The sequence below is a fragment of the Streptomyces sp. NPDC002476 genome, from assembly GCF_042889785.1.
GTDB lineage: Bacteria > Actinomycetota > Actinomycetes > Streptomycetales > Streptomycetaceae > Streptomyces.
In genome coordinates, this window is sequence record NZ_JBIARH010000030.1 from 1 (window position 1) to 90,037 (window position 90,037).

Below are 90,037 nucleotides of genomic sequence, written 5' to 3' on the forward strand. Positions count from 1 at the left end.
GTCCGCATACTGGATGTATGCGGACGTTCCGACAACGCGGCGAGGTGCCGCAGCTGTCGTCGCGCGCCCGCCAGGGATTACGGGACAGCCCTTAGACTCGTTCAGCGATGAGCAGCCTCTTTGACGACAGTTTCCTGGCCGGCCTCCAGCACGCGGAGGAAGGGCCCCCGCCGCCCCCCGAGGAGTCGGCGCCCGAAGACGTGCCGGAGGACCTCTTCGCGGGCGTGTTCGACGGGCCCCCGCCGCCCAGGGACGCGTTCTACCGCGACGGCGCGCCCCGCCCCGTCGTCGACCCCGCGGCGCTCCTCGACGGGCTGAACGAGCAGCAGCGCGCCGCCGTGGTCCACGCGGGCTCGCCCCTGCTCATCGTCGCCGGGGCGGGCTCCGGCAAGACCCGCGTACTGACCCACCGGATCGCCCACCTGCTGGCCACGCGCGGGGTGCACCCCGGGCAGATCCTGGCGATCACCTTCACCAACAAGGCCGCGGGCGAGATGAAGGAGCGCGTCGAGCAGCTCGTCGGCCCGCGCGCCCACGCCATGTGGGTCATGACGTTCCACAGCGCGTGCGTGCGCATCCTGCGCCGCGAGTCGAAGAAGCTCGGCTTCACCTCGTCGTTCTCGATCTACGACGCCGCCGACTCCAAGCGGCTGATGGCCCTGGTCTGCCGCGATCTGGACCTCGACCCGAAGCGCTTCCCGCCGAAGTCGTTCACGGCCAAGGTCTCCAGCCTGAAGAACGAGCTGATCGACGAGGAGACCTTCGCGGGCCGGGCTGCGGACGGCTTCGAGAGGACCCTCGCCCAGGCGTACACGATGTACCAGGCGCGGCTGCGCGAGGCCAACGCGCTGGACTTCGACGACATCATCATGACGACGGTCCATCTGCTCCAGGCGTTCCCCGACGTCGCCGAGCACTACCGCCGCCGCTTCCGGCACGTCCTCGTCGACGAGTACCAGGACACCAACCACGCCCAGTACACCCTCGTACGCGAACTGGTCGGCCCGGCGGGCGAGAGCGAAGCCCCCGCCGAGCTGTGCGTCGTCGGTGACGCGGACCAGTCGATCTACGCCTTCCGGGGCGCGACCATCCGCAACATCCTCCAGTTCGAGGAGGACTACCCGGACGCGACCACGATCCTGCTGGAGCAGAACTACCGCTCCACGCAGACCATCCTGTCCGCCGCCAACGCGGTCATCGAGCGCAACCAGAGCCGCCGCCCCAAGAACCTCTGGACGAACGCGGGCACGGGGGCCGGGATCACCGGCTACGTCGCCGACACCGAGCACGACGAGGCGCAGTTCGTCGCCGACGAGATCGACCGGCTGACCGACGCGGGCGACGCCAGGGCGGGCGACGTCGCGGTCTTCTACCGCACCAACGCGCAGTCCCGTGTCTTCGAGGAGATCTTCATCCGCGTCGGCCTGCCCTACAAGGTCGTCGGCGGGGTGCGCTTCTACGAGCGCAAGGAGGTCCGGGACGTCCTGGCCTACCTCCGGGTCCTCGCCAACCCCGAGGACGCCGTCCCGCTGCGCCGCATCCTCAACGTGCCCAAGCGCGGCATCGGCGAGCGCGCCGAGGCGATGGTCGAAGCCCTGGCACTGCGCGAGAAGATCACGTTCCCGCAGGCGCTGCGCCGGGTCGACGAGGCGTACGGCATGGCGGCCCGGTCGGCCAACGCCGTCAAGCGGTTCAACACGCTGATGGAGGAGCTGCGCACGGTCGTCGAGTCCGGTGTGGGCCCGGCGGTGGTCCTGGAGGCCGTTCTGGAGCGTACGGGCTATCTCGCCGAGCTCCAGGCGTCCACCGACCCGCAGGACGAGACCCGCATCGAAAACCTCCAGGAACTCGCCGCCGTCGCCCTCGAGTTCGAGCAGGAGCGGGGCGAGGCGGGCGAGGAGGGCGCGGGCACGCTCGCGGAGTTCCTGGAACGGGTCGCGCTCGTCGCCGACTCCGACCAGATCCCCGACGAGGACGAGGAGGGCTCCGGCGTCATCACGCTGATGACGCTGCACACCGCGAAGGGCCTGGAGTTCCCGGTGGTCTTCCTCACCGGCATGGAGGACGGCGTCTTCCCGCACATGCGGGCGCTGGGCCAGACCAAGGAGCTGGAGGAGGAGCGGCGCCTCGCGTACGTCGGCATCACCCGGGCCCGTGAGCGGCTCTACCTGACCCGGGCCGCGATGCGCAGCGCGTGGGGGCAGCCCTCGTACAACCCGCCGTCGCGGTTCCTGGAGGAGATCCCGGACCAGCACCTGGAGTGGAAGCGGACCGGGCCGATGGCCGCCCCGGCCGGGCCGACGTCCGGCATCGGTTCGTCGCTCTCCTCCTCGCTGTCCTCGTCGCGTTCGCGCTCCGGCCCCTCGGGCTTCGCGACCCGGCGGACCTCGGACAAGCCGACGATCTCGCTGGCCGTCGGGGACCGGGTCACGCACGACCAGTTCGGGCTCGGCACGGTGACGGCGGTCGAGGGCTTCGGCGACCAGGCGAAGGCCACGGTCGACTTCGGCGACGACCGCCCGAAGAAGCTGCTGCTGCGGTACGCCCCGGTCGAGAAGCTGTAGCCGGCCGCCCCCCCCGGACGCCCCGGAGGCACGGCCCTCCGGGGGCCGGGCGGGACGGGTGGCTCAGGTGGGGTCGACGCCGTGACTGCGGAACCAGGCGAGCGGGTCCGTCGGCGTGCCGCCACCGGGCCGTACCTCGAAGTGCAGGTGCGGGCCGGTCGAGTTGCCGGAGTCCCCGGAGTACGCGATGACGTCACCGGCCTTGACCGGACCCGAGCGGATCTTGGTGGTGCTGAGGTGGCAGTACCAGGTCTCGGTGCCGTCGGCCATGGTGACGATGGCCATGTTCCCGTAGGCGCTGTTCCACTGCGTGCGCACGGTGCCGTCGGTCGCGGCCATCACCGGCGTGCCGGTGAAGACGGGGAAGTCGATGCCCGTGTGTACGGACATCCAGTTGACGCCCCCCTGACCGAAGTACGCGCTGAGGCCGTGCTGCGCGACCGGCATGACGAACTTGGGGCGCAGCGCCTCCTTGCGGGCGGCTTCCTCCAGGCGCTTCTTCTTCTCGGCGGCCTGGCGTTCCCGCAGGTCGATGCGTTCCTGGGTGCGGCTGGCGCGGTCGGCGAAGTTCTCGGCGTCGGCGCTGAGGTTGGCGAGCTGGGTGTCCAGCCTGCTGTTGGCGACGGCCGGCTTCACGGAGTCGGGGGCCGAGGCCGCCAGCGTGGTCGTGTCGTCCTTCTTGTCCTCGCCGGCCAGGCCGCCGACCGAGGCCGCGGCGATACCGGCCACGCTCATCACGCAGGCGGAGGGCACGGCGACGGTGAGGAGCGCGGAGCGCTTCGCGGGGGAACGCCGTCGGCTCCGGCCGCCGCGTGCGTCGGCGCGGCCGGGGGAGCGGTGGGGGGCGAGCACGATGTCGGCCGTGTCGGCGCACGCGACGGCGGCGTCGCCCCCGGCCTCGCTCTCCGTGCCGGCGGTCGCCCCGGCCGGCGCGTCGGCCGCACCGGCCGTGCCGTCGAACGCGGTGACCGCGGCCATCGTGGCGGTGGTGGCGTCGTGGACCGGGTCCCGGTGGGCCGTGGCGGGCTCGTCGGCCCGTTCGTCTTCCGCTGCCGTCGGCACCTCGTGCGGCGCTTGCGTGGTGTGCGCGGCGAGCCCTTCGTGCTCCGGGTCGGGCGCGGTGCCGGTGTTCCAGGCGGTGGCGTCGTACGCGCCGGTGTCGTAAGCACCCGTGCTGTACGCGGCGGTGCCGGTCGTCGCCCACTGGCCGGTCTCGTACCAACCGCCGGTGTCCCACTGGCCGGTGACGTCCGGGGCACCGGCCAGTGACGGGACGTCGGTGAAGGCGGTGGTGGTCATGGTCGTGGTCGCGGCCGTGCCGAATGCGGCGGCGGACGTCCACGTGGCTGTCGTGTCGTACGTCCGACCCGTGGCGTAGATCTGCTGCGCCTGCGTGTCGTACGAGGTGCAGGCGTCGAACGCGGCGGTCGGGTGCGCGCCCGTGTCCCACTGCGTGGAGTCGTAGTGGCCGCTGTATCCCTGCTCGGTCCGCCCGGCCTGTCCCGTGCCGTAGCCGCCGTCGGCGTACGTGCCGTCGTGTCCGCCCGGCATGGAGCCGAAGAGCGGATCGATGTCGAAGCTTCCGGTGGCCTGGCCGTCGTATCCGGCATACCCGGCGTGGGGGTGCTGGTCGTTCACCAACTTCTCTCTCGCCTCGGCAGCAGGACCTGTGTTCCGGGGTCCGGCGGGCGGATCCCGGGGGAAGCAGTGGCCGCGACTGTACCCGGCGGTATGCGGCGCGGACAATCTTCGTCGGGTGTGGGCGACTCGGGAAAGGGGCAATCGGCCGTCTTTCGACGGGCCGTCCACAGAGCCTTGGCTCTATGTTCGAAGATCGTTCTATTACTGGCGCCCAGGGGCGGGGCGGGGTAGGGCGGGGCGTTGGGGCAGGGGCGGGTGTGAGGGCGGGCGGGTGCTGGTGTGACGGAGCCGGTCCGGGTCAGGCCACCGGAGCCGTTCCGTCGGATGGAGCTGCCCCGTCGGACCCGGTGGCTTCCGTGATGCCCGATGCCCCTGCGGTCCCCTCCGCCTCCGCCTCCTCCGCAGTCCCTTCTGTGGACTCCTTTGCGGACTCCTCCGTCGCTTCCCCGGCCGTTCCGTCGTCTGTTCCGTCGGCCGTTCCGTCGTCTGTTCCGTCGGCCGTTCCGTCGTCTGTTCCGGCCGCCGGGCTGCCGGACTCCAGCGACTGCCGGACCGCCGTGGCGACGGTGGGGTGCGCGGGGAGGGCGAGGTGGCCGACCCCGGTGACCCGTACGTTCAGCGCGTCGAGGTCGGGGTGATCGATACGGGCCGCCTCCGCCGGAACGATCACCCGGTCGATGTCGCTCCAGAAGCTCACGAACCGCGTGCGGCAGCCCGGTGCCGGACCGCGTAGTTCCTCGATCGGCGCGGAGCCCGCACGCATCTGGCGCACGAGGGGATGGGCGCTCGCCGGCGGGGCGACGGTGGTCCCGCCGTGTGGGGTGCCGAGCGTGACCAGGGTGCGGACCCTCTGGTCACCGCCCAGACATTGCACGTAGTAGCGGGCGATCAGACCGCCGAGGCCGTGCCCGACGATGTCGACCTCGTGGTGTCCGGTGCGGGCGCAGATCTCCTCGATGTGCCGGCCGAGCAGTTCGGCGGCGGTGCGGAGGTCGCAGGTCAGCAGCGAGTAGTTGAGCGACTCCAGATGGCGTCGGCCGTGCCGGGCGAGGGCGCGGCGCAGGAGGACGAATACCGAACGGTGGCCGATGAAGCCGTGCAGGAGAACGACGGGAGTCCGGTCATCGCTCCCGGCGCCGTCACTGTTTCCGTTCCGGCTTCTGCCACGGCTTCTGCTTCTGCCTCCACCTCCGCCTTCGGCGAGGAAGAGCAGGACTTTCATGACTGATCTCCTCCTGCTGCGGCGAGCGGGGGGAAGCGGCTGCGGCCCCGCGGGCCCTCATGGGAAGCCGTGGGGGAGTGGTGCCCAGGTCCAAACCCGATGGGGGCCGTACCACCGTGCCGAGCGGCTGGCGGCGCGGTGGTACGGCGACCTCGTAGCGGCTCCCCCAGCGGACGTTTCCGCGACGGCGGGCGTGCCGCATCACGTGGGAACGGCGCCAGGCGAACATGTCCCACGTGTGATTTCCCCCTCCCCGTACACCGTGAAACGACGGGTTGCGGGATGCTGTCGATAACGTTCGTTCACATCCCCGGCCCTTCAGGCACGGGAGACGCATGTGGAGGCAGTGATGGGTGTGACAGGTCCGATCCGTGTGGTGGTGGCCAAGCCGGGCCTGGACGGCCATGACCGTGGAGCCAAGGTGATCGCGAGGGCGCTGCGCGACGCCGGTATGGAGGTCATCTACACCGGGCTCCACCAGACGCCCGAACAGATCGTGGACACCGCGATTCAGGAGGACGCCGACGCGATCGGCCTCTCGATCCTCTCCGGCGCCCACAACACGCTGTTCGCCAAGGTGATCGAGCTGTTGAAGGAGCGCGAGGCGGAGGACATCAAGGTCTTCGGTGGCGGCATCATCCCGGAGGCGGACATCGCGCCGCTGAAGGAACAGGGCGTCGCGGAGATCTTCACTCCGGGCGCCACGACGGCCTCGATCGTCGACTGGGTCAACGCCAACATCCGGCACCCCGCGGACGCCTGAGCGCGCCGCGAGGCAGCGGCCCGCCCGCCCGGCCCGCCCGCCCGGCCCGCCCGCCCGGCCCGCCCGGCCCGCCCGCCCGGACGACCGGGCGGGCAGGCCGGACGCGTCGTGGCCGTACCGCCGGTCAGGAGTCCCGCCGTGCGGTCGTTGAGTCCGACAGCAGCTCCGACTCCATCGCCGCGCGCAGCCGAAGCGTGGAGACCAGGCGCTGGAACGCCTCCGACCAGTAGCCGTTGGCGCCCGGAGACGCGTCCTCCGGTTCGTCCTGAGGCGTGGTGAGGACTTCCAGGCGGTCCGCCTCGGTCGGGTTCAGGCAGCGTTCGGCGAGTCCCATCACGCCGCTGAAGCTCCATGGATAGCTGCCCGCGTCCCGCGCGATGTCCAGGGCGTCGACGACCGAGCGGCCGAGCGGTTCGGCCCAGGGTATGGGGCAGGCCCCGAGTAATTGGAACGCCTCCGACAGCCCGTGCGCGGCGATGAAGTCGGCGACCCACGTGCCGCGTTCGGCCGCCGGAAGTATGGCGAGGAGCTTCGACCGCTCGGCGAGCGACGCCGTGCCGGGGCCGTTCGACGCAGGGACGGAAGGGGCGCCGAGCAGGGCGCGGGCCCACTCCGGATCCCGCTGACGCACCGCCGCCCGGCACCACGCCGCGTGCAGCTCCTCGGCCCAGCCGTCGGCCACCGGCAGGGCGACGATCTCCCGCGCGGTGCGCCCGCCGAACCGGGCCGGCCAGGCGGTCAGCGGGGCGGACTCCACCAACTGCCCCAACCACCACGACCGTTCGCCCCGACCGGACGGCGGAACCGCCACCACGCCGTCGCGCTCCATCGCGGCGTCGCATTCGTGCGGGGCCTCCACGGCGACGCGAGCGTCGTCGCCCGTGACGTCCGGGCTCACGAAGGACAGCGCACGGGCCGCCATCCGGCCGGCGAACGCCGACTTCGGCAGTGCGGAGAGCAGTTCGGCGGCGGTGGAGCGGACGTTCCGGCTGCGGTCGGAGAGCGCCCGCTCAAGGAAGGGCTCGTCCACCGGGGACAGCCCGGTGCGCAGGGAATCGAGGAACATCAGCCGGTCCTCGGCCCGTTCGGTGGTCCAGGTGCCGGAGAGCAGCGCGAGCGACTCGGCAGGGTCATGCGCCCGTACGGCCCCGAGCAGGGCGACCCGTTCGGCGAACAGCCCTTCCTCCCACAGCCGGGCGACCGCGTCCCGGTCCGTGACGTCGGGCAGTGCCGAGCCGCCGGACGAGCCGCGCAGCGCGAACCTCCACTCGGGGTTCAGCCCGGCCAGCCACAGCCCGCGCGGTCCGGCGAAGGCGAGCGCCTGCGGCCGCAGATCGGTACGGGACCTGGCCGCGTCCAGCAGTTGAGGGAGCAGCGCGGCAGGGGCGCGGAAGCCGCGCCGGTTGGCGATGGCCAGCCACTGGGGGATCAGTTCGGTGAGATCGGGCGCCGTGCCGCGTCGGCCGCCCGAACCGCCCGGCGCCGACCGGTCCGCGAGCAACTGGGCCAGTCTGCGCCGGGCGGCCGGGGGCAGCGGCGGCCGGGGATCGACCGGGGACGGGGCGGGCCGGGCGGCAGCGGGGGCGGGCAGCAGTCCCGCTCGGCGCCGTACGGTCAGGATCGCCGCGGCGTCCAGCAGCTCGGCCGGTCCGCCACCCTGCCGCGCGGGTCGTCGGTCGGTGCCGAGCAACGCCGACGTGACGAGTTCCTCCCACGGCTCGGGCCTGGTGGTACGAGGCATTGGTCCTCCTCGGACGTCGAATCGGATGCCACCGGAAGTCGTCGGAAGCCATCGGATGTCAGATGAGCGGGACGATCTCGACACCCCCACTTCCGACACTTCCGGCACCGTGGCGCTCCGTGCCGCCGATGTCGGTTCCGACGGACCGGGGCATGCCCGGGGCCGCTCCCGTACGCGTACCCACCGCTCCCTCCGAACCCACCGCTCCGTCCGGATCCGCCGTCCCGGCCCGGTCCGCGTCCGTGGTCGTGACCCAGGCCGCCAGCGGGTCGAAGCCGCGGTGGCCGCACTCGCCGAAGACGGTGACCGGCGCGCCCCCGGAGAGCGCGACCAGCTTCCACAGCCCGGGCCGGGCCCGGGCCGACGGAGCGACGGGCAGGGCGCCGTCGCCCGCCGCGTCGACCAGCTGCCAGCCCTCCGGACCCGACGGCACCGGTATCACCTCGCGCAGGGTCGTCGGCCAGGCGTCCAGCCACGGATCGTCCCGCAGGGCGCCCCCGTAGGCGGCGATCGCGTCCCCGGTCGTACCGCCCACGGGCGGCGTACCGGCCGGTGACGGGAGGCCGAACCGCTGCCCCGGCTCGGCCCGCAGCTGACCGGCGCCGGGATACGGTGTGATCTCGGCGTCGACCGTGGCGCCCACCGGCAGCGAGAGCTCGGGCGAACGCCCGGCCGCCCCGAAGGAGAGCAGCAGCGCCGGACGCCCCGACCCCCTTCCGTACAGCCAGACGCGGCGCGTGACGAGTCTGCCGTCCGAGGTGTCGTACTGGGCGAGGACCAGCCAGCGGTCCCGGACCGGTGGGCCCGAGGCGGGGACGTTCAGCCCCACGCGCGTACGGACCGTGGTCGCCAGCGGTTCCGGCAGCCGGTCGATCCCCAGCCAGGCCCGGTCCAGCAGATGCAGCAGCGCGCACTCCTCCAGCAGCCGCTCCGGCCAGCCCGGCCCTGACGCCGGTACGGCGCCCAACTCCCTTACCCGGGCGGCGAGTCCGGGAGCCTGGGCGTCGACCATGCGCGCCGCCGTCTCCTCCCACAGCCCGTACCCCGACTGATCGGCCGCGGCCAGGCCGCCCCGCAGCAGGTCGGCCAACCGCTGCTCCAACTCCTGGGCGCCGCCGGTGATTCGCTCAGCCCGGCGCTCGGCCCGCCGCCGAGCGGCCTCCGGATCGGCCGGACCCGCCGCCGGGGCGCGGCCCGCCGCGGCCCCGTTCGCGTCCCCCTCCTCCTCCGCCGCCCGTCCACGGCGGTCCGTCAGCCACTCACCGGCCCAGCCGGGCGCCTCGCCCACGGGCAGGGCCGACTCACCGGCCGCCCAGACCAGCAGCAGACCCAGCGCGTGCTTGCACGGGAACTTCCGACTGGGGCAACTGCATCCGTACGCCGGGCCGGTGGTGTCGACGACCGTTCGATACGGCTCGCTCCCGCTTCCCGCGCACAGCCCCCACACCGCGCCCGAACCGTCGAGCCCGCTCCCCGACCACGACCCGGACGAACCGAGTCCGCTCCCCGCCGTGCGCGACGGCGCGTCAGGTGCCAGCGCCAGGACCTGCTCCACCGTCCACCGCACGGCCGGGGCGGCCGTGCCCGAAGGTTCTCCCCCGTGAGATAGCAGCATGGGAACGACGGTAGAGCGCCCCACTGACAATCAGTCTGACCTGCTGATTCGGTGGCACGCACACCACTTGACCCGAGCCGTTCCCTGCGCTTGGCTGCGGGCTCCAGACGCATGGACAGATGCCTGGACCCGGGAGAGTCGAGGGATGAGTCACACCACCCGTAACAGCCTTGGTGCCCGGAGCGTTCGGACCGTTGTCTGCGCCGCCGCAGTGTTCGGGCTCGCTCTCGGTCTCGGCGCCTGCTCCGGAGCCATCGAGGAGGCGGACAAGAAGGTCGACAAGGCCGTCGACGAGGCCGTGGACAAGGCCGTCGACGAGAAGTACGAGGTCACCTACGAGGTCACCGGGACCGGCGTCGACGAGATCCAGTTCCACGCCGGCGGGGGCAAGGCGATGGAGCCGGAGATCGAGTCGGTCAAGTCGCCCCAGCTGCCGTGGCGGAAGACCGTCACGCTGCGCGGGATCATGCCGCCCGCCGTCATGCCGGTCACGGTGGAGGAGGACGGCGCCGAGATCACCTGCTCGATCACGTACAAGGGCAAGGTGATCAAGAAGGCCGAGGGCGAGGGACTCCTCACGGCGGGCGGCTGCGTCGCGGTCTCGCCGGTGGCCGGCTGAGCACACCGCCCGCGGCGTCCATCCGCCGCGGGCGAACTGCCTCGCCGCGACGGGCGAACCGGCGGCGACGAGCGAACCGGCGACGCGTGAACGCACCGCGACGACGCGAACCGGCCGCGACGCACGAACGGGCCGTACGAACGGACCCCGCGGCCGCGGACGTACCGGCGGCCGCAGGCGTACCGGCCGGGACGTACGAACCGGCCTCCGACCTGCGACGGGGGCCGATTGTCAGTGCCATGGTGCACGGTGGGAACCGCAACAGGTCGACCGATCTGGAGGGGGACCCATGACCGTGTCCGAAACCGCCGCTGCCACCGCCGATGTCGCGACACAGGCCCTGCGACCGCACGCCGAGGACGCCTTCGCCCATGAGCTGAAGGCCCTCGCCGCGGCCGACGACCGCCCCAGGCCCGCTCGTTGGCGGTTGTCCCCCTGGGCCGTCGCCACCTATCTCCTCGGCGGCATCCTGCCCGACGGCACGGTGATCACCCCCAAGTACGTCGGTCCGCGTCGCCTGGTCGAGGTCGCCGTGACCACTCTCGCCACCGACCGGGCCCTGCTGCTCCTCGGGGTCCCCGGCACCGCCAAGACGTGGGTCTCCGAGCATCTCGCGGCCGCCGTCAGCGGCGACTCGACACTGCTCGTCCAGGGCACGGCGGGCACCCCCGAGGAAGCCGTCCGCTACGGCTGGAACTACGCGCGACTGCTCGCGCACGGCCCCGGCCGGGACGCGCTGGTGCCGAGTCCGCTGATGCGCGCCATGGCCGAAGGCATGACCGCGCGCGTCGAGGAACTCACCCGCATCCCCGCCGACGTGCAGGACTCGCTGATCACGATCCTGTCGGAGAAGACCCTCCCCATCCCCGAACTGGGACAGGAGGTCCAGGCGGTCCGCGGCTTCAACGTCATCGCCACGGCCAACGACCGCGACCGAGGGGTCAACGAACTGTCCAGCGCCCTGCGCCGCCGGTTCAACACGGTCGTCCTGCCGCTGCCCGCCACACCGGACGCGGAGGTCGACATCGTGTCCCGGCGGGTCGACCAGATCGGGCGCGCGCTCGACCTGCCGTCCGGGACCGACGGACTGGCCGAGATCCGACGCGTCGTCACCGTCTTCCGCGAGCTGCGCGACGGAGTCACCACCGACGGACGCACCAAGCTCAAGTCCCCGACGGGGACGCTGTCGACGGCCGAGGCGATCTCCGTGGTCACCAACGGACTGGCGCTGGCCGCCCACTTCGGCGACGGGGTGCTGCGCCCCGGCGACGTGGCGGCGGGCATCCTCGGCGCGGTCGTCCGGGACCCGGCGGCCGACCGCGCGGTCTGGCAGGAGTACCTGGAAACGGTGGTACGGGAGCGGGACGGGTGGAAGGACTTCTACCGCGCCTGCCGCGAGGTGTCCGCATGACGCGGACCGCGGGATCGGGCGGCCCCCTCCTGCTGGGGGTGCGCCATCACGGGCCGGGCTCGGCCCGCGCCGTGCGCGCGGTCCTGGAGGCAGCACGCCCGCGGGCCGTCCTGGTCGAGGGCCCGCCGGAAGGGGACCCGCTGCTTCCGCTGGCCGCCGACGAACGGATGCGTCCGCCGGTCGCGTTGCTGGCCCACGCCGTCGACGACCCGGGGCGGGCGACGTTCTGGCCGCTGGCCGCGTTCTCCCCCGAATGGGTCGCGATCCGCTGGGCCCTGGCGCACGACGTGCCGGTCCGCTTCATCGACCTTCCCGCCACCAACTCCCTGGCCATCGCGAGGGCGGCCGAGCAGCGGGCAGCCGGGGAGGACGCGGCAGGGGAGGAGGAGACGGCCGGGGGAGGAGACCCGGACCGCGGCGGGGAGGAAGGGCCGAGTGCCGATGGTTCGTCCGGGTGCGCCCCCGTCGACCCCCTCCGCGTGCTCGCGCGGACCGCCGGCCACGACGACCCGGAGCGCTGGTGGGAGGACGTCGTCGAGCACCGCGCCCAGGGCGGCGGCACCGACCCGATGGCCCCCTTCGCCGCGCTCGCCGAGGCGATGACGGCCCTGCGCGAGGTGTACGGGGACGGTGACCATCCCCGCGACACGGTTCGCGAGGCACACATGCGTATTCAACTACGCAAGGCGAGAAAGGAGTTCGGCGACGACATCGCGGTCGTCTGCGGCGCCTGGCACGTCCCCGCGCTCGCCACGAGGACCACGCTCGCCGCCGACAGGGCCGCGCTCAAGGGACTGCCCAAGGTCAGGACCGAGCTGACCTGGGTGCCCTGGTCGCATCGCAGGCTGGCGCGGAACAGCGGATACGGGGCGGGCATCGACTCGCCCGGCTGGTACGGACACCTCTTCGACGCGGCCGACCGCCCGATCGAGCGGTGGATGACCAAGGTCGCCGGCCTCCTGCGCGACGAGGACCGGTTCGTGTCGTCCGCCCATGTCATCGAGGCCGTCCGGCTCGCCGCGTCCCTCGCCGCCGTGCGCGACCGCCCGCTTGCCGGGCTGAGCGAGACGACGGACGCGGTCAGAGCCGTGATGTGCGACGGCTCCGACGTCCCGCTGGCACTCGTACGGGACCGGCTGGTCGTCGGTGAGTCCCTCGGCGAGGTGCCCGACACCGCCCCCGCCGTACCGCTGCAACGCGACCTCACCCGCCAGCAGCGTTCCCTCCGGCTCAAACCGGAGGCGCAGGAGCGGGAGTTGGAGCTCGACCTGCGCAAGAACACCGACGCGGCACGGAGCCGGCTGCTGCACCGGCTGCGGATCCTCGCCGTCGACTGGGGCGAGCCCACGACCGGCCGGGCGAGCACCGGCACGTTCCGCGAGAGCTGGCGGCTGCGCTGGGAACCCGAACTGTACGTGCGGGTGGCCGAGGCCGGGACGTGGGGCACCACCGTGCTCTCCGCCGCGACGGCCAGCGCCGGGTCCCGGACCGCTTCCGCCGCCTCCCTCGCCGACATCACGGCCCTCGCCGAGCACTGCCTGCTCGCGGAACTGCCGGACGCCCTGCCCGTGGTGATGCGGGCCCTCGCCGACCGCGCCGCGCTCGACGCCGACGTCGGCCGGCTCGCCGACGCCCTGCCCGCACTGGCCCGCACCCTGCGCTACGGCGACGTGCGGTCCACGGACACCGGGGCGCTCGGCGAGGTCGCCGCCGGGCTGGCGGAGCGCGTCTGCGTCGGCCTGCCGGCGGCGTGCACCGGACTCGACGCCGACGGCGCCGCCGAGATGCGCCGCCGGATGGACGGCGTCCACACCGCGATCGGACTGCTCGGCGGGGCCGTTGCCGCGCGTTCCGAAGCGGACGGGCTGCGCGGGCGCTGGACCGCCGTACTGCACCGGCTCGCCGCCCGGGACACCGTCGCGGGAATCATCAGGGGACGCGCGGCCCGCCTGCTGCTCGACGAGGGGCGGATCGCGGAGGACGACGCGGCACGGCTGATGGGCCTGGCGCTCTCGCCCGGCACGCCGCCCGCCGACGCGGCGGCCTGGATCGAGGGGTTCGTCGGAGGGGCGGGCGGCGGAATGCTCCTCGTCCACGACGCACGGCTGCTCGGGCTGGTCGACGCCTGGATCACCGGCGTCCCGGCCGACGCCTTCGCCGACGTACTGCCCCTGCTGCGTCGTACCTTCTCGGCCTACGAGGCCGGGGTGCTGCGCACGCTGGGCGAACGCGTGCGGCGTGGTCCGGCCGCGGGCGGGGCGGCTGCCGATGCCACCGGCGCCGGTACGGGCGCCGGGGCGGTGGCCCCCGGCTTCGGGCCCGGACTCGACGCGGCGAGGGCCGAGGCGGTGGAGGCAATTCTGCGTCTCCTGCTCGGCACCACCACCGACGCGATCGCCGAAGCCGAGCCCGAAGCCCGAGCCGAAGCCGATCCGGGGGCCGGCACGACCGCCGGCGCCCGTACCCCTACCGGCACAACCGCCGACGCCGCCGTCCCTACCGGCACCGGCACCCGCACCGGCCCGGCTGTGGTCCCCGCTGCGCGGCCGGGCGGAGGCGACCGGGACGACAGGACCCGAACCGCCGAGGAATCACCGGCCGAGAAACCGCTGGGGGCAACGGGATGACCACGCACACGGCAGACACCACGACCCACCCGACCCACGACATCCGGTCCGACACGACGGCCGACGAGCGGCTGCGCCGCTGGCGGCTGGTGCTGGGCGGGGACGGCGAGGAGGGCACCGGGCGCGGCCTCACCGGCCGCGACGCCGCGATGGACGGAGCGCTGACCGCGCTGTACGGCGGCGCCGCCGGGGCGGGAGGCCGGGACGGGAACAGCCGCTCGGCCGGGCTCGGGGCCTCCGCCCCGTCCGTGGCCCGCTGGCTCGGCGACATCCGCACGTACTTCCCCCGCTCCGTCGTCCAGATCATGCAGCGGGACGCCATCGACCGGCTCGGCCTCTCCGCGCTGCTCCTCGAACCGGAGATGCTGGAGGCCGTCGAGGCCGACGTCCACCTCGTCGGTACGCTCCTCTCGCTCGGCAGGGCCATGCCCGAGACGACGAAGGAGACCGCGCGGGCCGTCGTGCGCAAGGTCGTCGACGACCTGGAGAAGCGGCTCGCGACCCGCACCCGGGCCACCCTCGCCGGCGCGCTGGACCGCTCGACGAGGAACGAACGCCCCCGGCACCACGACATCGACTGGGACCGCACGATCCGGGCCAACCTCAAGAACTACCTTCCCGAGTACGGCACCGTCGTCCCCGAGCGGCTCATCGGGTACGGGCGGGCCGCACGGTCCGTGCGGAAGGACGTCGTCCTCTGCGTCGACCAGTCGGGGTCGATGGCCGCCTCCGTCGTCCACGCCGCCGTCTTCGGCGCGGTCCTCGCCTCCATGCGCACGCTGCGCACCAGGCTCGTCGTCTTCGACACGGCCGTCGTCGACCTCACCGACCAGCTGGACGACCCCGTCGACGTGCTGTTCGGGACACGGCTCGGCGGCGGTACCGACATCAACCGCGCGCTCGCGTACTGCCAGTCCAGGATCACCCGCCCCGCCGACACCGTCGTCGTGCTCATCAGCGATCTCTACGAGGGCGGCATACGCGACGAGATGCTGAAGCGGGTCGCCGCGATGAAGGCGTCCGGGGTGCAGTTCGTGGCCCTGCTGGCGCTGTCGGACGAGGGCGCGCCCGCCTACGACCACGACCACGCGGCGGCCCTCGCGGCCCTGGGTGCACCGGCGTTCGCCTGCACACCGGACCTCTTCCCGGAGGTGATGGCCGCGGCGATCGAGAAGAGACCGATACCCGTACCGGACAGGGAGGCCCCCCGCGCCCGCGACCCCCGGACGGCCCCTTGAGCCCGTCCCGGAAGCCCTGCCACGCAGGCCGCCACTCCGTCCACCGCGCCCCGGCCCCCCGCCGGGTCTGTGACCGTAATCACCGCTCAGGTGTGATCTGCGATTTAGGGTCACGCGGAGCGCGGGGATAACCTGCGAGATGGACATGCCGCGTACACCGGGTCACCCTGTGCGCCTTCCTCGTGACAGAGCAGTCGCATTTGCCCCTCGCGGCACGCCCACGCAGAAAACGAACCGCGAGACCACTGATTAAGGGACGGACGCGCGTGGACCTGTTCGAGTACCAGGCGAGGGACCTCTTCGCCAAGCACGGTGTACCGGTGCTGGCCGGTGAAGTCATCGACACGCCTGAGGCAGCCCGCGAGGCGACCGAGCGGCTGGGCGGCAAGTCGGTCGTCAAGGCGCAGGTGAAGGTCGGAGGCCGTGGCAAGGCCGGCGGCGTCAAGCTGGCCTCCACCCCCGACGAGGCGGTCGCCCGCGCGACCGACATCCTCGGCATGGACATCAAGGGCCACACGGTCCACAAGGTGATGATCGCCGAGACCGCGCCCGAGATCGTCGAGGAGTACTACGTCTCGTACCTCCTCGACCGCACCAACCGCACCTTCCTGGCCATGGCCTCGGTGCAGGGCGGCATGGACATCGAGGAGGTCGCCGAGAAGACCCCCGAGGCCCTCGCGAAGGTCCCGGTCGACTCCAACACCGGCGTCACCATCGAGAAGGCCCGCGAGATCGTCGCCCAGGCGAAGTTCCCGGCCGAGGTCGCCGAGCAGGTCGCCGAGGTCCTGGTGACCCTGTGGAAGACCTTCGTCGCCGAGGACGCGCTCCTCGTCGAGGTCAACCCGCTCGCCAAGGTCGCCTCCGGCGACATCCTGGCGCTGGACGGCAAGGTCTCGCTCGACGACAACGCCGACTTCCGTCAGCCCGAGCACGAGGCGCTGGAGGACAAGGCCGCGGCCAACCCGCTGGAGGCCGCCGCCAAGGCCAAGAACCTCAACTACGTCAAGCTCGACGGCGAGGTCGGCATCATCGGCAACGGCGCCGGTCTGGTCATGTCGACCCTGGACGTCGTCGCGTACGCCGGTGAGAAGCACGGCAACGTGAAGCCCGCCAACTTCCTCGACATCGGTGGCGGCGCCTCCGCCGAGGTCATGGCGAACGGCCTGGAGATCATCCTCGGCGACCCGGACGTCAAGTCCGTCTTCGTCAACGTCTTCGGTGGCATCACCGCGTGCGACGAGGTCGCCAACGGCATCGTCCAGGCGCTCGAACTGCTCAAGTCCAAGGGCGAGGACGTCACCAAGCCGCTGGTCGTGCGCCTCGACGGCAACAACGCGGAGCTGGGTCGCAGGATCCTCTCCGACGCCAACCACCCGCTCGTGCAGCGCGTGGACACCATGGACGGCGCGGCCGACAAGGCCGCCGAGCTCGCCGCGGCTGCTGCGAAGTAAGGGACGAGGGACTCCAACACCATGGCAATCTTCCTCACCAAGGACAGCAAGGTCATCGTCCAGGGGATGACCGGTGCCACCGGTATGAAGCACACCAGGCTCATGCTCGGCGACGGCACGAACATCGTCGGTGGCGTGAACCCGCGCAAGGCGGGCACGTCGGTCGACTTCGACGGCACCGAGGTACCCGTGTTCGGCACGGTCGCCGAGGCGATGGAGAAGACCGGCGCGAACGTGTCGGTGCTCTTCGTGCCGCCGGCCTTCGCCAAGGCCGCCGTGGTCGAGGCGATCGACGCCGAGATCCCGCTCGCCGTCGTGATCACCGAGGGCATCGCCGTCCACGACTCCGCCGCCTTCTGGGCGTACGCGAGCTCGAAGGGCAACAAGACCCGGATCATCGGCCCGAACTGCCCCGGTCTGATCACCCCCGGCCAGTCCAACGCCGGCATCATCCCGGGCGACATCACCAAGCCCGGCCGCATCGGTCTCGTGTCCAAGTCCGGCACGCTGACCTACCAGATGATGTACGAGCTCCGTGACATCGGCTTCTCGTCCGCCGTCGGCATCGGTGGCGACCCGGTCATCGGTACGACGCACATCGACGCCCTCGCCGCGTTCGAGGCCGACCCCGACACCGACCTGATCGTGATGATCGGCGAGATCGGCGGCGACGCCGAGGAGCGCGCCGCCGACTTCATCAAGGCCAACGTCACCAAGCCGGTCGTCGGTTACGTCGCGGGCTTCACCGCCCCCGAGGGCAAGACCATGGGCCACGCCGGCGCCATCGTCTCCGGCTCCTCCGGCACCGCGCAGGCGAAGAAGGAGGCCCTGGAGGCCGCCGGCGTCAAGGTCGGCAAGACGCCGACCGAGACCGCCAAGCTGGCGCGCGAGATCCTCGGCGCCTGACCGCCGCTCCGACCGGGGCGGCGCGCCCCGGCGCGGCACCGCACAGACGGCGCGGGACCGCACCCCTGGTGAGGGGTGCGGTCCCGCGCCGTTTTCGTTCCGCCGCAGGACCGCCCGTGCGCCCGGCCACGGACCCTCGTGGGCCTGCGCCGAGTCATTGAGTACACAGCCGAGTCATTAAGTACATAAACGTATATTGAGCGACACGGCGGTCGTTCTCCCGTTGCACGAAATGGGCGCGTGTCGTTGGCAGCATGACGGCGTGACCCAAGTGACCGGAGGCAGCCCGCCATTGTCGGCGGAACAGGCCGCGAAACAGACCGCGAGACAGGCCGCGAGACAGGCCGCGGGGCGGACCGCGGAACAGACCGGGAGGCAGACCGGGAGGCAGACCGAGGGGCCGGCCGGCGTGCGGGCGGCGGAACGATCCGAACGACGCAGCCGCTCCGCCGTACTGGTCTTCACCTTCCTGCGCGGAGGGATCGCGGCAGGGCTGGGACTCGGCGCGCTCACCGTGCTCGTCATGGTGCTGTGGATCAGTTCCCCGAGCCCCTACGACGGGCCCTCCGACGCCCTTCACACGGCGGCCGGGCTCTGGCTGCTCGCCCATGGCGCCGAGCTGATCAGGACCGACACGCTCGACGGGATCCCCGCCCCGGTCGGTCTCGTCCCCCTGCTGCCGGCCGTGCTGCCGCTGTGGCTGGTGCACCGTGCGGCCCGGGACGCCTCGGAGGCCGAGGAGGGGGGCGCGGCGCCTTCGGCGTCGGCCGTGTTCGGCCTGGTCACGGGCGGGTACGCGGTGGTCATGGCAGCGGTCGCGCTCTACGCGCGAGGCGGCTCGCCGTCCGTGCGCGCGGTGTCGCTGCTTTTTCCCGCGGCCTTGGTGGTGGCCGCTGCCGCGGCGGCCGGTGTGTGGACGGCGTACGGGCACCCGGTCGGTCCGCTCCCGGCCCGGGTGCCGATGCGCGTCCGTGCGACGCTGGCGCGCTCTCTGTTCCGGGAACGCGCCGCGACGGTGTGGCGGTCGGCCGCGGCGGGCGTGATGACGCTGCTGGGCGGTGGGGCGCTGCTCGTCGCCGTGGCGCTGGTCTGGCACGCCGACGCGGCTCAGCAGGCGTTCGACCAGCTCGTGGGTGGCTGGGCGGACCGGGGCGCGGTGCTGTTGCTGGCGCTGGTCCTGGTGCCGAACGCGGCGGTGTGGGCTGCCGCGTACGGGCTCGGCCCGGGTTTCGCGCTCGGTACGGCGTCCACGGTCACCCCGCTCGCCTTCTCGGGGTCCCCGGCGTTGCCGGTCTTCCCGTTGCTGGCCGCGGTGCCGGAACAGGGGGAGGGGACGTGGCCGAACTGGGCGGCCGCGGTGGTGCCGGTCGCCGCCGGGGTGGTGGTCGCCCGGTTCACGGTTCGGAGCGCGGTCCCCGTCCACGGCACGGACGGAGGCGGAGACGCGGGCAGAGGCGGAAGTGGCGCAGACGCGGACACGGGCGGTCCGGAGGAGGCGTGGAGCGCGGGCGGGACAGCGCTGACGGCCGCGCTCGGCGCCCTGGGGTGCGGGTCGCTGATGGCCGTGCTGGCCGCCGCCGCGGGCGGGCCGCTCGGCACCCGCGCGCTCGCGGAGTTCGGCCCGGTGTGGTGGCTGACGGGTGCGGCGGCCGCGGCGTGGACGATGGTGCTGGCCGTTCCCGGGGCGCTGTTGCTGCGGGCCTGGCGGCTGCGCGGACGGAACGGCGGACGGAGACGGGGCCGTCGCCGGAGCACGGCCGGAGGGGCGGAGGAGACGGCGGGGACGGGCCGGACGGCGCGAAGCACGGACCGGACGGCGGGGACAGAGGGAGCGGTGGGGACGGCGAGGGTGGAGGGAGCGGCGCGAAGCACGGACCGGACGGCGGGGGCGGAGCGGGTGGCGGGGGCGGAGGGAGCGGCGGGTAGGCCCGTCGGTCAGGGACCCGCCGAGGCACCCGTTCCGCCCGCGCGCCCGAGAAAGGCTCGGACCCGCCGGGGCTCCGCGAGGGCGTCCACGCCACGCGGGGTGGTGACCGTCGGCGGGGCGGAGGGGACCGAGGACGACGACGCGGAGCCGTACGACTTCCTGCCGACCGACCCCTGGCATGCGCGGACGGCCCGGCGTGCAGGAGAAGACGCCGGGCCGTCGGGGAAGCCGTGAGACGGGCCGCCGCCGGGGGGACGGCCGGTCCTCGAATCCGAAGAACGTTGCGAAGAACGTTCGGTCCTCCGTGAAGGACGGTCAGTTCTTGATACCGAAGATGGGCTCCAGCGGCTTGGGCAGCAGATCGTTGCAGGCGAGCTGGCCCGACTTGGTCAGGGCGTCGTTCACGCAGGTGTAGTAGTCGCGGTAGACCAGCTGCACCGTGAACGTCGTCGCGACGACCGAGAGCGCGAGCAGGGCCGTCACCAGACCGCTGAGCGCGGCCGTGGTCTGCTGGCGGCCGTAGCCCGGGGCGGGGGAGCCGGGAGCGGACCCGGCGGCCGGGACGTGCCCGGTGCCGGACCCCTGGAGGGAGCCGGTGGCCGGTGCGCCGGAGGACGCGGCCGGGCGGGCCGCTCCGGCGCCGCCCGGCGCGGAGGGGGCCTTCGGCTTGTTACGGAGCGCGCTGATCGACCAGTACACGGCGAGCGCGCCGAGCAGCAGGGCGATCTCCGGGAAGTCGAACAGGGCGAAGAAGAACGACCACATGCCGCCGAGCAGTGCGTAGCGCGCTCGGCGCTGGGCCGGGTCGGTCGGGTCCCAGCGCAGTCCGCCGGGGCTGCCCTCGGGACCGCCCGGACCGTTCGGGCCGCCCGAGCCCCCGGGCCGTCCGCCGAAACCGCCGCTCTGCCGGCCGGGCTGCCGATTGCTCCACTGGCTGCCCCAGGCCGGCCGGTCGCCGGAGGAGCCGCCCTCGCCCCCGTTCCCGCCGCGTCCGTCGCCGTCGTTCTCCCGGCCGTCGTCGGCGTTGGAGGGGTGGCGGGGCTGCCAGGGCCGGTCGGGGCGGTTCTCGGGCGGTGCGGCGAACGGATTGTCGTCGGCGGAACCGGAGGACCTTTGAGAACGCGCGGGACCCGCGGAACCGGGGGTGCCCGCGGCGTCAGGGGAGGATGGCGAGGAGTCGGCGGGGGACCGGCGCTCCCGCAGCAACGGCGAGCCCGGCGCGGACAACGGCCGCGACGACGCCGAGGGCGCCCCGAACAACGGCGAGAACGCTTCGAACGACGGCTGCGGCAGCAGTGAGGCCGGCCCGGGCAACGGCTGCGACGAGTGGTGGAAGGCGGTGCGGCGGCGTCGGTCCGTCATGTGGTGAACGTCTTCCCCATCTCGTCATTTCCGTCCTGCGGACGAATCCCTGTCCCCTGACGCTACCTCCCGGCCAGGAGGGGCCGAAAGCTGGGAGTGGCCGGGCCGGGCGGCCGGACCGCGGCCCCCGGCCCGCCCGGGGCCCGCCCCGGGCCCCGGGGTGGCCGATATGCGAAGGATGCGCGGTCTCTCACCCCGTCCCGAGGGGGCTCGCACGGCTCCCGGTATCGTTGCTGGCGGTCGACCGTTCGTAGAGTTCCCCGTATCGAGGGGCACGATTCTTTCGTACGACCATACAAATTCAGCGTCACTTGCTCCATGTCGCCTGATTCATCGTCGCCTGCTTCATCACGCGAGAAAGGGCCCAGCCGTGGCCTCCCCGCCCCCTTCCGCCGCACCGGCCCGCCTGGTCGTGCTGGTCTCCGGCTCCGGAACGAACCTCCAAGCACTGCTCGACGCCATCGGTGACGACGCCGAGGGCTTCGGCGCGCGGATCGTCGCGGTCGGAGCCGACCGCGACGGCATCGTCGGTCTGGAGCGGGCGGAGCGCGCCGGGCTGCCGACCTTCGTGTGCCGGGTCAAGGACCACGCCACGCGCGAGGAGTGGGACGCGGCGCTCGCCGCCGCCACCGCCGAGCACCACCCGGATCTCGTGGTGTCGGCGGGATTCATGAAGATCGTGGGCAAGGAGTTCCTCGCCCGGTTCGGCGGCCGGTTCATCAACACCCACCCCGCCCTGCTCCCCAGCTTTCCCGGTGCCCACGGGGTGCGCGACGCGCTCGCGTACGGCGTGAAGGTCACCGGGTGCACCGTCCACTTCGTCGACGACGGGGTCGACACCGGTCCGATCATCGCGCAGGGCGTGGTCGAGGTGACCGAAGAGGACACGGCGGAGGGCGAAGCGGCCCTCCATGAACGCATCAAGAAAGTCGAGCGCAAGCTGCTCGTCGAGGCCGTACGGCGGCTCGCCCGCGACGGCTATCGCATTGAGGGACGAAAGGTTCATCTCGGTCATGTCGGTGAATAAGCCCATCCGCCGCGCCCTGGTCAGTGTCTACGACAAGACGGGGCTCGAAGACCTCGCCCGCGGTCTGCACGAGGCGGGTGTCGAGCTCGTCTCCACCGGCTCCACCGCCGGGCGGATCGCCGCCGCCGGGGTGCCCGTCACCAAGGTCGAGGAGCTGACCGGCTTCCCCGAGTGCCTCGACGGCCGCGTCAAGACGCTGCACCCGCGCGTCCACGCCGGCATCCTCGCGGACCTGCGCCTGGACGCCCACCGCGAGCAGCTCGCCGAGCTGGGCGTGGAGCCGTTCGACCTCGTCGTCGTCAACCTGTACCCGTTCAAGGAGACGGTCGCCTCCGGCGCCTCCGCCGACGAGTGCGTGGAGCAGATCGACATCGGCGGCCCGTCCATGGTCCGCGCCGCGGCCAAGAACCACCCGTCGGTCGCCGTGGTCACCAGCCCCGAGCGGTACGCCGACGTCCTCGCCGCCGTCAAGGCGGGCGGCTTCGACCTCGCCGCCCGCAAGCGCCTGGCCGCCGAGGCGTTCCAGCACACCGCCGCGTACGACGTCGCCGTCGCCTCCTGGTTCGCCGCCGACTACGCCGCCGCCGACGACTCGGGCTTCCCGGACTTCTTCGGTACGACGTACGAGCGTGCGAACGTCCTGCGGTACGGCGAGAACCCGCACCAGCCCGCCGCGCTCTACACCTCCGGCACCGGTGGCCTGGCCGAGGCGGAGCAGCTGCACGGCAAGGAGATGTCGTACAACAACTACACGGACACCGACGCCGCGCGCCGTGCCGCGTACGACCACGCCGAGCCGTGCGTCGCGATCATCAAGCACGCCAACCCGTGCGGCATCGCGATCGCCGACGACGTCGCCGAGGCGCACCGCAAGGCGCACGCCTGCGACCCGCTGTCGGCCTTCGGCGGGGTCATCGCCGTCAACCGTCCGGTGACCGTGGCCATGGCAGAGCAGGTCGCGGAGATCTTCACCGAGGTCATCGTCGCCCCGGCGTACGAGGACGGCGCGGTCGAGGTCCTGGCCCGCAAGAAGAACATCCGCGTGCTGCGCTGCCCCGACGCCCCGACCGCCCCGGTCGAGGTCAAGCCGATCGACGGCGGCGCGCTGCTCCAGGTCACCGACCGCCTCCAGGCCGAGGGCGACGACCCGGCCAACTGGACCCTGGCCACCGGTGAGGCGCTTTCCGAGGACGAGCTGAAGGAACTCGCCTTCGCGTGGAAGGCGTGCCGCGCGGTCAAGTCCAACGCGATCCTGCTCGCCAAGGACGGCGCTTCGGTGGGCGTAGGCATGGGACAGGTCAACCGGGTCGACTCCGCGAAGCTGGCCGTGGAGCGGGCGGGCGAGGAGCGCGCACGGGGCTCGTACGCGGCCTCCGACGCGTTCTTCCCGTTCCCGGACGGCCTGGAGATCCTGACCGCCGCCGGCGTGAAGGCCGTGGTCCAGCCGGGCGGTTCGGTCCGTGACGAGCTGGTCGTCGAGGCCGCGGAGAAGGCGGGCGTGACGATGTACTTCACGGGCACGCGCCACTTCTTCCACTGAGCGCCGCGCGCCTGAGCACGAAGGGCCGGAACTCCGCGAGGAGTTCCGGCCCTTCGTGAACCGACGTCAGGTCTGCGTCAGCTCTTCTTGACCACCAGCGTGCCGGCGGCACGGTCGTGCCAGCCCTGCAGCTTGCCGGAGTTGTCGAAGAACGGCGACAGGTAGACGAGGACGGCGCCGATGTAGCAGAGGAAAGCGCCGACGATCGGGATGATGTAGCGGATGAAACCGGCGCCGAGGCCCGGCTTCTGACCGGTGCTCTCCTTGACGACGCGCAGGCCGAGGGCCATCTTGCCCAGCGTCGCACCGACCAGCGAGACCATCAGCCACTCGTAGAGCAGCGTGATCAGACCGAGTATCAGGAGCATGCTGAACATGGTGGCGATGAAGCCGGCGCTGGCGTCGTCCACGCAGGAGTCGTAGTCAGTCCCGTAGGTGCAGTCCTCGGCGCTGTTCGCGAGGCCCACGGCGCCGGCCAGGCCGATCGCACCGATGATCAGGTACACCACGAAGACGGCCACCCCGTCGATCAGGCGCGCGCAGAGACGGAGCCCCATCGTGGCGATCTGGACCGTGCCCAGGTTCGGCACGTTGATGTAGCCGTTGTTGGCCTGGATCGTGCCCGGGGGCTGCTGCGGGTAGCCGTAGCCGGGCTGGCCCTGCGGCGGCTGACCGGGCTGCTGCGGGTAGCCGTAGCCGGGCTGGCCCTGCGGCGGCTGACCGGGCTGCTGCGGGTAGCCGTATCCCGGCTGGCCCTGCGGCGGCTGACCGGGCTGGCCCTGCGGCGGCTGGTTGGGCTGCTGCCCGTAGGGGTTGTTCGGGTCGCCGAAGCTCATCTGGGGAGTTCCTCCAACGTGCAAATGGGGACGATGCGGCCGCACGGAGGAAAGAAGAAGCCTGTGGTCCGCCCCCCGGTACTACTGCGGCACAGCGCTCATAATCGTTATAAGCAAAATGTAAGTTTGTCCAGTCGAGTTGGCTGGATGTTGCCCAAGCGAGACATGAGGGCTGTTCCTGGCAGCCTGGAATTGGTATACGGGCGGGGTCATCCGCGAGTATGGGGACATGAGCGCCCAGATTCTCGATGGCAAGGCCACCGCAGCCGCGATCAAGTCCGATCTCACCGTCCGCGTGGCGGCCCTCAAGGCACGGGGCGTCAACCCTGGCCTCGGAACCCTGCTCGTCGGGGACGACCCGGGCAGCCGCTGGTACGTGAACGGCAAGCACCGCGACTGCGCCGAGGTCGGCATCGGCTCCATCCAGCGCGAACTTCCCGACACCGCCACCCAGGAAGAGATCGAGGACGTCGTCCGGGAGCTCAACGCCGACCCCGAGTGCACGGGGTACATCGTGCAGCTGCCCCTGCCCAAGGGGATCGATACCAATCGTGTCCTGGAGCTGATGGACCCCGCCAAGGACGCCGACGGTCTCCACCCGATGAACCTGGGCCGGCTCGTGCTGAACGAGACGGGTCCGCTGCCGTGCACCCCGCAGGGCGTCGTACAGCTGCTCCGCCACCACGGTGTGGAGATCAACGGGGCGCACGTCGTGGTCGTGGGCCGGGGCGTCACGATCGGCCGTCCCATGCCGCTGCTGCTTACCCGCAGGTCCGAGAACGCCACCGTCACCCAGTGCCACACCGGTACGCGTGACCTCTCCAAGCACCTCAAGCACGCCGACATCATCGTCGCCGCCGCCGGGGTGCCCCACATCATCAAGCCCGAGGACGTGAAGCCGGGCGCGGCCGTGCTCGACGTCGGCGTCAGCCGCGACGAGAACGGCAAGATCATCGGGGATGTCCACCCGGGCGTGGCAGAGGTCGCCGCCTGGATCTCCCCGAACCCGGGCGGTGTCGGTCCGATGACCCGCGCCCAGCTGCTCGTCAACGTGGTCGAGGCGGCCGAGCGCGCCGCGTCCGCAGCCGCCTGACCCGGCGGACCCGAATCCGGAAGGAACCCCATGGGTGCTGGTAGGAGCCCGGCCCGCCCGGCCGCCGAGGCGGACGCCGCCACGGCGGACGAGGGCGCGCAGGGCCGGGCCGCGTCGAACGAGGACGCGTCCGGCGAGGCCGCTGCGGGCGAGGGTGCGTCCGGCGAGGCCACGCCGAACGACGCCGCTCCGGGCGAGGACGCGTCCGGAAAGACGGCTTCGAGCGAGGTAGCTTCCGGCGAGGGCGGTGACTCCGGTTCCGGTTCGTCGCGGCGGCCCCCCCTGTTCACCCGGGACACCGCGCGTCCCGAGGGCGGCGGCCGGGCCGCGCCCGGGGACGCGCCCGCACCGGCCCGGCAGTGGCCGCTGCTCGCGGTGCTCTGCGTGGCCGGCCTCGGGCTGCTGATCGTGGCCGTCGACCCGTTCGCCGAGGCGTTCCGCGTCGGCACGATCCTGATCGGTGCCTCCCTCCTCGGCGGCGCGGTGCTGCGGCTCGTGGTCCCGTCGGTCGGCATGCTGGCGGTCCGTTCCCGCTTCACCGACCTGGTGACGTACGGAACCCTCGGCTTCCTCATCGTGATGCTCGCGCTGGTGGCCCAGCCCAAGCCGTGGCTGGACATGCCGTTCCTGGAGGAAGCGGTCCACTTCACGATCCGCTGATTCCCGCCCGCCACGACAACGGCGCCGCCCCTGTGGGCGGCGCCGTTGTCGTGGCGCCCGTCCCTTCCCCCGAGGAGGGACGGACACCCGGGTCGGGGGGCCACCGGAACTCGCGTTCCGCATTGTGGCGACTTGCGTGGCCTTGCCCCCGTCCTGACTTCAGCCTCGTGGACGGCGGAGAGCGGTTCAAGGGAACGCTGGGGCCTGTGGCACGGAAGTGACCATTCCGCCACGGTGTGATCGCCGCGCAACGGTGTCGGCCCCGTTCCGTACGGCTCCCCGTAGAACGACGGACGAGGCCGTACGGCGTGCACTCGTACGCGTACGAGTGCAGGCACACGACCAAACGCGTACGAGCGAAACGGACCCGTGCACATACGAGCAATACGGACCGTGCGCGTACGAGCGAAACGGGCGCGTCGTGCGCGGAGGCGGCCGGGAAGCGGCCGGGAAGCAGCCCCGAGGAGGGGGGCGAAGGGGAGGGAACGGAGAGGGAAGTGGATACGACCGGGTGAGCAGAGCGGGACGGCTCGCGCGTGGTCCCACAGGGGGCCGGACTGCCAGGAGGTTCCGGGTCGGATAGCCTGGCCGCTGGATATCTCTTCACATCAAGATTCAGGGATGTCCAGCTCCAGGGGCCAGGAACCCCCACCGCCAGCTGTCTAACGGAGATCGCCATGACCCGCACTCCCGTGAATGTCACCGTGACCGGCGCAGCCGGCCAGATCGGCTACGCCCTGCTCTTCCGCATCGCTTCCGGCCACCTGCTCGGCCCGGACGTGCCGGTCAACCTGCGTCTCCTGGAGATCCCGCAGGGCCTGAAGGCCGCCGAGGGCACCGCGATGGAGCTCGACGACTGCGCCTTCCCGCTGCTGCGCGGCATCGAGATCACCGACGACGCCAACAAGGCGTTCGACGGCGCCAACGTCGCCCTGCTGGTGGGCGCCCGCCCGCGTACGAAGGGCATGGAGCGCGGCGACCTGCTCTCCGCCAACGGCGGCATCTTCAAGCCGCAGGGCAAGGCCATCAACGACCACGCCGCGGACGACATCAAGGTCCTTGTCGTCGGCAACCCGGCCAACACCAACGCGCTCATCGCGCAGGCCGCCGCCCCGGACGTACCGGCCGAGCGCTTCACCTCGATGATGCGTCTCGACCACAACCGCGCGATCTCGCAGCTGGCCGCCAAGACCGGTGTCGCCGTCTCCGAGATCAAGAAGCTGACGGTCTGGGGCAACCACTCGGCGACCCAGTACCCGGACATCTTCCACGCGGAGATCGCCGGCAAGAACGCTGCCGAGGTCGTCAACGACGAGGCGTGGCTGGCCGACACCTTCATCCCGACCGTCGCCAAGCGCGGCGCCGCGATCATCGAGGCCCGTGGCGCGTCCTCGGCCGCCTCCGCCGCCAACGCCGCCATCGACCACATCCACACCTGGGTCAACGGCACCGCCCCCGGCGACTGGACCTCCATGGGTATCCCCTCGGACGGCTCCTACGGCGTGCCCGAGGGCCTCATCTCGTCCTTCCCGGTCACCACGAAGGACGGCAAGTACGAGATCGTCCAGGGCCTGGAGATCAACGAGTTCTCCCGCACCCGCATCGACGCCTCGGTGAAGGAGCTCACCGACGAGCGCGACGCGGTTCGCGAGCTCGGCCTGATCTGACCCGTTCCGGTCCGGGGCGTACGTCCTCACGCGCGTACACCATCGCCCCCGGAGGCGCTGCATCCGCAGTCGCCGCCGGGGGCGATGGCGTACCCGCCCGCTGTCCGACCGGCCGTGCGACTGGTCGGACAGCGGGCGGTCGGCGGGTGGTCAGCCCTTGAGCAGTTCGTCGGCGATCTCGCGCAGGGCGGCCATGGCCCGGTGCTGCAGCCCGGGGCCGAACGTGATCCGGGTGGCGCCCAGCTCCCCCAGGCGGCGCGGCGGCGGCCCGTCGGGCAGGGCGACCGCGTTGAGCGGCCCCGGGACGGCGGTGGCCAGCCGGGGCAGGGCCTCGGGCGGTGCCATGATCGGGTAGACGCAGTCCGCGCCCGCCGCCACGTACGCCTTGGCGCGGCGGACCGTCTCCGCCTCCTGATCCGTGCCGTCGGGGACGCCGAGGACGTACGTGTCCACGCGTGCGTTGACGAAGAGCCGGTCACCGGCCGCCGCGCGCACCTCCGCCAGCCGGTCCGCCTGCCGCTGGACGTCGACGAGGACGCCGTCGACCGAGTCCTCCAGGTTGCAGCCGACGGCACCGGTCTCCAGAAGGCGTTCCACCAGCTCCGCAGCCGGCAGCCCGTACCCCGCCTCGATGTCCGCCGAGACGGGAACGGTCGACGGGACGGCGCGCACGATCCTGGTCACAGCCGCGAACATCTCGTCGGCGGGTGTTTCCCCGTCCTTGTGGCCGAGCGAGGCGGCGATACCGGCGCTGGGCGTGGCGAGCGCGGGGAAACCCGCCTCGACGAGGACACGGGCGCTCGCCGCGTCCCACGGACCCGGGAGGATCAGCGGGTCATCGGGTGCGCGGTCGAGGTGGAGGGCTCGAAGGACTGACACGGTCATCGTGGACTCCCGGAAGAAGAGGGCCATGTGCGGGGCGGGCGCGCGGAGTACGAGCGGGAGCGCGCGGCGCGATCGGGGCCTGCGGGCGAGCCCAGGGGCGCATGGGATGCGCAGGGCCTTTGCGGCGGCATGCTAGGTCAGCGGGCGCGCGGGACATGCGGGACGCGCAGGGCGTACGAGGCGCGCAATCCGCGCAGAGGAATGCGGTGGTGCACGAGGCACGAAAGGCGCGCGACCGGCGGAGTGACTCGTGCCCCGCGTCCTTCGAGGTGCTCGTGCCCTTCGGACCGCCCCGCGTCCTTCGAGGTGCACGTGCCCTTCGGACCGCCCCGTGGCTCGTGCCCTTCGGACTGCCCGGTGACTCGTGCCTTTCGGACCGCCCCGTGATCTGGGTGGCCGCACACGGTCGGGGCCCGTGCGACGGGAGTGCACGGGCCCGGTGCGGCACCGGCTGGTGCGCCCGTCAGTGCTTGTGGTCGCCCGGCTGGTAGTGGCCCGGGACCATGCGCGTGGTCACGGCGAACCGGTTCCAGGCGTTGATGGTCGTGATCGCGGCGACGAGATGGGCGAGCTCGGTCTCGTCGAAGTGCTTGGCGGCGTTCTCCCACACCTCGTCCGGCACGAACCCGTCGGTCAGCACAGTCATCGCCTCGGTCAGCTCGATGGCCGCGATCTCCTTGGGCGTGTAGAAGTGCCGCGACTCCTCCCACGCACTGAGCTGGACAATCCGCTGGACGGACTCACCCGCGTCCAGGGCGTCCTTGGTGTGCATGTCGAGGCAGAAGGCGCAGTGGTTGATCTGGGAGGCGCGGATCTTCACCAGCTCGCCGATGACCGGGTCGAGGCCCCTGCGGGACGCCCCGTCGAGCCGGACCATGGCCTTGTAGACATCGGGCGCCAGCTCGGCCCAGGCCGCACGGGGGGTGTGCTCGGGGTTGAGCTCGGAGGTGGTGCGGTCGTTCTCGTTCGTTGTCATGGGGGCGACGTTACGGGAGGGTGGCGCAGCGATTTGGTCCATTTCCATGAAGGATTCCTGGGCCACTTTCGGAGCCGACCTTCACCTGGAGACGAAGGGTTCGACCGGGCTGCGGGCCGGGCTCATGGACGCCCTGCGTGAGGCCGTGCGCACGGGACGGCTGACCCCCGGCACCCGGTTGCCGTCCTCCCGCAGCCTCGCCGCCGACCTCGGCATCGCCAGGAACACCGTCGCCGACGCGTACGCGGAACTGGTCGCGGAGGGATGGCTCACCGCCCTGACGGGGCCGGGCACGGTGGTCGGCGTGACCGCACCGTGTCGGCCTGCCGACCGCAGCACATCTACGGACCGGGGCTCGCGGGAGGTGGCGTCACGCCCGGCTCGATGGTCGATCGGACGTAGACCCGGGTGGTACCGGGCCTGAATTCGTGCGCGAACAGGTCGACGCAACGCCGAAGGTACGTGCCTTCGGGAGAGTCGAGGTCATCGGGGCACAGGCTGACCTGCCGCAGTCCCCGCACGAGCGTCTCGGGTTCTGCCAGCCCGAGATGGGAGAAGGCGGCGGCGGGCCGGTAGTCCTTCTCCTTGGGATGGAAGTTTCCGATCAGCGTGGTGTCCTCCGGGAGAAGTCGGCCCGTGTACGTCTCCGCCTCCTTGCTGGGCAGGACGAAGGACAGCAGCCCCGTGTCGTGACGCTCGCCCACTTTGTAGCCCGCACGCCGGTCCGATGCCGCCTCCGGAATGCGGATACCCAGCTGCCCGCTCATCCAGGCCGGGGTGGCTCCCGCCTCCCAGCAGCAGTTCATCTCCTGGTCCAGCAGGTCCGTCTCCACATCGTCGACGGCCCAAGCGAACACGCCGATCAAAACGGCGGCGCAGGCGGCGCAGGCGGCGAACGCCAGCGCGACGACGATGAGCAGTCGTCGATGACGCCCGAACCGCTCGTCGGTAGAAAACTTGCTGGAACTGTTCACCGGTTGAATCCCTGTCGCGCTTCCTGCTGCTCGCGGTTCGAGTTCACGACTGTCCTGTGCTGTCGTCGTCGCAGTGGTCCGTACCGTTCAGGCCGGACACGTCCTCGTGGTTGCGGCGGACCTCTCCGAGGACCTGTTCCACCAGCAGGTCCCTGAGCGGGTCTATCACGTCCCAGGAGTGCGAGGCGGGATGGTGGTCGTCGGGGCAGATCGGGCCCTGCCTGATCGAGCCCGGTCGTGGGGTGTGGGGTGGGCGGTCATGGGAGTCGGGTGACGGTGACGTCGTGTAGTTCGCGGTGGAGGCGGGAGGCGAGCATGCCGGGGAGGCGGGGTTCGGCGTAGGGGGCGAGGACGTCGTTGTCGGAGGTGTGCCATCCGGTGTCGGTGAGTTGGTAGAGGGTGCCGGAGACCCCGTGGAGGCGGGGTTTGCGTACGCGCAGTACGGCGTGGTCGGTGCGGCGCAGGAAGGGGCACTGGTGGAGGGAGGTGTGGGCGTGTTCGGTGCACAGGGGTGGCATGGAGGTGAGGGAGCGTTCGGGCCAGGTCGGGGGTGAGTCGGGGCGGCGCCAGTCGAGGAACAGCCAGCCCTGTTTGTTGCGGTCGGCGGGGGTGCCGCAGATCTGGCAGAGCAGGTGTTCCATGCAGGTGCGTTGGCGGTGGACGTGCATGCGGTTGTACTGCACGCGCCCGGTGGTGGATTGGTCCATGCGTACCCACAGGTTGCCGTGGTGGTCGCGGTCCCCCGGTCGCGGGTGGCGGTAGGCGAGGCGGGGTCCGCCCGGGGCGAACTCGATGGTCAATTCCGCTTCCCGTACTGGCTGTTCGGTGGTGCGGGACGCGACGTACGGCGTCAGGAGGGGCATGAGGGCGCTTCCCTTTTCGGCAGGCCGGGCGAGGGCAATGGGGAGGGAGGGGGCACGGGCTGTGCGGGTGGGGTGAGGGGGTTACGCCGCCATCGACGCACGGAGCGTGGGTGCGGGTGCGGGTGCGGGTGCGGGTGCGGGGGTGGGCACGGGTGCGGGAGCGGGCCGCGGTGTGAGCAGCGGGCGGGCGGTGAGCCCGTACCAGCACACCTCGTCCCTGGCGACGAACGAGATCCCGGTGCCGGTGGCGAGTCGGTGCAGCGCCTCGGCCTGCAGCTCGTCGTCAGCGGCCCAGGCGCGCAGATCGGTGGGTGCGTCGGGGGCGGGGTACGGGGTAATGGGGTACGGGGTACAGGCACAGGTACGGGGCAGAGGCGCGGGCGCAGGCCGTAACACGTATGGGGGAATCCACGGGGTGCCCGGTTCCGGGTCCAGTCCGTTCGCGATCCGTACGGCCTGGCCCCGGAGCCACCGGAGCGCGAGTCGAGGAGTCGCGGCGACGGTTCGGCCGAGCTGGACGGTCGTCCGGCCGTCACCCGCTTGCGCTGCGGCGAGGAACGGCCCCGTCACAGCAGCTCACCACGGCTGCGTCGGTTGGCGCGGGTGAGCTCGGCGCGCAGCCGCTGTATCGGGTCGGCCGGCCGTACGTCTTCGGGGGCGGCGGTCCACTCGACCCCGCCACCGACGGGGCGCAAGGACCACTTCCCGCACCACTCACCGCGGAACTCACCGACCCGGTCCTGTGATAGGTCCACCATGAGCGTGCCGGGGGCCGGGGTCGAGGTCGAGGCTGGGATCGGGTTCGGGGCTGGAGTCGGGGTGTGTGGGGGTTCCTGTCGGTTCGAGGCGCCGTTCTTCGCGGACACGGGCCACTCCTCTCCGTAGTGGTTCCACTACCAAGGCGGCCCAGCGTGACCTACAGTCGGCCTCTCCTCAACTTGCATGAATTGATCAGAGAGTTGGATGTCCAGATGGTGAACCGCAAGGAGTTGGACCCAGAGGAGTCGCCGGGTGCGGCGTTCGGGCAGCGTTTACGCATGCTGCGGGACAAGCGAGGTTGGACACAGGATGAGCTGGGTCAGCGCATGGGCTGCTCAGGGACGCACATTTCAGCCGTTGAAACTGGTCGTCGCCCTCCAACTCGCCAGTTCGCAGCAGCCGCTGACAGAGCGCTCGGTACTGGCGACAGACTCGAACGCCAGAGTCGATCCGTGAGGCAGACGTCGCTACTTGAGGGGTTCCCGGAGTACGTCACCCATGAGATGCGCGCGGCAGAGATCAGACTCTATGAGGTTGGTGTCATGCCCGGGATACTTCAGACACCGGAGTACGCATCGGCGCTAAACACTCGTGCGGTTGAACGGGGTGCCATCACCCCTGAGCAAGGAGATGAGCGCAACGCACTCGTAGCGGCGCGTCAGGCAGTTCTCAAACGCACGCCGCCGCCGTTGGTATTCGTGGTGCTCGACGAGAGTTGCCTCAGAAGACCCGTTGGCAGCCCGGACATCATGGACGCGCAGCTGGAGCGGTTGGTCGAGTTCGCCGCACTGCCGAACAGCGTGCTCCAAGTCGCCCCGTTCGCCATGGGTGATCGTCGCCCACTCAGTCTGCCGCTATACATCCTGACGATGGAGAACCGCGCTCTCCTCTCATACGCGGAGTCCGCGCAGCGGGGGCGGCTGGAACGGGAAAGCCCTTCCGTAGTGCCCCTGCTGACGGCATACCATCAGTTGCAGGCAGAAGCGCTGTCCCAGGCAGAATCCGTGGCCGTGATCAACCAGTTGCGAAAGGGCACCCCGTGACGACCGAATCCCCCCGTTGGTTCAAGTCCTCGTACAGCGAGAACGGCGGCGCTTGCATTGAGGTAGCTGCCAACCTCGTCGCCCTTCACGGCCTCGTCCCTGTCCGTGACTCGAAGAACCTGAGTGGTCCGGTGCTGAGCGCCTCTGCCAGTGCGTTCGCGTCCTTCGTTGCGGGCGTCAAGGCTGGAGAGTTCGGCGCGTTCTGACCGTCCGGTTCGCGTACCGGTTGAGGTTGCCCCATCGTGCGTTGCGTGGTGGGGCTTCACCGTGCAAGAACACGCCATGGGGCGATGGGATTCAACTGTCGACGCGTACGTGGGAAGCGGCTGCCGCGCGACACTCTCCTACTTGAGTAGGTGAAGGGTCATCCTCGTGGGCGGAAGCGAGTTCCGACCGTTCAGCAGCCGTGCACCAGGCCGGGACTCGGCCCTGTGGAGCTACAGCGCAGGTTGTCCGCTTCCCGGGCATGTTTCGGTGCCGCTTCCGGCGCGTTGGTGCATCGTGGTGGGCTGGCCGGTTGGTGCACCTACTCCTGCCCCGCAGACGGGGCAGGAGCCTGCACACTGACCCGGCTCGAAGCGATGGTTGGTGGTGTCGCACATATCAGTTCCTCCGCGGTGGGGTGGTGCTGATAGGTGGTGCACTTGTGCCTCGCTTCGACCGGGCAGTCAGGGCGAGGAGTTAGAAGGATTCTTGCAGGTTGAACGGCTTGCTGTCCTTGCCCTGGCCGGGACGTGCTGTGTGCTGGAACAGCATGAAGATCCGGGACTTGCTATGGAACTCCAAGGCGAGGCCAGGGTAGCTGTTGGGCACGCTTGATCTATCGCCGGACGTGTAGGCGTAGACCTGTGCAATCTCCGGGTTGCCTGTGTTCGTAAGCGTGGCCGCGATGTACTGCTCCGCCCTCGCAGCAGTGATCTTTCCGTTCTCGTACAGATCCGGTAGCGGAACCTCTGCCGGTGGTACGTCCAGCACCGGTGCTTCGGGGCTGTCGTAGTCATCGCTGAGAGCGGCTGCCGTGATGGCCGCCCACAGTTGCGCCCCAGTGCTGAAGGTGATGTGGATGCCGAACGGGCGATCGTCCTGCCAGGGGGAGACGGTCTTCACATCAGGTGCCTTGAGAAGGCTATCTACGGCAAATTCCTGGAACCTTTGGGGGCGCATGTGTGGTCGTCTTCCCTTCTGCGGAGGCTGGTCCAGCCAGGGCCGGATTGCCCCGCGTACGCGGGGACCACGGGGCACTCCACGCGAGGCAGCTTCATCAGACGGGACCACCCCCGCGTGCGCGGGGACCACTGGGTGGCCGCGCTCCCCTTGCTCGTGATGATGGGACCACCCCCGCGTGCGCGGGGACCACCATACTGTGCGCAGTAGCGCGCAGGGACCACCCCCGCGTGCGCGGGGACCACGGAACGGGTTCCGGAACCCCATCCGGGAACGGGGGACCACCCCCGCGTGCGCGGGGACCACGCCAGGCGGGCGTCGGGCCAGCGGGCGAAGAACGGACCACCCCCGCGTGCGCGGGGACCACGGACAGCCGAAAGCGGACCCGCGAGACGAGAGGGGACCACGGCAGCAGCGGAACCAGGGCACCGACAATCGCGGGACCACCCCCGCGTGCGCGGGGACCACCGCCCCGTGCCGCGCTTCCTGTGTACCCATGAGGGACCACCCCCGCGTGCGCGGGGACCACCAGCCTGCCCTGGGTCCAGGGGTCCGGCAGCAGGGACCACCCCCGCGTGCGCGGGGACCACCCGGCCTCGAACGCCAACTCAGCTACGGCCACCGGACCACCCCCGCGTGCGCGGGGACCACTTGTCCTTCACCAGAGCCGGAATGCCGCCCTGCGGACCACCCCCGCGTGCGCGGGGACCACAAGGCCGTGGCCACCGCATGGTCCCGCAAGGCGGGACCACCCCCGCGTGCGCGGGGACCACAGTTCCTGGCCTGCGGGTTTAGGTGGCGCGAGGGCTGTTTTTACTTACTTCTTTGAATTGCGACATCGGGGTCAAAGTAGCCCTTTCTGTGTGCTGGTGTGGTCGCGCCTTGCTGCTGCACGCATATCCGGAGTTGAGAGACCCTATGGCTTCGAGGCTACTCGGCGGCGACTCTCGTTCGACGGGGATTGTCGGTGCGGAGTCGCTTTCTGATGAGTCGTCGGATCTGGCATTCGCCTCTCTCCTCCCGTCCGGAGTGCTCGGCGATCACGCTTTGCTGGGGGTGGGGGAGGGGCGGTGAGCCGGCATTCGACGTTGCCGGAACGCTGGGGCATGGCGTACCCGAGGTTGCCCGGCGCGGTCGTCTCGTCCCGGAACGCGTCTCTCGCCTCCCATGGTGCTGCCCGGCACGTCAGTGGTGTCCGGTACGAGCCTCGTGCCCCCACTTCCCGCCGCGATCCGCCTCGTTCTAATCTGACGAATGGCCGTACTGGCTGGATTCATACGACGGGGGAGACGGAAACATGGCCATACGCAAGCTGAGGTCGAGCACCGTGGTGCTCGGCGGCATGGGGATGCTCGCCGCGGTGATCACCTCATGCGGTTCGGAGCCGGACAAGCGGTGTGTCGACCCGCTGACCCACAAGGAACTGCCCAGCTACAAGTGCAAGAGCGGCAGTGGAAGTGGCAGCGGTAGCGGCAGCAGCAGCGGGAGCGGCGGCGGTTCGTACTACTACGGCGGCAAGAGCACGAACGGCAGGGTGGAGGGCGGCAGCTTCGACAAGGCGGCCGTCGAACGCGGCGGCTTCGGCTGCTCTGGCACCGGAGGCGGCTGAACCGGTATGGAACGCCGCACCACACAGCCGCGTCCCGGCTGGCAGGAGACGGTCGAGAGCCAAGGCGTCGTCTACCCGCTGACGCGTTACCCCGACGGGTCGCTGCGGCCGTACTGGGACGAGAGTGCCTACTACGTCTTCTCGCTGCCCGAGGTCGAGGCGCTGGAGGAGGTCGTCGAGGAACTGCACGCGATGTGCCTGGCCGCCGCCGCGCACATCGTGGAGCGGGGCCGGTTCGCCGAACTCGGCATCACCGACCGCAGGTTGGCGGATCTGATCACGGAGTCCTGGGGGCGCCGCGACGAACTCCCGTCCATCTACGGCAGGTTCGATCTGCGCTACGACGGGACCGGGCCGGCCAAGATGCTGGAGTACAACGCGGACACCCCCACCTCGCTGGTGGAGGCCGCGAGCGCCCAGTGGTTCTGGATGGAGGACCGCTTCCCGGACGCCGACCAGTGGAACTCCCTGCACGAACGCCTCGTCGAGGCGTGGCGTCGGCAGGCCGGGCTGCTGCCGCCCGGGCCGGTGCACTTCGCGCACTCCGAGGGCGACGAGATCGGTGAGGACCTGATGACGGTCGCCTATCTGCGGGAGACCGCCGAACAGGCCGGCCTCGACACGGAGGCGCTCTCCGTGGAACAGATCGGCTGGGACCGGCTGACGGGCAGGTTCGTGGACGAACGCCTGGGGTTCATCCGCAGTTGCTTCAAGCTGTACCCGTGGGAGTGGCTGGCGACCGACAAGTTCGGACCGCACGTCCTGGACACCCTCGACAATGGCGGCGGCACCGGTACCACCTGCTGGATCGAGCCCGCCTGGAAGATGCTTCTCTCCAACAAGGCGCTCATGGCGATCCTCTGGGAGCTCTATCCGGGCCATCCGAACCTGCTCGCCTCCTACCTCGACGGCCCACGTGAACTGGCCGGGCACGGTACGGATGCCGGGACCGGTTACGTCGCCAAGCCGCTGCTGGGCCGGGAAGGCGCCGGGGTCACGATCCACGAGCCGGAGAGCGCCGAGCCGGGGAGCCCCGAGGTGCTGCGCGACGAACCGTGCTGCTACCAGGAGTTGGCGCCCCTGCCGGACTTCGACGGCAATCGGGTCGTGCTCGGGGCGTGGGTCGTCGAGGGTGAGGCGGCGGGTCTCGGTATCCGGGAGTCGGAGGGGCCGGTGACGGACGAGTACGCCCGATTCCTGCCCCACGTCATTCTCTGAACGGGCCCCGGGGACCGTTCGACGGTCCCCGGGATCCGTCGGGATCCGTCGGGACCCGTCGGGAGTCGTCGGCTCAGTCGCGCAGCACGCCGCGGATCTGCTCCAGGCCCCAGTCCAGGTCCTCCTTGCTGATCACCAGCGGCGGGGCGATCCGGATCGTCGAGCCGTGGGTGTCCTTGACCAGCACTCCCCGGTCCATCAGCTTCTCGGAGATCTGCCGGCCGGTGCCGTGGCGCGGAGCGATGTCGACGCCCGCCCACAGGCCGCGTCCCCGTACCTCCTCCACCGCGCCGCCGCCCACCAGCAGGTTCAGCTCCTGGTGGAGGTGTTCGCCGAGTTCGGCCGCCCGCTGCTGGTACTCGCCGGTGCGGAGCATCGCGATGACCTCCAGGGCGACCGCGCAGGCGAGCGGGTTGCCGCCGAACGTCGAGCCGTGCTCACCCGGCCGGTACACACCGAGCACGTCCCGCGAGGAGACCACCGCCGACACCGGCACCACGCCACCGCCCAGCGCCTTGCCGAGCACGTACATGTCCGGCACGACCCCCTCGTGCTCGCACGCGAAGGTCTTCCCGGTCCGGCCCAGGCCCGACTGGATCTCGTCCGCGATGAACAGGACGTTCCGCTCCCGGGTCATTTCGCGCACCCGGGGAAGGTAGCCGGGCGGCGGCACCAGCACCCCGGCCTCGCCCTGGATCGGCTCCAGCAGCACCGCCACCGTGTTCTCGGTCATCGCCTCTGCGAGCGCGGTCAGGTCTCCGTACGGAACGATCTCGAACCCCGGTGTGTACGGGCCGAAGTCCTCCCGCGCCTCCGGGTCCGTGGAGAAGCTGATGATCGTCGTCGTACGGCCGTGGAAGTTGTTCGAGGCCACGATGATCTTGGCCATGCCGTCCGGGACGCCCTTCACCCGGTAGCCCCATTTACGGGCGGTCTTCACCGCGGTCTCCACGGCCTCCGCCCCGGTGTTCATCGGCAGGACCATCTCCATGCCGCACAGTTCGGCGAGCCGCGTGCAGAAGTCGGCGAACCGGTCGTGGTAGAAGGCGCGCGAGGTGAGGGTCACCCGCTCCAGCTGGGCCCTGGCCGCGTCGAGCAGGCGCCGGTTGCCGTGGCCGAAGTTGAGCGCCGAATATCCGGCGAGCATGTCGAGATAGCGCCGGCCCTCGACATCGGTCATCCAGGCGCCGTCCGCCGAGGCGACGACGACGGGCAGCGGGTGGTAGTTGTGCGCGCTGTGCGCCTCGGCGGAGGCGATGGCGTTGTCCGTGGTCGACACGGGATCTCCGATCGTCGTGCGGCGTGGGCGGAGGGTGGTGCCCACTTTGTATCGTCGGTCACAACCGGGGCGGGGAAACCTGCGATCCACGGCGCGCCCGCCCGGCCCCCGCGACATCGCTGTCCGCGCCGCACGGCTGCGCCACCGGCTGCCGGAACTGCGTGCCGCACCTGAGACAATGGGGCCATGGCCTCTGAACGTCCCCGCGTGCTCTCCGGAATCCAGCCCACCGCAGGCTCGTTCCACCTCGGCAACTACCTCGGCGCGGTGCGCCAGTGGGTGGCGCTGCAGGACTCCCACGACGCCTTCTACATGGTGGTGGACCTGCACGCGATCACCGTCCCGCAGGACCCCGCGCAGCTGCGCGCGAACACTCGGCTCGCCGTCGCCCAGCTCCTCGCCGCCGGTCTCGACCCCGAGCGCTGCACGCTCTTCGTCCAGAGCCACGTGCCCGAGCACGCCCAGCTCGGCTGGGTCATGAACTGCCTCACGGGCTTCGGCGAGGCGTCCCGCATGACGCAGTTCAAGGACAAGTCCGCCAAGCAGGGCGCCGACCGCACCACCGTCGGCCTCTTCACGTACCCGATGCTGATGGTCGCCGACATCCTGCTGTACCAGGCCGACCAGGTCCCGGTCGGCGAGGACCAGCGCCAGCACCTGGAGCTGACCCGCGATCTCGCCGAGCGGTTCAACGGCACCTACGGCGACACGTTCACCGTGCCGGACCCGTACATCCTCAAGGAGACGGCGAAGATCTACGACCTCCAGGACCCGTCGTCGAAGATGAGCAAGTCGGCGGCCACCCCGAAGGGTCTGATCAACCTCCTCGACGAGCCGAAGGCCACCGCCAAGAAGGTCAAGAGCGCCGTCACCGACACCGACACCGTCATCCGCTTCGACCGGGCCGAGAAGCCCGGCGTGAGCAACCTGCTGACCATCTACTCCACGCTCACCGGTACCGGTATCGCGGATCTGGAGCAGAAGTACGAGGGCAAGGGTTACGGTGCGCTCAAGACCGACCTCGCCGAGGTCATGGTGGACTTCGTCACACCGTTCCGCACCCGCACCCAGGAATACCTGGACGACCCGGAGACGCTGGACTCGATCCTGGCCAAGGGGGCCGAGAAGGCCCGTGCCGTGGCGGCCGAGACCCTGGCCCGGACGTACGACCGGATGGGCTTTCTGCCCGCCAAGCACTGAGTCCAAGGGCCCTGGCGGTTTTGTCGCCCCAGGCGTCACACTGGCGATGGGAATCCACCGGGCGGATGGCCGAAAAAGGGCTGTCCACCCTTGAGGACCACCGACTTGAGGACCACCGACCTTCGAGGATTGAGGAGAACGACGTGGGGACCGTAACGCTCGGCGTTTCGATCGCGGTCCCGGAGCCCTACGGCAGTCTGCTCCAGGAGCGGCGCGCGAGCTTCGGGGATCCTGCCGCGTACGGCATTCCCACCCATGTCACCCTCCTCCCGCCGACCGAGGTCGCCGCGGCCGACCTGCCCGCGATCGAGGCGCACCTCGCCCGGATCGCGACGGCCGGCCGCCCCTTTCCGATGCGGCTGTCCGGGACGGGCACCTTCCGGCCCCTCTCGCCGGTCGTCTTCGTGCAGGTCGTCGAGGGCGCCTCGGCCTGCTCGTGGCTCCAGAAGCGGGTCAGGGACGCCTCCGGGCCGCTGGTGCGCGAGCTCCAGTTCCCGTACCACCCGCACGTGACCGTGGCGCACGACATCCCCGAGCAGGCGATGGACCGGGCGTACGAGGAGCTGGCCGACTACGAGGCCGCCTGGACCTGCGGCTCCTTCGCGCTGTACGAGCAGGGCCCGGACCGTGTGTGGCGCAAGATCAACGAGTTCCCGTTCGACGGCGGGGGCGGCGCGCCCGCCGTGCCCGCGCAGGGCGGCTCCGCCGTGGACGAGCCCTCCCTGCGGTCCTGACCGTCCCGCGTACGTGCCCGTCCCGGTCCGCCGGGGCGGGCACGTACGCATGTCGGACCGGGGGTACGTACGGTCACATCGGTCACATCGGCAGGTGTCGGAACAGCGGGCGCGGCACGTGCCGCAGCGCCGACATCACCACGCGCAGCGCGCCGGGCACCCACACCGTTCCCGAGCGTCGTCGCAGCCCCGTCACGATCGCCGTCGCGACCGCGTCCGGCGTCGTCACGAGAGGCGGTGCCTCCAGTGGTGCCGCGGCGATCCGGGACGCGGCGTCCCCGTACGAGGCGAGCCGTGCGACCGTGATCCGTGCGGCCGTGATCCGTGAGGTCACGGACTGTGACGGCGTGGACCGTGGCGGCATCGGCCGCGAGGGCGTGGGCCGTGGCGCCGTGGGCCGTGGCGCCGTGGGTCGTGGCGCCGCGGGGCGCGGTGCCACGGGCTCGGCGGGCGTCGCCGTCTTCGGCCGTACGACGCCGGGGCGTACGACCATCACGTGCACGCCCGTGCCGCGCAGTGCCTCGCCCAGGCCCTGGGCGAACGTGTCCAGGCCCGCCTTGCTGGATCCGTAGATGAAGTCCGCGCGGCGGGCCCGCTCGCCGGCCACCGAGGACAGCACCACCAGTGAGCCGTGCCCCTGCGCCTGGAGTCTGCCGGCGCACACCAGCCCGGCGGAGACGGCTCCCGTGTAGTTGGTCTGGGCGACCCGGACCGCGCCCAGCGGTTCCTCCTCGTCCCGTTCCTGGTCGCCCGCGATGCCGAAGGCGAGGAGCACGACGTCGATGTCGCCCTCGGCGAAGACCTTCCCGAGGACCGTCTCGTGGGTCTCGGGGGCGAGGGCGTCGAAGTCGACCGTGCTGACGTCGGCGCCGTACGCGCGCAGCTCCTCCGCGGCCGATTCGAGGGCGGGGGAGGGGCGCCCGGCCAGCCGGACGGTACGGGTGCGCGCGGCGACCAGCCGGCGCGCGGTGGCGAGGGCGATCCTCGACGTGCCGCCGAGCACGAGCAGGGACTGCGGAGCACCGAAGGCGTCCTTCACGGAACACTCCTTGCGGATGGGGACGGGGGTGCGGATGGGGGCGGGGTGCGGATGGGGCACGGACGGGGACGGGGACGGGGGCGGGGATGCGGGCGGCCCCGGCCGGGGCCCGGTCAGAGCGACAGGCGCCGCGACAGGTCCGAGCGGAACGCCCCGTTCGGATCCAGTTCCGCGCGCAGCGACCGGAACTCGTCCAGCCGCGGGTACATGGCGGCGAGCATCTCCGGCCGCAGCCGCGCGTCCTTCGCCAGGCACACCCGGCCGCCGGCCGCCGCCACCTCCTCGTCCAGCGAGTCCAGGAACCGGCCCAGACCGGGCAGGGCGGCGGGCAGGTCGAGGGCGAGAGTCCAGCCGGGCACCGGGAACGAGAGCCAGCCCGGGTCGCCCGTGCCGAGCCGCTTCAGTATCGCGAGGGGCGAGGCGCAGCGCCGCCCCGAGATCCGGCGCACGATCCGGCGCAGCGTCTCCTCCTGCCCGTGTCCGACGACGAACTGGTACCGGACGTATCCGGCGCGGCCGTGAAGACGGTCGAGGTGGTCGAAGCGGTCGAGAAGGTCGAGGAGATCGAGGCGGTCGGGACGTTGCGCGCGGTTCGGGCGGCCGTGAGGGGCCGGGCCGTGCAGGCGGTCGAGGCGGCTGCCGTGCGAGGGGCCGTCCATGGGGTGGAAGAACGTGGACAGCGGCTGGAGTTCGCCGATCCGGTACGACGGTGCCCGGCGGTACCGAAGTTCGTTGAGCAGGGCCACGGAGGCGCGGCCGAGCGGTCCCGCCGGTACGAGGACGGGGGCGGCGGGCAGCCGTGCCGGGCGAAGGACGAAGGGTGCGCGCCGGGCACCCGCCGGGAGCGCGTACGCGGGCGCGTGCTCTCCTCGGGTGAGTACGGAACGTCCCGTCGACCGGCCCCGGGCCTGGAGGTCGATCCAGGCGGACGAGTAGCGGTAGCGGTGGTCCCCGGAGGACAGCCGGGCGAGCAGGTCGTCCAGGTCGACGGCCCGTTCGGTGTCGACGGACATCCACGCGCTGCCGACGCGGTGCAGCCGCAGCGTGGCCGAGAGGATCACCCCGGTCAGCCCCAGCCCGCCCGCGGTCGCGTCGAAGAGGGCGGTGCCGGGCCGGACCGTACGGATCTCGCCGTCGGCGGTCAGCAGCTCCAGCTCCCGCACGTGGCGGCTGAAGGAGCCGGAGACGTGGTGGTCCGGCCCGTGGACGTCGGAGCCGATCGCGCCGCCGACGGTGATCCGGCGGGTGGCCGGCGTGACCGGCGGGAACCAGCCGAGCGGCAGCAGGACCTCCATCAACCGGTGCAGGCTGACCCCGGCGTCGCAGACCACCAGACCGGCCCCGGCGTCGATGGTGCGGATACGGTTCAGCGCGGTCATGTCGAGCACGGAGCCGCCGCCGTTCTGCGCCGCGTCGCCGTGGGCCCGGCCGAACCCCCGGGCGATGGAGCCGCGCGGCCCGCAGCCGCGCACCGTCGCCGCCGCCTCCTCGTAGGTGCGCGGGCGAAAACGCAGGGCGGTCGTCGGGGCGGTACGGCCCCCGCCGGTCAGGGACACGGTGTCGACGGACATGGGGGTGACCGTATCGCCTGAGAAAAGCCATTCAGGGGATTTGTCAATATGCTCACCTATATGGGCGATTCAAGATGTTTCAATGCGTTTCGACTCGTTCGCCGGTGAGGAGAGTTTCGGGTTTCGACGCCCGGACAGGTAGTCGTATGTCATGGACTGGCTGAAGAACCTCCCCGTCATCGGGCCGATCGTCTCCCGGCTGATGGCGACTCACACCTGGCGCTCCTACGAGACCCTGGAACGGGTCCACTGGACCAGGCTCGCGGCGGCGATCACGTTCATCAGCTTCCTGGCGCTGTTCCCGCTGATCGCGGTCGGCGCGGCGATCGGTGCCGCACTGCTCACCGAGGGGCAGCTCCACCGGATCGAGAACGTGCTCGCCGAGCAGGTGCCGGGCATCTCCGACCAGCTCGGCATCGCGGACCTGGTGGCCCACGCCGGGACGGTCGGGGGGGTCGCCGGTGCGGTGCTGCTGTTCACCGGCATCGGCTGGATCGGCGCCATGCGGGACTGCCTGCGCGCCGTGTGGGGGATCGACGACGCGGACACGGGCAACCCCGTCGTCCGCAAGCTCAAGGACGCGGGGCTGCTGCTGGGGCTGGGCGGGGCCGTGCTGGCGACGCTCGCGATCTCCTCGGCCGGTTCCGTCGCCGTCGGCTGGACCGCCCAACTGCTGGACATCCCGGACCGGGGCGCGGGCGGCGTGGTGCTCCAGGTGGCCGCCCTGCTCGTGGCCGTCCTCGCCGACTTCCTGCTGCTGCTCTATCTGTTGACACTGCTGCCCGGTGTGGAGCCGCCGCGCCGCAGGCTGCTGGTCGCCGGTGTGATCGGCGCGGTCGGCTTCGAACTGCTCAAACTGCTGCTCGGCGGCTACATCAGCGGCGTCGCCTCGAAGAGCATGTACGGCGCCTTCGGGGTGCCGGTGGCGCTCCTGCTGTGGCTCAACTTCACCGCGCGGCTGCTGCTGTTCTGCGCCGCCTGGACGGCGACGCCGAACAACGGCGAGGAGGCCGGTGAGGACGAGGGCTAGTGCCGTGACCGGCAACGTTTGCCCGTCAAGGAGCGGCGTGGGGTGCGTGCTTTCGGTGTGCCGGCCGGAAGTCCTTGTACTGGACGTACTTGGGCTTTCGGCTGGTGCAGCGAGAGTGCGTGCCCGACGTCGCGACGGGGCAAACGTTGCCTGATGCGGCACTAGGACAGCGGCGAGGACGACGGAGGGGGCGCCGGGCCCGTCAGCGACGGGAGCGGCGACGCACCAGGTCCGGCAGCGGCCAGCGCCGGTTGATCAGGAACGCCGCTCCGCCCAGCAGCGCCGCGACACCCGCGGCGATGCCCAGCGCGATCCCGGCACCGCTCCCGCCGCCGACGGAGGCCGCGGTCCCGGCGGCGTCCGAGGAGCCGCCTCGGCCGTCGCCCGACCCGTTCGCGGCCGTGGGGCCCTTCCCCGCCCCGCTGCCGGTGTCGTCCTTCGTACCGGTCCCGGCGGACCTCGGCGGCACCAGCTCGCCGACCGGGGTCACCTTGCCGCTCGCCTCGAAGCCCCAGTCGAGGAGGCTCGCGGCCTCCTTGTAGACGGCGTGGTGCTCCCCGGACGACGGGTTCATGACGGTGACGAGCAGCACCCTGCCGTCGCGCTCGGCGACCCCGGTGAAGGTGTTGCCCGCGTGCGTGGTGTAGCCGTTCTTGACGCCCGCGACGCCCTTGTACGGGGCCACCCCGTCCGCGCCGGTGAGCAGCCGGTTGGTGTTCTGGATCGCGAAGGTCTCGCGGTCCCCGTTCTTCTTCTTCTCGCCGGGGAAATCCGCCTCGGCCGTCGAGCAGTACTCCCGGAAGTCCGCCTTCTGGAGCCCGCTGCGGGCGATCAGTGTCAGGTCGTACGCGCTGGAGACCTGCTCGGGAGCGTCGTACCCGTCGGGCGACACCACCTTCGTGTCGAGCGCCTGCAACTCCTCGGCGTGCGCCTGCATGTCGGTGACCGTCCGGGGGACGCCTCCGTACATCGCGGACAGCGCGTGCACGGCGTCGTTGCCCGACCGCAGGAACACCCCGAGCCACAGGTCGTGGACCGTGTAGGTGAGGTTCTCCTTGACCCCGACCAGGCTGCTCCCCTCGCCGAGATCGGCGAGGTCCTCGGGCCGCACCGTGTAGGTCCGGGTCTTCGGCTGGAGCTTGGGCAGCACGGTGTCCGCGAAGAGCATCTTCAGGGTGGAGGCGGGCGGCAGCGGCCAGTGCGCGTTGTGCGCGGCGAGCACATCGCCGTTCTCCGCGTCGGCGACGATCCATGATCTGCCCGTGAGGTCCTTGGGCAGGACCGGCGCCCCGGCCCCCAACTCGACCTGCGTACCGGCCCGGCTCAGCCGCTCGCCTCCGACCTGCGACATGTCGGAGGGTGGCTTCGGCTGCTTGTCGGAGGAGTCCTCGTCGGCCGCCGATGCCGGGTTGACGACAAAAGCGGACAACATTGCGGCAGATGCAACCGTCAGCGCGATCTTTTTCAGTGCGGGCACGGTCGAAAACGTACAGGGTGAAGATATGAGCGCGGGCGTGGATGGCCTGACCCGCCGTATGCTCCGCCAGTACGGCCCACCCCGGGCGGCACCGCCGGAGCGTGGCGGTGATACTGGGTCCATGAAGCTCAGCCGCCCCGTCTCCTGGTTCCTGCTCGCCTTCGGGGTGTGGAGCTGGGTCATCTGGATCACTTTCGTCAAGAACCTGTCGAAGGACGCCAGCGGGCTCGCCTTCGACGACGCGGGTGACCCGACTGCCTACTTCTGGGTGCATCTGCTGCTCGCCGTCACGTCCTTTCTCCTGGGGACGGCAGTCGGGGTGATCGGGTTCCGAGGTCTCCGGGCCCTGCGCCGCGAGCGTCGATAACCGGACGGACGAGCGGCGGGGGAGACGCACATGACCGTGGCGGGTTTCGCGCTGGTGGTGCTCGTGGTGCTCGCGCTGCTGGCAGGCGTGCACCGCTACCTCTGGCAGCGACTCGTCGGCGACACGACGACCAGGGGCAGCGCCCTGCGCCGGGCCGGCACGGTGGCGGCGTATCTGCTGCCGCTGCTGAGCATCGGCGCCCTGGTCGCCGGGCGCGTCGGCGCGCCCTTCCCGCTCCAGCAGGCGCTGGCCTGGCCGGGCTACCTGTGGCTGGCGGCGGTGCTGTACCTGACCCTCGCGCTGCTGGTGGGCGAGGCGGTACGGCCGGTGCTGCGCCGGGTGCTCGCGCGCCGGGACGCCGTACGGGGACGAGGGGACGCCGTACGCGGGCGACAGGAAGGGCGCGCGGCGGACGAGGTCTCGCGGGGCGGGGCCGCGGACGCGGGAGGGGCCCCGGCGGCGTCGGCCGCCTCGGTGGCGGCTTCCCCGGCGGCGGAGGGGCCGTTGGCCGCGGCTTCCCCGGTGACGCAGGCTCCCTCGGCCGTGATGGTGGCTGACGGTGACGGTGACGGCGGCTCCGCAGCCGCGCGCACCGACTCCGGGGCTGCCGGCACCGGCACTGAAACCGGCACCGACACCAACACCAACACCGACACCGACACCGACACCGGCAGCAGCAGCGACACCGACAGCAGCAGCGGCACCGACAGCGGCACTGACAGCGACAGCGGCACCGGCACTGAAACCGGCACCGGCACCGCCGCCCCTGCCGCCGTCCCCGTCGTCGCCGCCGCCCTCACGCGTCGCCTGTTCGTCGCGCGGGCGGTCGGCGGCGCCGCCGCCGTCGCCGGGCTCGGCACGGTCGGCCACGGCACGTACGGCGTGCTGCGCGGGCCGCGGGTCAAGCGGGTCGCCGTCCCGCTCGCCAGGCTGCCGCGCTCCGCGCACGGCTTTCGGATCGCCGTCGTCAGCGACATCCATCTCGGGCCGATCCTCGGCCGCGCCCACACCCAGCGGATCGTCGACACGGTCAACCGGACCCGGCCGGATCTGGTCGCGGTCGTGGGCGACCTGGTGGACGGCACCGTCGACGACCTCGGTGCGGCGGCGGAACCGCTCGCCGGGCTGGACGCCCGCCAGGGGAGCTTCTTCGTCACCGGGAACCACGAGTACTACTCCGGAGCCGCCCAATGGGTGGACCACGTACGGGAATTGGGCCTCCACCCGCTGGAGAACACCCGGGTCGAGATCGACGGATTCGACCTCGCCGGTGTCAACGACATCGCCGGGGAGGCCGAGGGGCAGGGGCCCGACTTCGAGGCCGCGCTCGGCGACCGCGACCCCGCGCGCGCCTCCGTCCTCCTCGCCCACCAGCCCGTCGTCATCGACGACGCCGTCGCCTGGGGCGTGGACCTCCAACTGTCCGGACACACCCACGGCGGGCAGCTCTGGCCGGGCAACCTGGTCGCCGGACTCGCCAATCCCACCGTCGCCGGGCTCGACCGTTACGGCGACACCCAGCTGTACGTCACGCGCGGAGCGGGAGCCTGGGGGCCGCCGGTACGGGTGGGCGCGCCTTCCGACATCACCGTCGTGGAACTGGCCTCGCCGCAGGCCTGACACTCCGTCGTTGTCTTGTTACAGATCCTGTTGAAACTCGCAAGGTTTCAAGTGCCGAACAAAAGGCTATGAGTCCCTGTTTTGGTCTTCCTGATGTGAAAATCGTGTGATTGGGTGAGCGCGAGCGTGCGGTGGCTTGCGTGTCTGCGCGCGACACCAAGGTGGGGCTGGTAATAGGGAGAGCACGTCCATGCGGTCGATCCGGGTACGGATTCTCGCGATTTTCGCGGTTTTGGTCATCGCCGGCGTCATCGTCTGGCAGTTGCTCCCCTCCAACGAGGTGAAACGCGATCCGATCCTGGTCGGCACCACGGACGAGGTGACCTCGCTCGATCCGGCCGGTGCGTACGACGTCGGTTCCTGGGCGATGTACAGCAACGTCTACCAGTCCCTCCTGACGTTCAAGCCCGGCGGGACCGTTCCCGAGCCCGACGCCGCCGAGAGCTGCCAGTTCATCGGCCAGAAACTCCAGACGTACCAGTGCAAGCTCCGGGACGACCTGCATTTCTCGAACGGGCGCCAGATCACCGCCGACGATGTCAAGTTCTCCATCGAACGCATGATCAAGATCAAGACGGATGTCGGTCCATGGGTGCTGTTCCCGAGCCTGAAGAACGTGGTGACCGAGGGCCGCACCATCACCTTCAACCTCTCCTCGCGCGATGCGACGTTCCCGCAGAAGCTGGCCACCGGAGCCGGTTCGATCGTCGACCGCGAGTCGTACCCGGCGAACAAGCTCCGGACCGGGAACACCGTCGACGGCTCCGGACCGTACCTGCTGAAGTCGTACCAGCCGGGCAAGGTGGCCGAGTTCGTTCCCAATCCGCACTACAAGGGCGCGGTGAAGAAGTCCGGTGTGCCGGTCACCGTGCACTACTACAAGGGGGCGGAGGGGCTGCTGGCAGCCTGGAAGGGCGGCAAGCTCGAAGTGACCCACCGGCAGCTCCCGCCGGCCACGCTCGCCGCGCTGAACCCCGGCGACCCCGATCTGCGCATCACCGAGGCGGACAGCGCCGATATCCGCTTCCTCGTCTTCAACGTCCGCCCCGACTCCCCGTTCGCCGACAAGAAGGTCCGGCAGGCGGTCGCCTCGGTCCTCGACCGCGGACCGCTGGTGACCGACGTTTACCAGGGCACCGTCGAGCCCCTCTACTCACTGATCCCGCAGGGCGTCATCGGGCACAGCACGCCGTTCTTCGACGCCTATCCCTCGCCCGACCCCGAGCGCGCCAGGAAGCTGCTGCAGGAGGCCGGTGCGCAGACCCCGGTGGCGATCAACCTCGCCTACGGCCAGGGCGACGAGGCGTCCGTCAAGGAGAGCGCCGAGATCCGCCGCCAGCTGGAGAAGGAGGGGCTGTTCAAGGTCACCCTCAAGCCCGTCGAGTGGCAGCGGTTCCAGAAGGAGTACGCGGCGGGCAAGTACGACGCGTACGCCATCGGCTGGTTCCCCGACTACCCGGACCCCGACACGTTCAGCCAGCCGCTCGTCGGCAGCCAGAACAGCCTCCACAACGGCTACTCCAGCAAGAAGATGGACTCCCTGATCTCGTCCACGCTCCAGTACAGCGACCGCGGCCGTACTTCCGCGGACTACAAGGAGCTCCAGGCGCTGGTCGGAGAGGACGTGCCGCTGGTGCCGCTGTGGCAGAAGAAGGACTACGTCCTCAGCAAGACCGCGGTCTCCGGCTCGCAGTACCTCTCGAACGGCACCGGCATCTGGCGGCTGTGGGAGCTGCGGCGGATCTGACGGACGGCGCGGGCGTGCGTGCCGCCTGAGCGGTGCGTACGCGGCGGGCCCGCCGCCCGGCCGGGCCCGCGGCCGGTTCCTCGGTGGTTCACGGGAAGAGGCACCGGCTTCCCGGTGCCTGAACTATCGTACGAACGTGGACCAGTTGATCACCGATGACCCGGCGTACATAGGCCCGTACCGACTGATAGCCCGCCTCGGCGCGGGCGGCATGGGCCTGGTGTATCTCGGCCGTTCGGAAGCGGGCCGGACCGTGGCGGTGAAGGTCGTGCAGGCCGAGCACGCCCAACACCCCGAATTCCGCAAGCGGTTCGCGCGCGAGGTCGCTGCCGCCCGGCGGGTGGGCGGGGCCTGGACGGCGGCCGTGCTCGACGCCGACACCGAGGCGCCGGTGCCCTGGGTGGCCACCCAGTACATCCCCGGCCCCGACCTGACCACCGTGGTCGCCGAGGATTTCGGTCCGCTGCCCGAGCACTCCGTCCGGGTTCTCGCCAACCGCCTTGCCACGGCCCTGGGTTCGGTGCACGAGGCGGGGCTGATCCACCGCGACCTGAAGCCGTCCAACGTGCTGGTGACCGTGGACGGGCCGCGCGTGATCGACTTCGGCATCGCGCGGGCCATGGACAGCCTCGGCCCGGACAGCCTGCACACCCGCACGGGAATGCTGATCGGCTCACCCGGCTTCATGTCGCCCGAACAGGTGCGAGGGCTCGAACTCACGGCGGCCAGCGATGTGTTCTGCCTGGGCGCGGTCCTCGTGTACGCCGCCACCGGCCGCCTCCTCTTCGGTGCCGCGGAGTCCGGTCTGAACGCGCACCTCTTCCGGATCGCGGAGGAGGAGGCGGACCTGACCGGCGTACCGGAGTCGCTCGTCGACCTCGTACGCGCGTGCCTGCACAAGGACCCGGCGCGGCGGCCCACACCCGCCGAGGTGGCCGCCCGTACGGCCGCGGACGAGGCGGGGGAGTGGCTGCCCGGTTCCGTGCTGGCCCAACTCGGCCGACATGCGGCCCAGTTGCTCGACTTCGCGCCGGAGACCCGAGCCGCGCTCCCCGACCCGCGCATCCCGGCCGGGCCCGAGCCCGCCGTCCCGTCCCCGCAGCCCGAGCCCACGGTTCCGTCCCCTCGGCCCCAGCCCCCGGGGCCCGCCGCGCAGCCGCCCCGGCCGGTCCCGCCGCCGCCCGGGTACACACCGACGGCCTGGGCGGGGTACGGCCCGGCCCCGGCCGGTGCCGCGGTCTCCCTCCCCGGACGGTGGTGGGGGCTGGTGACGGCCGTGCTGGCGCAGTTGCTGGTGCTGATCGGCACGACGACCACGAGCGTGGCGCTGCCGACCGTCTACGCCGACCTGGGCCTCTCGCCCGACGACTTGGGCTCGATGACCGAGGGCAGGGCACTGGCCTTCGGCTTGCTGCTGCTGGTCGGTGGGCACCTGTGCGATCTCCTGGGCCGCAAGCGGTCGGTGGTCATCGGCCTGGCCGGTTTCGCGGTGGCCTGCGCGGTCGGCGGCTCCGCAGGCTCGGCCGGTGCGCTCATCGGGGCGAACATCCTGCAGGGCGCGTTCGCCGCGCTGCTCTCGTCGGCCGTGCTGGCCCTGGTGTCCAGCAGCTTCACCTCCCCCGGCGAACGCGGCGTGGCCTTCGGGATCTACGCGGTGGTCATCGGCAGCGGCACGGCGATCGGCCTGTTCGCCGGCGGGTTGCTGACCGAGATCCTGACCTGGCGCTGGTGCCTGTACGCCGCGGTCCCGGTGGCGGTCGTCGCCGCGATCGGTACGGCCCTGATCACGCGCGACCATCCGGCCCGCACCCCGGCCCGTCCCGACATCCCCGGTCTGCTGCTCGGCGCCGTCGGCCTCGTCGCCCTCGTCCACGGCTTCACCGAGGCCGGGGAACGCGGCTGGACCGACCTCCTGGTCGTGGTCCTCCTCGTGGGCGGGGTCGCGCTGCTGGCGGCCTTCGCGTGGTGGCAGACCAGGGCGGCCGGCCCGCTCCTGCCGCCGTACGTCTTCAAGGACCGCGACCGCGTCGGCTCCCTTCTCGCCCTGGCCCTCGCCGGTGTGGGCGTGTTCCTCGTGTGCCTGGTCCTGAGCAGGTACCTCCAAGGCGCCCTCGGTTACAGCCCTGGAGCGGTCGGCGTATCCGTACTGCCCATGGCCGGGGCGGTCGCGATCGGTTCCGTCCTGGTCTCCGCCCTGCTGTACCGCAGGCTGGCGCCCCGCGTCCTGATCGTGTCCGGACTGGTGCCCGCGGCGATGGGCCTGCTGCTCCTGACGGGTCTCGACGCCGACGGCGCATACGCCACCGAGGTGCTGCCCGGCATGCTCCTCTTCGGCTTCGGCATCGGCCTGGCCTTCATGCCGCTTCTCGCCACCGCGACCGGTGGGATCTCCCCGCAGGACTCCGGCGGGACCGCCGCGGCGGTCTGCGCGGCCCAGCAACTGGGCGGCTGGGCCGGCATGCCCCTGTTCGGCAGCCTCGTCGCGGCGGTGGTCTCCGTACGGACGGGCCACGTGCCGGGTCTTCCGGACGGCCTGGCCGAGGCGGCCGAGAAGGGGGTCCTGCTCGGCGGACAGGCTCTTCCGGTGGGGCTCTCCGACAGCGTGGCGAAGCTGGACGCGGCGGTCCTGGAGGGGTACTCCGTCGCCTTCTGGTGGGCGGCCGGGCTCACCCTCCTCGCGAGCCTGCTCGCCGGGCTGATGGTCACGGCCAGGGCCCCCGGGCGGTGACACGCCGCCGGTCCGCACGGCCGGGGCCGGTCACCCGCCCCGGCCGTGTCCCTTGCCCGGCACCGTCCGCGAGAGCGGGCGACGGACGTTCAGCCCCCGGGCAGCACCCGGATCGAGGCGGAGCGACGGGGCAAACGTCGCCTGCCGCGGCACTAGGCGTCCGCCGGATACGCTCCCGGTATGAAGATCATGGTGGGTGCTCTTGCGGCTGGGGTGGGATTCGGGGCGGCCACCTCGCTCATCAACGCGCTTTCCTCCCCGTACGCGGAGCTCGGCGCCCCGCTTGTCGGCACCGTCTGGGCCGACGCCGCCAAGGTGCTCAGCCTGCTGGTGGACGCGGGCTGGTCCTGGGCCGCGCTGGCGGTGGCGATGGGCTGGCTGGCCGGGACACCGGTCCGAGGCGCGCTGGCCGGGGCGCTGGCGTTGTTCGCCGCCACGGGGGCGTACTACGTGACGGACGCCTACGCCGCGGGGGCCGAAACGGAGATGGTCAGGTGGTGGGTGGCGGGACTGCCGCTCGGGCTGATCCTGGGCGCGGTGGGTGCGGCCATCAGGCGGCCCGGACTGATCGGGCTGCTTGCGGCGTTGACGGTTCCGGTGGGTGCTGCCGTGCAGATGGTCGTGCTCCCGCCCGGACCGCACCTCACCTCGACCCCGGCGACCCTTCTCGCCGAGGTCGTCGTCTGGACGGGCGCTGCGCTCGGTGCCGGCTGGGCCGTCCACCGTTTCCGGACCACGAGGCGTGCGGCCGGAGCCGGATAGAGTCGCATCCGCCTTGCGACCGCACGCCCTAGGGCGTGCGTCCGGCGGCGCCAGGCAGGAACTCCATCAGCACCTCGTGGATCTGCCGCACCAGCGGCCTCAGTGCCCGGAACCGTGACAGGGCGATGGCGCGTGCGGCGATCGGCGCGGCGCGCTCGACCAGGCGGCGGCTGCGCTCGGTGTGCTCCGTGCGGTCGTACACCCAGTACAGCACCAGGCCCATCTGTATCAGCCACATCAACTGCGGCAGCTGTTCGGCCAGTTCGGGATCGGCCTTGGTGTCGGAACCGGCCAGGCAGCGCCGGTGGATGGAGATCGCGGCCTCCCGGGCCGCGACCGAGTCCGCCGAGAACGGGCTGAGCGGACTCTCCGGATCGGCGGCGTTCTTGAAGAACTGGGCGGCGAAACGGTGGTACGGCTCTGCCACGTCCAGCCAGGTCAGCAGGACCCCGCGCACCCGCACCGCGAGGTCCTTGTCGCCCTCCAGGACCGGCCGCACCGCCGCCTCGTGCTCGGCGGCGAGCCGGTCGTAGAAGCCCTGGACGAGGTGTTCCTTGTTCGTGAAGTAGTAGTAGGCGTTCCCGACGGAGACCCCGGCCTCCTGGGCGATGGCCCGCATCGTCGTCCTGTCGTAACCGCGCTCCTGGAAGAGCCGGAGGGCGGTTTCGAGGATGAGTGTGCGGGTCTGCTCGCTCTTGGGGACCCTGGCATCCTTCCCCTGGGATGCCCCGGCTTCCTTCACGCCCTTCGCTTCCTTCACCACAGCCCCGAGCGTATCCGCCCCGGTCGGTCCACGGCTCCGCGGACCGTACAGGCAGTGTCCGGAGTGGCCGGCCGGTGGGACGCGGGCCGGTGCTCGGCCGGCGCCCGGAGGCAGACGATCCAGGCCGACGTCCCCCGGTAGGTCTGCCCCTGGTCACCGAGGCCGTACGGCGGCAGTGCGAAAGGTGCGAAGGGGGCAGGGGCGACGACGGTGAGCGGTACGCGGGAGGGTGTCGCGGTGGGGCGTCAGACGCTCATCGCACGCGCCGAGTTGAGCTGGGCCATCACCCACGGGAAGGTCTCCGGACCGGTTGCCGGGATCATCGTCGAGTGATGCTTCCCGTCGCTGGTCACCGAGACCTGGATGAAGCCCGTCGTCTTCTTCTCCTTCATCAGGAGGAAGAGCAGGCCGACCAGGCAGAGCAGGGCGAAGACGATCGCCAGCACGATCGCGACCGTGGGGATCCGCTCCTCGGTGTGCGACAGGTCCGTGGCGGACCACACGGCGCCCTTGAGCGGCATGGTGCCGACCGGCGTGATGATCTGGTCGTTCACGATGGTGATGTCCCCGAGTGCCAGCAACGGGGCGCCGGCCACCGGCGCGCCCGGCTGCGCATAGCCGTGACCGGGCGCCATCGGCTGGGCCGCGGGCCCCGGGGGATAGCCGTAGGCGGGGCCGGGCTGCGCGGCGGATTCGGGCAGCGGCTGCGGGTACCCGTAGGCCGGAGCCCCCGCACCGGCGGGTCCGTTCCCCTGCCCGCCCGGCTGGGAAGGGCCCCACTGGTACGAGTTGTCCGCATGCGGATTCGGATCGCTCAACGTTCCCCGCTCTCGATCAAGCCTGTGCCCCGGGCTCTGTCGCGCCGGAAGCGGCACACCGGTGTCCGCTCCGCACGACCGTACCGCCCGAACCGGAACGGCGCAGCAAGCGGTCCCGCATCCGGCGGGACCGGTTCGGACACGACCGTTCCGCCGGACACCGGCCGAACCGTCGTCACCCGGCCGACGGGTACCGGGTCACATTCGTCACCTTGCACTTCGTGTCCGCCGGAGAGTCGCCCAGCCCCTGGGCCTTCTGCGTCGACTTCTGCCCCGGGGCCAGGTTGTTCGCCGCGGCAATTCCCTCGGCCACCCGTGTGCCGGACCCGTCCACGAACTCCACGGTCACGATGTAGTTCGACTTCACGTCGCCGTGGTTCACGATCTCCACGTCCACGGACGGCCACTTGGTCAGATCGTTGACCTCGCACTTGGACAGCTGCACGTCCGCCGCGGCGTCGGCCTTCGCACCGTCCTCCTTCCCGGCGGGCTTCTTCTCGCCGGGCTTCTCCCCGGAGGCGTCGTCCTTCGCCGGTGCGTCCTTCCCGGGCGCCTCGTCCACCGACGACTCCCCCGAGGAACTGCCCTCGCGCACGGTCCCGTTGCTCACCACGGACACGACCAGGGCCCCGCACCCGCCGAGCAGCACCAGGCCGCCGAGCACGGACAGGGTGATGATGAGCCCGGTCCGGCGCTGCTTCGGCGGTGGCGTCGGGGCGCCCCATCCCGGCCCCTGCGGGTAGGGCTGCTGCGGGTACGGCTGTTGCTGCGGGGACGGTCCACCCCACTGCGGAGGCTGCTGCGGTTGCTGCGGCTGCGGGCCGGGCGGCGGGAAGCCCTGAGACATGCGTGATCCCCCCAAAGGATGCTGGCGTGAGGAGACACGGTACGTCCTGGCCGGAACGTGTCGCATCAGAAGTGTCGGAATCGTGACGGAACTGTGCAGGTCGTGGCTTCTCGTACGGCGCGCGGCTTCTCGCACGGAGGTTGCTTCTCGCGCGGCCGGGGAGGGGCGGGCGGCTCCGTGCGTGTTCCTGCGGCCGGCACGGCGAACGGCCCCGTCCCGCGCCGAAGCGCGGGACGGGGCCTTGGGAGACGGCGGTGCCGTGCGCGGCCGGTCAGAAGCGGCGCGTGATCAGCGCCCGCTTGACCTCCTGGATCGCCTTGGTGACCTCGATGCCACGCGGGCAGGCGTCCGTGCAGTTGAACGTGGTGCGGCAACGCCACACGCCGTCACGGTCGTTGAGGATCTCCAGGCGCTGCTCGCCGCCCTCGTCGCGCGAGTCGAAGATGAAGCGGTGCGCGTTGACGATCGCCGCCGGGCCGAAGTACTGGCCGTCGTTCCAGAACACCGGGCACGAGGACGTGCACGCGGCGCACAGGATGCACTTGGTGGTGTCGTCGAAGCGCTCGCGGTCCTCGGCGGACTGCAGACGCTCGCGGGTCGGCTCGTTCCCCTTGGTGATGAGGAAGGGCATGACGTCGCGGTACGCCTGGAAGAACGGCTCCATGTCGACCACGAGGTCCTTGAGGACCGTGAGGCCCTTGATGGCCTCGATCGTGATCGGCTTCTCCGGGTTGATGTCCTTGATCAGCGTCTTGCAGGCGAGCCTGTTCTTGCCGTTGATCCGCATCGCGTCGGAGCCGCAGATGCCGTGGGCACAGGAGCGGCGGAACGTCAGCGTGCCGTCCAGGTCCCACTTGATCTTGTGGAGCGCGTCGAGCACACGCTCCTTCGGGTCGATCGTGATCTGGAAGTCCTGCCACTGGGCCTCTTCGGAGACCTCGGGGTTGAAGCGGCGGATCCGGAAGGTCGCCGTGATGTACGGCGAGGCGGCGGACTGCGCCTCGACCTTGTCCAGAGTCGGGGTTGCCATCAGTACTTACGCTCCATCGGCTGGTAGCGGGTCTGGACGACCGGCTTGTAGTCGAGCCGGATCGACTCGGTGCCGTCGTCGGCGACCTCGCGGTACGCCATGGTGTGGCGCATGAAGTTGACGTCGTCGCGGTTCGGGAAGTCCTCGCGGTAGTGGCCGCCGCGCGACTCCTTGCGGGCCAGCGCGGAGACCGCCATGACCTCGGCCAGGTCGAGCAGGTTACCCAGCTCGATGGCCTCCAGGAGATCGGTGTTGAACCGCTTGCCCTTGTCCTGGATGGACACGTCGTGGTACCGCCTGCGCAGCTCGGCGATCTTGTCGACGGCCGTCTTGATGGTCTGCTCGGTGCGGAACACCATCACGTTGGCGTCCATGCACTCCTGCAGCTCCTGACGGAGCGCGGCGACCCGCTCGGAGCCCGTCGAGTTGCGCAGCCGCTCGATCTGCTCCTCGACCAGCTGCGCCGGGTTCTCCGGGAGCGGCACGAAGTCGCTCTTGGCGGCGTACTCGGCGGCACCGATGCCGGCGCGGCGGCCGAACACGTTGATGTCGAGCAGCGAGTTGGTGCCCAGGCGGTTGGCGCCGTGCACGGACACGCACGCGACCTCGCCGGCGGCGTACAGGCCCGGGACGACGGTGGTGTTGTCGGCCAGCACCTCGCCCTCGACGTTGGTCGGGATGCCGCCCATGGCGTAGTGCGCGGTCGGCTGGATCGGGATCGGGTCCGTGTAGGGCTCGATGCCGAGGTACGTACGCGCGAACTCGGTGATGTCCGGGAGCTTGGCGTCCAGCTGCTCCGGCGGCAGGTGCGTGAGGTCGAGGTAGACGTGGTCGCCCTCGGGACCGCAGCCGCGGCCCTCACGGATCTCCGTGTAGATGGAGCGGGAGACGACGTCACGGGACGCGAGGTCCTTCATGACCGGCGCGTACTTCTCCATGAAGCGCTCGCCGTCCTTGTTGCGGAGGATGCCGCCCTCACCGCGGGCGCCCTCCGTCAGCAGGATGCCCATGCGCCAGATGCCCGTCGGGTGGAACTGGAAGAACTCCATGTCCTCCAGCGGCAGACCGCGGCGCCACGCGGCGGCCTGGCCGTCACCGGTCAGGGTGTGCGCGTTCGACGTCACCTTGAAGAACTTGCCGGTGCCGCCGGAGGCGAAGATGATCGACTTCGCCTGGAAGACGTGGATCTCGCCGGTCGCCAGCTCGTACGCGACGACGCCCGAGGACTTCGTGACGCCGTCGACGTCCTGGAGCAGCAGGTCGAGGACGTAGAACTCGTTGAAGAACTCCACACCCTCCTTGACGCAGTTCTGGTACAGCGTCTGGAGGATCATGTGGCCGGTGCGGTCCGAGGCGTAGCAGGACCGGCGGACCGGGGCCTCGCCGTGGTTACGGCTGTGGCCGCCGAAGCGACGCTGGTCGATGCGGCCCTCGGGCGTGCGGTTGAACGGCAGGCCCATCTTCTCCAGGTCGAGGACCGAGTCGATGGCCTCCTTCGCCAGGATCTCGGCGGCGTCCTGGTCGACCAGGTAGTCGCCGCCCTTGATCGTGTCGAAGGTGTGCCACTCCCAGTTGTCCTCCTCCACGTTGGCCAGCGCGGCGGCCATGCCGCCCTGCGCGGCGCCCGTGTGGGAGCGGGTGGGGTAGAGCTTGGTGAGCACGGCGGTACGGCTGCGCTTCGTGGACTCGATGGCCGCGCGCATGCCGGCGCCGCCGGCGCCGACGATGACGGTGTCGTACTTGTGGATCTGCATGATTTCCTCTGGTCCCTCTGGCCCGGCGCGCCTAGCGGATGTTCGGGTCGAAGGTGAAGATCACCAGCGTGCCCAGCAGGACGGTGAACACCGTGGCGGTGTACAGGAGCATCTTCAGCCAGAAGCGGGTGTTGTCCCGTTCGGCGTAGTCGTTGATGACCGTACGGAGGCCGTTGGCGCCGTGCAGCATGGCCAGCCACAGCATCCCCAGGTCCCAGATCTGCCAGAACGGCGAGGCCCAGCGGCCCGCCACGAAGGCGAAGCCGATCTTGGAGACGCCGCCGTCCAGCACCAGCTGGATCAGCAGGTGGCCCAGGACCAGGACGACCAGGACGATGCCCGACAGGCGCATGAAGAGCCAGGCGTACATCTCGAAGTTGGTGCGCGAACCCTTGGGGGTCTTGCCGGTGCGCTTGCGCGGCGGCTCGATGACCGGGGCCGGGTTGTCGACGTCGTAGAGGCTGACGCCCTCGACGGAGCCGATCGCGGCGGAGGACTCGGTGGACATGGGCCTCAGCTCCCGAAGACTTCGCGTACGGCGTGACCGAGGACCGGGTACAGGGCCCCGACCATCAGCACGATCCAGATGCCCACGACGGACCAGAGCATCTGCTTCTGATAGCGCGGGCCCTTGGCCCAGAAGTCCACGGCGACGATGCGCAGACCGTTGAGCGCGTGGAAGAGAATGGCGGCCACCAGGCCGTATTCGAGCAGCGCGACGATCGGCGTCTTGTACGTGGCCACGACGTCGTCGTATGCCTCGGGGGACACACGGACGAGAGCGGTGTCCAGGACATGTACGAACAGGAAGAAGAAGATGAGGACACCGGTGACTCGATGAGCCACCCAGGACCACATGCCTTCCCGGCCGCGGTACAGCGTTCCAGCCGGCACGGAAAAACCCTCCGGGAGCGGGGATCGGGGCCGGCCGGCTTCACTGTCGGTCTGACCCGGCCGGGTACGGTCCACCGGCCCCGGCCATCGTAGCGACGGTTTGTCGGTTCGTTCGCGCCGGGGCCTGTGGTGTGATCAAAGTGGCAATCAAACAGCCACGGACGGGCTAGAACGGGACGTCTCGGCACGGCCGGACCGCTCCGTTCCGTTACGACCTGGGGAGCAATAGGGAGCGGGCTCCCGACGCCCTGCGACTCCGCCTCCCGCGTTGTCGTCGGTCACCGACGCTCCTTCCCCGAGCTCTCAGCTGCTTTCGAGCAGGGGAGACCCCATCCGCCTCTCTCCTCCGCCTTGGATTCGAAGCCGCACGACGCCGCTCGCTGATCCACTCCCTATTGCTCCCCAGGTCGTTATGAATCCGATATCAGGTCGATGAGGCGACCCCGGGCGAGTCGCCGCATCTCATCGGCCGCGACGAGCCGCTCCTTCTCCTCGTCGTGGCCCAGCCGGGCCCGGATCCCGGCGAGCACCTGGTCCGGCCGCTCGGCCGGCTCGTAGGCGTCCAGACAGATCACGAAGACATACCTGAACCTGCTCTCGTACGCGGCGTGGGCGGCCCGCAGGGCCAGATGGGCGGAGTGCGGGGCGGTGTCGCCCAGCCCCGGCACGGGCTCGGCGGCGAGCGCCTCCGTGAGCTCCGCGGGGGACATGTCGTACCCCGCCTCCTCGGCGGCGGCCAGCAGCGCGCCCGGATCGGGGTACGGGCGGTGGGCGGCCAGCCGCCGCGCCCAGCGACGGCTGCCGCAGCAGGCGAGGAGGGCGGCTTCGGCGTCGGCGGGCGGCAGGGCGTTGAAGCGGGCGAGACCGGGGAAGCGGTGGGGAGCGGGGGCGTGGACGGCGTCGGGCGCGGATGCGGGGGCAGGTGCCGCCCGGCCGGGGTGCTGAACGGGCAGGGCCGTGCGGATGGCCGGTTGCCGCGGTCTCTCCGGGAGGCCGGCGTGGGACTCGCTGGACCTGGACAGCGTGGTGCTCCTCGGATCAACGGGTTCTGCGCACCTGGATTCGGTGGGACGGGTGAGACCAGGCGGAGACAGGGTGAAGAGAGAGACGAATGGGCCTCAAAGCTAGCGAGACCGGGCAACAGTCGTATGACGGATGCGCGAACTTCACCCGGATGGGAGAGTTTCGCGACGTCTGAGGGGCCGTTGGGATGTATCCAAACGTTTCGGCGGCCGTGTTCCAAGGAGTTCGTCGGCGTTTCGCCGTCACGGCGTGTCGTCCGGCCCGGCGTTCGTTCGCCGCGGCGACCCGGCCGTCCCGGTGTCTCCCTCCGCGCCATGGAGGGGCGCAGCCCACCGTTCGCTCTCGACCGCTTCCCGTTTCCTTTCTCGTACCGGAGGTTTCTGACCGATGTCGCCCTCACGCGGCGCTCTCGTGACCGGGGCGGTTCTCACCGCGGCGGCTGCCGTGACGGTCGCCGTCGTCGTCTGGCAGGAAGGCTCGGGCGGCGGACCCGCCGGGGAGACGGGGGCCCGTACCCCCACCGGCTCCCCGGCCACCCCCTCGCCGAACCGGACCTATCCGCTCTCCACCGCTCCCCGCACCATTCCGGCCGTGCGCGAGCACATCGCGGCGCGCGGCCCCGGCTGGCGGCCCGGACCGGACGCCGGGGTCGTCCTCGCGAGCGGCAGCGGCGCGCTCGCGGACGAGGGCCGGTCGCTCGCACAGGAGCTGAGCATCCACTACCGGGGTGACGTCCCCGCCCGCCCGGGCGACGTGGAGCTGGCCCTGACCCCGGGCAAGGGCACCCCGGAGTCGTACACCCTCAGGGCCCGCGACGGACGGGTCACGATCAGCGGACCCGACCAGGCCGGTGTCTTCTACGGGACCCGCACCCTGAAGCAGTCGGTGCGCGCCGACGGCGTGATGCCCGAGGGCGAGGTGCGCGACCGTCCCGACCGGCCGCAGCGCGGATTCAACCTCGACATCGCGCGCAAGTACTACCCCGTCCCGTGGATCGAGGACCGGCTGCGCGAGATGGCCGACCTCAAGCTCAACCAGTTCGGCCTGCACTTCTCCGACGACCAGGCGTTCCGCATCGAGTCCGAGACCCATCCCGAGGTGGTGTCGCCGCAGCACCTGACCAAGGCCGAGGTGCGGCGGATCCTCGCCCTCGCGAACCGGCTGCACATCCAGGTCGTCCCCGAGCTCGACTCGCCCGGCCACCTGGGGGCGGTCCTGAAGGCCCACCCCGGCCTCCAGCTGCGCAATGTCTCGGGGGTGCCCTCGCCCGGTTCGCTCGACATCTCCGATCCGGGGGCGGCCAAGCTGATCGACGAACTCCTCGGCGAGTTCACCGAACTGTTCACCGGCCGGTACTGGCATCTCGGCGCCGACGAGTACCTCGCGCTGATGGCGCGGGACCCGGCGGCCTCCTACCCGCAGCTGCAGCGCGCCGCACAGCAGAAGTACGGGCCGCAGGCCGGCATCAAGGACCTCGCCACCGGCTGGCTCAACGACCGCGCGGCGGTGGTGCGTCCGCACGGCAAGCAGCCCAAGGCGTGGAACGACGGCTTCTTCCGCGACGGTGTCGTCCACGCCGACAAGGACATCGAGGTCGAGTACTGGACGGGCAGGGAGTACGGCGCCCGGCCGCCGGAGGAGTACCTGGGCGAGGGGCGGAAGGTGGTGAACCTCAACGACGAGTTCCTCTATTACGTGCTCGGCCAGCCCAACAACTTCATCTACCCCACGGGCAAGCGGATCTACGAGCAGTGGACCCCGCTCGTGCTGCGCGGCACCCAGCCGGTCGCGTCGCGCTGGTCCGGCCAGATCCTCGGCGGGCGGTTCGCGGTCTGGGGCGACCTCCCGCAGGCCCAGACAGCGGAGCAGGTGGCGGCAGGGGTCAGGATGCCGCTGCGGGCGACCGCCCAGAAGCTCTGGCACCCGGGCAGGCCGACGCTGAGCTGGGACCGGTTCCAGGCGCTGGCGAAGCGGATCGACACGGCGCGCTGACGGGGTCGGCCGTGCTCGGCGGTGCGCCCGGTACGGGGCCGGGGCCACGGCTGATCCTGTGCGGCTCCGCGACGAGCGTCGTGCACGAACTGCTCCCGGGGATCGAGCCGCTGCGGGGAAGCGCCGGGGCCGGCCTGCGGCAGAGCGCCTTCGACTGCCGTGACGGCCGGGCCTTCTGGCGTGGGCGCCGGGCCTTCTGACGGATCGCCGGCCGGCTGACCGCGCCGAAGGCGCACGCGGTCCCGGGCGGGGGCTGCCGGTATCGGCGGTCTGCTCGCAGGAGCGAAGTCACCGACGCTCGCGGGCGTGTCATGGGACAAGGCCGGGCGAGCAGCTCTTCACGAGGGCGGCGAACCTCGATCCCGGCGCCGCGGCCGCCACCGCGGCGGCGTCGGGCGCTGTGTCCACGTCGCGCAGGAGCGGCAGGTCGCGCACCCGGAGGCCCGCCCCGGTGAGGCGGTCGCGCTGGGCGGCGCCGGTGTACGCGGTGGACATCGGGACGCCTCGCAGCAGCGCCGGGGCGGGCGCGGCGAGGCCGAGCGCCCAGAACCCGCCGTCCTCCGCCGGGCCGAACCACGCGTCGCACTCCAGCCACGCGCCGGGATCCAGTGCGGGGGCGAGGAGCTTCGGGGTGAGCTGTGGGGTGTCCATGCCGACCAGGAGGGCGGGGCCGTCCGGCACGGCGGCGAAGGCCGCGGCCAGCCGCTCGTCCAGGCCGCCGGACGCCTGCGGGATCACCTCGATGCCGGGCGGCAGCCAGGGTCCGGGCGCGCCGTCCAGGACGAGCGTCCGGCGGCGGGCCGGGCAGCGCAGCACGGTCTCCAGGGTGTCGGCGAGCGCCGCCTTCGCGAGGGCGGCGGCTTGGGCAGGGGTGAACGGCGGCGTGAGCCGAGTCTTGACGTGTCCAGGCCGTGGTTCCTTGGCCATCACCAGCAGCGCGGTCGGTCCGGCCGGGCCGCTCACCGGGGGGCTCCCGCCGGACGGCGGGGCGGCTCGCCGAGGACCGCGCGCATGTCGCGCACCGCGTACCAGGTGCCACGCCAGGTGCCCGTGACCTTGGAGCGGCCGGCGCGTGGGCGGTAGGGCACGTCGACCTCGCGCACCCGCCATCCGGCGTCGGCGGCGCGGATGACCATCTGCAACGGGTAGCCCGACCTGCGGTCGGTCAGGTCCAGGCCGAGCAGGGCCTCCCGGCGGGCCACCCGCATCGGGCCGAGGTCGTGCAGGCGCAGGCCGGTGCGGCGGCGGATCAGCCGGGCCAGCTCGCGGTTGGCGAGCCGGGCGTGCGCCGGCCAGGCGCGGCGTGTCGTCGGCCTGCGCCGCCCGAGCACCAGGTCCGCCTCGTCGTCCAGGACGGCGTGGGCCAGCGACGGCAGCAGCCCCGGGTCGAGGGAGGCGTCGCAGTCGCAGAGACAGACCACGGGCGTGGTGGCGGCGCGCAGCCCGGCCGCGCAGGCCGCGCCGAAGCCGCGCACCGGTTCGCTCACGACGTGCGCGCCCAGCGACGCGGCGAGTTCGGCGGAGCCGTCGGTCGAGCCGTTGTCGACGACCACGGCGCGCCACCCGGGCGGTATCCGCTCCAGCACCCAGGGAAGGGCGGCCGCTTCGTCAAGACATGGCAGCACGACGTCCACAAGGGGCCGATGCCTCTCGGTCATGTCTTTCAGCGTACGGATGTCAATGTATGGGCGGAAATAGGGTGGTGCATCCGGATTATCTGATGCGGTCCGCCGTCGCCGTACGGCGTGGGCGGGTGCCGTCGCCCTCTTCGACGGCGACGCGGGGTCCGGGCGGCGGGCGCCTCGAACCGGTGCGGGCCGCGACGGTTCCGGCGATCGAGGGCCGAGGCCGTCTCCCGCACGCGCGTCACCGAGGCTTCGGTGCCAGGCCGCGCAGGGGGGCTCCGGCGAACTCGCGCACGCCGTCGGCGAACGGCACCCGGGGCAGCCAGCCGAGTTCCTCGCGCAGCCGTGACGAGGAGGCGGTGATATGGCGGACGTCGCCCAGCCGGTACTCACCGGTCACCACCGGCGCGGGCCCGCCGTGGGCCGCGGAGAGCGCGGTGGCCATCTCCCCCACGGTGTGAGGGCTTCCGCTTCCCACGTTGTAGGCGCGCAGTGTGCCGTCCGGGATCGCGGCGCCGACCGCGCCGAGCGCTGCCAGGTTGGCGGCGGCCACGTCGGCGACGTGGACGAAGTCCCGGCGCTGACCGCCGTCCTCGAAGACCCGGGGCGGCTCGCCGCGGGCGAGTGCGGAACGGAAGAGCGAGGCCACCCCGGCGTAGGGGGTGTCGCGTGGCATTCCCGGTCCGTAGACGTTGTGGTAGCGCAGGGCGACCGCCCGGCCGCCGGTGGCCCGCGCCCAGGCGGCGGCCAGGTGCTCCTGGGCGACTTTCGTCGCCGCGTAGACGTTGCGCGGGTCGGGCGGCGCGTCCTCCGGCACCAGGCCGGGGGCGAGCGGATCGCCGCAGCGCCGGCAGAGGGGCTCGAACCGTCCGGCGTCCAGGTCGGCGACCCGGCGCGGGCCGGGCCGGACGGCCCCGTGGCGGGCACATGCGTAGCGGCCCTCGCCGTAGTAGACCATCGATCCGGCCAGGACGAGCTCGCTCACCCGCAGCCGGGCCATGGCCGCGAGCAGGACGGCGGTGCCCAGGTCGTTGCACCCCACGTAGGCGGGCGCGTCGTCGAAGTCCCGGCTCAGGCCGACCATCGCCGCCTGGTGGCTGACCGCGTCCACCGCGTGCAGCGCCTCCTCGACCACCGCCCGGTCCCGCACGTCGCCGCGCACGAACTCCACACCGGGCGGCCGTGAGGGCGGGAAGGACGCCGCGCCGTGCGCCGCGGGCAGCACCGCGTCCAGTACGCGCACCTCATGCCCGGCCTCGACCAGCGCACCGACGACATGGGAGCCGATGAACCCGGCCCCTCCAGTGACAAGCACCAGCATGCCTTCGAGGCTACGGCCGGATCCGACACGCGGCGCTGCGAGGGCCGACCGCCGTACTCGCGACTGCCACGATGGCCGGTGTGGGAGTACGCACGCTCTGCGCCACGGCACTGCTCGCCGCCCTCGTCGCCGTCGTCGCCGCGACGGTCCGCGTGGGCGGTGATCTCGGCCATCCGGCCGCGCTGCTGTACTGGTACGCCGCCGCGTGGGTGCTGTTCGCCGGAGCGGTGTGGACCGTGCGGCGCGTGCCGGTGCGCACCGCCGTGGCGCTGATCCTGGCCGGGGGGATCGCCCTGTGCGCGGCGGCGCTCTCGGCTCCGCCGCGCACCAGCGACGACATGTACCGCTACGCGTGGGACGGTCGCGTGCAGGCCGCGGGGATCTCCCCGTACGCCTACCCACCGGACGCGCCACAGCTTGCCCGGTTGCGTGATCCGTGGCTCTTCCCCGCCGGGACCGCGTGCCGCGGGTGGGACCTCCACTCGGTGGCGGGTGTGTGCACGCACATCAACAGGCCGTCCGCACCCACGATCTATCCGCCCATGGCCGAGGGATGGTTCCTGCTGGTGCACGCCGTCTCCCCGGCGGGCGGGCGGCACAAGCCCCTGCAACTCGCCGGTGCGGTGCTCTGCGTCGCCACGACGGTGGCGCTGCTGCTGGTGCGGCGGCGTACGTGTGGTGACGTGCGGCGGGTGGCGCTGTGGGCATGGTGTCCGGCGGTGCCGATCGCCGCGGTCAACGACGCCCATGTGGACACCGTCGGAGTGCTGCTCACGGTGGTCGCGCTGGGCGCGGCCGCAGGAGCACGCCGTGGAGCACTGCTCGGGGCGGCGATCGCCGCCAAACTACTGCCCGCACTCACCCTTCCGGGCGCACTGTCGGGGGTGCTGGCCCCCGGGCGCAGCCCGCGTACCCGGCTGCGGGAGGCGGCGAGCGTGCTGCTCGCCGCCGTCGGCGTCGTGGCGCTCGTCTATCTCCCGTACCTGCTGGCATCCGGTTCCGCGGTCCTGGGTTATCTCCCCGGCTATCTGCGGGAGGAGGGGTACGAGCCGGACGACGTCGGCCGGTTCGCGCTGCTGCGGCTGGTGCTGCCGGACGCGTGGGCCGGTCCGGCCGCTGCCGTACTGGTGGCGCTCACCGCCTGGTACGTCCTGCGGCACGGCGATCCGGAGCGGCCGTGGTATGGATCGCTGCTGGTCACAGGCACCGCGCTGCTGCTCGCCTCGCCCGCGTACTACTGGTATGCGCTGCTCGTCGTGGCTCTCGTGGCCATGGGCGGCCCAGGGGAGTGGCTCGCCGTCGCCGCCTCGGGCACCGTGCTGTACGTCGCGAACGAACTGCACTGGCCCGGCGTCCAGGCAGCCGCGTACGGGACGGCCGCTGTGGCGGTGCTCGCCGGTGTACTCGTCCGGGCGCGGGCGCGTGGCGGCGGAGACGGGCGGCGGGACGGTGCGGGAGGGCAGGCGTGCGGGCCGCATCGGGCGCGAGGGGGTCATCGGTGGCGGCGTCCGAAGACGACCAGCCGCAGGACGGTGAAGCGCACGACGGTCACCAGGGCGAAGCTCGGCGCGAGCACCAGGGTCTCCGCCGCCGGCGAGGCGGTGGGCCGGTAGTGGCGGAAGAGCAGGACAGCGCCCGAGGTGACCAGGTACGCCAGGACGAAAAGGCCCCCTGCGGCCAGATGCGCCTGGAGGACCCGGACCGGGGACCCGCGAAAGGTCAGTCGGCGGTTGGCCTCCGTGTTGAGGACGGTGACGGCGAGAAGGGAGGCGAAATTGGCCAGGACGGGCGGCGACCAGTGACGCAGAACCCAGTACAGCAGGGCCTGGGCAGCCGTGGAGGCGACGCCGATCACGACGAACCAGAACGCTTCCCTGGTCAGCGCGGTGCGGCCGGGCCGGGTGGAGGCGCTGCGCTGTGTGCCGAGGCGTCGCACCCCACCATCATGAGGCCACCGGGCGACCCGTCGAGCCGTGCGGAGCGCCGGTTCGGCCGCTCGGCTGGCGACGGACACCCGCATGCACGCCGGGCACGGAAGGACGTCCCGATCTGTGCCAGTTTGTAGCTGACGACTCGACAGACCCTTGCGGCGCGGCGGGATTCGATCCACCCCTCGGGGAGCCGGTACGGAGGCAGAGGAGGCGGCCGGTGGGCAGTGGCGGACGGCAGTCGGCACCGGACTCCGGCGGGCAGCGGCGCCCGGGACCGGACGAGGAGCACGCGCCGGGGCGCATGGAGCGCGTTCGCGCCACCGTGGCGGCGAGGGTCACCAGAGGGGCCGCTGGTGCCCGGACCCTCGTGCGGCGGGTCGAGCGGACTCCTCCGCCCCCGGGGCCGTTCCGTCCCGGCTTCTGGCGCAGTCCCCTCCGCGGGCCCTGGCTGACGTCCGTGTTCGGCCTGGTGCTGCTGATCGGCATCCCCCTGCTCTTCGTGACCGGCGCGCTGTCCTACGCCGCCTACAACCCCGGCCTCGGCGCACTCAACGACCAGACCCCGGACAAGGGCCTGCTGGGCTTCTACCTGTTCGACTGGCCCACGCACCCCTACTGGCTGTACCGGCTCACCCAGGGCGTGCACGTGACGCTCGGCGTGGTCCTGGTGCCGGTGGTGCTGGCCAAACTGTGGTCGGTGATCCCGAAGCTGTTCGAGTGGCTGCCGGTCCGCAGCGCCGCCCACGCGCTGGAGCGGCTGTCGCTGCTGGCGCTGGTGGGCGGGGTCGTCTTCGAGTTCGTCACCGGGATCCTCAACATCCAGCTCTACTACGTCTTCCCGGGCTCCTTCTACACCCTGCACTTCTATGGTGCCTGGGTGTTCATCGCCGCGTTCGTCGTCCATGTGAGCCTGAAACTCGGCCGGATGACACGCTCCCTGCGCTCCCGCAACCTGCTGACGGAGCTGCGCACCGGGCTCGCCGGCACCCGGCCGGAGCCACCCGACCCGGACGGTCCGGTCGCGCTCGAACCCGCGGCGCCGACCATGTCCCGGCGCGGCGCACTCGCCATGGTGGGGGCTGGGTCGCTGCTCCTCCTGGTGGTCACCGCGGGACAGAGCATCGGCGGCCGGCTGCGAAGGACCGCCCTTCTCGCGCCGCACAACCGTGACCCGGGCGGCGGCCCGAAGGACTTCCAGGTCAACAAGACGGCCGCTTCCGTCGGCGTCACCCCCGCCCTTGTCGGGCCGGACTGGCGGCTGGAGGTCCGCGGCCACGGGCCGACGCTCGTCTTCACCCGCGCACAACTCCTCGCGATGCACCAGCATGCCGCCGCGCTGCCGATCGCCTGCGTGGAGGGGTGGTCCACCGACGACCAGGACTGGAGCGGCCTTCGGCTGACCGACCTCGCCGCCCTGGCGGGCCTCCCCGACGCCGGAAGCGTCCTGGTGGAGTCCGTCCAGCCACGCGGCCCTTACCGCGCGGTGGTACTGCGGGGCAATCAGATTCACGATCTCCGATCGCTGCTCGCCCTGCGGGTCAACGGCGCGGACCTCTCGCTCGACCACGGCCACCCGGCCCGCGTCATCGTCCCGGCCAATCCCGGCGTGAACAACACCAAGTGGGTGCGCCGGCTCACCTTCAGGACGTGACCATGGCGCGCTTCGTCCGTTGGTACGGCTCCGGCCCCCTCCACCTTCTCGTCCTGATCGCCTCGTTCGCCCTCACCGGTTACGCCCTGGTGCGACTGTTCGCCGTCCGCCCGATCGAGGTCGCGATCTGGCTCGTCGGCGCGGCGATCGTCCACGACCTGATCCTGCTCCCCCTGTACTCACTCGCCGATCTGTCGGCCCAAGCCGTCCTGCGGCATCGCGCCCCCCGCATGCCGCGACCGCCGTGGATCAACTACCTGCGGGTGCCCGCCTTCCTCTCCGGCGTGCTCCTGCTCGTCTGGTTCCCCCTCATCCTCGACCTCGCGATCCCCTACCCCGATGCCGCACGACTGTCCGAAGGCGTCTACCTCGGCCGATGGCTGGCCATCACCGCCGTGCTCTTCGGCACCTCCGCCCTTGCCTTCGCCCTCAGGCTCCGCCGCCTCCGGCGGGCCGCCCGCGCCGACGAGGAACGACCCGCATCGGGTCACGACGCCGCGTCATGACGCCCGGCGAGGAGCGGTCGCCCTGTGCCGACGCGGACCCCTACGCACTGGCCCTGCGCAGTGGCCGCGAACTGGTGTACCTGCGGCTGGCGGACGGGCGCCGGATCCGGATGCCGGTGGATCGCTGGTACGCACACCCCACGGTGGCCGACGAATCCGTGCTCAATCGCTGCGTCGACCCCGTTCTCGACGTCGGCTGCGGGCCCGGCCGGCTGTGCAGGGCACTCCTGGGTCGCGGAGCCTTCGCGCTCGGCGTCGATGTGGCTCCCCGCGCGGTGGCCCACACCGTCGCCCTCGGCGGAATCGCCCTGCGCCAATCGGTGTTCGACCGGGTACCGGCCGAGGGAGTCTGGGAGACCGCCCTGCTCATCGACGGCAACATCGGTATCGGCGGTGACCCGCGCGCCCTGCTGTACCGCTGCATCCAGGTCACCGCCCCGACGGGTTTTCTCCTCGTCGAGGTCGACCCCGACGACGTCGAGGAACGCTGCACCGCCCAATTCGAAGACGGCCATGGCCACGAAGGTCCGCCGTTTCCCTGGGCACGTCTGGGAGCACCGGCACTCCACAGGATCGCCGAGGACCTTGCCCTCAGCGTCACCGACCAGTGGAGATGCGGCCAACGATGCTTCCTCGCCCTCGGCCACCGGGACACGGCCTCGGGACGTCGTCGCTGAGCCGGGGCCGACCACGCGGTGACGAGGCGACGCATCGCCGCTCGGAGCGCAGGCGGCGCCCCGAGCGGTCGCAGGTGCGAGGGGGTTTTCCTCCGATCAGCAGGCCAGAGCCGGCTGCGCCCTGTCGTCGAGCATGGCGCAGAGCGTCGTACGGGCTCGTGAGACCCGGGATCTGATGGTGCCGACGGGGCACGAGCTGGTGCGGGCCGCGTCGTCGTACGGCATGTCCAGTACCTGGGTCAGCAAGAACGCCTCCCGGCGGTCGTCGGGCAGTGATTCCACCAGGGTCATGAGGGCGATCCCCTCCTCGAAGCCGGGCAGGTGCCGCGGCTGGGCGCACTCCGCGGCGTACTGCCAGTCGGGGATGTCGGCGAGCCGAGGTCGGGAGGCGGCGCGCCGGAGGCTGTCGACGACGGTTCGGCGGGCGATGGTCAGCAGCCAGGCACGAGCCGAACCGCGGCCCTGGAAGAGGTGGATCGTGCTGACGGCACGCAGGAAGGTCTCCTGCATCAGGTCGTCGGCCACTTGGGAATCGTCGGCGAGGGCGGCCACGTACCGCCGTACGTCGTTGTGGAGCGCGCGGAAGACGCGTTCGAAGGCGTCGGCGTCGCCGGCTGCGGCGTCGACGGCCCATGCGGTGACGTCGTCTTCCGTCGCCGCAGGGTGTCTTGGGGCAGGAAACATGGAGACTGCGGTCCTTCCGGGAATCCCGGACAGGGCATTGCCGGCCGGCATGCGCGGTCCGGGGAGAGGGAGATTTCGCCCGCGCCGAGATGCGCGGGCGTACGTCGGCGGCGGATGCCGCGGCCGACGTGATCCAGCTGTCAGCGGACAGCGGTCTCCCCCGGAGGTCCCCGGGTGACGAGCGTGTGAACGAGCAGCCGCGGGCGCGGACGCCCGCCGGAACGGTCGACGCCGGGCGCGGGGGGCGCGGACGGGAGCGGGCGGATCGCGTCGAGAAGTGACAGGGGGAGGCGGAAGCGGTCCGCCAGCGCCCGCAGAATCTGGAAGGCCGCACGCTCGCCGCGAGCCAGCCACAGGCCGCACAGCACGGCCGCTGCCGCGTGCGCGGCCAGCATTCCCCAGGAGGCCGTGCCGGTCATCGCCCCCATGTCGTGCACGGGCTGGGCCGCGTGGGCGCCGTGGGCGGCATGTCCGAGCGCCGATATCGCGGAGGAACCGCCTTCGAGGCTGGGCAGTCGCATGCTGTCGGTGAGACCGGCCTGCTCGGCGACGTCGTAGGCTCGCGCTGCCGCGCCGGTGTCGCCGTGCGGGCCGCAGAGCAGGGCGTCCGCCCATCTCAGCGCGAGCGTGGACTCGCCACCTGCGGACGGGGGCGCCTGCTGCACGGTCTGGGCCAGCGTGAAAGCGCCATGGAGCGCTGCCTGCACCGCGACGGTGAGAGCCACGACCGCGGCCTGGCCCCGCTCCCTGCCGGCGACGAGCCACGCCAGTGCGCCGACTCCCCCCACGCACAGGGCCAGGGACCACCAGGGGAGCGGATCACCCGACATGAGTACGTGGCCGCAGGCAGCAAGCGCCACGCACACGACCGCGAACAGCGCGGACCGTGTGGCGCGAAACCACCACCCCACCGACATGCCACCCGATCCTGGCATTCCCCCCGCGACACCTCCAGACCGGGTCCCGTGCGGCGGGTTCCGGGCTTCGTTCCCGCCACTTCCGCGCCCCGGCTGCCCGCTCGCCCGGCACATGAGGTGTCGTACGGCAGTGTCTTCCGGTTCCCGGCTCCCCGTGGGTTTCGGAAGCATCGGGTGCGCGCGGGCGGCCTGCTGTGCTTCCACGCCGGAGGGCACGAGAGCTCGGGCCCGGATGCCGCGGGAATCACCTCGGTGTTCGGGCCTCGGGCTCCCGCCCGGGGCCCGGGGAGTGGGGCTCCCCGGACCTCGCGGACATCAGGGCGAGCGGCATACCGGGCGTGCGATGCCCCGCTCCTCGTGCCGGGTTCCCTCCACATACGGGCGGCGGAGGCAATGCGTTCATCGGGCGCCGGTGCCGGACGGCTTCGCCCGTCACGACAGTGATCGCGCGGCGTCTCCGCGCAGCTCCCGGGGTCACCCGAACGGAGGCTGTGACGCTGTTCACCCCGCGCCGGGGAACTCCGGTCGGGTCGCATTCGACTTCTGGACTGCCACGAGCCGTTCTCCCACGGCTCGCGTCGAGAACGTCGAGGAGCACTCCGTGGAGCAGACGGCAGACCCTGTGCCCGAAGCGAAGACCGTCCGGTTCGTCCCACCGCCCGCGTTGTGGGGATTTCTCTTCCTCCTGGGGGTGCTGTTCGCGGGCGCCTACGCCGTGGGGGCCGCTGTGGGCCCGGTCGCGCCCGGCATGCACGGCCCCGGGATCACCGGCGACTCGCCCGCCGGCGACGGGGACATGCCCATGGACCACGGGGGCGGGCACTGATGACATCCGACGCGGCGCCCACGGTGGTGGTGACCGACATCGCCGTGGGCGGCATGACCTGCGCGGCCTGCGTCCGACGGGTCGAGCGCAAGCTGGGAAAGCTGGACGGTGTCACGGCGGAGGTGAACCTCGCCACCGGCCGGGCCCGGGTCAGCCACCCCGCGCGGGTGACCACGGACGAACTGACGTCGGCGGTCGAGACCGCCGGGTACACGGCACGAGTGGTCGTGCCGCCGGCGGAGGAACAGCGGCCCGCGCGGACCGAGGACTCCGCGGAGGCCGACGCCGGGCAGGAACGTGGGCGGCTGCTCATCACCGCGGCGCTGTCCCTGCCCGTGCTCGTCCTGTCGATGGTCCCCCCGTTGCAGTTCGACAACTGGCAGTGGCTGTGCTTCGTGCTCGCCGCGCCGGTCGCCGTCTGGGGGGCCTGGCCCTTTCACCGGCGTGCCCTGGGCGGCCTGCGCCACGCCGTCGCGACCATGGACACGCTGGTCTCCCTGGGCGTACTGGCGTCGTTCTGCTGGTCGGCGTACGCGCTGTTCCTGGGCGGAGCCGGGGTGTCCGGCATGCGGATGCCCTTCAGCCTGGTGCCCTCGTCCTCCGACGGGATGGCTCACGTCTATCTCGAAGCGACGGTGGGCGTACCGCTGTTCGTTCTGGCCGGCCGCTTCCTGGAGGGCCGGGCCCGGCGGGGGACCGGTGCGGCACTGCGTTCGCTCGCACAGCTCGCCGCGAAGGAGGTGACCGTCCGCCGCCGGGGCTCGGACGAGCTGCTGCCGATCGAACGGCTGCGGGTCGGCGACGTGTTCGTGGTCCGTCCCGGTGAGCGCGTCGCCACCGACGGAGAGGTGACCGAGGGCAGCTCCGCCGTCGACCTGTCCCTCGTCACCGGCGAGTCCGAGCCCGTCGAGGCCGGCCCGGGAACCTCCGTGACCGGCGGATCGGTCAACGTGGGCGGTCTGCTTCTGGTGCGGGCCACGGCGGTCGGCGCGGACACGCAACTCGCCCGCATCACGAAGCTGGTGACGGACGCCCAGGCGGGCAAGGCGCGGGCACAGCGGCTGGCCGACACCGTCGCGGGTGTCTTCGTCCCGGTCGTCCTGGCCCTGGCGGCCACGACGCTCGGGTTCTGGCTCGGCGCCGGCGCCGACCCGCAGGCCGCGATCACCGCCGCCGTCGCGGTCCTCGTCGTCGCCTGCCCGTGCGCGCTGGGGCTCGCGACGCCTACGGCGCTGATGGCGGCCACCGGACGCGGCGCACGACTGGGCGTCCTGGTGAGCGGCCCGCAGGTGCTGGAGGGGCTCCAGCACGTCGACACCGTGGTGCTCGACAAGACCGGGACCCTCACCTCGGGACACATGAGCGTCGGGCGGGTCACCGCGGTGCCCGACGGACCGGACGCGAACGAGGCCATCCGGCTCGCGGGCGCCGTGGAGCAGGGCTCGGAACATCCGCTGGGCCGGGCGATCTCGGCCCACGCGCGCCGTGCGGCCGGGGACCACCCCCTGCCCGCCGTGTCCGGGTTCCGGGCCGCCGCGGGGCACGGTGTGAGCGGGCACGTGGACGGACACGAGGTGGAGGTGCTGGCGCCCGACGGCACGGAGCTGCCCGCGCCCCTGCGAGCGGCCCGGGAACGGGCGGACGAAGCGGCCCGTACGGCGGTCCTGGTGCGGGTGGACGGTGCGCCTGCCGCGATCGTGGAGGTGGCCGATCTCGTACGACCCGGCAGCTACCGTGCCGTCGACCGGCTGCGCAGGCTCGGCGTGCGCCCCGTGCTGGCCACCGGCGACCGGGCCGCTGTCGCGCGGGCGGTCGCGGAGGACCTCGGCATCGCGGAGGTCCACGCTCGCTGCACACCGCAGGACAAGGCCGAACTCGTCGGCAGGCTAAGGGCAGAGGGCCGGCGGGTCGCCGTCGTCGGGGACGGTGTCAACGACGCGGCCGCACTCGCCGGCGCGGATCTGGGCATCGCCATGGGCACCGGGACCGACGTGGCGATCGGCGCCGCCGACGTCACCCTCGTACGCAGCGACATCGAGGCCCTGGCGGACGCGGTCCGACTGGCCCGTCACACACTGGGCACCATCCGTGTCAACCTCGTGTGGGCCTTCGGCTACAACCTCGTGACCATGCCGCCGGCCATGGTCGGTCTGCTCAATCCCATGGTCGCCGCCGTCGCGATGTCGCTCAGCTCGGTTCTCGTCGTCGCCAACAGCCTGCGCCTGCGCACCTGGCAGCCCTCGCCGGCCCGGCAGCCCCGTCCTCGGTCCGCCCCGCGGAGCATCCTGTGACGCCTCCGCCCGCTCCCGCCGCGGCGAAGCCCATATCCCCTCCCTCTCCCTCTCCTCAGTGGAGCGCACGCTCATGAAGAACCTCTGCCAGGGGCCCGGTCTCCGACGAGTACGAGAGGCGGCCGGGACCGGCGTGGCGGTGGCCGTCGCCGCCGTCGCCGCTGTCGGCGGCCTGTCCGCCTGGACCACCGCCGGGTACGCGGGCAGCCCCGCGAAGATCGAGGTGCGGGAGGCCCGCGTGCTCCTTCCGGTGATTCCCGGAAGGAACACCAACGCCTACTTCCACATCGTCAACACCGGGGGCGCACCGGACCGGCTCCGCTCGGTCACTTCCCCCGTCGCCGAGCGGGGCGTCGAGCTGACCGCGCACCGCATGAACGCGACGAACGGGGCCTACCGCGAACGGACGGAGACCGTGGAAGTCCCGGCGTACGGGGAGGTCGAGATGTCGCCGTACGGAGCGGCCGTGACCCTTCCCGCCGACGAGGCATGGCGGCCCGGGGACCGCATCACGTTCACCCTCGACTTCGTACGGACCGGCCGTGTCACCGTCGATGCCGTCGTCAGGCCGGTCACCCTGGGGTCCGCACCGTGAGGGCGTCGTGGCGGCCTCAAGGAGTCCGCCGCCACCTCCTCGCACTCCTGATCGGTTTTTTCTCGGCCGTGACGGGAACTCGGGCGGAGAGGCGTTCGACTTTTGATACGAGGCGGCCACCGACCTCCGGGAGGCCGCGGCCGCAGGGGTGCGGGGGCGGGACCCCTGAGTCCGATCCCCTCGGCGGCAGGGCGGAAAGGAAGTCGTGATGCAGTCGACCGATGAGCAGTTCGCCGCGATACGTGATGAGTTCGGCCCCGACTCGCTTGCGCGGGTGGAGGAGATGATGGCGCCGGGAGGGCTCCCCAGGCACCCGCTGCAGGCGGGCGCGAAGTGGATCCTGCCGGGGATATCCCAGAAGCCCTGGCACGACCCGCGGAGCGATCCGGGCATCGCGTCGCTCGTGGAGGCTCTGGAAGGCGCGCATGGCGCGATCAGCGCGGAGCACGAGAGGGCCTGGCGGACGAAGCGTGCGGTCTTCTCGGACTACGAGCACTACCTGACACGCCAGGACGACTGGCAGTCCCTCTACCTCTACCGGGACGGGGAGCTCGTGGCGGAGTCGGCCGAGATCGCTCCCACCGCGTTCGACATCGTCAAGAACGCGGTCGGCCACGGTCTCATCTGCCCTCTGCTGGAAAGCCACTTCTCGACGTTGCTGCCGGGTGCCCGCATCGCTCCGCACTGCGATCTGTGGAACTTCAGCATCAACCTCCACTTCGCCGTCGACATCCCGGACGACTGCGACATCACTGTCGCCGGTGAGACGCGCGTCTGGGAAGAAGGCCGCTGTCTCCTCTTCGACTACTCCTTCGAACACCACGCGGAGAACCGGGGGAACCGCCCGAGGACCTGTCTTCTGGCCGATCTCTGGCATCCGGAGACGACCGTCCCCGAACGGCAGGCGCTGACCGTCCTGGTGACGGAGGTGCGGAAGCTGCTGGCGCAGACGTGACCCTGCGCGGCGCGCCGGACCGGGAAGAGCCTGAACCGGGCACGTACCGCCGCTACTGACACTCCGGCACTCTCCCGCGCCCCCTTGCACATGCGGTCACTCCACGTGTTTCCGCAACGCCCATCGCGCCGGGAGCGCACACCGGTGCCCGTACCTCGACTCCTGTCCCTCGTCCCGCCCACCGGGGCGACGTCCGGCATGCCCTGACGCACTTCCTCAGGCATTCCGCCCCCGTCACCTCGTCCACCGAGCTCTTCACGCAGAGAGGGATCGATCATGTCCGCGACCGCAGACGAGCACGCGGCAGCACGTCAGCGCCTTGGCCTTCCGGTGGTCGTCCTCGCTCTGGCCCAGCTCGTCATCTCGCTCGACTACAGCATCGTCTACGTGGCGCTGCCCGACATCGGCGCCGGACTGGGCTTCTCCGACCACGACCTCCAGTGGGTGGTCAGCGCGTACGTCGTCACCACCGGAGGCTTCCTGCTGCTCGGCGGACGCGCGGCGGATCTCGTGGGCCGCCGGAGGATGTTCGTCCTGGCCACGGCGATATACGCGTTCTCCTCCCTGATAGGCGGGCTCGCGCAGTCGCCCGGCGTCCTGCTCGCCGTACGCGCGGCCCAGGGGATCGGCGGCTCCTTGCTGTTCCCGGCCACGCTTTCGCTCATCAACACCACGTACGCCGAAGGGCCGGTGCGCAACCGGGCGCTCGCGGTCTGGGGCGCGGCCGGCGCGGGCGGACTGTGCTTCGGCTCGCTCCTCGGCGGCGTTCTGGTCCACGGGTACGGCTGGCCCTCGGTGTTCTTCGTCAACGTCCCCGTGGCCCTCGCTCTGGCCGTCCTCGGACGCTTGCTGTTCGCCGCGGACCCGCCCCGGGACCGCACGCGGCGCTTCGACGCCGCAGGGGCGCTGGCCGCCACCGGCGGGCTCACACTGCTCGTCTTCCTGCTGGTGTACGCCCCCGCGGCGGGATGGACGCGCCCCGCGGCCCTGGCCGCCGCAGTCGCGGGGATCCTCTGCCTGATTCTCTTCGCCGCCATCGAGGGGCGGGCGCACGATCCCCTGGTGCCCGTCCGTCTCTTCCGCCGCCGCGGGTTGGTCGCGGCCACGGGGGTCGCGGCACTGTTCAGTGCGACGTTCAGCTCGCTTCCGTACTTCCTGACCCTCTACTTCCAGGCCGTGCGGGGCTACGACGCCTTCGTGACGGGGCTCTGCTTCCTCGTCCCGGCGGTCGTCGTCGCGGTCGGCACCCAGGTGGGGGCTCGTGCCGTCACCCTGTTCGGCATGCGGCGTCTGCTGGTCGGCGGACTGGGAATCGGGGCCGTCGGCGCTCTCGCCCTGGTGCCGGCCGTGGCGGCGAACGGTTCCTATCCGGCGCTGCTGCCGGGGATCGTGCTGATGAGCGTGGGGCAGGGCGCCGCGTGGACGGCTCTGTGGATCGCCGCCGCCTCGGGAGTGGCGCCCGGTGATCAGGGCATCGCCTCCGGGATCGCGTCCACGTCCCTCCAGGTGGGCGGCGCGGTCGGCCTCGCGCTGCTCGTCGCGGCGGCCTCCGGCATCGGCCAGGAGTCGTCCGTCCCGGTTCTGGTCGACGGCATACGAACGGCTCTGCTCCTGACTTCCGGGGCGCTGGCGCTCGGCTCGTTCGCCGCTCTCCTGATCCGTTCGAACACCTCGTGACGATGTCGCCGCCCCGCAAGAAACCCCCATCGACACCAATTCCCAGGAGAACCATGTCCGCGACACCTACCGACCGGTCCGCCGTGCTGAGCGGCGTCGGCGGTTGGCTGCCCCGGCGCAAGGTCGGCAACGACGAGCTGGCGGACCGGCTCGACACCGACGACGCCTGGATACGCTCCCGCACCGGTATCCGCAGCAGGCATCTCGCTGCCCTGGAGGAAGCCACCTCCGACCTCGCCGTCGAGGCGGGCCGCAGGGCGCTCGCCAACTCCGGTGCCGACACGGCCGATGCGGTCGTCGTGGCCACCACCACACCCGACCGCACCTGCCCCGCCACCGCGCCGCTGGTGGCCGCACGGCTCGGCCTGACCGGTGCGGCGGCCTTCGACGTCGGCGCCGTGTGCACCGGGTTCGTCTACGCCCTGGCAGCGGGGGCGGGACTGATCATCTCGGGAGTCGCGAGCCGTGTCCTGGTGATCGGCGCGGACGTGTACTCCCGCATCGTCGACCCCGAGGACCGGCAGAACGCCGTCGTCTTCGGCGACGGCGCGGGAGCCGTTGTCCTGCGGGCCGGGCATGCTTCTGAGACCGGTGCCATCGGGCCGTTCGACCTCGGCAGTGACGGCGCGCACGAGGACATGATCACGGTCGCGGCCGGCGGCTCCCGCCTCCCGGCCGACCCCGGTCGCACCTCGCATGCCGAGCGGCATTTCGCCATGCGCGGCAAAGAGGTGTACCGCCATGCGGTCGCCCGGATGACGGACTCGGCCCGCACCGTACTGAACCGGGCCGGCCTGGACGTCCAGGACGTCGACCGCTTCGTTCCCCACCAGGCCAACCTGCGCATCCTGCGCACAGTCGCCGCCGACCTGGGCCTCCACATCGACCGATGTGCCACCCACGTGGAGACGGCCGGCAACACCGGAGCGGCCTCCATCCCCCTCGCCCTGGCCGCCGGCCACGCCGACCGGGCCCTGCGGCCGGGCGACCGGGTCCTGCTCACCGCCTTCGGAGGCGGTCTCACCTGGGGCTCCTGCCTTCTCACCTGGCCCGCGCTGCCACCGACCGCCGAACCGCCCCACCACGGAGAGGAATCCGCCTCATGACCGCCACCTACCAGCAGTTGGTGTCGATCCTCAGCACCCTGCACGACGCGCCCGCCGACGACTTCAGGCCCGAGGCGACCTACGCCGACCTCGACGTCGACTCACTGACCATGGTCGAGATCAGCATCCACATCGAACGCCACCTCGGCGTCACCGTCGAGGACAGCGAACTGGTCCCCGACCTCACGCTCGGTGCGACCGCCTCGCTGATCGACACCCGCCTGGCCGCCTGACACGGCGGCAGCCACACATCTTTCCGCCACGACACAAGGAGCACCACCATGCGCATCACGGACCACGCCGGGACCTCCATCGGCGCCTCCGTCGAGGACTTCGACCACACGTCGGCTTCGGAAGGCGACATCACGGCCCTCAAGGAGACCGTCTACCGGCGCAAGATCGCCGTTCTGAAGGGCCAGGACCTCTCCCCGCGGGCGTTCCTGGAGCTGGGCCGCCGACTGGGCCGCCCGGAGACGTACTACGAGCCGATGTACCAGCACCCCGAGGTGTCCGAGGTGTTCGTCTCCTCGAACGTGCCGGAGAACGGCAAGCAGATCGGTGTGCCCAAGACGGGCAAGTTCTGGCACGCCGACTACCAGTTCATGCCGGACCCGTTCGGGATCACCCTGATCTACCCGCAGGTCATACCCGCGAAGAACCGCGGCACGTACTTCATCGACATGGGAGCGGCGTACGCGAAGCTGCCCGACGACCTGAAGCGGGAGATCACGGAGACCCGCTGCCGGCACTCGGTCCGCAAGTACTTCAAGGTGCGCCCGCACGACGTCTACCGCCCGCTGTCGGAGATCATCGACGAGGTGGAGCAGAAGACGCCCGCCGTCCTCCAGCCGACCGTCTTCACCCACCCGATGACCGGTGAGCAGGTGCTCTACCTCAGCGAGGGCTTCACCGTCGGCATCGAGGACGCCCAGGGCAAGCCGCTCGACGAAGAACTGCTCCAGCGGCTCTTCGCGGCGACCGGTCAGCTCGACCGGACCTTCGAGCACGAGAACATTCATCTCCAGAGCTTCGAGAAGGGCGACCTGCTCGTCTGGGACAACCGCAGTCTCATCCACTGCGCCCGGCACACCACCACACCCGAACCCACGGTCTCCTACCGTGTCACCGTCCACGACGAGCGCAAGCTGCACGCAGGTCTGGAAGCGGCATGACCGGGACCACCGCTCGCACCGTGGAAGCGCGCCCCGTGCAGACCTTCGCCACGGACGAGGACCTGCTGCCCCGGGTGCTCGCGCCGTACAAGGAGCACTGCCGATACCTGCTCACCGCGGAGGTCTCCGGGCTGTCCGACGGGCTGTCCCGGGTTCGGGCGACGTTCGCGATCCCGGAGTCCTGCTACATCGACGACACCGGCCACCTGAACTCGGTGGAGGTGAACATCGCCTACAACCAGATGATGTATTACCTCGTCGCCAAGTCGGTGAAGGAACAGCTGCTGACCGGCTTCGAAAGCTGGACGCTGGAGGACTTCTGGCGCCACCAGCTGCCGGACATCCTCATCGCCCGGTTCGCCTCCCGCTTCCGACGGCCGGTCGATCCACGGGACTTCTCCGGTGAGATGGCGTTCCGCTCCGTCGACCTCCGGTCATCCGGGCGCGGCCCCCTCCTCATGGCCACCACCGCCTACCGCTACTGGGACACCGAGGGAGGCCGGTGCGACGGCGACGTCACCCTCGCCTTCGTCGACATCACCTGACCCGAAGCCCGCTCAGCGGCAGGCACAGACAGGACGGACACCTCACATGGGCACCCTTGACGCCCCGCAGCCGGGCACCCGGCTGCACCACCGGCTCACCACCCTCGCCGACACCGCCCGCTTCCACGCCGAAGGGCAGCCGGACACCCCGGCCGTCATCTGCGGCGACACCACACTCACCTACGCGGACCTGCACCGGGAGAGCAGCCGCGCCGCACAGGCCCTGCGCGCCGCCGGTCTCACGGCCGGCGACCGGGTCGCCTACCTGGGCAAGGAGTCGGAGCGGTACTACGAGATCCTCTTCGCCTGCGCCAAGACCGGCACCGTCCTCGTCCCGGTCAACTGGCGGCTGACGTCACCGGAGGTCAGCCACATACTCCAGGACTCGGGCACCCGACTGCTCTTCGTCGAGGAAGAGTTCCGGCACATCGTCGACAACATGCCGATCGCGCCGCCCGAACACGTCGTCGCGCTCGACGCGGCCGAGGGCTACACCGTCTGGAAGGCCGCGCACCCCGGAGCCGACGAGGCGTACGCGGCGACGCGCGACACCCCGGTGGCGCAGCTCTACACCAGCGGGACCACCGGGCTGCCGAAGGGCGTCGTGCTGGCCCACCGCAGCTTCTTCGCCATCGCGGACGCCATGGCCGAGGCGGAGGTCGACTGGATCGACTGGCGTTGCGGTGACATCGCGCTGATCGGCATCCCCGGCTTTCACATCGGCGGACTGTGGTGGGCCACGCAGAACTTCAACGCCGGGACCACGGTCGTGGCGATGCGCGCCTTCGACGCCGCCGGGGCCGTCGAGCTGATCCGGCGGCTCGGCATCACCACCGCCTGCGTGGTTCCCGCCATGCTGCGGATGATGCTGACGCGGCCGGGCGTCACACCGGCCGACTTCGCGACCCTGCGCAAGATCGTCTACGGCGGATCGCCGATCTCCGAGACCCTGCTGGAGCAGAGCCTGGCAGTGTTCCGCTGCGAGTTCGCCCAGATCTACGGGCTCACGGAGACCGGCAACACGGCGGTCTGCCTGCCGCCTGCCGTCCACGAGCCGGGATCGCCCCCCATGCAGGCGGCGGGCCGCCCCTACCCCGGCGTACGGGTCCAGGTGACCGACGATCAGGGCGTCCCGCTGCCGCCCGGCGCGGTCGGCGAGGTCCGCCTGGCCACACCGGCGCACATGGTGGAGTACTGGAACCTCCCCGACAAGACCGCCGAGACCCTCGTCGACGGCTGGATCCGCACCGGGGACGCCGGTTTCGTCGACGAGGACGGCTACGTCTTCATCCGCGACCGCATCAAGGACGCGATTCTCGTGGCAGGCGAGAACGTCTACCCGGCGGAGATCGAGAACGTACTGGAACACCACCCCGGCGTCGCCGAAGCCGTGGTCGTCGGCGCGCCGGACGACCGCTGGGGCGAGTACGTCCACGCCTTCGTCGTCCCGGCCGACCCGGGCGGCCCGGCCCTGCGCGCCCGCGACCTGCACACCTTCCTCACACCGCGGCTGGCCGCGTTCAAACTGCCCGCGAAGTACGAGTTCATCGACCACGTCCCCCGCAACCCCAGCGGGAAGATCCTGCGCCGCGAACTGCGCGACCGGTTCTGGAACGGTCCGGGCCGCAAGGTCAACTGACCTCCGCCGCCCGCAGCGCGAAGAGAGAGGACCACCATGCCCGCTGCCCTCACCACCCAGCAGTTCCGCGCCGATCTCGCCGAACTCCTCTACCAGGAGCCCGAGGAAGTCGACCTCGACGACAACCCCGCCGGCGCCGGACTCGACTCCCTCCGCCTCATCACACTGGTCGAGCGCTGGCAGGCGTACGGCATCGACGTCTCCTTCATCGATCTGGCCGAACTGCCCTCCTTCCACCACTGGTGGCGGCTTCTGGACGAACGACAGGAAGAAGGACGTCATGACGACGCCTGACAGCGACCGCCCCCGCCACCGGCTGCTCGGGGCACAGGAGGGCATCTGGACCGGCCACCAGCTCGACACCTCCAGCCCCGCCTACAACACCGCCGAGTACGTGGTGATCGAGGGCCCGGTCGACATGGACGTCTTCGAGGCGGCGCTGCGCCGGGCGGTCGAGGAGACCGAGGCGCTGCATTGCGTGTTCGCCGCCGACGACGAGGGCCGCCCTCAGCAGGTCGACATCCCGGCACCCGAGTGGCACCTCCACACCGCCGACATCTCCTCGGCGCCCGATCCGCGAGCCGAGGCACTGCGCTGGATCGACGCCGACATCGCGCGCCCCGTCGATCTCACCCGCGGACCACTCTTCGGGCACGCCCTGTTCCGCCTCGCCGCCGACCGCCACCTCTGGTACCACCGCGTCCACCACATCGCGCTGGACGGCTTCGGCCTCTCCCTGGTCGCACGGCGCGTCGCCGACGTCTACACCGCGCTCGCCGCGAACACGGCGGTCGGCCCGAGCGGATTCGGCACCCTCGCCTCGGTACGCGAGGAGGAGGCCGCCTACCGCGGGTCCGAGCAGTTCGCCCGCGACCGGGACCACTGGACGCAGCGGTACGCCGACCGGCCCGAGATCGCCACACCGGCGGCGAGGTCCGCTCTGCCGACGGCCTCCTTTCTCCGGGACGAGGGAGATCTCGACGCCGGGACCACAGCGGCGCTGCGGGCCACGGCCCGTGCCCTGTCGGTGTCCTGGTCGGAGGTCCTCCTCGCCGTCACCGCCGCCCACCTCCACCGCGCCACCGGAGCACCGGAGATCGTGCTGAGCGTCCCCGCGATGGGCCGCTTCGGCTCCGTGTCCCTGCGCGTGCCCGCCATGGTCCGCAACGTCCTGCCGCTGCGACTGACCGTCGGCGCGGACGACAGTCTGCGGACGCTGGTCGCCGCGGTCTCCCGCGAGGTGCGCTCGGCCCTGCCCCACCAGCGCTACCGCTACGAGCAGATCCGGCGCGACCTGCGGCTGGTGGGCGCGGGGAGGCGGCTCTCCGGCCCGGGCGTCAACATCATGCCGTTCGCCTATGACCTGCGGTTCGCCGGACATCGCAGCACGGTGCACAACGTCTCGGCCGGACCCGTCGACGACCTGGCGTTCAACGTGTACGACCGCTCCGAAGGCACATCCCTGCGCTTCGCCGTGGACGCGAACCCCGACCTGTACACCGCCGCCGAGGTCGCCGGTCACCGGCGCGCCCTGTTCGACCTGCTGACGGCAGCCGTCGCGGAACCGGACCGCCCGTTCGACGCCCTGCCCTCCGCCTCGCTCGCGGCACACTCCACGCCGGTCCACGTACTGGAGGGAGACCCGCTCCCCGCGCCGCCCCGCCCGGTGCTCGCCCTCATCGCCGACCACGCGGCGCGACGCGGCAGCGCGGTGGCCGTGGAGGAGAGCGACCGAAGCATCGGCTACGCCGAACTCTTCGGCGAGGCACGCCGGACCGCTCACCTGCTCGCCGGCCATGGAGTGCGCCGCGGCGACCTGGTGGCCGTCGTACTGCCCCGCGGCATCGCGGCCGTCACCGCCCTGCTCGGCATCATGGCCGCGGGTGCCGTCTACTGCCCCCTCGACCCGAACGCCCCGGCAGACCGCACCACCGCGCTGCTCACTTCCGCCGCACCCGACCTGGTCCTCACCACAGCGCCGTACGCGCCTCTCTTCCCGGACCACACCGTGCTGCTGCTCGATGGCGAGATGCACACCACGTCGACGCAACCTCCCATGTCCGCACCGGAGTTCGGGGACCTCGCCTACGTCATCCACACCTCCGGCACCACAGGAGAGCCCAAGGGCGTCGAGGTCGGACACGGCGCACTGGCCCACTTCGTCGCAGGGGCCGGACTCCGCTACGGCCTGGGCCGCACCGACCGCGTCCTGCAGTTCGCCCCCCTGCACTTCGACACCAGCATCGAGGAGATCTTCCTGACCCTGTGCACCGGCGCCACGCTGGTCATCAGGCCGCAGGACATGACGGACTCGATCCCGCACTTCCTGGCCGAGTGCGATCGCCTGGGCATCAGCGTGCTCGACCTGCCGACCGCGTACTGGCACGAGCTGGCCTATGCCCTGTCCACCGGGGCCGGTGCACTGCCGGGCACGGTGCACACCGTCGTCATCGGCGGCGAGGCCGCACTGCGCGAGAGGGCCGCCCGCTGGCGCAAGGCGGTCGGCACGGACGTCCGGCTCCTCAACACCTACGGGCCGACCGAGGGGACGGTCGTCGCCACGGTGGCCGATCTGCACGACACGGCTCTCGCAGCCGGTGACACCCCGGTGGGCCGCCCCCTGCCCGGCAGCCGGGCGGCCGTTGTCGACGGGGAACTCTGTCTGCTGGGCCCCGCCCTCGCCAACGGCTACCGCGACCGGCCGCAGGAGACCGCGGAGCGCTTCGTCCCGCTGAAGCGGCTGCCCGGCTCTCCACGCGCGTACCGGACCGGCGACCTGGTGGAGCTGGGCGAGGACGGACTCCTGCGTCATCTCGGCCGCGCGGACGACGAGTTCAAGATCAGCGGTCACCGCGTCCAGCCGGCCGAAGTGGAGAGCGCCCTGCTCTCCCACCCCGGAATCAGCGACGCGGCCGTGGTCGGTCAGGTGCTGCCCGACGGCACCCGCAGGGTCACCGCCCACCTCGTCCCCGCCGGACCGAGACCACCGGCGTCAGCGGTCCGCGACCACCTCCGCGCCCGGCTGCCCGGACCGATGATCCCCGCCTCGCTCACGTTCCTGACCCGCCTGCCCCGCACCGCGTCGGGCAAGACGGACCGCGCCGCACTGCTCGCCCGACTCCCCGCACTCCCCGACGGTGCCGAGGACACCGGGCGAGATCTCACGCTGGAGGCCACCGTCACCGGCGTGTGGCGCCAGGTACTCGCGGCCGACGACCTCACCCCGCACGACGACGTCTTCGAACGCGGAGCCCAGTCCCTCCAGGCCATCCAGGCCGCCAACCGCCTGGCCACGGAGCTGGGCAGGGAGGTGAAGGTCGCGTCGCTCTTCCAGTACGCCACTCCCGCCGCCCTCGCCGCCTTCCTCGGAGCCGGAACACCCGTGTCCGACAGCCCGGCCGGCTCCGTGCTGCCGTCCTCCCTGGCGGCCGACACCGAGCTCGCCCCGGAGATCCGCCCCGGAGCAGGGACGGCCTCCTGGCCACCCCGGCGGATCCTGCTCACCGGAGCCACAGGATTCGTGGGCACCCACCTCCTCGCACGGCTTCTGCGGTCGACGGAGGCGGAGGTGGTGTGCGCCGTCCGGGGCCAGAGCCCCGAGGAGGCTCTGGCGCGCGTCCACGCCGCTCTGGAAGCGGCCGGCCTGGCGCTGCCACCGGAGGAGCACCATCGCGTCACCGCTCTCCCGGCAGACCTGTCCCTGCCGCAACTGGGCATGACGGAGGACCAGTTGAGTGAACTCGGGGCCACCGTCGACGCCATCGTCCACAACGGCGCGGCGGTCAGTGTCGTCCGCGACTACACCGCCCTGCGCCCGGCCAACACCGAATCCACCCGCTGCCTGCTGCGTCTGGCGGCCCCGCGCGGCATCCCGGTGCACTACGTCTCCACGCTCTCGGTCGGCCCACCGCGCGCTCTGAGCGAGGAGTTCGAGGAGACGTTCCTCCCCGCGCACGAAGGACTGCGCTACGGCTACCAGCAGACGAAGTGGGCGTCCGAACGCCTCCTCGAACAGGCCGCCGAGCGCGGCCTGCCCGTCACGGTCCACCGGCTCGGCCGCGTCGTCGGCCCGATCACGGCGGGCACGGTGAACCGCCAGGACTTCCTGTGGACCGTCCTGCGCGCCGGAGTGCCCGCGGGCATCGTGCCCGACCTCTTTCCGGAGGAGTCCTGGACCCCCGCCGACCGGGTCGCGGCCGAGATCGTGGCGACCGGACCCGGCCGACGCCGCTCCCACGCCGTGGTCCACCACCACGCCGGAACCCCGGTGCGCCAGAAGGACCTGCACCGCTGGCTGCGCGAGTACGGCTACGAGGTCGACACCCTTCCACTGGAGACCTGGCGAGAGCGGATCCCCCCGAACACGGGGGACGCCGCAGCGGTCCTCGCCTTCTTCGACTCCCTGCCGCAGGGTCCGGACGGGCCGGACGGGGACCTCGGGCTCGCGACCGTACGGGCCGACAACGTACGGGAGAGCCTGGCGTCGGCCGACGGCCCGCTGCCGTCCGTCCATCCGGCCATCGACCGGGCCGCCTTCTTCCGCCAGCTGGATCACTGCGTGGCTACCGGAGCACTGCCCGCACCGTCGGCTCCGGATTCGCCACGGCCTCCGGGAACTCGCTCCGGGCGCCGCCCGACTCTTGATACGAACCCTGGCCGACAGCCGGCCTCACGCTAGTGCTGTGACCGGGAGGGTTCACCGGCTCGCGACGCCCGGCACGGCACCTCGCGGCGTTGTCGCATCACCCGCGTACGTCCAGTACGCGGGTGATGCTCCGCCTTGCGATGCACCGCACCGGACGCCGCGAGCCACCCGGCAAACCTTCCCGGTCACAGCACCTAGGAGCACACATGTCCACCAAGCGGTTCGCCGCCCTCGGAGTGATAGCCGTCGTCGGAGCCGCGACCGCCGGATGCGGGGGCCCGACGGACGGGACGGCGGCGAAGACCAAGCAGCCCGCCGCGTCCTCGGCCGCCGGCTACCCGGTCACGCTGGAGAACTGCGGAGTGAAGCAGACCTTCACCAAGGCACCCAGCAGAGTGGTCGTCATGAACGGCGCCTCCGTCGCCGAGGTCTCCACGCTCCTGGCCCTGGGGCTCGAGGACCGCATCGTCGTCAACCAGCAGAGCTACGGCATGTCCGAAGTGCCCGGCCGCGCCGACGCGATCAAGGCCCTGCCCAAGGGCGACATCAAGCTCAACGACGCCTACGACATCCCCCGCGAGGCGATGCTCGGCCAACGTCCCGACCTGGTCCTGTCCACCACCGCGTACGGCTTCGACGCCAAGAACGGCTTCGCCACCCGCGACCAGCTCAAGGACGTGGGCGCCAACACCTACATCTCACCGCAGGGCTGCGACCAGGACACGTCCAGGATGACGATCGAGGACAGCCGGACCCTGCTCCGCGACATGGGCAAGGTCTTCGGCGTCGGCGACCGCGCCGAGAGGCTGATCGCCGAGTCCGACAAGCGCATCGCGGAGGTCGCGGAGAAGGTCAAGGACGAGAAGAAGCCCAACGTCATGGTCCTCTTCTCCAACATGGCGATGGGCGGCAACGACTTCAGCTCCGTCGTCGCCAAGGGCATCTACAACGACATCCTCGCCAAGGCCGGGGGCACCAACGCCTTCGAGTCGGCCTCCAAGACCTCCTTCGCGGACCTGAGCAAGGAGAAGGTGGCCGCCGCCGACGTGGACGCCCTCGTCGTCATCGGCTACAACGACCCCGACCCGACGGCCTACGCCAAGAAGCTGCTCAAGGAGTTCCCCCAGTGGTCGGCGGCGAAGAACGACGCGTACGTGGTGCTGTCCGACTCGATCTACCTCGGCCCCAGCAACGACGTGGCCGTGGAGAAGATCGCCAAGACGCTCCACCCCGACGCGCTCTGACCGGACTGCGCCTCTCCCTCGGTGTCCTCGTCCTGCTCGCCGCACTGATCGCCGCCATGATCACGGCGATCAGCGTCGGCGCGGTCACCGTACCGGTGGCGGACGTCTGGAGCATCGTGGCCCATCACCTGACGGGCCACGATGCGGCCGCCGACCCCGCGCTGGACCAGATCGTGTGGAGCTTCCGCACGCCCCGCGTCCTCCTCGCGGCCCTCGCGGGCGCCGGCCTCGCGGTGGCCGGCGCCGTCCTCCAGACCCTGGTCGCCAACCCCCTGGCCGACTCCACCGTGCTCGGCTTCTCCCACGGAGCCTCCTTCGGCGCGGTCCTGGTCATCACCCTGGGCGGGATCGGCATCGGCGGAGTGGGGGTCGCGGGAGCCGCGTTCCTCGGCGCGCTCGCCACCGGAGCGGCGGTCTTCGCCCTGGGACGGCGTCGCGGACGCCTGGCCCCCACCCGCCTCGTCCTCGCGGGCGTGGCGGTCGGCTACGTCCTGCTCTCCGCGACCAGCTTCGTGCAGCTCTGGGCGACACCCACCGAACTGCGCACGGTGATGTTCTGGATGCTGGGCAGCGTCGCCGGAGCCCAGTGGGACCAGCTGCCCGTGGTCGCGACGATCGTCCTGAGCTGCACCGCCCTGCTCGGCCTGTTCGGACGGCAGCTCAACGCCGTCCTGGCCGGCGACGAAACAGCCACCGCACTCGGCGTGGACGTCAGCCGGCTGCGCGCCGTCCTGCTGGTCATCACCGCGCTGCTCACCGGTTCGGTCATCGCGGTGGCCGGCGGCATCGGCTTCGTCGGACTGATGATCCCGCACCTCGTACGCCTCACCGTCGGAGCGGACCACCGGCGGCTTCTCCCGCTCACCGCGCTGCTCGGGGCCGCCTACCTCGTGCTCGTCGACCTCCTCTCCCGCACCCTCATCCGACCGAACGAACTGCCGCTCGGCATCCTCACCGCCCTGCTCGGCGCCCCGTTCTTCGTCTGGCTGCTGCGCCGTAACAAGGGCTTGGACACCGTATGAAGCTCACCGTCGACCAGGTACACGTCGAACTGGAGGGGACGCCCGTCCTGCACGGGGTCGACCTGGAAGTCGGCCCCGGTGAGGTCGTCGGCCTCGTCGGCCCCAACGGCAGCGGCAAGTCCACCCTGCTCCGCGCGATCTACCGGTCGCTCCGCCCCACCCAGGGTGTCGTCAGGGTCGGAGAGGACGACGTCTGGCGCCTCGCGCCCCGTACCGCCGCCCGCCGGACCGCCGCCGTCCTCCAGGACCCGGCGGGCGGCACCGGGGGCCTGTCGGTGACCGAGATCGTGGCGCTGGGCCGCACACCTCACCACGGGCTGATCGGCCGCGAGGGTCCGGACGACCGGCGTTCCGTCGCCGAGGCGATCGACCGTTGCGGGATCAGCCGCTTCGCCGACAGGGAGTACGCGTCCTTGTCCGGGGGCGAACGCCAACGAGTCCTGCTCGCCCGAGCCCTGGCGCAGGAGCCCCGCCTGCTGGTCCTGGACGAACTGACCAACCACCTCGACATCCGCGCCCGGTTCGAACTGCTCGACCTGATCCGTTCGACCGGAGTGAGTACCCTGGCCGTCCTGCACGACCTGGACTTGGCCGCCCGGCTCTGCGACCTGATCGTCGTCCTCGACCGCGGCAGGGCGGTGGCCGCCGGCTCCGTACTCGACGTCCTCACCCCCGACGTGATGCGCGAGGTCTTCGGCGTCGAAGCCTCCACGACCCGGCACGGTGACGGCGTCGTCCGGATCGCTTACGCGGCCCGTCCCCTCGCGGAGCCTCAAGGCCCCACGGGGCCTTGAGGCTTCGGCCACCGGGTCAACGTCCGGGATCGCTACCGGGTTCATTCGCAGTGCACCGGGCTTCATCCCGGTGGTGAAGCGAATCTGAGAACTGCTCTGAGCTCAGCTGTGTGCACGGGTCTGCACTGTTGGCCTCAG

77 protein-coding genes, 3 pseudogenes and 2 CRISPR repeat arrays are annotated in these 90,037 nt (G+C 71.5%); of the genes and pseudogenes, 48 read left to right on the forward strand and 32 right to left on the reverse strand.

The genetic code is table 11. From position 1 onward, the window contains the following. Window positions 1–107 precede the first annotated feature (107 nt). Window positions 108–2,564: a DNA helicase PcrA gene (gene pcrA / locus ACFYXM_RS27385; protein ID WP_389293229.1), complete on the forward strand. Its 2,457-nt coding sequence runs from the start codon at window positions 108–110 to the stop codon at window positions 2,562–2,564. Between the two features lie 63 nt (window positions 2,565–2,627). Here pcrA and ACFYXM_RS27390 read toward each other — a convergent pair whose 3' ends face one another. Then, on the reverse strand, window positions 2,628–4,202 hold the full coding sequence (locus ACFYXM_RS27390; RefSeq protein ID WP_389293230.1) for a M23 family metallopeptidase: 1,575 nt from the start codon (window positions 4,200–4,202) through the stop codon (window positions 2,628–2,630). A gap of 502 nt (window positions 4,203–4,704) precedes the next feature. Further along, window positions 4,705–5,328: pseudogene (locus tag ACFYXM_RS27395) on the reverse strand (esterase/lipase family protein); the annotation flags it as partial. A gap of 448 nt (window positions 5,329–5,776) precedes the next feature. Here ACFYXM_RS27395 and ACFYXM_RS27400 point away from each other — a divergent pair. Further along, window positions 5,777–6,190 (forward strand): cobalamin B12-binding domain-containing protein, encoded by a 414-nt coding sequence (locus ACFYXM_RS27400; RefSeq protein ID WP_389293232.1) that lies wholly within the window; start codon window positions 5,777–5,779, stop codon window positions 6,188–6,190. A gap of 124 nt (window positions 6,191–6,314) precedes the next feature. On the opposite strand, the gene ACFYXM_RS27405 is transcribed toward ACFYXM_RS27400, so the two are convergent. Continuing rightward, window positions 6,315–7,931, reverse strand: coding sequence for a DUF5691 domain-containing protein (locus ACFYXM_RS27405; protein WP_389293234.1), 1,617 nt, complete (start codon window positions 7,929–7,931; stop codon window positions 6,315–6,317). 58 nt (window positions 7,932–7,989) lie between these two features. After that, window positions 7,990–9,546, reverse strand: coding sequence for an SWIM zinc finger family protein (locus ACFYXM_RS27410; RefSeq protein ID WP_389293236.1), 1,557 nt, complete (start codon window positions 9,544–9,546; stop codon window positions 7,990–7,992). Between the two features lie 145 nt (window positions 9,547–9,691). On the opposite strand from ACFYXM_RS27410, the gene ACFYXM_RS27415 reads away from it, so the two are divergent. The 7 genes from ACFYXM_RS27415 (at window position 9,692) to ACFYXM_RS27445 (ending at window position 19,959) form a co-directional block, all read left to right on the forward strand. Next, window positions 9,692–10,165, forward strand: a complete 474-nt coding sequence (locus ACFYXM_RS27415; protein WP_389293238.1) for an MmpS family transport accessory protein — start codon at window positions 9,692–9,694, stop codon at window positions 10,163–10,165. A gap of 289 nt (window positions 10,166–10,454) precedes the next feature. Then, window positions 10,455–11,576: an AAA family ATPase gene (locus ACFYXM_RS27420; RefSeq protein ID WP_389293239.1), complete on the forward strand. Its 1,122-nt coding sequence runs from the start codon at window positions 10,455–10,457 to the stop codon at window positions 11,574–11,576. Then, the gene (locus ACFYXM_RS27425; protein ID WP_389293240.1) at window positions 11,573–14,203 is read left to right on the forward strand and encodes a DUF5682 family protein; all 2,631 of its coding nucleotides are present in this window, start codon (window positions 11,573–11,575) and stop codon (window positions 14,201–14,203) included. The genes ACFYXM_RS27420 and ACFYXM_RS27425 overlap by 4 nt, the downstream gene beginning before the upstream one ends. Further along, window positions 14,200–15,441 (forward strand): VWA domain-containing protein, encoded by a 1,242-nt coding sequence (locus ACFYXM_RS27430; RefSeq protein ID WP_389293242.1) that lies wholly within the window; start codon window positions 14,200–14,202, stop codon window positions 15,439–15,441. The genes ACFYXM_RS27425 and ACFYXM_RS27430 overlap by 4 nt, the downstream gene beginning before the upstream one ends. A 266-nt stretch (window positions 15,442–15,707) precedes the next feature. After that, on the forward strand, window positions 15,708–16,892 hold the full coding sequence (sucC, locus tag ACFYXM_RS27435; RefSeq protein ID WP_362020740.1) for an ADP-forming succinate--CoA ligase subunit beta: 1,185 nt from the start codon (window positions 15,708–15,710) through the stop codon (window positions 16,890–16,892). A gap of 21 nt (window positions 16,893–16,913) precedes the next feature. After that, window positions 16,914–17,798 carry a succinate--CoA ligase subunit alpha gene (gene sucD, locus ACFYXM_RS27440; protein WP_389293244.1) on the forward strand — a complete coding sequence of 295 codons (885 nt, stop codon included), beginning with the start codon at window positions 16,914–16,916 and terminating at the stop codon, window positions 17,796–17,798. Window positions 17,799–18,060: 262 nt separating this feature from the next. Further along, window positions 18,061–19,959, forward strand: coding sequence for a DUF6350 family protein (locus ACFYXM_RS27445; RefSeq protein WP_389293245.1), 1,899 nt, complete (start codon window positions 18,061–18,063; stop codon window positions 19,957–19,959). An 81-nt stretch (window positions 19,960–20,040) separates the two neighbouring features. Here the strand turns inward: ACFYXM_RS27445 and ACFYXM_RS27450 are convergent, their stop codons facing one another. Then, window positions 20,041–21,087 (reverse strand): hypothetical protein, encoded by a 1,047-nt coding sequence (locus ACFYXM_RS27450; protein WP_389293247.1) that lies wholly within the window; start codon window positions 21,085–21,087, stop codon window positions 20,041–20,043. A 370-nt stretch (window positions 21,088–21,457) separates the two neighbouring features. Between ACFYXM_RS27450 and purN the strand changes: the two genes are divergently transcribed. Beyond that, on the forward strand, window positions 21,458–22,114 hold the full coding sequence (gene purN, locus ACFYXM_RS27455) for a phosphoribosylglycinamide formyltransferase (RefSeq protein WP_389293248.1): 657 nt from the start codon (window positions 21,458–21,460) through the stop codon (window positions 22,112–22,114). After that, the gene (gene purH, locus ACFYXM_RS27460) at window positions 22,101–23,654 is read left to right on the forward strand and encodes a bifunctional phosphoribosylaminoimidazolecarboxamide formyltransferase/IMP cyclohydrolase (protein WP_389293250.1); all 1,554 of its coding nucleotides are present in this window, start codon (window positions 22,101–22,103) and stop codon (window positions 23,652–23,654) included. Before purN ends, purH begins: the two co-directional genes overlap by 14 nt. 77 nt (window positions 23,655–23,731) lie before the next feature. Here purH and ACFYXM_RS27465 read toward each other — a convergent pair whose 3' ends face one another. Further along, complete coding sequence (locus ACFYXM_RS27465; protein WP_389293251.1) at window positions 23,732–24,490, reverse strand: RDD family protein; 759 nt, start codon at window positions 24,488–24,490, stop codon at window positions 23,732–23,734. Between the two features lie 229 nt (window positions 24,491–24,719). On the opposite strand from ACFYXM_RS27465, the gene ACFYXM_RS27470 reads away from it, so the two are divergent. The 3 genes from ACFYXM_RS27470 (at window position 24,720) to ACFYXM_RS27480 (ending at window position 27,910) form a co-directional block, all read left to right on the forward strand. Further along, window positions 24,720–25,583: a bifunctional methylenetetrahydrofolate dehydrogenase/methenyltetrahydrofolate cyclohydrolase gene (locus ACFYXM_RS27470; protein ID WP_389293252.1), complete on the forward strand. Its 864-nt coding sequence runs from the start codon at window positions 24,720–24,722 to the stop codon at window positions 25,581–25,583. Between the two features lie 30 nt (window positions 25,584–25,613). Continuing rightward, window positions 25,614–26,243: a DUF3017 domain-containing protein gene (locus tag ACFYXM_RS27475; RefSeq protein WP_389293254.1), complete on the forward strand. Its 630-nt coding sequence runs from the start codon at window positions 25,614–25,616 to the stop codon at window positions 26,241–26,243. Window positions 26,244–26,920: 677 nt separating this feature from the next. Beyond that, the gene (locus tag ACFYXM_RS27480; RefSeq protein ID WP_389293256.1) at window positions 26,921–27,910 is read left to right on the forward strand and encodes a malate dehydrogenase; all 990 of its coding nucleotides are present in this window, start codon (window positions 26,921–26,923) and stop codon (window positions 27,908–27,910) included. A 150-nt stretch (window positions 27,911–28,060) separates the two neighbouring features. Here ACFYXM_RS27480 and ACFYXM_RS27485 read toward each other — a convergent pair whose 3' ends face one another. Beyond that, window positions 28,061–28,795: an isocitrate lyase/phosphoenolpyruvate mutase family protein gene (locus ACFYXM_RS27485; protein WP_389293257.1), complete on the reverse strand. Its 735-nt coding sequence runs from the start codon at window positions 28,793–28,795 to the stop codon at window positions 28,061–28,063. A 463-nt stretch (window positions 28,796–29,258) separates the two neighbouring features. Further along, complete coding sequence (locus ACFYXM_RS27490; RefSeq protein ID WP_389293259.1) at window positions 29,259–29,771, reverse strand: carboxymuconolactone decarboxylase family protein; 513 nt, start codon at window positions 29,769–29,771, stop codon at window positions 29,259–29,261. 46 nt (window positions 29,772–29,817) lie between these two features. Here ACFYXM_RS27490 and ACFYXM_RS27495 point away from each other — a divergent pair. Beyond that, a pseudogene (locus ACFYXM_RS27495) lies at window positions 29,818–30,180 on the forward strand (GntR family transcriptional regulator); the annotation flags it as partial. On the opposite strand, the gene ACFYXM_RS27500 reads toward ACFYXM_RS27495, so the two are convergent. The 5 genes from ACFYXM_RS27500 to ACFYXM_RS27520 all read right to left on the reverse strand — a co-directional run bounded on the left by ACFYXM_RS27500 (window position 30,113) and on the right by ACFYXM_RS27520 (window position 32,474). Then, on the reverse strand, window positions 30,113–30,745 hold the full coding sequence (locus tag ACFYXM_RS27500; protein WP_389293260.1) for a hypothetical protein: 633 nt from the start codon (window positions 30,743–30,745) through the stop codon (window positions 30,113–30,115). The pseudogene ACFYXM_RS27495 and the gene ACFYXM_RS27500 sit on opposite strands and share 68 nt — an antisense overlap. A 43-nt stretch (window positions 30,746–30,788) precedes the next feature. Continuing rightward, window positions 30,789–30,914, reverse strand: coding sequence for a hypothetical protein (locus tag ACFYXM_RS27505; RefSeq protein WP_389293261.1), 126 nt, complete (start codon window positions 30,912–30,914; stop codon window positions 30,789–30,791). 88 nt (window positions 30,915–31,002) lie between these two features. Further along, window positions 31,003–31,608, reverse strand: a complete 606-nt coding sequence (locus ACFYXM_RS27510; RefSeq protein WP_389293263.1) for a hypothetical protein — start codon at window positions 31,606–31,608, stop codon at window positions 31,003–31,005. 81 nt (window positions 31,609–31,689) lie between these two features. After that, the gene (locus ACFYXM_RS27515) at window positions 31,690–32,178 is read right to left on the reverse strand and encodes a hypothetical protein (protein WP_389293265.1); all 489 of its coding nucleotides are present in this window, start codon (window positions 32,176–32,178) and stop codon (window positions 31,690–31,692) included. Continuing rightward, window positions 32,175–32,474: a hypothetical protein gene (locus ACFYXM_RS27520; RefSeq protein WP_389293266.1), complete on the reverse strand. Its 300-nt coding sequence runs from the start codon at window positions 32,472–32,474 to the stop codon at window positions 32,175–32,177. Before ACFYXM_RS27520 ends, ACFYXM_RS27515 begins: the two co-directional genes overlap by 4 nt. Before the next feature lie 105 nt (window positions 32,475–32,579). On the opposite strand from ACFYXM_RS27520, the gene ACFYXM_RS27525 reads away from it, so the two are divergent. Both ACFYXM_RS27525 and ACFYXM_RS27530 read left to right on the forward strand, forming a co-directional pair. Then, window positions 32,580–33,410: a helix-turn-helix domain-containing protein gene (locus ACFYXM_RS27525; RefSeq protein ID WP_389293346.1), complete on the forward strand. Its 831-nt coding sequence runs from the start codon at window positions 32,580–32,582 to the stop codon at window positions 33,408–33,410. After that, window positions 33,407–33,616 carry a DUF397 domain-containing protein gene (locus ACFYXM_RS27530; RefSeq protein WP_389293268.1) on the forward strand — a complete coding sequence of 70 codons (210 nt, stop codon included), beginning with the start codon at window positions 33,407–33,409 and terminating at the stop codon, window positions 33,614–33,616. The genes ACFYXM_RS27525 and ACFYXM_RS27530 overlap by 4 nt, the downstream gene beginning before the upstream one ends. A 475-nt stretch (window positions 33,617–34,091) precedes the next feature. Here the strand turns inward: ACFYXM_RS27530 and ACFYXM_RS27535 are convergent, their stop codons facing one another. After that, window positions 34,092–34,517: a hypothetical protein gene (locus tag ACFYXM_RS27535; protein WP_389293270.1), complete on the reverse strand. Its 426-nt coding sequence runs from the start codon at window positions 34,515–34,517 to the stop codon at window positions 34,092–34,094. A gap of 100 nt (window positions 34,518–34,617) precedes the next feature. After that, window positions 34,618–34,941: a CRISPR direct-repeat array (repeat unit 28 nt; unit sequence GGACCACCCCCGCGTGCGCGGGGACCAC). Window positions 34,942–35,014: 73 nt separating this feature from the next. Beyond that, window positions 35,015–35,347: a CRISPR direct-repeat array (repeat unit 28 nt; unit sequence GGACCACCCCCGCGTGCGCGGGGACCAC). Between the two features lie 524 nt (window positions 35,348–35,871). Between ACFYXM_RS27535 and ACFYXM_RS27540 the strand changes: the two genes are divergently transcribed. Together ACFYXM_RS27540 and ACFYXM_RS27545 are read left to right on the forward strand one after the other, a co-directional pair. Continuing rightward, window positions 35,872–36,183, forward strand: coding sequence for a hypothetical protein (locus ACFYXM_RS27540; protein WP_389293272.1), 312 nt, complete (start codon window positions 35,872–35,874; stop codon window positions 36,181–36,183). Window positions 36,184–36,189: 6 nt separating this feature from the next. Continuing rightward, window positions 36,190–37,401 (forward strand): glutathionylspermidine synthase family protein, encoded by a 1,212-nt coding sequence (locus ACFYXM_RS27545; RefSeq protein WP_389293274.1) that lies wholly within the window; start codon window positions 36,190–36,192, stop codon window positions 37,399–37,401. Between the two features lie 73 nt (window positions 37,402–37,474). On the opposite strand, the gene rocD is transcribed toward ACFYXM_RS27545, so the two are convergent. Beyond that, window positions 37,475–38,680 (reverse strand): ornithine--oxo-acid transaminase, encoded by a 1,206-nt coding sequence (gene rocD / locus ACFYXM_RS27550; RefSeq protein WP_389293276.1) that lies wholly within the window; start codon window positions 38,678–38,680, stop codon window positions 37,475–37,477. Between the two features lie 186 nt (window positions 38,681–38,866). Here rocD and trpS point away from each other — a divergent pair, with 186 nt between their 5' ends. Further along, window positions 38,867–39,880: a tryptophan--tRNA ligase gene (gene trpS, locus ACFYXM_RS27555; RefSeq protein ID WP_360106512.1), complete on the forward strand. Its 1,014-nt coding sequence runs from the start codon at window positions 38,867–38,869 to the stop codon at window positions 39,878–39,880. A 143-nt stretch (window positions 39,881–40,023) separates the two neighbouring features. Then, window positions 40,024–40,614: a 2'-5' RNA ligase family protein gene (locus ACFYXM_RS27560; RefSeq protein ID WP_389293278.1), complete on the forward strand. Its 591-nt coding sequence runs from the start codon at window positions 40,024–40,026 to the stop codon at window positions 40,612–40,614. Between the two features lie 82 nt (window positions 40,615–40,696). Here ACFYXM_RS27560 and ACFYXM_RS27565 read toward each other — a convergent pair whose 3' ends face one another. Beyond that, on the reverse strand, window positions 40,697–41,653 hold the full coding sequence (locus ACFYXM_RS27565; protein WP_389293280.1) for an SDR family NAD(P)-dependent oxidoreductase: 957 nt from the start codon (window positions 41,651–41,653) through the stop codon (window positions 40,697–40,699). A 113-nt stretch (window positions 41,654–41,766) separates the two neighbouring features. Further along, window positions 41,767–43,224, reverse strand: coding sequence for an FAD-binding protein (locus tag ACFYXM_RS27570; RefSeq protein WP_389293282.1), 1,458 nt, complete (start codon window positions 43,222–43,224; stop codon window positions 41,767–41,769). Window positions 43,225–43,375: 151 nt separating this feature from the next. Here ACFYXM_RS27570 and ACFYXM_RS27575 point away from each other — a divergent pair, with 151 nt between their 5' ends. Then, window positions 43,376–44,254 carry a YihY/virulence factor BrkB family protein gene (locus ACFYXM_RS27575; protein ID WP_389293284.1) on the forward strand — a complete coding sequence of 293 codons (879 nt, stop codon included), beginning with the start codon at window positions 43,376–43,378 and terminating at the stop codon, window positions 44,252–44,254. Between the two features lie 202 nt (window positions 44,255–44,456). Here the strand turns inward: ACFYXM_RS27575 and ACFYXM_RS27580 are convergent, their stop codons facing one another. Continuing rightward, the gene (locus ACFYXM_RS27580) at window positions 44,457–45,731 is read right to left on the reverse strand and encodes a D-alanyl-D-alanine carboxypeptidase family protein (protein WP_389293286.1); all 1,275 of its coding nucleotides are present in this window, start codon (window positions 45,729–45,731) and stop codon (window positions 44,457–44,459) included. Between the two features lie 121 nt (window positions 45,732–45,852). On the opposite strand from ACFYXM_RS27580, the gene ACFYXM_RS27585 reads away from it, so the two are divergent. The 5 genes from ACFYXM_RS27585 (at window position 45,853) to ACFYXM_RS27605 (ending at window position 52,955) form a co-directional block, all read left to right on the forward strand. Then, complete coding sequence (locus tag ACFYXM_RS27585) at window positions 45,853–46,098, forward strand: SCO4848 family membrane protein (RefSeq protein WP_079185888.1); 246 nt, start codon at window positions 45,853–45,855, stop codon at window positions 46,096–46,098. A 30-nt stretch (window positions 46,099–46,128) separates the two neighbouring features. After that, entirely contained in the window at window positions 46,129–47,718 is a 1,590-nt protein-coding gene (locus ACFYXM_RS27590) for a metallophosphoesterase (protein WP_389293288.1), read from the forward strand. A 190-nt stretch (window positions 47,719–47,908) separates the two neighbouring features. Then, a complete protein-coding gene (locus tag ACFYXM_RS27595; protein ID WP_389293290.1) occupies window positions 47,909–49,465 on the forward strand; it encodes an ABC transporter substrate-binding protein in 1,557 nt (518 codons plus the stop codon). 136 nt (window positions 49,466–49,601) lie between these two features. After that, window positions 49,602–52,193, forward strand: coding sequence for an MDR family MFS transporter (locus ACFYXM_RS27600; RefSeq protein ID WP_389293292.1), 2,592 nt, complete (start codon window positions 49,602–49,604; stop codon window positions 52,191–52,193). A 180-nt stretch (window positions 52,194–52,373) separates the two neighbouring features. After that, window positions 52,374–52,955, forward strand: coding sequence for a hypothetical protein (locus ACFYXM_RS27605; RefSeq protein WP_389293294.1), 582 nt, complete (start codon window positions 52,374–52,376; stop codon window positions 52,953–52,955). 28 nt (window positions 52,956–52,983) lie between these two features. Here ACFYXM_RS27605 and ACFYXM_RS27610 read toward each other — a convergent pair whose 3' ends face one another. The 8 genes from ACFYXM_RS27610 to ACFYXM_RS27645 all read right to left on the reverse strand — a co-directional run bounded on the left by ACFYXM_RS27610 (window position 52,984) and on the right by ACFYXM_RS27645 (window position 60,155). Next, window positions 52,984–53,718, reverse strand: a complete 735-nt coding sequence (locus tag ACFYXM_RS27610; protein WP_389293296.1) for a TetR family transcriptional regulator — start codon at window positions 53,716–53,718, stop codon at window positions 52,984–52,986. A gap of 245 nt (window positions 53,719–53,963) precedes the next feature. Further along, window positions 53,964–54,536, reverse strand: a complete 573-nt coding sequence (locus ACFYXM_RS27615; RefSeq protein WP_389293298.1) for a hypothetical protein — start codon at window positions 54,534–54,536, stop codon at window positions 53,964–53,966. A 175-nt stretch (window positions 54,537–54,711) separates the two neighbouring features. Then, on the reverse strand, window positions 54,712–55,383 hold the full coding sequence (locus tag ACFYXM_RS27620; RefSeq protein WP_389293300.1) for an FxLYD domain-containing protein: 672 nt from the start codon (window positions 55,381–55,383) through the stop codon (window positions 54,712–54,714). A gap of 271 nt (window positions 55,384–55,654) precedes the next feature. Further along, complete coding sequence (locus tag ACFYXM_RS27625; RefSeq protein WP_073781587.1) at window positions 55,655–56,413, reverse strand: succinate dehydrogenase iron-sulfur subunit; 759 nt, start codon at window positions 56,411–56,413, stop codon at window positions 55,655–55,657. Then, window positions 56,413–58,167 carry a succinate dehydrogenase flavoprotein subunit gene (gene sdhA, locus ACFYXM_RS27630; protein WP_362020632.1) on the reverse strand — a complete coding sequence of 585 codons (1,755 nt, stop codon included), beginning with the start codon at window positions 58,165–58,167 and terminating at the stop codon, window positions 56,413–56,415. The genes ACFYXM_RS27625 and sdhA overlap by 1 nt, the downstream gene beginning before the upstream one ends. A 31-nt stretch (window positions 58,168–58,198) precedes the next feature. Next, on the reverse strand, window positions 58,199–58,675 hold the full coding sequence (locus tag ACFYXM_RS27635; RefSeq protein ID WP_389293302.1) for a succinate dehydrogenase hydrophobic membrane anchor subunit: 477 nt from the start codon (window positions 58,673–58,675) through the stop codon (window positions 58,199–58,201). Between the two features lie 5 nt (window positions 58,676–58,680). Beyond that, on the reverse strand, window positions 58,681–59,061 hold the full coding sequence (sdhC, locus tag ACFYXM_RS27640) for a succinate dehydrogenase, cytochrome b556 subunit (protein WP_073781590.1): 381 nt from the start codon (window positions 59,059–59,061) through the stop codon (window positions 58,681–58,683). Between the two features lie 410 nt (window positions 59,062–59,471). After that, complete coding sequence (locus ACFYXM_RS27645; protein ID WP_389293347.1) at window positions 59,472–60,155, reverse strand: 2-oxo-4-hydroxy-4-carboxy-5-ureidoimidazoline decarboxylase; 684 nt, start codon at window positions 60,153–60,155, stop codon at window positions 59,472–59,474. A gap of 316 nt (window positions 60,156–60,471) precedes the next feature. Here ACFYXM_RS27645 and ACFYXM_RS27650 point away from each other — a divergent pair, with 316 nt between their 5' ends. Together ACFYXM_RS27650 and ACFYXM_RS27655 are read left to right on the forward strand one after the other, a co-directional pair. Continuing rightward, complete coding sequence (locus tag ACFYXM_RS27650; RefSeq protein ID WP_389293305.1) at window positions 60,472–62,076, forward strand: glycoside hydrolase family 20 protein; 1,605 nt, start codon at window positions 60,472–60,474, stop codon at window positions 62,074–62,076. Between the two features lie 11 nt (window positions 62,077–62,087). Beyond that, window positions 62,088–62,276, forward strand: a complete 189-nt coding sequence (locus ACFYXM_RS27655) for a hypothetical protein (protein WP_389293306.1) — start codon at window positions 62,088–62,090, stop codon at window positions 62,274–62,276. 109 nt (window positions 62,277–62,385) lie between these two features. On the opposite strand, the gene ACFYXM_RS27660 is transcribed toward ACFYXM_RS27655, so the two are convergent. The 3 genes from ACFYXM_RS27660 to ACFYXM_RS27670 all read right to left on the reverse strand — a co-directional run bounded on the left by ACFYXM_RS27660 (window position 62,386) and on the right by ACFYXM_RS27670 (window position 65,022). Then, window positions 62,386–63,003 (reverse strand): DUF2064 domain-containing protein, encoded by a 618-nt coding sequence (locus ACFYXM_RS27660; protein WP_389293349.1) that lies wholly within the window; start codon window positions 63,001–63,003, stop codon window positions 62,386–62,388. Between the two features lie 32 nt (window positions 63,004–63,035). Beyond that, the gene (locus ACFYXM_RS27665; RefSeq protein WP_389293308.1) at window positions 63,036–63,734 is read right to left on the reverse strand and encodes a glycosyltransferase family 2 protein; all 699 of its coding nucleotides are present in this window, start codon (window positions 63,732–63,734) and stop codon (window positions 63,036–63,038) included. A gap of 208 nt (window positions 63,735–63,942) precedes the next feature. Next, the gene (locus ACFYXM_RS27670; protein ID WP_389293310.1) at window positions 63,943–65,022 is read right to left on the reverse strand and encodes an NAD-dependent epimerase/dehydratase family protein; all 1,080 of its coding nucleotides are present in this window, start codon (window positions 65,020–65,022) and stop codon (window positions 63,943–63,945) included. 71 nt (window positions 65,023–65,093) lie between these two features. Between ACFYXM_RS27670 and ACFYXM_RS27675 the strand changes: the two genes are divergently transcribed. Beyond that, window positions 65,094–66,635, forward strand: coding sequence for a glycosyltransferase 87 family protein (locus ACFYXM_RS27675; RefSeq protein ID WP_389293311.1), 1,542 nt, complete (start codon window positions 65,094–65,096; stop codon window positions 66,633–66,635). Here the strand turns inward: ACFYXM_RS27675 and ACFYXM_RS27680 are convergent. Next, window positions 66,593–67,042: pseudogene (locus ACFYXM_RS27680) on the reverse strand (GtrA family protein); the annotation flags it as partial. The gene ACFYXM_RS27675 and the pseudogene ACFYXM_RS27680 sit on opposite strands and share 43 nt — an antisense overlap. A gap of 128 nt (window positions 67,043–67,170) precedes the next feature. Here ACFYXM_RS27680 and ACFYXM_RS27685 point away from each other — a divergent pair. Genes ACFYXM_RS27685 through ACFYXM_RS27695 form a run of 3 tightly spaced genes read left to right on the forward strand, consistent with a single transcriptional unit; the run spans window position 67,171 to window position 69,787 of the window. After that, window positions 67,171–68,604 (forward strand): molybdopterin-dependent oxidoreductase, encoded by a 1,434-nt coding sequence (locus ACFYXM_RS27685; protein WP_389293313.1) that lies wholly within the window; start codon window positions 67,171–67,173, stop codon window positions 68,602–68,604. Window positions 68,605–68,606: 2 nt separating this feature from the next. After that, on the forward strand, window positions 68,607–69,110 hold the full coding sequence (locus ACFYXM_RS27690) for a hypothetical protein (RefSeq protein ID WP_389293350.1): 504 nt from the start codon (window positions 68,607–68,609) through the stop codon (window positions 69,108–69,110). Next, window positions 69,107–69,787: a class I SAM-dependent methyltransferase gene (locus ACFYXM_RS27695; protein WP_389293315.1), complete on the forward strand. Its 681-nt coding sequence runs from the start codon at window positions 69,107–69,109 to the stop codon at window positions 69,785–69,787. The genes ACFYXM_RS27690 and ACFYXM_RS27695 overlap by 4 nt, the downstream gene beginning before the upstream one ends. A 96-nt stretch (window positions 69,788–69,883) precedes the next feature. On the opposite strand, the gene ACFYXM_RS27700 is transcribed toward ACFYXM_RS27695, so the two are convergent. Then, complete coding sequence (locus ACFYXM_RS27700; RefSeq protein WP_389293316.1) at window positions 69,884–70,471, reverse strand: sigma-70 family RNA polymerase sigma factor; 588 nt, start codon at window positions 70,469–70,471, stop codon at window positions 69,884–69,886. A 140-nt stretch (window positions 70,472–70,611) separates the two neighbouring features. Further along, window positions 70,612–71,406: a hypothetical protein gene (locus ACFYXM_RS27705; RefSeq protein ID WP_389293317.1), complete on the reverse strand. Its 795-nt coding sequence runs from the start codon at window positions 71,404–71,406 to the stop codon at window positions 70,612–70,614. 583 nt (window positions 71,407–71,989) lie between these two features. Here ACFYXM_RS27705 and ACFYXM_RS27710 point away from each other — a divergent pair. The 15 genes from ACFYXM_RS27710 to ACFYXM_RS27780 all read left to right on the forward strand — a co-directional run bounded on the left by ACFYXM_RS27710 (window position 71,990) and on the right by ACFYXM_RS27780 (window position 89,899). Continuing rightward, the gene (locus ACFYXM_RS27710) at window positions 71,990–72,214 is read left to right on the forward strand and encodes a hypothetical protein (RefSeq protein ID WP_389293319.1); all 225 of its coding nucleotides are present in this window, start codon (window positions 71,990–71,992) and stop codon (window positions 72,212–72,214) included. After that, window positions 72,214–74,505, forward strand: coding sequence for a heavy metal translocating P-type ATPase (locus ACFYXM_RS27715; RefSeq protein WP_389293320.1), 2,292 nt, complete (start codon window positions 72,214–72,216; stop codon window positions 74,503–74,505). Before ACFYXM_RS27710 ends, ACFYXM_RS27715 begins: the two co-directional genes overlap by 1 nt. A gap of 73 nt (window positions 74,506–74,578) precedes the next feature. Next, window positions 74,579–75,100: a copper chaperone PCu(A)C gene (locus ACFYXM_RS27720; protein WP_389293322.1), complete on the forward strand. Its 522-nt coding sequence runs from the start codon at window positions 74,579–74,581 to the stop codon at window positions 75,098–75,100. Between the two features lie 208 nt (window positions 75,101–75,308). Next, entirely contained in the window at window positions 75,309–76,055 is a 747-nt protein-coding gene (locus tag ACFYXM_RS27725; protein ID WP_389293324.1) for an aspartyl/asparaginyl beta-hydroxylase domain-containing protein, read from the forward strand. A 276-nt stretch (window positions 76,056–76,331) separates the two neighbouring features. Then, on the forward strand, window positions 76,332–77,732 hold the full coding sequence (locus tag ACFYXM_RS27730; protein WP_389293326.1) for an MFS transporter: 1,401 nt from the start codon (window positions 76,332–76,334) through the stop codon (window positions 77,730–77,732). 53 nt (window positions 77,733–77,785) lie between these two features. Continuing rightward, window positions 77,786–78,838, forward strand: coding sequence for a beta-ketoacyl-ACP synthase III (locus ACFYXM_RS27735; protein ID WP_389293328.1), 1,053 nt, complete (start codon window positions 77,786–77,788; stop codon window positions 78,836–78,838). After that, window positions 78,835–79,071, forward strand: a complete 237-nt coding sequence (locus tag ACFYXM_RS27740; protein WP_389293329.1) for an acyl carrier protein — start codon at window positions 78,835–78,837, stop codon at window positions 79,069–79,071. The genes ACFYXM_RS27735 and ACFYXM_RS27740 overlap by 4 nt, the downstream gene beginning before the upstream one ends. A gap of 48 nt (window positions 79,072–79,119) precedes the next feature. After that, window positions 79,120–80,010, forward strand: a complete 891-nt coding sequence (locus tag ACFYXM_RS27745; protein WP_389293331.1) for a TauD/TfdA dioxygenase family protein — start codon at window positions 79,120–79,122, stop codon at window positions 80,008–80,010. Further along, complete coding sequence (locus ACFYXM_RS27750; RefSeq protein ID WP_389293333.1) at window positions 80,007–80,555, forward strand: FcoT family thioesterase; 549 nt, start codon at window positions 80,007–80,009, stop codon at window positions 80,553–80,555. The genes ACFYXM_RS27745 and ACFYXM_RS27750 overlap by 4 nt, the downstream gene beginning before the upstream one ends. 46 nt (window positions 80,556–80,601) lie before the next feature. After that, complete coding sequence (locus ACFYXM_RS27755; RefSeq protein WP_389293335.1) at window positions 80,602–82,194, forward strand: long-chain-fatty-acid--CoA ligase; 1,593 nt, start codon at window positions 80,602–80,604, stop codon at window positions 82,192–82,194. A 36-nt stretch (window positions 82,195–82,230) separates the two neighbouring features. Then, window positions 82,231–82,488, forward strand: coding sequence for a phosphopantetheine-binding protein (locus ACFYXM_RS27760; RefSeq protein WP_389293337.1), 258 nt, complete (start codon window positions 82,231–82,233; stop codon window positions 82,486–82,488). Beyond that, window positions 82,475–86,872, forward strand: a complete 4,398-nt coding sequence (locus tag ACFYXM_RS27765; protein WP_389293338.1) for an amino acid adenylation domain-containing protein — start codon at window positions 82,475–82,477, stop codon at window positions 86,870–86,872. The genes ACFYXM_RS27760 and ACFYXM_RS27765 overlap by 14 nt, the downstream gene beginning before the upstream one ends. A 173-nt stretch (window positions 86,873–87,045) precedes the next feature. Continuing rightward, a complete protein-coding gene (locus ACFYXM_RS27770; RefSeq protein WP_389293340.1) occupies window positions 87,046–88,083 on the forward strand; it encodes an ABC transporter substrate-binding protein in 1,038 nt (345 codons plus the stop codon). Between the two features lie 56 nt (window positions 88,084–88,139). Continuing rightward, window positions 88,140–89,105, forward strand: coding sequence for a FecCD family ABC transporter permease (locus tag ACFYXM_RS27775; RefSeq protein ID WP_389293342.1), 966 nt, complete (start codon window positions 88,140–88,142; stop codon window positions 89,103–89,105). Then, window positions 89,102–89,899 (forward strand): ABC transporter ATP-binding protein, encoded by a 798-nt coding sequence (locus ACFYXM_RS27780; RefSeq protein WP_389293344.1) that lies wholly within the window; start codon window positions 89,102–89,104, stop codon window positions 89,897–89,899. Before ACFYXM_RS27775 ends, ACFYXM_RS27780 begins: the two co-directional genes overlap by 4 nt. The last annotated feature ends 138 nt before the right edge of the window (window positions 89,900–90,037 follow it).

What these genes read in the sequence shown, in the direction of transcription:
- pcrA (WP_389293229.1), top strand. Translation starts at nt 108, where the DNA reads ATGAGCAGCCTCTTTGACGACAGTTTCCTGGCCGGCCTCCAGCACGCG.
- ACFYXM_RS27400 (WP_389293232.1), top strand. Translation starts at nt 5,777, where the DNA reads ATGGGTGTGACAGGTCCGATCCGTGTGGTGGTGGCCAAGCCGGGCCTG.
- ACFYXM_RS27405 (WP_389293234.1), bottom strand. Translation starts at nt 7,931, where the DNA reads ATGCCTCGTACCACCAGGCCCGAGCCGTGGGAGGAACTCGTCACGTCG.
- ACFYXM_RS27410 (WP_389293236.1), bottom strand. Translation starts at nt 9,546, where the DNA reads ATGCTGCTATCTCACGGGGGAGAACCTTCGGGCACGGCCGCCCCGGCC.
- ACFYXM_RS27415 (WP_389293238.1), top strand. Translation starts at nt 9,692, where the DNA reads ATGAGTCACACCACCCGTAACAGCCTTGGTGCCCGGAGCGTTCGGACC.
- ACFYXM_RS27420 (WP_389293239.1), top strand. Translation starts at nt 10,455, where the DNA reads ATGACCGTGTCCGAAACCGCCGCTGCCACCGCCGATGTCGCGACACAG.
- ACFYXM_RS27425 (WP_389293240.1), top strand. Translation starts at nt 11,573, where the DNA reads ATGACGCGGACCGCGGGATCGGGCGGCCCCCTCCTGCTGGGGGTGCGC.
- ACFYXM_RS27430 (WP_389293242.1), top strand. Translation starts at nt 14,200, where the DNA reads ATGACCACGCACACGGCAGACACCACGACCCACCCGACCCACGACATC.
- sucD (WP_389293244.1), top strand. Translation starts at nt 16,914, where the DNA reads ATGGCAATCTTCCTCACCAAGGACAGCAAGGTCATCGTCCAGGGGATG.
- ACFYXM_RS27450 (WP_389293247.1), bottom strand. Translation starts at nt 21,087, where the DNA reads ATGACGGACCGACGCCGCCGCACCGCCTTCCACCACTCGTCGCAGCCG.
- purH (WP_389293250.1), top strand. Translation starts at nt 22,101, where the DNA reads ATGTCGGTGAATAAGCCCATCCGCCGCGCCCTGGTCAGTGTCTACGAC.
- ACFYXM_RS27465 (WP_389293251.1), bottom strand. Translation starts at nt 24,490, where the DNA reads ATGAGCTTCGGCGACCCGAACAACCCCTACGGGCAGCAGCCCAACCAG.
- ACFYXM_RS27470 (WP_389293252.1), top strand. Translation starts at nt 24,720, where the DNA reads ATGAGCGCCCAGATTCTCGATGGCAAGGCCACCGCAGCCGCGATCAAG.
- ACFYXM_RS27475 (WP_389293254.1), top strand. Translation starts at nt 25,614, where the DNA reads ATGGGTGCTGGTAGGAGCCCGGCCCGCCCGGCCGCCGAGGCGGACGCC.
- ACFYXM_RS27480 (WP_389293256.1), top strand. Translation starts at nt 26,921, where the DNA reads ATGACCCGCACTCCCGTGAATGTCACCGTGACCGGCGCAGCCGGCCAG.
- ACFYXM_RS27485 (WP_389293257.1), bottom strand. Translation starts at nt 28,795, where the DNA reads ATGACCGTGTCAGTCCTTCGAGCCCTCCACCTCGACCGCGCACCCGAT.
- ACFYXM_RS27490 (WP_389293259.1), bottom strand. Translation starts at nt 29,771, where the DNA reads ATGACAACGAACGAGAACGACCGCACCACCTCCGAGCTCAACCCCGAG.
- ACFYXM_RS27510 (WP_389293263.1), bottom strand. Translation starts at nt 31,608, where the DNA reads ATGCCCCTCCTGACGCCGTACGTCGCGTCCCGCACCACCGAACAGCCA.
- ACFYXM_RS27525 (WP_389293346.1), top strand. Translation starts at nt 32,580, where the DNA reads ATGGTGAACCGCAAGGAGTTGGACCCAGAGGAGTCGCCGGGTGCGGCG.
- ACFYXM_RS27540 (WP_389293272.1), top strand. Translation starts at nt 35,872, where the DNA reads ATGGCCATACGCAAGCTGAGGTCGAGCACCGTGGTGCTCGGCGGCATG.
- ACFYXM_RS27545 (WP_389293274.1), top strand. Translation starts at nt 36,190, where the DNA reads ATGGAACGCCGCACCACACAGCCGCGTCCCGGCTGGCAGGAGACGGTC.
- trpS (WP_360106512.1), top strand. Translation starts at nt 38,867, where the DNA reads ATGGCCTCTGAACGTCCCCGCGTGCTCTCCGGAATCCAGCCCACCGCA.
- ACFYXM_RS27570 (WP_389293282.1), bottom strand. Translation starts at nt 43,224, where the DNA reads ATGTCCGTCGACACCGTGTCCCTGACCGGCGGGGGCCGTACCGCCCCG.
- ACFYXM_RS27575 (WP_389293284.1), top strand. Translation starts at nt 43,376, where the DNA reads ATGGACTGGCTGAAGAACCTCCCCGTCATCGGGCCGATCGTCTCCCGG.
- ACFYXM_RS27585 (WP_079185888.1), top strand. Translation starts at nt 45,853, where the DNA reads ATGAAGCTCAGCCGCCCCGTCTCCTGGTTCCTGCTCGCCTTCGGGGTG.
- ACFYXM_RS27590 (WP_389293288.1), top strand. Translation starts at nt 46,129, where the DNA reads ATGACCGTGGCGGGTTTCGCGCTGGTGGTGCTCGTGGTGCTCGCGCTG.
- ACFYXM_RS27595 (WP_389293290.1), top strand. Translation starts at nt 47,909, where the DNA reads ATGCGGTCGATCCGGGTACGGATTCTCGCGATTTTCGCGGTTTTGGTC.
- ACFYXM_RS27605 (WP_389293294.1), top strand. Translation starts at nt 52,374, where the DNA reads ATGAAGATCATGGTGGGTGCTCTTGCGGCTGGGGTGGGATTCGGGGCG.
- ACFYXM_RS27620 (WP_389293300.1), bottom strand. Translation starts at nt 55,383, where the DNA reads ATGTCTCAGGGCTTCCCGCCGCCCGGCCCGCAGCCGCAGCAACCGCAG.
- ACFYXM_RS27625 (WP_073781587.1), bottom strand. Translation starts at nt 56,413, where the DNA reads ATGGCAACCCCGACTCTGGACAAGGTCGAGGCGCAGTCCGCCGCCTCG.
- sdhA (WP_362020632.1), bottom strand. Translation starts at nt 58,167, where the DNA reads ATGCAGATCCACAAGTACGACACCGTCATCGTCGGCGCCGGCGGCGCC.
- ACFYXM_RS27635 (WP_389293302.1), bottom strand. Translation starts at nt 58,675, where the DNA reads ATGTCCACCGAGTCCTCCGCCGCGATCGGCTCCGTCGAGGGCGTCAGC.
- ACFYXM_RS27650 (WP_389293305.1), top strand. Translation starts at nt 60,472, where the DNA reads ATGTCGCCCTCACGCGGCGCTCTCGTGACCGGGGCGGTTCTCACCGCG.
- ACFYXM_RS27660 (WP_389293349.1), bottom strand. Translation starts at nt 63,003, where the DNA reads ATGGCCAAGGAACCACGGCCTGGACACGTCAAGACTCGGCTCACGCCG.
- ACFYXM_RS27665 (WP_389293308.1), bottom strand. Translation starts at nt 63,734, where the DNA reads ATGACCGAGAGGCATCGGCCCCTTGTGGACGTCGTGCTGCCATGTCTT.
- ACFYXM_RS27670 (WP_389293310.1), bottom strand. Translation starts at nt 65,022, where the DNA reads ATGCTGGTGCTTGTCACTGGAGGGGCCGGGTTCATCGGCTCCCATGTC.
- ACFYXM_RS27675 (WP_389293311.1), top strand. Translation starts at nt 65,094, where the DNA reads ATGGCCGGTGTGGGAGTACGCACGCTCTGCGCCACGGCACTGCTCGCC.
- ACFYXM_RS27690 (WP_389293350.1), top strand. Translation starts at nt 68,607, where the DNA reads ATGGCGCGCTTCGTCCGTTGGTACGGCTCCGGCCCCCTCCACCTTCTC.
- ACFYXM_RS27695 (WP_389293315.1), top strand. Translation starts at nt 69,107, where the DNA reads ATGACGCCCGGCGAGGAGCGGTCGCCCTGTGCCGACGCGGACCCCTAC.
- ACFYXM_RS27700 (WP_389293316.1), bottom strand. Translation starts at nt 70,471, where the DNA reads ATGTTTCCTGCCCCAAGACACCCTGCGGCGACGGAAGACGACGTCACC.
- ACFYXM_RS27705 (WP_389293317.1), bottom strand. Translation starts at nt 71,406, where the DNA reads ATGCCAGGATCGGGTGGCATGTCGGTGGGGTGGTGGTTTCGCGCCACA.
- ACFYXM_RS27715 (WP_389293320.1), top strand. Translation starts at nt 72,214, where the DNA reads ATGACATCCGACGCGGCGCCCACGGTGGTGGTGACCGACATCGCCGTG.
- ACFYXM_RS27720 (WP_389293322.1), top strand. Translation starts at nt 74,579, where the DNA reads ATGAAGAACCTCTGCCAGGGGCCCGGTCTCCGACGAGTACGAGAGGCG.
- ACFYXM_RS27725 (WP_389293324.1), top strand. Translation starts at nt 75,309, where the DNA reads ATGCAGTCGACCGATGAGCAGTTCGCCGCGATACGTGATGAGTTCGGC.
- ACFYXM_RS27730 (WP_389293326.1), top strand. Translation starts at nt 76,332, where the DNA reads ATGTCCGCGACCGCAGACGAGCACGCGGCAGCACGTCAGCGCCTTGGC.
- ACFYXM_RS27735 (WP_389293328.1), top strand. Translation starts at nt 77,786, where the DNA reads ATGTCCGCGACACCTACCGACCGGTCCGCCGTGCTGAGCGGCGTCGGC.
- ACFYXM_RS27740 (WP_389293329.1), top strand. Translation starts at nt 78,835, where the DNA reads ATGACCGCCACCTACCAGCAGTTGGTGTCGATCCTCAGCACCCTGCAC.
- ACFYXM_RS27745 (WP_389293331.1), top strand. Translation starts at nt 79,120, where the DNA reads ATGCGCATCACGGACCACGCCGGGACCTCCATCGGCGCCTCCGTCGAG.
- ACFYXM_RS27750 (WP_389293333.1), top strand. Translation starts at nt 80,007, where the DNA reads ATGACCGGGACCACCGCTCGCACCGTGGAAGCGCGCCCCGTGCAGACC.
- ACFYXM_RS27755 (WP_389293335.1), top strand. Translation starts at nt 80,602, where the DNA reads ATGGGCACCCTTGACGCCCCGCAGCCGGGCACCCGGCTGCACCACCGG.
- ACFYXM_RS27760 (WP_389293337.1), top strand. Translation starts at nt 82,231, where the DNA reads ATGCCCGCTGCCCTCACCACCCAGCAGTTCCGCGCCGATCTCGCCGAA.
- ACFYXM_RS27765 (WP_389293338.1), top strand. Translation starts at nt 82,475, where the DNA reads ATGACGACGCCTGACAGCGACCGCCCCCGCCACCGGCTGCTCGGGGCA.
- ACFYXM_RS27770 (WP_389293340.1), top strand. Translation starts at nt 87,046, where the DNA reads ATGTCCACCAAGCGGTTCGCCGCCCTCGGAGTGATAGCCGTCGTCGGA.
- ACFYXM_RS27775 (WP_389293342.1), top strand. Translation starts at nt 88,140, where the DNA reads ATGATCACGGCGATCAGCGTCGGCGCGGTCACCGTACCGGTGGCGGAC.
- ACFYXM_RS27780 (WP_389293344.1), top strand. Translation starts at nt 89,102, where the DNA reads ATGAAGCTCACCGTCGACCAGGTACACGTCGAACTGGAGGGGACGCCC.